At 38.7% G+C, this 115,343-nt stretch carries 119 protein-coding genes and 2 pseudogenes (1 of these 121 running past the window's edge); 22 read left to right on the forward strand and 99 right to left on the reverse strand.

Annotated elements, in window-relative coordinates; genetic code table 11:
• Positions 1-100 precede the first annotated feature (100 nt).
• The 13 genes from sigF to V7108_RS12135 all read right to left on the reverse strand — a co-directional run bounded on the left by sigF (position 101) and on the right by V7108_RS12135 (position 11,274).
• Positions 101-859, reverse strand: coding sequence for an RNA polymerase sporulation sigma factor SigF (gene sigF / locus V7108_RS12075; protein ID WP_335568391.1), 759 nt, complete (start codon positions 857-859; stop codon positions 101-103).
• Positions 860-871: 12 nt separating this feature from the next.
• A complete protein-coding gene (gene spoIIAB, locus V7108_RS12080; protein WP_335511544.1) occupies positions 872-1,312 on the reverse strand; it encodes an anti-sigma F factor in 441 nt (146 codons plus the stop codon).
• A 1-nt stretch (position 1,313) separates the two neighbouring features.
• Positions 1,314-1,664, reverse strand: a complete 351-nt coding sequence (gene spoIIAA, locus V7108_RS12085; RefSeq protein ID WP_335511542.1) for an anti-sigma F factor antagonist — start codon at positions 1,662-1,664, stop codon at positions 1,314-1,316.
• Positions 1,665-1,905: 241 nt separating this feature from the next.
• Positions 1,906-3,075 (reverse strand): D-alanyl-D-alanine carboxypeptidase family protein, encoded by a 1,170-nt coding sequence (locus V7108_RS12090; protein ID WP_335568392.1) that lies wholly within the window; start codon positions 3,073-3,075, stop codon positions 1,906-1,908.
• Positions 3,076-3,202: 127 nt separating this feature from the next.
• Positions 3,203-4,507, reverse strand: a complete 1,305-nt coding sequence (locus V7108_RS12095) for a pyrimidine-nucleoside phosphorylase (protein ID WP_335511538.1) — start codon at positions 4,505-4,507, stop codon at positions 3,203-3,205.
• A 37-nt stretch (positions 4,508-4,544) separates the two neighbouring features.
• On the reverse strand, positions 4,545-5,363 hold the full coding sequence (locus tag V7108_RS12100; protein WP_335568393.1) for a purine-nucleoside phosphorylase: 819 nt from the start codon (positions 5,361-5,363) through the stop codon (positions 4,545-4,547).
• Positions 5,364-5,376: 13 nt separating this feature from the next.
• Positions 5,377-6,561, reverse strand: coding sequence for a phosphopentomutase (gene deoB, locus V7108_RS12105; protein WP_335511535.1), 1,185 nt, complete (start codon positions 6,559-6,561; stop codon positions 5,377-5,379).
• A 212-nt stretch (positions 6,562-6,773) separates the two neighbouring features.
• Positions 6,774-7,670 carry a site-specific tyrosine recombinase XerD gene (xerD, locus tag V7108_RS12110; RefSeq protein WP_335568394.1) on the reverse strand — a complete coding sequence of 299 codons (897 nt, stop codon included), beginning with the start codon at positions 7,668-7,670 and terminating at the stop codon, positions 6,774-6,776.
• A 5-nt stretch (positions 7,671-7,675) separates the two neighbouring features.
• Entirely contained in the window at positions 7,676-7,903 is a 228-nt protein-coding gene (locus V7108_RS12115; protein WP_335511530.1) for a YqzK family protein, read from the reverse strand.
• 155 nt (positions 7,904-8,058) lie between these two features.
• Positions 8,059-8,523, reverse strand: a complete 465-nt coding sequence (fur, locus tag V7108_RS12120; protein WP_335511528.1) for a ferric iron uptake transcriptional regulator — start codon at positions 8,521-8,523, stop codon at positions 8,059-8,061.
• A gap of 109 nt (positions 8,524-8,632) precedes the next feature.
• A complete protein-coding gene (gene spoIIM, locus V7108_RS12125) occupies positions 8,633-9,277 on the reverse strand; it encodes a stage II sporulation protein M (protein ID WP_335511526.1) in 645 nt (214 codons plus the stop codon).
• Positions 9,278-9,559: 282 nt separating this feature from the next.
• Positions 9,560-10,723: an endonuclease Q family protein gene (locus V7108_RS12130; protein WP_335568395.1), complete on the reverse strand. Its 1,164-nt coding sequence runs from the start codon at positions 10,721-10,723 to the stop codon at positions 9,560-9,562.
• Positions 10,720-11,274: an NUDIX hydrolase gene (locus V7108_RS12135; RefSeq protein ID WP_335568396.1), complete on the reverse strand. Its 555-nt coding sequence runs from the start codon at positions 11,272-11,274 to the stop codon at positions 10,720-10,722. Before V7108_RS12135 ends, V7108_RS12130 begins: the two co-directional genes overlap by 4 nt.
• A gap of 73 nt (positions 11,275-11,347) precedes the next feature.
• Here V7108_RS12135 and mciZ point away from each other — a divergent pair, with 73 nt between their 5' ends.
• A complete protein-coding gene (mciZ, locus tag V7108_RS12140) occupies positions 11,348-11,479 on the forward strand; it encodes a Z-ring formation inhibitor MciZ (RefSeq protein ID WP_335568397.1) in 132 nt (43 codons plus the stop codon).
• Positions 11,480-11,535: 56 nt separating this feature from the next.
• Positions 11,536-12,447, forward strand: a complete 912-nt coding sequence (locus V7108_RS12145) for an aldo/keto reductase (RefSeq protein ID WP_335511517.1) — start codon at positions 11,536-11,538, stop codon at positions 12,445-12,447.
• A 31-nt stretch (positions 12,448-12,478) separates the two neighbouring features.
• On the opposite strand, the gene V7108_RS12150 is transcribed toward V7108_RS12145, so the two are convergent.
• From V7108_RS12150 to V7108_RS12165, 4 genes are all read right to left on the reverse strand, one after another.
• Entirely contained in the window at positions 12,479-12,733 is a 255-nt protein-coding gene (locus V7108_RS12150; protein WP_335511515.1) for a YqkE family protein, read from the reverse strand.
• Positions 12,734-12,813: 80 nt separating this feature from the next.
• The gene (locus V7108_RS12155) at positions 12,814-13,470 is read right to left on the reverse strand and encodes a 3-oxoacid CoA-transferase subunit B (RefSeq protein WP_335568398.1); all 657 of its coding nucleotides are present in this window, start codon (positions 13,468-13,470) and stop codon (positions 12,814-12,816) included.
• Between the two features lie 22 nt (positions 13,471-13,492).
• Positions 13,493-14,182, reverse strand: a complete 690-nt coding sequence (locus V7108_RS12160) for a CoA transferase subunit A (protein ID WP_335511510.1) — start codon at positions 14,180-14,182, stop codon at positions 13,493-13,495.
• A 29-nt stretch (positions 14,183-14,211) separates the two neighbouring features.
• Positions 14,212-15,399 (reverse strand): acetyl-CoA C-acetyltransferase, encoded by a 1,188-nt coding sequence (locus V7108_RS12165; RefSeq protein WP_335568399.1) that lies wholly within the window; start codon positions 15,397-15,399, stop codon positions 14,212-14,214.
• Positions 15,400-15,601: 202 nt separating this feature from the next.
• On the opposite strand from V7108_RS12165, the gene V7108_RS12170 reads away from it, so the two are divergent.
• A complete protein-coding gene (locus V7108_RS12170) occupies positions 15,602-15,742 on the forward strand; it encodes a hypothetical protein (RefSeq protein WP_335511506.1) in 141 nt (46 codons plus the stop codon).
• 254 nt (positions 15,743-15,996) lie between these two features.
• The gene (locus V7108_RS12175) at positions 15,997-16,920 is read left to right on the forward strand and encodes an alpha/beta hydrolase (RefSeq protein ID WP_335568400.1); all 924 of its coding nucleotides are present in this window, start codon (positions 15,997-15,999) and stop codon (positions 16,918-16,920) included.
• Positions 16,921-17,007: 87 nt separating this feature from the next.
• Here V7108_RS12175 and V7108_RS12180 read toward each other — a convergent pair whose 3' ends face one another.
• From V7108_RS12180 to V7108_RS12190, 3 genes are all read right to left on the reverse strand, one after another.
• The gene (locus V7108_RS12180) at positions 17,008-17,340 is read right to left on the reverse strand and encodes an iron-sulfur cluster biosynthesis family protein (RefSeq protein WP_335568401.1); all 333 of its coding nucleotides are present in this window, start codon (positions 17,338-17,340) and stop codon (positions 17,008-17,010) included.
• A 102-nt stretch (positions 17,341-17,442) separates the two neighbouring features.
• Entirely contained in the window at positions 17,443-17,937 is a 495-nt protein-coding gene (locus V7108_RS12185) for a DinB family protein (RefSeq protein WP_335568402.1), read from the reverse strand.
• A 93-nt stretch (positions 17,938-18,030) separates the two neighbouring features.
• Entirely contained in the window at positions 18,031-19,224 is a 1,194-nt protein-coding gene (locus tag V7108_RS12190) for an FAD-dependent monooxygenase (protein ID WP_335568403.1), read from the reverse strand.
• Positions 19,225-19,403: 179 nt separating this feature from the next.
• Here V7108_RS12190 and V7108_RS12195 point away from each other — a divergent pair, with 179 nt between their 5' ends.
• The 3 genes from V7108_RS12195 to V7108_RS12205 all read left to right on the forward strand — a co-directional run bounded on the left by V7108_RS12195 (position 19,404) and on the right by V7108_RS12205 (position 22,426).
• Positions 19,404-20,168 carry an IclR family transcriptional regulator gene (locus V7108_RS12195; protein WP_335510633.1) on the forward strand — a complete coding sequence of 255 codons (765 nt, stop codon included), beginning with the start codon at positions 19,404-19,406 and terminating at the stop codon, positions 20,166-20,168.
• 103 nt (positions 20,169-20,271) lie between these two features.
• On the forward strand, positions 20,272-21,222 hold the full coding sequence (locus V7108_RS12200) for a fumarylacetoacetate hydrolase family protein (RefSeq protein ID WP_335510631.1): 951 nt from the start codon (positions 20,272-20,274) through the stop codon (positions 21,220-21,222).
• 79 nt (positions 21,223-21,301) lie between these two features.
• A complete protein-coding gene (locus V7108_RS12205) occupies positions 21,302-22,426 on the forward strand; it encodes a cupin domain-containing protein (protein ID WP_335510629.1) in 1,125 nt (374 codons plus the stop codon).
• A 53-nt stretch (positions 22,427-22,479) separates the two neighbouring features.
• On the opposite strand, the gene V7108_RS12210 is transcribed toward V7108_RS12205, so the two are convergent.
• Both V7108_RS12210 and V7108_RS12215 read right to left on the reverse strand, forming a co-directional pair.
• Positions 22,480-22,815: a YolD-like family protein gene (locus V7108_RS12210; protein WP_335510627.1), complete on the reverse strand. Its 336-nt coding sequence runs from the start codon at positions 22,813-22,815 to the stop codon at positions 22,480-22,482.
• Positions 22,816-22,831: 16 nt separating this feature from the next.
• A complete protein-coding gene (locus V7108_RS12215) occupies positions 22,832-24,091 on the reverse strand; it encodes a DinB/UmuC family translesion DNA polymerase (protein WP_335510625.1) in 1,260 nt (419 codons plus the stop codon).
• A 212-nt stretch (positions 24,092-24,303) separates the two neighbouring features.
• Here V7108_RS12215 and V7108_RS12220 point away from each other — a divergent pair, with 212 nt between their 5' ends.
• Complete coding sequence (locus V7108_RS12220; RefSeq protein WP_335510624.1) at positions 24,304-24,498, forward strand: YqzH family protein; 195 nt, start codon at positions 24,304-24,306, stop codon at positions 24,496-24,498.
• Positions 24,499-24,531: 33 nt separating this feature from the next.
• Here the strand turns inward: V7108_RS12220 and V7108_RS12225 are convergent, their stop codons facing one another.
• Positions 24,532-25,329, reverse strand: coding sequence for an SDR family NAD(P)-dependent oxidoreductase (locus V7108_RS12225; RefSeq protein ID WP_335510622.1), 798 nt, complete (start codon positions 25,327-25,329; stop codon positions 24,532-24,534).
• A gap of 10 nt (positions 25,330-25,339) precedes the next feature.
• Complete coding sequence (locus tag V7108_RS12230; RefSeq protein ID WP_335510620.1) at positions 25,340-26,302, reverse strand: MBL fold metallo-hydrolase; 963 nt, start codon at positions 26,300-26,302, stop codon at positions 25,340-25,342.
• 190 nt (positions 26,303-26,492) lie between these two features.
• Between V7108_RS12230 and proC the strand changes: the two genes are divergently transcribed.
• Positions 26,493-27,338, forward strand: a complete 846-nt coding sequence (proC, locus tag V7108_RS12235) for a pyrroline-5-carboxylate reductase (RefSeq protein WP_335510618.1) — start codon at positions 26,493-26,495, stop codon at positions 27,336-27,338.
• Between the two features lie 60 nt (positions 27,339-27,398).
• Positions 27,399-28,547, forward strand: a complete 1,149-nt coding sequence (locus V7108_RS12240) for a glycosyltransferase (RefSeq protein WP_335510616.1) — start codon at positions 27,399-27,401, stop codon at positions 28,545-28,547.
• 141 nt (positions 28,548-28,688) lie between these two features.
• On the opposite strand, the gene rnz is transcribed toward V7108_RS12240, so the two are convergent.
• Positions 28,689-29,612 carry a ribonuclease Z gene (rnz, locus tag V7108_RS12245; RefSeq protein ID WP_335568404.1) on the reverse strand — a complete coding sequence of 308 codons (924 nt, stop codon included), beginning with the start codon at positions 29,610-29,612 and terminating at the stop codon, positions 28,689-28,691.
• Positions 29,613-29,772: 160 nt separating this feature from the next.
• Between rnz and zwf the strand changes: the two genes are divergently transcribed.
• A complete protein-coding gene (zwf, locus tag V7108_RS12250; protein WP_335568405.1) occupies positions 29,773-31,281 on the forward strand; it encodes a glucose-6-phosphate dehydrogenase in 1,509 nt (502 codons plus the stop codon).
• 382 nt (positions 31,282-31,663) lie between these two features.
• Here the strand turns inward: zwf and V7108_RS12255 are convergent, their stop codons facing one another.
• From V7108_RS12255 to mce, 4 genes are all read right to left on the reverse strand, one after another.
• Entirely contained in the window at positions 31,664-32,944 is a 1,281-nt protein-coding gene (locus V7108_RS12255) for a DNA polymerase IV (protein WP_335568406.1), read from the reverse strand.
• An 81-nt stretch (positions 32,945-33,025) separates the two neighbouring features.
• The gene (locus V7108_RS12260; RefSeq protein WP_335568407.1) at positions 33,026-34,147 is read right to left on the reverse strand and encodes a M20/M25/M40 family metallo-hydrolase; all 1,122 of its coding nucleotides are present in this window, start codon (positions 34,145-34,147) and stop codon (positions 33,026-33,028) included.
• A 72-nt stretch (positions 34,148-34,219) separates the two neighbouring features.
• Positions 34,220-35,770: an acyl-CoA carboxylase subunit beta gene (locus tag V7108_RS12265; protein WP_335568408.1), complete on the reverse strand. Its 1,551-nt coding sequence runs from the start codon at positions 35,768-35,770 to the stop codon at positions 34,220-34,222.
• Positions 35,771-35,776: 6 nt separating this feature from the next.
• Positions 35,777-36,181 carry a methylmalonyl-CoA epimerase gene (mce, locus tag V7108_RS12270; RefSeq protein WP_335519961.1) on the reverse strand — a complete coding sequence of 135 codons (405 nt, stop codon included), beginning with the start codon at positions 36,179-36,181 and terminating at the stop codon, positions 35,777-35,779.
• 160 nt (positions 36,182-36,341) lie between these two features.
• On the opposite strand from mce, the gene prli42 reads away from it, so the two are divergent.
• Positions 36,342-36,437 (forward strand): stressosome-associated protein Prli42, encoded by a 96-nt coding sequence (gene prli42, locus V7108_RS12275; RefSeq protein ID WP_335519958.1) that lies wholly within the window; start codon positions 36,342-36,344, stop codon positions 36,435-36,437.
• A 48-nt stretch (positions 36,438-36,485) separates the two neighbouring features.
• Here the strand turns inward: prli42 and V7108_RS12280 are convergent, their stop codons facing one another.
• The 17 genes from V7108_RS12280 to V7108_RS12360 form a co-directional block, all read right to left on the reverse strand.
• A complete protein-coding gene (locus tag V7108_RS12280; protein ID WP_335568409.1) occupies positions 36,486-36,998 on the reverse strand; it encodes a L,D-transpeptidase in 513 nt (170 codons plus the stop codon).
• 23 nt (positions 36,999-37,021) lie between these two features.
• Positions 37,022-38,005: an aromatic acid exporter family protein gene (locus tag V7108_RS12285; RefSeq protein ID WP_335568410.1), complete on the reverse strand. Its 984-nt coding sequence runs from the start codon at positions 38,003-38,005 to the stop codon at positions 37,022-37,024.
• A 243-nt stretch (positions 38,006-38,248) separates the two neighbouring features.
• Positions 38,249-38,971 (reverse strand): amino acid ABC transporter ATP-binding protein, encoded by a 723-nt coding sequence (locus tag V7108_RS12290; RefSeq protein WP_335568411.1) that lies wholly within the window; start codon positions 38,969-38,971, stop codon positions 38,249-38,251.
• Complete coding sequence (locus V7108_RS12295; protein ID WP_335568412.1) at positions 38,964-39,623, reverse strand: amino acid ABC transporter permease; 660 nt, start codon at positions 39,621-39,623, stop codon at positions 38,964-38,966. The genes V7108_RS12290 and V7108_RS12295 overlap by 8 nt, the downstream gene beginning before the upstream one ends.
• A gap of 74 nt (positions 39,624-39,697) precedes the next feature.
• Positions 39,698-40,474, reverse strand: coding sequence for a transporter substrate-binding domain-containing protein (locus tag V7108_RS12300; protein ID WP_335568413.1), 777 nt, complete (start codon positions 40,472-40,474; stop codon positions 39,698-39,700).
• A 219-nt stretch (positions 40,475-40,693) separates the two neighbouring features.
• Positions 40,694-41,131 carry a BrxA/BrxB family bacilliredoxin gene (locus V7108_RS12305; RefSeq protein WP_335509891.1) on the reverse strand — a complete coding sequence of 146 codons (438 nt, stop codon included), beginning with the start codon at positions 41,129-41,131 and terminating at the stop codon, positions 40,694-40,696.
• A 70-nt stretch (positions 41,132-41,201) separates the two neighbouring features.
• The gene (gene meaB / locus V7108_RS12310; RefSeq protein ID WP_335568414.1) at positions 41,202-42,326 is read right to left on the reverse strand and encodes a methylmalonyl Co-A mutase-associated GTPase MeaB; all 1,125 of its coding nucleotides are present in this window, start codon (positions 42,324-42,326) and stop codon (positions 41,202-41,204) included.
• Positions 42,327-44,525, reverse strand: a complete 2,199-nt coding sequence (gene scpA, locus V7108_RS12315) for a methylmalonyl-CoA mutase (RefSeq protein WP_335568415.1) — start codon at positions 44,523-44,525, stop codon at positions 42,327-42,329.
• Positions 44,506-46,389 (reverse strand): methylmalonyl-CoA mutase subunit beta, encoded by a 1,884-nt coding sequence (locus V7108_RS12320; RefSeq protein ID WP_335568416.1) that lies wholly within the window; start codon positions 46,387-46,389, stop codon positions 44,506-44,508. Before V7108_RS12320 ends, scpA begins: the two co-directional genes overlap by 20 nt.
• 110 nt (positions 46,390-46,499) lie before the next feature.
• Positions 46,500-47,810 carry a dihydrolipoamide acetyltransferase family protein gene (locus V7108_RS12325; protein ID WP_335568417.1) on the reverse strand — a complete coding sequence of 437 codons (1,311 nt, stop codon included), beginning with the start codon at positions 47,808-47,810 and terminating at the stop codon, positions 46,500-46,502.
• Positions 47,811-47,977: 167 nt separating this feature from the next.
• A complete protein-coding gene (locus tag V7108_RS12330; RefSeq protein ID WP_335511231.1) occupies positions 47,978-48,961 on the reverse strand; it encodes an alpha-ketoacid dehydrogenase subunit beta in 984 nt (327 codons plus the stop codon).
• A 12-nt stretch (positions 48,962-48,973) separates the two neighbouring features.
• Positions 48,974-49,969: a thiamine pyrophosphate-dependent dehydrogenase E1 component subunit alpha gene (locus tag V7108_RS12335; protein WP_335568418.1), complete on the reverse strand. Its 996-nt coding sequence runs from the start codon at positions 49,967-49,969 to the stop codon at positions 48,974-48,976.
• A 208-nt stretch (positions 49,970-50,177) separates the two neighbouring features.
• Positions 50,178-51,599 (reverse strand): dihydrolipoyl dehydrogenase, encoded by a 1,422-nt coding sequence (gene lpdA, locus V7108_RS12340; RefSeq protein WP_335568419.1) that lies wholly within the window; start codon positions 51,597-51,599, stop codon positions 50,178-50,180.
• Between the two features lie 20 nt (positions 51,600-51,619).
• Positions 51,620-52,723, reverse strand: a complete 1,104-nt coding sequence (gene buk, locus V7108_RS12345; RefSeq protein WP_335568420.1) for a butyrate kinase — start codon at positions 52,721-52,723, stop codon at positions 51,620-51,622.
• A 100-nt stretch (positions 52,724-52,823) separates the two neighbouring features.
• The gene (gene bcd, locus V7108_RS12350; RefSeq protein WP_335511239.1) at positions 52,824-53,918 is read right to left on the reverse strand and encodes a branched-chain amino acid dehydrogenase; all 1,095 of its coding nucleotides are present in this window, start codon (positions 53,916-53,918) and stop codon (positions 52,824-52,826) included.
• A 42-nt stretch (positions 53,919-53,960) separates the two neighbouring features.
• Entirely contained in the window at positions 53,961-54,869 is a 909-nt protein-coding gene (gene yqiS, locus V7108_RS12355) for a phosphate butyryltransferase (RefSeq protein WP_335568421.1), read from the reverse strand.
• A gap of 135 nt (positions 54,870-55,004) precedes the next feature.
• Positions 55,005-57,080: a sigma-54 interaction domain-containing protein gene (locus V7108_RS12360; protein WP_335568422.1), complete on the reverse strand. Its 2,076-nt coding sequence runs from the start codon at positions 57,078-57,080 to the stop codon at positions 55,005-55,007.
• A gap of 185 nt (positions 57,081-57,265) precedes the next feature.
• On the opposite strand from V7108_RS12360, the gene V7108_RS12365 reads away from it, so the two are divergent.
• Complete coding sequence (locus tag V7108_RS12365; RefSeq protein ID WP_335511307.1) at positions 57,266-57,502, forward strand: DUF2627 domain-containing protein; 237 nt, start codon at positions 57,266-57,268, stop codon at positions 57,500-57,502.
• Positions 57,503-57,511: 9 nt separating this feature from the next.
• Here the strand turns inward: V7108_RS12365 and V7108_RS12370 are convergent, their stop codons facing one another.
• On the reverse strand, positions 57,512-58,240 hold the full coding sequence (locus tag V7108_RS12370; protein ID WP_335511245.1) for a glycerophosphodiester phosphodiesterase: 729 nt from the start codon (positions 58,238-58,240) through the stop codon (positions 57,512-57,514).
• A 44-nt stretch (positions 58,241-58,284) separates the two neighbouring features.
• On the opposite strand from V7108_RS12370, the gene V7108_RS12375 reads away from it, so the two are divergent.
• Positions 58,285-58,419, forward strand: coding sequence for a YycC family protein (locus V7108_RS12375; RefSeq protein ID WP_335511247.1), 135 nt, complete (start codon positions 58,285-58,287; stop codon positions 58,417-58,419).
• Positions 58,420-58,478: 59 nt separating this feature from the next.
• Here V7108_RS12375 and spo0A read toward each other — a convergent pair whose 3' ends face one another.
• From spo0A to nusB, 11 genes are all read right to left on the reverse strand, one after another.
• Positions 58,479-59,270, reverse strand: a complete 792-nt coding sequence (gene spo0A / locus V7108_RS12380) for a sporulation transcription factor Spo0A (RefSeq protein ID WP_335511250.1) — start codon at positions 59,268-59,270, stop codon at positions 58,479-58,481.
• A gap of 273 nt (positions 59,271-59,543) precedes the next feature.
• Complete coding sequence (spoIVB, locus tag V7108_RS12385) at positions 59,544-60,842, reverse strand: SpoIVB peptidase (protein WP_420489190.1); 1,299 nt, start codon at positions 60,840-60,842, stop codon at positions 59,544-59,546.
• A gap of 104 nt (positions 60,843-60,946) precedes the next feature.
• Positions 60,947-62,647 (reverse strand): DNA repair protein RecN, encoded by a 1,701-nt coding sequence (recN, locus tag V7108_RS12390; protein ID WP_335511251.1) that lies wholly within the window; start codon positions 62,645-62,647, stop codon positions 60,947-60,949.
• A 14-nt stretch (positions 62,648-62,661) separates the two neighbouring features.
• The gene (ahrC, locus tag V7108_RS12395) at positions 62,662-63,111 is read right to left on the reverse strand and encodes a transcriptional regulator AhrC/ArgR (protein WP_335511253.1); all 450 of its coding nucleotides are present in this window, start codon (positions 63,109-63,111) and stop codon (positions 62,662-62,664) included.
• Positions 63,112-63,259: 148 nt separating this feature from the next.
• The gene (locus tag V7108_RS12400) at positions 63,260-64,099 is read right to left on the reverse strand and encodes a TlyA family RNA methyltransferase (RefSeq protein ID WP_335568424.1); all 840 of its coding nucleotides are present in this window, start codon (positions 64,097-64,099) and stop codon (positions 63,260-63,262) included.
• Positions 64,100-64,106: 7 nt separating this feature from the next.
• Positions 64,107-66,002, reverse strand: a complete 1,896-nt coding sequence (dxs, locus tag V7108_RS12405; RefSeq protein WP_335568425.1) for a 1-deoxy-D-xylulose-5-phosphate synthase — start codon at positions 66,000-66,002, stop codon at positions 64,107-64,109.
• 324 nt (positions 66,003-66,326) lie between these two features.
• Positions 66,327-67,220, reverse strand: a complete 894-nt coding sequence (locus tag V7108_RS12410) for a polyprenyl synthetase family protein (RefSeq protein ID WP_335511259.1) — start codon at positions 67,218-67,220, stop codon at positions 66,327-66,329.
• A 3-nt stretch (positions 67,221-67,223) separates the two neighbouring features.
• Positions 67,224-67,457, reverse strand: coding sequence for an exodeoxyribonuclease VII small subunit (locus tag V7108_RS12415; RefSeq protein ID WP_335511261.1), 234 nt, complete (start codon positions 67,455-67,457; stop codon positions 67,224-67,226).
• On the reverse strand, positions 67,447-68,805 hold the full coding sequence (xseA, locus tag V7108_RS12420; protein WP_335511262.1) for an exodeoxyribonuclease VII large subunit: 1,359 nt from the start codon (positions 68,803-68,805) through the stop codon (positions 67,447-67,449). Before xseA ends, V7108_RS12415 begins: the two co-directional genes overlap by 11 nt.
• Before the next feature lie 13 nt (positions 68,806-68,818).
• Complete coding sequence (gene folD / locus V7108_RS12425) at positions 68,819-69,673, reverse strand: bifunctional methylenetetrahydrofolate dehydrogenase/methenyltetrahydrofolate cyclohydrolase FolD (RefSeq protein WP_335511264.1); 855 nt, start codon at positions 69,671-69,673, stop codon at positions 68,819-68,821.
• Between the two features lie 29 nt (positions 69,674-69,702).
• A complete protein-coding gene (gene nusB, locus V7108_RS12430) occupies positions 69,703-70,092 on the reverse strand; it encodes a transcription antitermination factor NusB (protein ID WP_335511265.1) in 390 nt (129 codons plus the stop codon).
• Positions 70,093-70,351: 259 nt separating this feature from the next.
• Between nusB and V7108_RS12435 the strand changes: the two genes are divergently transcribed.
• Positions 70,352-71,263 carry a nuclease-related domain-containing protein gene (locus V7108_RS12435; RefSeq protein WP_335568426.1) on the forward strand — a complete coding sequence of 304 codons (912 nt, stop codon included), beginning with the start codon at positions 70,352-70,354 and terminating at the stop codon, positions 71,261-71,263.
• A gap of 588 nt (positions 71,264-71,851) precedes the next feature.
• Here the strand turns inward: V7108_RS12435 and V7108_RS12440 are convergent.
• From V7108_RS12440 to spoIIIAA, 11 genes are all read right to left on the reverse strand, one after another.
• Entirely contained in the window at positions 71,852-72,259 is a 408-nt protein-coding gene (locus V7108_RS12440; protein ID WP_335511269.1) for an Asp23/Gls24 family envelope stress response protein, read from the reverse strand.
• An 18-nt stretch (positions 72,260-72,277) separates the two neighbouring features.
• Positions 72,278-73,633: an acetyl-CoA carboxylase biotin carboxylase subunit gene (accC, locus tag V7108_RS12445; protein ID WP_335511271.1), complete on the reverse strand. Its 1,356-nt coding sequence runs from the start codon at positions 73,631-73,633 to the stop codon at positions 72,278-72,280.
• Positions 73,634-73,647: 14 nt separating this feature from the next.
• Positions 73,648-74,160 (reverse strand): acetyl-CoA carboxylase biotin carboxyl carrier protein, encoded by a 513-nt coding sequence (accB, locus tag V7108_RS12450; protein WP_335511273.1) that lies wholly within the window; start codon positions 74,158-74,160, stop codon positions 73,648-73,650.
• Positions 74,161-74,291: 131 nt separating this feature from the next.
• On the reverse strand, positions 74,292-74,894 hold the full coding sequence (locus tag V7108_RS12455) for a SpoIIIAH-like family protein (RefSeq protein ID WP_335511275.1): 603 nt from the start codon (positions 74,892-74,894) through the stop codon (positions 74,292-74,294).
• A gap of 15 nt (positions 74,895-74,909) precedes the next feature.
• Positions 74,910-75,560, reverse strand: coding sequence for a stage III sporulation protein AG (gene spoIIIAG / locus V7108_RS12460; RefSeq protein WP_335511276.1), 651 nt, complete (start codon positions 75,558-75,560; stop codon positions 74,910-74,912).
• Positions 75,550-76,182: a stage III sporulation protein AF gene (gene spoIIIAF, locus V7108_RS12465; RefSeq protein WP_335511278.1), complete on the reverse strand. Its 633-nt coding sequence runs from the start codon at positions 76,180-76,182 to the stop codon at positions 75,550-75,552. Before spoIIIAF ends, spoIIIAG begins: the two co-directional genes overlap by 11 nt.
• Positions 76,183-76,193: 11 nt before the next feature.
• Positions 76,194-77,393: a stage III sporulation protein AE gene (spoIIIAE, locus tag V7108_RS12470; protein ID WP_335511280.1), complete on the reverse strand. Its 1,200-nt coding sequence runs from the start codon at positions 77,391-77,393 to the stop codon at positions 76,194-76,196.
• Positions 77,394-77,420: 27 nt separating this feature from the next.
• On the reverse strand, positions 77,421-77,810 hold the full coding sequence (gene spoIIIAD / locus V7108_RS12475; protein ID WP_095247152.1) for a stage III sporulation protein AD: 390 nt from the start codon (positions 77,808-77,810) through the stop codon (positions 77,421-77,423).
• Positions 77,811-77,826: 16 nt separating this feature from the next.
• Positions 77,827-78,030 carry a stage III sporulation protein AC gene (spoIIIAC, locus tag V7108_RS12480; protein WP_007084610.1) on the reverse strand — a complete coding sequence of 68 codons (204 nt, stop codon included), beginning with the start codon at positions 78,028-78,030 and terminating at the stop codon, positions 77,827-77,829.
• An 11-nt stretch (positions 78,031-78,041) separates the two neighbouring features.
• Positions 78,042-78,557 (reverse strand): stage III sporulation protein SpoIIIAB, encoded by a 516-nt coding sequence (spoIIIAB, locus tag V7108_RS12485; protein WP_335568427.1) that lies wholly within the window; start codon positions 78,555-78,557, stop codon positions 78,042-78,044.
• The gene (spoIIIAA, locus tag V7108_RS12490) at positions 78,558-79,481 is read right to left on the reverse strand and encodes a stage III sporulation protein AA (protein ID WP_335568428.1); all 924 of its coding nucleotides are present in this window, start codon (positions 79,479-79,481) and stop codon (positions 78,558-78,560) included.
• A 160-nt stretch (positions 79,482-79,641) separates the two neighbouring features.
• On the opposite strand from spoIIIAA, the gene V7108_RS12495 reads away from it, so the two are divergent.
• The gene (locus V7108_RS12495; RefSeq protein WP_335568429.1) at positions 79,642-80,316 is read left to right on the forward strand and encodes an SIMPL domain-containing protein; all 675 of its coding nucleotides are present in this window, start codon (positions 79,642-79,644) and stop codon (positions 80,314-80,316) included.
• Positions 80,317-80,362: 46 nt separating this feature from the next.
• Here V7108_RS12495 and V7108_RS12500 read toward each other — a convergent pair whose 3' ends face one another.
• The 11 genes from V7108_RS12500 to V7108_RS12550 are packed head-to-tail and all read right to left on the reverse strand — an operon-like array spanning position 80,363 to position 88,643.
• A complete protein-coding gene (locus V7108_RS12500) occupies positions 80,363-80,872 on the reverse strand; it encodes a TlpA family protein disulfide reductase (protein ID WP_335511286.1) in 510 nt (169 codons plus the stop codon).
• Positions 80,873-80,894: 22 nt separating this feature from the next.
• Positions 80,895-81,020, reverse strand: a complete 126-nt coding sequence (locus V7108_RS12505; protein ID WP_335511287.1) for a CcmD family protein — start codon at positions 81,018-81,020, stop codon at positions 80,895-80,897.
• Positions 81,021-81,032: 12 nt separating this feature from the next.
• Entirely contained in the window at positions 81,033-81,800 is a 768-nt protein-coding gene (locus V7108_RS12510) for a cytochrome c biogenesis protein (protein WP_335511289.1), read from the reverse strand.
• A gap of 3 nt (positions 81,801-81,803) precedes the next feature.
• Positions 81,804-82,478: a heme exporter protein CcmB gene (locus tag V7108_RS12515; RefSeq protein ID WP_335511311.1), complete on the reverse strand. Its 675-nt coding sequence runs from the start codon at positions 82,476-82,478 to the stop codon at positions 81,804-81,806.
• Positions 82,478-83,182: an ABC transporter ATP-binding protein gene (locus V7108_RS12520; RefSeq protein ID WP_335568430.1), complete on the reverse strand. Its 705-nt coding sequence runs from the start codon at positions 83,180-83,182 to the stop codon at positions 82,478-82,480. The genes V7108_RS12515 and V7108_RS12520 overlap by 1 nt, the downstream gene beginning before the upstream one ends.
• Before the next feature lie 24 nt (positions 83,183-83,206).
• On the reverse strand, positions 83,207-84,202 hold the full coding sequence (locus V7108_RS12525) for a hypothetical protein (protein WP_335568431.1): 996 nt from the start codon (positions 84,200-84,202) through the stop codon (positions 83,207-83,209).
• Positions 84,199-84,576 (reverse strand): hypothetical protein, encoded by a 378-nt coding sequence (locus tag V7108_RS12530; protein ID WP_335568432.1) that lies wholly within the window; start codon positions 84,574-84,576, stop codon positions 84,199-84,201. Before V7108_RS12530 ends, V7108_RS12525 begins: the two co-directional genes overlap by 4 nt.
• Positions 84,577-84,588: 12 nt before the next feature.
• On the reverse strand, positions 84,589-85,092 hold the full coding sequence (locus V7108_RS12535; protein ID WP_335511299.1) for a cytochrome c-type biogenesis protein: 504 nt from the start codon (positions 85,090-85,092) through the stop codon (positions 84,589-84,591).
• Position 85,093: 1 nt separating this feature from the next.
• Positions 85,094-87,076 carry a heme lyase CcmF/NrfE family subunit gene (locus V7108_RS12540; protein WP_335511301.1) on the reverse strand — a complete coding sequence of 661 codons (1,983 nt, stop codon included), beginning with the start codon at positions 87,074-87,076 and terminating at the stop codon, positions 85,094-85,096.
• 15 nt (positions 87,077-87,091) lie between these two features.
• Complete coding sequence (locus V7108_RS12545; RefSeq protein ID WP_335511303.1) at positions 87,092-87,556, reverse strand: cytochrome c maturation protein CcmE; 465 nt, start codon at positions 87,554-87,556, stop codon at positions 87,092-87,094.
• Positions 87,557-87,569: 13 nt separating this feature from the next.
• Positions 87,570-88,643 (reverse strand): hypothetical protein, encoded by a 1,074-nt coding sequence (locus tag V7108_RS12550; RefSeq protein WP_335511305.1) that lies wholly within the window; start codon positions 88,641-88,643, stop codon positions 87,570-87,572.
• Between the two features lie 373 nt (positions 88,644-89,016).
• On the opposite strand from V7108_RS12550, the gene V7108_RS12555 reads away from it, so the two are divergent.
• Complete coding sequence (locus tag V7108_RS12555) at positions 89,017-89,376, forward strand: rhodanese-like domain-containing protein (RefSeq protein ID WP_335568433.1); 360 nt, start codon at positions 89,017-89,019, stop codon at positions 89,374-89,376.
• Positions 89,377-89,479: 103 nt separating this feature from the next.
• Here the strand turns inward: V7108_RS12555 and V7108_RS12560 are convergent, their stop codons facing one another.
• From V7108_RS12560 to V7108_RS12580, 5 genes are all read right to left on the reverse strand, one after another.
• On the reverse strand, positions 89,480-90,163 hold the full coding sequence (locus V7108_RS12560; RefSeq protein ID WP_335568434.1) for a c-type cytochrome: 684 nt from the start codon (positions 90,161-90,163) through the stop codon (positions 89,480-89,482).
• 10 nt (positions 90,164-90,173) lie between these two features.
• The gene (locus V7108_RS12565; RefSeq protein ID WP_335568435.1) at positions 90,174-90,617 is read right to left on the reverse strand and encodes a PCYCGC motif-containing (lipo)protein; all 444 of its coding nucleotides are present in this window, start codon (positions 90,615-90,617) and stop codon (positions 90,174-90,176) included.
• Between the two features lie 161 nt (positions 90,618-90,778).
• On the reverse strand, positions 90,779-91,339 hold the full coding sequence (efp, locus tag V7108_RS12570) for an elongation factor P (RefSeq protein WP_335518619.1): 561 nt from the start codon (positions 91,337-91,339) through the stop codon (positions 90,779-90,781).
• 20 nt (positions 91,340-91,359) lie between these two features.
• Entirely contained in the window at positions 91,360-92,421 is a 1,062-nt protein-coding gene (locus V7108_RS12575; RefSeq protein ID WP_335518622.1) for a M24 family metallopeptidase, read from the reverse strand.
• A gap of 106 nt (positions 92,422-92,527) precedes the next feature.
• Positions 92,528-93,025 carry a YqhR family membrane protein gene (locus V7108_RS12580; protein ID WP_335568436.1) on the reverse strand — a complete coding sequence of 166 codons (498 nt, stop codon included), beginning with the start codon at positions 93,023-93,025 and terminating at the stop codon, positions 92,528-92,530.
• A 332-nt stretch (positions 93,026-93,357) separates the two neighbouring features.
• On the opposite strand from V7108_RS12580, the gene V7108_RS12585 reads away from it, so the two are divergent.
• Complete coding sequence (locus V7108_RS12585) at positions 93,358-93,750, forward strand: SA1362 family protein (protein ID WP_335511730.1); 393 nt, start codon at positions 93,358-93,360, stop codon at positions 93,748-93,750.
• 24 nt (positions 93,751-93,774) lie between these two features.
• Here the strand turns inward: V7108_RS12585 and V7108_RS12590 are convergent, their stop codons facing one another.
• Together V7108_RS12590 and splB are read right to left on the reverse strand one after the other, a co-directional pair.
• Positions 93,775-94,659, reverse strand: coding sequence for a patatin-like phospholipase family protein (locus V7108_RS12590; RefSeq protein ID WP_335511732.1), 885 nt, complete (start codon positions 94,657-94,659; stop codon positions 93,775-93,777).
• Positions 94,660-94,748: 89 nt separating this feature from the next.
• Positions 94,749-95,774, reverse strand: coding sequence for a spore photoproduct lyase (splB, locus tag V7108_RS12595; protein WP_335568437.1), 1,026 nt, complete (start codon positions 95,772-95,774; stop codon positions 94,749-94,751).
• 194 nt (positions 95,775-95,968) lie between these two features.
• On the opposite strand from splB, the gene V7108_RS12600 reads away from it, so the two are divergent.
• Complete coding sequence (locus V7108_RS12600) at positions 95,969-97,759, forward strand: urease accessory protein UreH domain-containing protein (protein WP_335568438.1); 1,791 nt, start codon at positions 95,969-95,971, stop codon at positions 97,757-97,759.
• 43 nt (positions 97,760-97,802) lie between these two features.
• Here V7108_RS12600 and V7108_RS12605 read toward each other — a convergent pair whose 3' ends face one another.
• The 5 genes from V7108_RS12605 to V7108_RS12625 all read right to left on the reverse strand — a co-directional run bounded on the left by V7108_RS12605 (position 97,803) and on the right by V7108_RS12625 (position 103,587).
• Complete coding sequence (locus tag V7108_RS12605; protein ID WP_335568439.1) at positions 97,803-99,173, reverse strand: sensor histidine kinase; 1,371 nt, start codon at positions 99,171-99,173, stop codon at positions 97,803-97,805.
• Positions 99,174-99,860 carry a response regulator transcription factor gene (locus V7108_RS12610; RefSeq protein WP_335568440.1) on the reverse strand — a complete coding sequence of 229 codons (687 nt, stop codon included), beginning with the start codon at positions 99,858-99,860 and terminating at the stop codon, positions 99,174-99,176.
• A 116-nt stretch (positions 99,861-99,976) separates the two neighbouring features.
• Entirely contained in the window at positions 99,977-102,391 is a 2,415-nt protein-coding gene (locus tag V7108_RS12615) for a heavy metal translocating P-type ATPase (protein ID WP_335568441.1), read from the reverse strand.
• Between the two features lie 88 nt (positions 102,392-102,479).
• A complete protein-coding gene (gene copZ, locus V7108_RS12620) occupies positions 102,480-102,686 on the reverse strand; it encodes a copper chaperone CopZ (RefSeq protein ID WP_335511744.1) in 207 nt (68 codons plus the stop codon).
• A gap of 166 nt (positions 102,687-102,852) precedes the next feature.
• Complete coding sequence (locus V7108_RS12625; protein WP_335568442.1) at positions 102,853-103,587, reverse strand: urease accessory protein UreH domain-containing protein; 735 nt, start codon at positions 103,585-103,587, stop codon at positions 102,853-102,855.
• Between the two features lie 216 nt (positions 103,588-103,803).
• Here V7108_RS12625 and chrA point away from each other — a divergent pair, with 216 nt between their 5' ends.
• On the forward strand, positions 103,804-104,985 hold the full coding sequence (gene chrA, locus V7108_RS12630; protein ID WP_335568443.1) for a chromate efflux transporter: 1,182 nt from the start codon (positions 103,804-103,806) through the stop codon (positions 104,983-104,985).
• A 55-nt stretch (positions 104,986-105,040) separates the two neighbouring features.
• On the opposite strand, the pseudogene V7108_RS12635 reads toward chrA, so the two are convergent.
• The 3 genes and pseudogenes from V7108_RS12635 to V7108_RS12645 all read right to left on the reverse strand — a co-directional run.
• Positions 105,041-106,150: pseudogene (locus V7108_RS12635) on the reverse strand (vitamin B12-dependent ribonucleotide reductase); the annotation flags it as partial.
• 60 nt (positions 106,151-106,210) lie between these two features.
• On the reverse strand, positions 106,211-107,146 hold the full coding sequence (locus V7108_RS12640; protein ID WP_335568444.1) for a restriction endonuclease: 936 nt from the start codon (positions 107,144-107,146) through the stop codon (positions 106,211-106,213).
• 196 nt (positions 107,147-107,342) lie between these two features.
• Positions 107,343-108,785: pseudogene (locus tag V7108_RS12645) on the reverse strand (vitamin B12-dependent ribonucleotide reductase); the annotation flags it as partial.
• Positions 108,786-109,175: 390 nt separating this feature from the next.
• On the opposite strand from V7108_RS12645, the gene V7108_RS12650 reads away from it, so the two are divergent.
• Positions 109,176-109,655, forward strand: a complete 480-nt coding sequence (locus V7108_RS12650) for an SRPBCC family protein (protein ID WP_335520728.1) — start codon at positions 109,176-109,178, stop codon at positions 109,653-109,655.
• A 276-nt stretch (positions 109,656-109,931) separates the two neighbouring features.
• Here V7108_RS12650 and V7108_RS12655 read toward each other — a convergent pair whose 3' ends face one another.
• Complete coding sequence (locus V7108_RS12655; protein WP_335568445.1) at positions 109,932-110,768, reverse strand: lipoate--protein ligase family protein; 837 nt, start codon at positions 110,766-110,768, stop codon at positions 109,932-109,934.
• Positions 110,769-110,949: 181 nt separating this feature from the next.
• Between V7108_RS12655 and V7108_RS12660 the strand changes: the two genes are divergently transcribed.
• Positions 110,950-111,333, forward strand: a complete 384-nt coding sequence (locus tag V7108_RS12660) for a rhodanese-like domain-containing protein (protein WP_335518310.1) — start codon at positions 110,950-110,952, stop codon at positions 111,331-111,333.
• 199 nt (positions 111,334-111,532) lie between these two features.
• Here the strand turns inward: V7108_RS12660 and gcvPB are convergent, their stop codons facing one another.
• The 3 genes in view from gcvPB to gcvT are tightly spaced (at most 21 nt apart) and all read right to left on the reverse strand, a layout consistent with a single transcriptional unit that may run on beyond the window.
• The gene (gene gcvPB, locus V7108_RS12665) at positions 111,533-112,993 is read right to left on the reverse strand and encodes an aminomethyl-transferring glycine dehydrogenase subunit GcvPB (RefSeq protein WP_335568446.1); all 1,461 of its coding nucleotides are present in this window, start codon (positions 112,991-112,993) and stop codon (positions 111,533-111,535) included.
• Complete coding sequence (gene gcvPA, locus V7108_RS12670; protein WP_335518314.1) at positions 112,986-114,332, reverse strand: aminomethyl-transferring glycine dehydrogenase subunit GcvPA; 1,347 nt, start codon at positions 114,330-114,332, stop codon at positions 112,986-112,988. Before gcvPA ends, gcvPB begins: the two co-directional genes overlap by 8 nt.
• A gap of 21 nt (positions 114,333-114,353) precedes the next feature.
• A protein-coding gene (gene gcvT, locus V7108_RS12675; RefSeq protein ID WP_335568447.1) for a glycine cleavage system aminomethyltransferase GcvT crosses the window boundary here: on the reverse strand, positions 114,354-115,343 show its 3' portion. The gene runs 114 nt beyond the window's last position; the window shows 990 of its 1,104 coding nt (coding positions 115-1,104); its start codon lies beyond the right edge, outside the window; the stop codon is at positions 114,354-114,356.

Consider the following 115,343-nt stretch of genomic DNA (forward strand, 5'->3'; position numbering starts at 1 on the left):
TATCGGCACTATCCTGGGCTAATTGTTACGATAATTTGAGGAGACCGAGTTTATCGGCACTATCTATTTTAGCTGAACACGGCAAAAAAGACCGTTTGGATCAGAGATCCATACGGTCTTTCATTTGCTGCAGTATCTTTTTTTCGAGTCTTGAAACCTGAACTTGAGAAATTCCTAGCCTCACTGCTACTTCGGATTGAGTTTGATCCTTATAGTATCGTAAATAAACGATGAGCCTCTCACGTTCATCCAATTCTCGAATCGCTTCTTTTAAGGCAATTTTATCAAACCATTTTCCTTCATTTCCGTCATCAATTTGGTCTAATAACGTAATAGGGTCTCCATCATTTTCATAGACCGTTTCATGAATAGAAGAAGGTGTTCTACTTGCTTCCTGAGCAAGAATGACATCTTCAGGCGATAGCTGTAAATGCTCTGAAATTTCATTAACAGTTGGAATTCTTCCAAGTATTTTTGATAATTCATCCTTCGCCTTTCTAATTTTGTTTCCCATTTCCTTTAATGAACGGCTTACCTTTACCGTTCCATCATCACGAATAAACCTTTGGATTTCACCGATAATCATCGGAACTGCATAGGTAGAAAATTTCACATCATAGGAAAGATCAAACTTATCTACTGATTTCAATAATCCGATACAGCCGATTTGGAAAAGATCATCTGGATCATATCCCCTATTTAAAAACCGCTGAACAACGGACCAGACGAGACGCATATTTTTTTCAGCAATTAGATCTCTCGCTGCTTGGTCTCCGTCCTGACTTTTTTTAATAAGTTCTTTAACCTCATTGTCCTTTAAATACGTTTGCGCCTTATCTTTTTTGACCTCCACATCCATTGGCAAGTCTCCTTAATTGCATAGCATTTTGCTTGTGTGTAAATGCTTTTTTAGTCTTACTTCGGTTCCTTTACCTGGCTGTGTGAGAACCTCAACCTCGTCCATGAAATTTTCCATGATAGTGAATCCCATGCCAGATCTCTCTAAATCCGGCTTCGTTGTAAATAATGGCTGTCGAGCTTCTTCCACATCTACAATCCCTAATCCTGCATCTTTGATCGAAATATTGACGATATTATCTTCAATCGTAACCTGGATATAAACAATTCCATTTGGGTCATTTTCATAACCATGAATAATGGAGTTGGTAACTGCTTCAGAAACAACTGTTTTAATTTCAGTCAATTCGTCCATTGTAGGGTCGAGCTGCGCAATAAAAGCTGCAACAGTGACACGTGCAAATGATTCATTTTGACTTAAGGCACTAAATTGAAGATTCATCTGATTCTTCATCTCATGCCACCCCCAATCTTTGCAATGCAAACTCTTCTGTCGGTTCCAGCTTAATGATTTTAAACATCCCCGACATATCGAATAATCGTTGTATTGCAGGGGAAATCGCACAAACCACCATTTCACCATGCACTTGCTTTATTTGCTTGTAACGCCCTAAGATGACACCTAATCCAGAGCTATCCATAAAAGAAAGCTGTTCCAAATTTAGTACTATATGCCGAATATCATTTTTTTCTATTGCATTAGCAGCTTGTTCACGTAATTCGTCCGCTGTATGATGATCTAGTTCACCACTTAAACGCAAACATAAAACATCATGTTTTATTTCCATTTCAATGTTAAGACTCACTATCCCTAGCCTCCTTCATCTGGTATAGTGAGTCAATTCGTTACCGTTAGAGCATTCTCCTTCTATCAAGACAAAACTAGTTGATATTTGCTAAAAAAAGTTGGAATTCGACACGAAAAGTGGAAGCGCCTTCGGAACAATCGTAGCTTGTTCCTTCGAAGATTATTCCAAGGTGCTTTCTTAGTATTCAGGGCTTATGCCCCCGAGCCCTAGGCGCTGGAACTGGACATTTAAAGAATGTTTATTTCCCAGCCTTGGTGAACATACCAAATGATCGCTTATAAAGCGTCCACCAGCCTGCCTCTTTCACATCATTTTTCGCAACTATCTCACTTTCAAGGACTACCTTTCCATCTTTCACGAGTTTTATGGTTCCTACTTTATCTCCTTTTTTAATAGGAGCATCAAGATTTTTATCAAGAGTAACTTGACGTTTTACATCCTCGGTTTTTTCACCTTTTTTAGTGAGTAAGGATAGAGGTTCGCTTGTAACAGCCTCTACTTTCTTGTCTTTTCCTTTATTCACATGAGCATTGCCAATCACTTGATTTCGTTTGAACATAGGATGTGTTTGATATTGGGCAAACGCAAAGTTAAGCATCTTTGTTACTTGGGCATTTCTTTCTTTGGAGGTTGGTGCTCCAAAAACGACTGCAATGACACGCATGCCATCCTTTTGAGCAGTTGCTGTCAAACAATATTTTGCCTCAGCTGTGAAACCTGTTTTAAGACCATCTACCCCCGGATAGAAGCGAACTAATTTATTGGTATTAACAAGCCAGAATTTTTTGTCTGTATTCTCTCGAAGATATGCCTCATACATACCAGTAAACTTTGTGATGTCTTCATATTTTAGTAGTTCCTTGGCCATTATAGCCATATCATGGGCGGAACTATAGTGACCGCTTCCAGGTAAGCCTGTTGTATTTTTAAAAACAGTATTCTTTAATCCAAGGTCTTTTACTTTGTCATTCATCATGTCAACAAATGCTTCTTCTGATCCGGCAATTTTTTCTGCCATCGCTACAGAAGCGTCATTTCCTGAACCAATCGCAATACCTTGGAGCATTTGTTTTACAGTCATTTCTTCCCCAGGTTCAAGGAAAATTTGTGAGCCTCCCATTGACGCAGCATACTCACTTGTTCGAACACTTTCATCCCATTTGAGTTTTCCTTGATCTATTGCTTCCATAATAAGCAGCATGGTCATAATTTTAGTCATACTTGCAGGTGGAAGCTCTTCATTACTATTTTTCTCATAAAGAATTTGACCTGTATCACGCTCAATTAAAATCGCTGATCTTACATTGTCTGTGATGTCACTACTCTGTTTTTCTTCTGCAGTTACGGGTGATATCCATACACTTGTTAATAACAAGGCTATTACTAGTAAAGAGATATATCGTTTCATTGGCATAACCCTCCATTCTTTATATAGATTCCATTTTTTCCAATTCCAACAACTTTATACAGTATTTTCCTGTTAATAAAATAAAAAAGTCCAGGAAAATATTCCTGGACTTTCTGCTTTCCTTATACTATTCTGTTATTTCCCCATGAATGAGGAGTGGTGCTTCCACTTTGTTAGTAGAAAGAAGAATGTTTTCATATAATTTTTCTTTAACTTGTTTAACATCTTCAAAATTACTATATATCGTCACTAACGATTCGCCTTTCTTCACTTGATCGCCGATTTTCTTTCTAAGAACTAGCCCTACAGCTAAATCAATAACAGAATCCTTTGTAGCTCTTCCTGCCCCTAAAATCATTGCAGCTGTTCCTACTTCATCCGCAACAATTTCAGAAACGTACCCATCTTCCTTTGCTTCTAATTCGAATGTAAACTGTGCCTGCGGCATTTTAGAAGGATCATCAACGATTGAATCGTCTCCACCTTGTGAGCGTAAGAAAACCTTTAATTTTTCCAGTGCAGATCCATCTTTAATCACGTTTTCTAACAATGTGCGCGCTTCAGCTAATGAGCTTGCCTTTTCAGCTAAGTAAACCATATGACTGCCAAGCGTTAAACATAGTTCTGTTAAGTCCTCAGGACCTTCCCCTTTTAAGGTATCAATCGCTTCCTTCACCTCAAGAGCATTCCCAATTGCATATCCCAGCGGTTGACTCATATCAGAAATAACCGCCATCGTTCTTCTTCCAACCTTGTTTCCGATACCTACCATTGCTTTTGCTAATTCTTTTGAATCATCCAGTGTTTTCATAAATGCACCAGCACCTGTTTTCACATCTAAGACAATAGCGTCAGCTCCAGCAGCAATTTTTTTGCTCATGATGGAGCTTGCAATTAATGGAATACTATTTACTGTGGCTGTAACGTCTCTTAACGCATATAGTTTTTTATCAGCAGGGGTTAAGTTTCCGCTTTGACCAATTACTGCAATTTTATTTTTGTTTACCAGTTCAATAAATTCCTCGTTCTCTATTTCAACGTGGAAACCATTCACGGCTTCTAATTTATCGATCGTTCCGCCAGTGTGTCCTAAACCACGACCTGACATCTTTGCTACAGGAACCTCCAATGCTGCAACGAGCGGTCCAAGTACAAGTGTTGTTGTATCCCCAACCCCTCCAGTAGAATGTTTATCCACCTTAATTCCTGCAATTTGTGAAAGATCAATTTGATCGCCTGATTCGACCATTGCCATGGTTAAATCTGCTCTTTCTTTTTCAGTCATTCCTTTAAAAAAGATAGCCATCATTAAGGCACTGACTTGGTAATCTGGAATCGATCCGTCTGTATATCCGTTAATAATAAATTTTATTTCTTCTGCAGTTAGTTCATGTCCATCTCGTTTCTTTTCAATCAAGTCCACCATTCTCATCTATATCACCACTTATTTAGATTTATATTTCAGGTTATTATCCGATTGTTTTAACAATTTCTTTGATATACGAAAGGAAATTTGCTTTCACTCTTTCTGTCGTTTCGATTACTTCCTCATGTGATAAAGGTTGATCAAGAATACCTGCAGCCATATTCGTAATACAAGAAATTCCTAAAACCTTCAAACCACTATGCCGAGCTACAATTACTTCAGGGACTGTTGACATTCCCACAGCGTCTCCGCCGAGAGATCTAACCATTCTAATTTCCGCAGGCGTTTCATAAACTGGTCCTGAAAACCCAAAATAGACGCCTTCTTTTACATTGATATTTAAACGGCCTGCTATTTCTTTAGCAGCAATCCTTAATTCTTTGGTATAAGCCTCAGACATATCTGGGAACCGTGGACCAAATTTCGAATCATTCGGGCCAATCAGCGGATTTGTTCCTGTAAAATTAATATGATCATTAATTATCATGAGATCTCCTGCTTCAAAGCTCTCATTCACCCCTCCTGCAGCATTGGTGACGATTAACATTTCGACTCCTAATTCCTTCATAACACGAACAGGGAAGGTTACTTTATCCATTCCATATCCTTCATAAAAATGGAAACGACCTTGCATCGCTACCACTTCTACACCCTCCAAAATTCCAAAAACCAATTGACCGGCATGGCCTTCAACCGTTGAAATTGGGAATTCAGGTATTTCATTGTATGGAATTTTGACTGGATTTTCAATTTCATCTGCTAGAACACCTAGGCCTGAGCCTAAAATAAGGCCGATTTTGGGTGTATTGGTATATTTCATTTTTAAAAATTCAGTTGCATTTTGGGTTTTTTCGATTGTCATTTTCATCCCTCTTTTATATCAATTCATTTAAAAAACTTTTTCCGAAGTTTGGCATTTTTACATTAAAATTCTCTGCAATAGTTGCACCAATGTCAGCAAATGTTTCTCTAATCGGTAATTCTTTTCCTGCAGTCATATTCAATGAGTAAATAAGCAATGGCACATATTCTCGTGTATGGTCTGTTCCAGGTGCAACTGGATCATTTCCATGATCAGCGGTAATGACTAACAAATCGTCTTCTTTCATCTTTGCAAATACTTCTGGAAGGCGGGCATCATATTCTTCAAGTGCTTTTCCATACCCTTTAGGGTCGCGGCGGTGTCCATACAGAGCATCAAAATCAACCAAATTTAAGAAGCTCATTCCTGTGAATTCCATATCAAGGGTTTGGACTAGCTTATCCATACCATCCATATTGGAAATAGTCCTAAGTGACTGAGTGACTCCTTCCCCATCATAAATATCAGAAATTTTTCCTATAGCAATAACATCTAACCCAGCATCTTTCATTTCATTCATTACTGTTCTATCAAAAGGTTTTAATGCATAGTCATGACGATTAGCCGTTCTTTTAAAATTACCTGGTTCTCCCAAGAATGGACGAGCAATGACACGGCCTACCATATATTTTTCATCAAGTGTTAACTCTCGAGCAATTTTACAAATTTTATATTGTTCTTCGAGTGGAATAATGTCTTCATGAGCTGCTATTTGAAGCACTGAATCTGCTGACGTATAGACAATCAATGCCCCCGTTTTCATATGCTCTTCCCCTAGCTCATCAAGTATTTCTGTTCCACTAGCTGGTTTATTTCCAATAATCTTTCTGCCGGTGCGTTTCTCTAATTCAGAAAGGAGTTCATCTGGAAAACCATCCGGGAATACACGAAATGGCGTCTGAATATTCAAACCCATAATTTCCCAATGACCTGTCATCGTGTCCTTACCATTTGATGCCTCCATCATTTTTGTATAGTAAGCCAATGGTTTTTCGGCTTTTTCAATCCCCTTAATTTCACGGATATTGCTCAAACCTAATTTCCCCATATTTGGCATATTTAGACCATTCATTGCTTCTGCAATATGACCCAATGTGTCCGCACCTTTATCACCAAATTTATCTGCATCCGGTGATTCTCCAATTCCTACGGAGTCCATTACGATAACAAAAATTCGTTTATATGTAGGTAAAGTCATACGAGTCTTCCTCCTTTTTCTATGGTGAATGTTTCTCTAATCATTAATAATAGATTGCCCTTATAAAAATGGGATTATGATTATCTTAATAAATTTAATGTCAGAAGTCTGACTTCTATATTTTACTAAACTCTTGTATAAATACAAGAAAAAGCTGCCATTTATTTTGGCAGCTTTTCGACATTTTTTAATTTCTTTAAACTATCATCCTATTAAGCTCTTGGATGAAATTTACAATAGACATCCTTTAATCTTGTCTTCGTGAGATGAGTATAAATTTGCGTCGTTGAGATATCAGCATGTCCGAGCATTTCTTGAACTGCTCTTAAATCAGCTCCATTTTCCAAAAGGTGTGTCGCAAATGAATGACGTAGTGTGTGTGGAGTAAGTTCACTGTCGATTCCAGCTTCTTTAGCCAGTTTTTTTAAAATTTTCCAAAAACCTTGTCGTGTTAGTCGCTTTCCATGATGGTTTAAAAATAAAGCTGAATCTATAGGCAGATTTTTTGAAACGAAATTTTGCCTGCCATGTTCTATGTAACGTTTTAGGGCATCTGCTGCTGTTTTTCCTATTGGAATGATTCGCTCTTTATTGGTATTACTTGTAACATGAATAAATCCCATTGTTACATTTACATGTTCTACGTCAATTTCAATTAACTCAGAAACACGAATACCCGTTGCATAAAGGAGCTCGAGCATTGCCTTGTCCCTTAAACCAAAATGTCCTTGTCCATTTGGTAAGTCTAAAAGTTTTTCTACTTCTTCTAAGCTCAAAACCTTTGGCATTGCCCTCTCTGACTTAGGAGGTTCGATTAGCACAGACGGGTCCTGATAGACCGCCTGCTCACGTAATAAAAATTGATGGAATGCACGAATAGAAGCTACGTGCCTTGCGATTGTTTTCGCTGACTTCCCTTGTTCCTTTAAAAAGGACAAGAAATGGACAATATGTGCCCGCTGCACATGATTTAATGAATCAACTGCTTCGACATGTTTAATATACTGAAGATAGCTTTTCAAATCTCGTTCATAGGAAAGCAACGTATTCTTCGCCATCCTTCTTTCAACAAGCATGAACTGCATAAACTTTTTTAAATAATCATCCATAACGATTACTCCCCGTTTAAGTAAAACAAAATCAGCCGATCCAGCCAAGATGGATTTTGCTCATGATTCAAAGTGGATACCTTTAATGCTGAGCCTTCTGGTGAATCATAGCGATGATAATTTTGATACTCTTCATTTACCCACATAATACCATAATAAAAGAGAACCGTGCACCCAGTAAATATAATAAAAACCTTTAAGGTTTGTAGTACTACTTTAATAAAAGAGAACATTTACCTTCCCCCAAACTGTTTAGCCTAGTAAAAGATATGCCAATTTGTCCAACTTTTATACCTAATCAAGTTATTTTGGGGGAATAAATTTTTAATGATGAAAAGAATCATAGAAATAATAAAAGTCCTTTTTACTCAAAAAGGACTTTCAATTATTATTCGTTTTTTTCTTCTGCTTTTCCTTTATCTTGGCAACGATAACAGATGCCATGGAAGGTAAGCCGGTGATCTTTTATGATGAAATTCCACCTGCGTTCAACTGTAGCCTCAACATCTTCAAGAAGATCCTCTTGAATTTCATCAACTGCTCCACATTCAATACAAACGAGATGATGATGAAAATGAGCGGCCCCTTCTTGGCGAAGGTCATATCGAGAAACTCCATCACCAAAGTTAATTTTATCAACAATTTTCAATTCAGTTAGTAATTCAAGTGTACGATAGACAGTTGCCAATCCGATTTCAGGCGATTTTTCTTTAACAAGGAGGTATACATCTTCTGCACTTAAATGATCCTCTTCATGCTCTAACAATACCCGAACGGTTGATTCACGTTGAGGTGTTAGCTTATAGCTAGATGAATGCAACTGCTTTTTTATTCTCTCAATTCTAGTCTCCATCCGAAGTCCCTCCCTCGCCGCTGCTATTCTCATTATAACAGATGAGAAAGAGGAGTCAAAATAAAATTATTATAAACAAGATATTATAACTAATATTATATAATATTAATTATAAATTAAGTGAACCCATCATCGTTTTCATTAACCAAGGAGATACATATGCCTCGACCCCCGAAGCAGCAGAAATAAGAACTACAGCGACAACAAAGCTTACTATATAGTTCTTAAAAAATGGCAGGATTGGCTGACCATATTTCTTGAAGAATTGTTTTTTTATCATTCTCAATGAGAATATGACTGAAAATGCAGCCATCATAATGAAAACGGGAATGATAATCAAATTTTGTGGCAAAATGGACACAAATGCAAGTAAAAATCCTTTTATGCCCAATTGACTTACTAAGAAACCAACCGTAAAACCAACCACCAAGCCTTTAATAAATAAGACAATGAGGATTACTGGAAGCCCAATAATCGATATTCCCAAAATCCAGATCAACCCAATAAACTTGCTGTTATGAAGAAAGCTTTGTGCAAATAAATCATTATTTTCTGCTACCTTACCATTTTGAATTTGACCAAAGAATTGTGATAGATAATAAAACAAGTCTTCTTTTTGAGTGATACTCATGCTATTTACGACAATCGCTCCAAAAATGACTCCCATTAAAAATAAAATGACAATAAATAAAAAAATTGAGGAATGCTCACGGAAATAACTGGCGGCATCGGTCTGGTACAATCGTTTCTTCATCTGCGGTTCCTCCTATTTCTCTCGGGTTAAGTTATTACATTTTATGCGCTTCTAGTAATTCTATGACGATAAATTAGTAGATTTAATTTTTAGAAGAGGGAGAGTGGGGCATCGCAGATATATTTTGATTTATCGCAGATATAATTGCATTTACGCAGACATATTTGGTTTATCGCAGATAAACTCCATTTAACGCAGATATATTAATTTTTCCAATCTATTACGACTAAAAACCCGGCAGATTTTAGTTACTCTGCCAGGTTTTTAAATATAAATATGAAATTAATCTGCTATTTTTCCGTATTTTCCGCCGCCGCCTGCAGCTAAATTTACTTTTCCTTCTCTAGCTTTCATGATGAGGCCGGCTATTTTAGCTGGAACCACTTCGGTTAATGCTTCAAAAGGAACTTCGTGTAAAATTGCCATTTCGGATCCAAAATGATTAACTAGCTTTTCAAGTAATTTTGAACCTAATCCAGGGATAAATTCAAGTGGAACTTGATGGACATAGATGGGACGGCCTTCTGGGCTCTGTTCAACTGTCTTCAATTCAAGGATTCGGTCCGCTACACCTTTAATAATCTTATTACTACCGCATTGATTACAGATTTGATCTTCCTCGCCAGCGGGATGCAAGCATTTTGCACAGACGGTTTTGTGATATTTTCCAAGGAGCGGATCTAAACCATAGTTCGCTATGATTTGCCTGCCGTCTTCCTTTTTTAATGCCTTCCCTAATTCTTTAAAAGAAGGTTCGTTCATCGATATAACCTGATATTCACGGGCAATTTTCGCTAATGAGTGAGCATCTGAATTGGTTACAAAGGTATAGTTGTGTAATTCTTTAATTTGGTCTGCCATGCTTGTATCAGAACTTAATCCCAGCTCAATCCCATCTATAAGGTTGGGATCGAAAACTTCTGTTAATGATTTATTGACACCTTTACCGTATAGACTTTTAAAAGGTGTAAACACATGGGCAGGAATAAATAAACCGCCTAGTTCTTTTACCTTTCTTTGTAATTCCAGACCTGACGCATATATTCGCTGCGAACTTAATTGAACATTTTTCAAATGACCCGATAGCCAATTGGAAAACTCTCTCATGATCACGATAGTAGGAAAATAACAAAGTACATGAATCGGTCCATTACATTGTTCATCATAGATTTCTAACTCGGAACCAGGAATAATCGTTAAATCACCAAATGCCAAACCGCCATCTGGATGTTCCACAATGTCACCGCCAGAAACCAGGCTTTCCATTTCTAGAATTACTTCTGGTGAATGACTATCAATAATTCCAACCATATTCAGTCCTTTTTCGTGCCGCGCATGCTCAATGATGTTTGTAAATGTTAATGATTTGGCACCTGTTATTTTTACAGGCTTTCCGGTCCATGTTCTTCCGATATGAATATGTAAATCTACATAATATCTTTTCATTTTCTTGCCAGCACCTCTTGTAGCTGCAGATATTGAACAGCATAGGCAGTTTTAGCGTCATAGATTTTTTGGTCCTTCACGTATTGAACTGCTTCATCCAAAGTTATCTCTTCGAGGTTTACAAATTCATCTTCATCCAGTGGTGCTGCATTTTCTTTCTTCGTTAATCCTTTAGCAATAAACAGATGAACGATTTCATCAGCGAAACCAGGTGATGTATAAAACGAAACGAGAAGCTCCAGACTTTCGCATTCATATCCTGTCTCTTCCTCTAATTCTCTGCGCGCACAAAGTGCAGGCTCTTCACCTTTTTCTAGCTTGCCTGCTGGGATTTCAACAATCGTTCGTTCCAGTGCTTTACGAAATTGCTCTACCATCACAATTTTATTATGATCCGTAAGCGCTAAAATAGCGACTGCACCTGGATGTTTGACGATTTCCCTTTTGGACTGATTTCCATTTGGAAGTTCAACATCCTGAAGATGAAGACTAATTACTTTACCTGAAAAAATCTCCTCACTATGTATCGTTTTTTCAGTAAGGTTACTCATCTAGATCAACTCCTGTTCTAATTCGGGATATGCACTTCATACATTTTACCATACTTGATTTGGAGGGGTATGGATGAAGGTATACGTGCATGACAAAGGGATTATTCTTGTAGGGAAAGGATGGGAGATTATCCAAAAGCTAAAAGAATACAATAAGAATTATTCGACAGTTGCCGAATGGGTTGAAAATTTCTCAGCTAAATAACCTTTACATTTGTAGTCTACCCCGTTCTTTACTAAAATTAGGACGGGGTGATCATTTTGAAAAAAAGAAAACTTGGAAACTCTGACTTATGGGTAACAGAGCTGGGCTTAGGCTGTATGTCGATTGGAACAGAGGAAAAAGCTGCTAGAAAGATTATAGAGACCGCGTTAGATGAGGGAATAAATTATTTTGATACGGCAGATTTATATGATTTTGGTGAAAATGAAAAAATTGTCGGTGCTGCTTTAAAAGAAGTACGTGAAAAGGTAATTCTTGCGACAAAGGCTGGTAATCGCTGGAGACCTGATAAGTCAGGGTGGTCGTGGGATCCATCAAAATCGTACATAAAGGAAGCAGTCAAACAAAGTTTGACACGACTTGGTACAGATTATATTGATATGTATCAGCTACATGGCGGAACCATTGAGGATCGAATGGATGAAACTATTGAGGCATTTGATGAATTAAAGTCTGAAGGCTATATCCGCTATTATGGAATTTCATCGATTCGGCCTAATGTCATTCGTGAGTATGTGAGGAAATCTCATATGATTTCTGTTATGATGCAATACAGTATTTTAGACCGGCGCCCAGAAGAAGAAGTATTGCCTCTTTTGCAGGAACATGGGATTAGCGTGGTGACCCGCGGTCCGCTCGCAAAAGGGCTCTTAAGTGATAAAATGCTAGAGAAGGTGTCACCAAAAGGATATCAAGACTATAGTGAAAAAGAGCTGCTTGAAGTGCTGCCGATACTGAAAGACAAGCTGGCATCGGACCGCTCATTTACAGAAATTGCACTTCAATATAATTTGGCACATCCTGCGGTTGCCTCTGTTGTGACTGGAGCCAGCAGTGCGGAACAAGTTAGAAGCAATGCCCGCAGTACAAAAAGCCAGCCGCTGACACAAGATGAACTTGCTTTAATCAAAAAACTATCCAAGGCAAATGTTTATAAAGATCATCGTTAAGAAAGGAGAGCAGACGCTCTCCTTTTTACTATTATTTAAACTCCTTCCAGTTCATCCCGCTTTCGTTGAGCAGCTCCTCAAATGATTTATTCTTTTCTTTTAAGCGGCGTTCTTCACGTTTACGCTGTTCTTCTTCTTTTCTTTTACGCTCCTCTGTCTCTTTAAGCTGATCCTGCTGTTCTTTAAGCTGTTTAATTAATTCCGGGTTAATCATATCTTTCAGCGTTACCGCTGCTTCTTCTTTTTTTGGTTTAGATTGATTTTTTTGTTTCGATTTCTTTTTCATCCTAAACTCCCCCATAAACATCTTTTTATATGTATTATAGCAAAAAGCAGGCTGTTCAATGAACAGCCTGCTTTATATTTTTAATAAGCTTCTAGCACCACGTTTTCGTCCACTGCTAGCGATGCCTCTGTTGAATTGATTACATCCTCGACAGAATATCCTTTAGCAACTTCAACAAGTTTTAACCCTGCTTCGGTTACATCCATTACCGCTCGTTCAGTAATAATTCGATCAACGACACCTTTTCCTGTTAACGGAAGTGTACATCGTTTCAAAATTTTGGATTCACCGTGCTTGTTCACATGCTCCATAATGACAATGATTTTTTGGGCTCCATGGACGAGGTCCATTGCTCCGCCCATCCCTTTTATCATTTTCCCTGGAATCATCCAGTTTGCGAGATCTCCTGTTTCAGAAACCTCCATACCTCCAAGGATGGCTATATTTATATGTCCACCGCGAATCATCGCAAAAGATTCAGCACTATCAAAATAGGCCGCACCGCTAATCGCAGTTACCGTTTCTTTCCCTGCATTGATTAAATCGGGGTCAACTTCTTCCTCGGTAGGATAGGGACCAATCCCAAGCAGACCATTTTCCGATTGAAGGACAACCTGTTTATTTCCAGAAATAAAATTAGCAACCAGCGTCGGCATGCCGATTCCTAGGTTTACATAGAAACCGTCTTTAATTTCTTTCTCTGCCCTTATCGCAATTCTCTCTCTAACAGAGACCATTGGCAAGCTCTCCTTCCCCAAGTTATTTTCTAACTGTCATTCTCTCAATCCGTTTTTCCTGCTTACCTTCTATAATCATCTGAACGTAAACGCTCGGAGTATGGATAAAATTCGGATCGAGTTCCCCGATTTCACAGAGTGTCTCCACTTCAGCAATCGTTACTTTACCAGCCGCAGCGATCATCGGGTTAAAGTTCCGTGCAGTTTTGTGGTAGACGAGATTCCCCATCTTGTCACCTTTCCAGGCCCTGACAATACTAAAATCAGCAGTCAATGCTTCTTCTAGCAGATACTCTCTGCCATTAAACACCTTGGTTTCCTTGCCATCCGCAATCGGTGTTCCCACCCCTGCTGGAGTATAAAAGGCTGGAATCCCTGCACCACCTGCTCTTATTTTTTCCGCTAAAGTACCTTGTGGTGTCAATTCTACTTCAAGTTCCCCTGCTAAAACTTGTCTCTCAAACTCTTTATTTTCACCCACATAGGAACCTATCATTTTTTTAATCTGTTTATTTTTCAAAAGCGGTCCAAGACCCCAATCATCGATTCCACAGTTATTCGAAATAACGGTTAAATCCTTTACCCCTTTATCAACCAGGGCTGAAATTAGATTTTCAGGAATGCCGCACAAACCGAAACCGCCGACCATCAATGTCGCTCCATCTTGAATATCAGCGACAGCCTCTTGAAAGGATGTACTAATTTTCTTCATCGTGATCGTTCTCCCCTCTTTGTAAGAGTTTATGCTAGCTCAACGATCGTTGCTACCCCTTGACCGCCGCCAATACAAAGAGTTGCTAATCCTTTTTGGGCGTTTCTGCGTTTCATCTCATGAATCAGTGTAACAAGAATTCTTGCACCACTAGCGCCGATTGGGTGACCGAGTGCAATCGCTCCGCCATTAACATTTAGGATATCTTTATTAAATTGAAGTTCACGGTCAACTGCTAATGCTTGCGCTGCAAATGCCTCATTTGCTTCAATTAAATCAAGTTCTTCGATAGAAATAGTTGCTTTTTCGAGCACTTTCTTTACAGCAGGTACCGGACCTATTCCCATAATGCTTGGATCAACACCTGCACTTGCATTCCCTTTAATCGTTACTAATGGCTTTAATCCTAATTCATCCGCTTTTTTCCTGCTCATTACAACTAATGCAGCTGCTCCATCATTGATTCCGGAGGCATTACCAGCTGTTACGCTGCCATCTTTTTTGAATGCTGGACGTAATCCTGCAAGTTTTTCAGCTGTTGTTCCTTTTTTCGGATATTCATCGGTATCAAAAACAATTGGGTCACCTTTACGCTGTGGAATGACAACAGGGACAATCTCATCTTTAAACTTACCTTCCTCAATTGCCTTAACAGCCTTCTCCTGACTCCATGCTGAAAATTGGTCCTGCTCTTCTCTCGTAATGGAATATTTATCTGCCAAGTTTTCAGCTGTAATTCCCATATGATACTGATTAAAAACACATGTCAATCCGTCACTAGTCATAGTATCTATTAATTTTTGATCACCCATTTTAAAACCATCACGGGCATTTTTTAATATGTAAGGAGCTTGGTTCATGTTCTCCATTCCACCAGCAACAACAATCTCTGCGTCACCTGCTAGAATTGCCTGAGTTGCCAAGTGAACAGCCTTTAATCCTGAACCGCAGACTTTATTGATTGTCATTGAGGAAACACTTTCAGGAATTCCTGCAGCGATAGCAGCTTGTCTTGCAGGGTTTTGACCAAGACCCGCCTGCAGTACGTTTCCTAAAATAACTTCATCCACTTGTTCTGGTTTTACGCCTGCTTGTTCAAGTGCTCCTTTGATAGCTGTTGCCCCTAATTCTGGTGCTGATACATTTTTCAAGCTTCCGTTAAAACTACCTAATGCTGTACGTACGGCACTCACAATTACTACTTCTGTTTGGCTCATTTTCTATCGCTCCTCTTCAATATGTATTACCTTTACTTAATTCTACAAAATTCCTGAAAACCCTCTTATTTTGTCAAAATTTCTATAATTCTTGTTTTTTTGAATTGAGCCGTTCTTCATTAAACATTTTCAGATGAATAATCAGTCTCCTATATATGCACCTTATTAAATGAAACTACTTCTCGAAGGGAGTCTGAAGAATATGAGCCAAAAACGCGATAAAGGATACAGCCAAAAAGGTAAGGATTACGCAGAAACAGCAGGTGGAGGCAAGCGGATGATTGCTGCCGAGGAACTAGAAAAAGCACTACATCCAACCAAGAGACAGAATGCAGAGCAATAAGAAATGCGGAAGCGCCTTGCACAGGGGCGACAGGCATAAGACGAGCCGGTGTGAAGGTTGCTCTTTAACCTTCTCGACGGATTGGCTTATGACCCGAGCCCCTAGGCGCTGGAGCTAGACAGTTCTCAAAGTTCAAATAGCTATTATTTTTATTTTAATTAAGCCGCTAAATGGAGTTAGCGGCTTTTCCTATGTTAAAATAATGCTAACATTACCAAATAATTACTATTGGCGAACCTTCTGGAGGTGTACTTGTGAGAAAAGCGTTACGAGCTCTTCTAATTTCATTCCTGTTTACATTTTCTTTAGGTTTTTATTTTACAAATCGACTCATGTATTTTAAAAAGAAGGATGAGCAATTTATTGTACAGCGTGAAAAGGAAGCGGGAAGATTTAATCCCGAACAGTTCGATTCTCTTCCTAAGCGGGAAGTTACAATTGAATCTCCCTTTGGCTATCCCATTAAAGCTCTGCTTGTAGAGCCACACGTTTCCAATCGCTATGTCATTATTTCTCATGGTGTGACCGAAACAAAAATTAATTCCATTAAATATATGAATCTATTCCTAGAAAACGGATTTAATGCCGTTATCTATGACCATCGCCGCCATGGGGAGTCTGGGGGAAAGACTACCAGCTTTGGCCACTATGAAAAGTTCGATTTAAAAGCTGTAATTGATTGGTTAAAAAAAGAGAAGGGATCTACACTTACGCTTGGGATCCATGGTGAATCGATGGGCGCGGCTACAATGCTCCTGTATGCCGGTATGCTTGAGGATGGTGCTGATTTTTATATTGCGGACTGTCCGTTTTCTGACTTAAAAGAGCAGCTTTCTTATCAGCTTAAAAAAGAATACAAAATGATACCGTCACTCTTAATTCCCATCGCTGATTTTATTTTGCGCTTGCGTGAAAAATATTCAATTAGACACGTTTCGCCAATTTCTGTTATTGAAAATATCAGGAATCCTATTTTATTTATTCACAGTGAGAACGATGATTTTATTCTTCCAGCTATGACAAAAGAATTATACGAGAAAAAACAAGGCCCAAAAATGCTTTATCTCGCTGTAAACGGTCGCCATGCCCAGTCTTTTAATGAAAATCCAGAGGATTATCGCCGAGTCTTAGATGAATTTTTAAAAACATACGTTGTCAATGGCGAGTTCTATGGGTAAGATTCACTATATCTGCGATAAATGCATTATATCTGCGTTAATGGAAATATATCTACTTTCCTAAAAAAACAGACTGCCCGGAGTGGGTCAGTCTGTTTTTCCTTTCAAAACTAAACTCATATATCCATTTAAGATTTGCTGTGGACTTTTTAATTGAAAGCTATTACTTGCACTGGAAAAATCAATTTTCATCTTTTCATCAAAGAAGACAGTTTTCGACTTTTCCATATATATAGTGCGTTCGTTCGTCTCAATTGTCATATCGTCAGAATCAAGTTCAGGTACATACCACAGGGCGAACACCCCGCTTACTGCACATCCGCAGCCATCTATATCATACTTCAACTTTAGATAGCCTTCGGTACCATTAATTCGCTCATTAAGTTTCTCAGCAGCTGCCGATGTTATCATAATCTCCATGTTTTAAATCTCCCCCCTGCTAGCATGCACTAATTGTAACACAATCTTTTGTCATTCTTAGTGTTTTTGCTATAAGAGGCCTCAGCTACTTAGTACTGGTATTTATTGAATCTTTTTCAAATGACGTACAATTTGCCCGTAATGTCCAGTCACGTGCTTTACGATTAAGTGGTCGACTAAAAAAGATAGCGGTTTTCCGTCAAATTTTGGATTATAGCTTGGGGCTGTTTTTACCAGATCCTCTTCTGTCACTTTTACAAGCACTGCTTCTACCTTCGGAACTAAGTTTTGAAGTTCCGTTATGGCCTTCTCTTTCTTAATACGTGATACAACCTTTTCATCTACTGCAGCTAAACGGCGTACATGTTCGTGATTACGTCCCCATTTAGCACCTGGAACAGTTAGCAGCGCTTCCAAATCTGCAACCCAAAATTCTACAGCTTCTATTATATGGGAAACAATTTGCATGGCGGACCATTCTGATTCAGAAGGTTTAACATAAAGGGCTGCCTCTTCCGTATTATTCAATACCGCTACAATCTCCTCGATACTCTTTTTAAAAATTTCTACTTTTTCATTCAGAACTGTTGTTGTCATTGAATGTCCTCCTTCATATTCACTTACTATATTAATTTTAAAAAAGCGCTAGAGTTAACTCTAACGCATTTTTATTTTGCAATAAGTTATAAACTAGCAATTAACACGTTGGTAGTTTTTCTTGAAATAGCCATATAGGAAGTCAACTACATGGTAATCAGTTGGTTTGTGATGTTCGAAAATAAAGTCGCGAAGCGCAAGTGCAGTTGGATCCTCTGCGTGAATAATTTCGCCCCATCTGCGTGCTGATCCTTGTACCATTGAAGAACGTGGGATACGAACTTCTTGATATGCCTTAAATGCTTCTTCGTAAGAGTTATGTTTCTTTAATTCCTCACCTAATACAAACGCATCTTCAAGGGCTTGAACTCCGCCTTGAGCTAAATATTGAAGCATTGCATGACCAGAATCTCCTAATAGCGTAATGTTGCCATTTGTCCAATTGTCGATTGGTTCACGGTCATACATTTGCCAGCGGAATTGACGGTTAATGTAAGTTAAAGCGTTCTCAACTTTTGGATGACAATGTTCAAAACGACGTGCCATTTCTTCAGGGGTTCCCCAGTCTTCTACAGTCGCATCATATGATTTAAATACCACTACTTGGTTGTAAAGCTCTCCGCGGCGAACTGGGTATTGTACCATGTGCAGGTTGGGTCCAATCCACATAATTACATCGTCTAAGTCTAAGTTTGCGGTAGAAGCCACTTCTTCGATTGGAATCGTTCCACGGTAAGCAACATACGCAGAGTTTACTGGTTTATCATCAACTAGCTGCTTACGCATGTTTGATTTTACCCCATCGGCACCAATAACTGCTTCTGCAGTAAACGTTTCACCATTTTGGTTAACAATAGTTACAGTATCACCATTTTGTTCTGCCGTTTGAATACATTGGTTGGTAAAGAATTTAATATTACTGTTTTTTTGACATGCTTCATAAAGAACTCTGTGTAAGTCGGAGCGATGTAATACGATGTATGGCTGGCCGAATTCTTTTTGGAAACCTTCTCCTAAATCCAGAACGGCTAATTCTTTTGCAGTATAAACATCTTTTAGGACAAGACGTTTTGGTACTACTGCATGTTTTAAAATTTCTTCTTTTACACCTAAACGGTCTAAAACTTCTAACGCATTTGGTGCTAACTGAATTCCTGCACCTACTTCTCCAAACTCAGGTGCCTGCTCAAAAACCGCTACAGACTTACCACTTTCTTGAACTGATAGTGCTGCTGCTAAACCACCGATTCCTCCGCCTACTACAATAATATCGCTTACATTTGTCATTGACTATTCCCCTCCAACTGAGTTATTATCTTCCACAAATAGAGAACTTAGTTACCTGATAAGAAAACTTTAAATCATTTTTCACTGTTTCGTCAACAAAAAACTTTTAAAATTTAGAAATTTCTATTAATCGTTTTTCTGGTATTATCCAAAATTAATCGAAAAAGGAGGTGAATATGATGACAACTGAAACGAAAACGGTCGGTATTCAGTCCTTGCAAATTGGGTTAAACATATTAGAGATCTTAGCAAGGGAAAAAGAACCTCTAAAGTTTACTGATATCCAAAACCTAACTGCAATGACAAAAAGCAATTTATATAAATATTTGTCTACACTGTCCCAATTTGGATTAGTCTATCGTAATCCTTATACAAACGCGTATACGCTTGGACATAAATTAGTTCAGTTAGGAAATGCGGCTTTAGGTCAATCTTCTTTAATAGAAGTGGTTATTCCCTATATTAAAAAGATCACTGATAAAACGAACCTAACCGTACTGCTGGCCGTTCCTTCAAAAAATGGTCCACTGATTTCATATATTCAAAGTGCAGATGATTATGGAATAAATATTGGTGCTCAAATAGGGACACACTTACCACTCTCCTCTTCTACTGGCGTTGTTTTTTCAGCCTTTGAAAAAGACGTTCGTTTGAAAGAATGGGAAGAAGCTGAACTTTCAAGGTTCAATGAAAGTGAATTGCAGCAATTTCAAGCTGAAAAAGAAAAAACAAGAGGAATGTTCTTTGCTTCAAAAACCGAACCTCTAATAAAGCATGTCTCATCTTTTTGTGTCCCTCTATTAAATTTTAACAATGAACTAATTGGTGCAATTACCATCGTTGGTATTACTGAGACTGTACCAAAATCAGCAAATCATCCGACTGGACAATATGTTCTCAGTATCGCAAAAGAAATTTCAGAGTATTTCGGTTTTAAAAAATAAATTTCTGAAAACAAATAATATTGACAATTATCTCGTATTCTTTTACTATTTTTATAAATAGTGAACTAATTTCATAATTAGTGAAAAACAAGGAGGAGCAACAATGAAACTTATTAATTATACTGTCGCTGGACATACACGTGCAGGTGCAATCGTTGACAACCAAGTAATCGACTTAAACTATGCCTACCAAGCACAATTAAAAGCAGAAGGAAAATACCGATTCGAAGCAATCGCAAAAGCATATGTGCCAGAAAATACAGACGAGTTATACCAGGGTGGTAAAGAATCCCTTCAACTTGCGCAAAATGCAATCGATTTCATTTTGGCTAATCCTGAAAGCTTTGATAAAAAAGTCATTTATAACATCGAGGAAGTAAAGGTAGAGGCACCCGTTCAAAAACCAGGAAAAATTATCTGTGTTGGTCATAACTACCGCGAACATATTTTAGAAATGGGTCGTGAAATTCCATCAAACCCAGTTATTTTTGCGAAATTCGCAAATACAATCTTAGGTCCAGAGGACGATATTCCGTTCTATCCAATTTCTGACCAGCTTGACTATGAAGCAGAGTTTACTTTTGTTGTTGGCAAACAAGCCCGCAATGTTTCCGAAGAAGATGCATTAGACTATGTAGCTGGTTATACCATTACAAATGATGTAACCTATCGTGATATTCAACGACGCACGCTTCAATGGCTCCAAGGAAAAACAGTAGATGGCAGTGCACCAATGGGACCATATTTAGTAACATCCGATGAATTGCAAAATCCATCCGGCTTAGATGTTGTCCTAAAAGTAAATGGTGAAGTACGTCAAAAAACCAATACTGCTAATCTAGTATTCTCTGTTCAAAAATTAGTAGCTTTCTTATCGAATTTAATGACGTTAGAGCCAGGTGATGTTGTATTAACTGGAACTCCTGGTGGAGTTGGAGTTGCAATGAATCCTCCGCAATTCTTAAAAGATGGAGACGTTGTTCGTATCGAAATCGACAAAATTGGTGCACTTGAAAATAAAGTAAAGACAACAGAAGTCTTAGCTACTGTTTAAGGGGATTTTCAAGGGGTCAAGCAGCATTCGCTGCTCCCCTTTTCTCTATAAAATTTTAAATAATAAAGGAGAATGAGAAATGGCTGAAGTAAATCCAGAAGTTCAAGAGTTTATGAAAAGCTCAGTTGTAACCGATTACACAAGAGATATACAACAATACAACTTAGGACCTCTTTGGGAAGCAATTCCTACAATTATGCACAAAACGCCAAAGCCTCAAGCACAAGCTTATCTTTGGAGCGATGAATTAATCAAAAAGAAAATGGCAGAAGCGGCTCAAATCTTCACACCAGAACGGGGCGGGGAACGCCGGGCGATTTATTTTCAAAACCCTGGATTAACGTATCGTGAACCTTGGGGATGGGGATCTACTACCCAAACGATTTATGCAGCTGTTCAAATGTTATTACCTGGTGAAAAAGCACCATCCCACCGTCACTCACAAAGTGCATTGCGCTTTATTTCTGAAGGTTCTGGTGCATATACGATCGTGCAGGGTGAGCGTATTTTCATGGAGGAAGGTGACTTTTTAATTACTCCAAAGAATTTATGGCATGGGCACGCCCACTTAGGAACAGAGCCTATGTATTGGATGGATGCTTTAGATATTCCTACCATTTATGCAATCGGCGGTACATTCTTTGAACCTTATGAAGATGGTTTACAACAGCCAGATATTCCAGATAATTTCTCAGAGAGACGTTATCGCGGCGGCATGGTTCGTCCTGTTGGTGATGATAAATATACAGTTGCTCCACTTGCAAATTATAAATGGGATCGCACGGTAGAAGGAATTAAAGGGTTAATGGAATTCGATCCAGATCCACACCATGGATACGCAGTAGAGTACATCAACCCATCTACAGGTAAATCAGCAAACCCTACGCTTGGCACTAGAATGCAGCATTTACCACATGGCTTCCAAACAAAGGCATTACGCCATACGCACTCAACTGTTTACCAAGTACACAAAGGTTCGGGTCACACAGTTATCAATGGCATCCGTTTCGATTGGAAAAAAGGTGATTACTTCGTTGTTCCGAACTGGGCATGGTATGAACATACTGCCTCCGAAGACTCTTACCTATTCTCAGTAAACGACTTGCCAATTATGAACCTTTTCGACTTGGAACAAGAGCAATTGTTTGAAGAGTATAATGGCCACCAAAAAATTACTGGTGAATTTAAAGCGGATTTCCGTTAATACAATAATCCAAACAAGAGCGGATCCCGAAATGGGCCGCTCTTGTTGCATGTTTACACACCCGTTATTCTGATATCCGCTATTGCAGTAATCGGAATGCGGTGTATTTCTTCGAAGTGATCAACGATATGAAGCCTCCCAGTCATTTCGTCCCAATAATGAATTTTTCCAATAACAAGTTCATAATTACTCTTTCGATAATGGGTAATGGTAACAAATTGGTCAAATTCGATGGCTTCAGATAAGGTCTCATTCATGAGTTCGAGCTGCTGTTCATCTATTATTTTTTGCTCTTCATACTGATCTTCCTTTACCCAATCCCTGAGCAATTTGATGTGCTCAGGAAGCATCATCGAAACCCATTTGATCCTTCCGCGGTCACGAATCATCACATTCCCCCCTCTCTTATCTTTTGTGCCCGCCAACCAATGTAGCCCGGTGTCTTGCCGTTCCGGCAGCAGTATAGGAAACAGCTCGTAATAAGGCACCCGATCCAAATCGTCTTCGAACAGAATCAACCACGTAACCAAGTTCTCGCCGCTTTACCGCACCCATATCAAAAAGATCGAGCTGAAACTCGTGGTCATCGACGATATTTCCGATGCTAATCGCAATTTGCCTTACTGTCTTTCCTGTATAATGTTCGTAAAATAATTCGAGACAGACACGGTACAGGTCCATCGTTACATTTGTTGGCTGCATGATTGTTCTTGAACGATGAAAACCGCCGCCAAGTTCATCTTGGCTATAACCGATACTGAGGCTGACCGTCCTCCCAGCTTTGCGGCGGGAGCGCGCTCTTCGGGCTACCTCTTCACAGATTTCTAAAATCACATGCTTTATTTCTTCTTCGTCTTTATAATCTCTTAAAAGAATTTGGCTTTTGCCAAAGCTGATTTGCCCCTCAATAAGAGGTGCTCCCAGGTCGGAAAGGTCAACTCCCCAGGCGTGATGATAAAGCTGGTTACCCATGATTCCAAATTTCTTTTCCAGCGCTTGTAAATCATAGCGAGCCAGCTGACCAACTGTGAAAATGCCCATCCCATTTAATGTTTTTTCAACACGCCTGCCAATCCCCCACATTTCTCTGAGTGGTGAAACCTTCCATAGCTTTGTTTGGACGTCCTCATACTTCCATTCAGCAATTCCATGCTTCTTTGCTTCAAGATCTAGGCAAAGCTTCGATAATAACATATTAGGGCCAATTCCGACCGCACAGGGGAGCTGGAATTCACGTTCAATATCATCCTTAATTTTTGCTGCAATGGTAAAGGCATCCCCCCACATATGAAGTACTCCATCCACCTTAATAAAACTTTCATCAACGCTGTACGTGTGAATGGCTTCCTTTGGAACATACCGATTAAACAGACGGGTAATTTCAGTAGAAATACGCAAATAGGTTGCCATTTTTGGCTCAACAACTTGAATCCGGGGATCATCAGGAATCTCAAATAGCCTCGAACCTGTTTTAATTCCAAATTCTTTCTTTAAACGCGGTGATGCAGCAAGCACAACACTTCCATTTCGTTCTTTGTTACCGGCCACAGCTAGATAGCAAGTCAAGGGATCAAGACCAAGCATGACAGCAGCACAGCTTGCATAAAAACTCTTCATGTCTACGCATAAAATCTGATTGTGTGGTAACGTGCTGTAATCAACCATGACTTTTCCTCCCAATTTGAAAAGCGCAGGGCTCTCGCCCAAAGCTAGACTCTAAAATTATCGAACATTTGTTCTTTATATTATATACATATCTTACGCGAATATGCGTTCGTATTCAATGGAAATTTTTTGAGGGATTTCATGGTTATGGTTATTTTTCGCAAATAGCTATTGTAGGAAAAAGCGGTATAATTGTGATGAGGTGCAGGTAAATGGAGAAAAAACTGATCATAAAAATGATAAAGAATTGCTTTAAACAATATTATGCTGAAGTGGATTCCCTCCCACTGAGCAGTGGAGATTTAGAGGAGCTTGCTGTTAAGATTATTAAAATAAAAGAAGAACAACCAGCTATAGAATTATACGAGGCGATAAATGATACGGTATATGAATTTTTAACAGGGTAATCTTTTCAAATCAAAAAAACCGCGATTGCGGTTTTACTTTTTGTTAAATGCCTTTTTTCCAATTCGTTCAAAAAGTCGCGGGAAGAGAACATATACGACACTGCCCATATTCATCCACCGGGGCAGGTTAATTTCCCTCGTTTTTGTCAGCATACTCTCAACAACTTTCCTTGCTACATATTCTGGCTGCAGCATGAATCTTTGAACATTTTTAACATACGTGCCTTTTTCGTCGGCAATGTTAAAGAAATTCGTTGCAATCGGTCCGGGATTCACAGATGTGACCAACACATTGTAATCACTAAGCTCCATCCTAAGGGAATTGGTGTAACCTAGAACAGCATGCTTAGTGGCAGAGTAAACACTTGATTTTGGCGTAGCGATTTTCCCTGCCTGAGAGGCAATGTTAATAATATGCCCAAAGCGGCGTTCGCGCATTTTTGGCAGAACCATGCTGGTACACGCCATAAGCCCAACCACATTGACATCGAACATCCCTTTGATTTCAGTTATCGTTGCTTCATGGGCTGCACGGAAAACACCGAATCCTGCATTGTTTACAAGAATATCAATATGATCAATTTTCTCGAGAATCTCGTAAAAAACTTCCTTTACTTTATCCGTATCCGAGACATCCAATTGGTAGACGTCTACCTTTACGTGATGCTTCTGCTCCAATTCTTTTTGCAGCTGATTGAGCTTTTCAATGCTGCGTGCTATAAGGACAAGATTAGCACCACTCGCTCCACAAAGCTTGGCAATTTCAGCACCGATTCCCCCGGATGCACCGGTAATAACAATATTTTTTCCCTTAAGTTGTTCTCTCGCCATATATTACACCTCATCTAGCCTGATAAAGGACAGGTTGTTGATCCTTATTACTAATAATCTCGCCGATTGAGGCTAAATAGTCAAGCTGACCCACTGTTTCCGATAGTGTCAGCATTAATTCACGCTTATAAGCGGAAGGAAAAAGACGTTTGCAAAGTTCAAATACCGTTTGCTGTTCTTCTTTAAGCCAATCATTGACCTTCATCGCCCTTTCATGTTGATGAATCAGCCTTTTTTCGATTAACTCTTTTAGTTGAAACACTTCAGCACCGTGACCCGTATAGACAAACTGAATGGGATAAGACAATAGTTTCTTCATCGAGTGATTATGTTGCAGCTGTGGCTTCGGTCTTTCTTTTTCACCAGGCGCCGGCGTTTCAAGGAATGGGTTGGGTGAAATATGTGCAAGAATTAAATCCCCTCCGATCAGTACGCCATCTTTTTCACGAAAAAGAGCAATATGGCTCTGGGCATGTCCAGGGGTCTCCAATACCGTCCACTCCGTAAGTCCAGGCGGGCTCATTCCTTCAACCAGCTCTCCAGTTAAGGAGCGATTACAGGAGTACTTCAGGGTATCCATTAACATGGAACGAGATGGAAGAAGTTCTTGTGGTAAACCATAGTCAAGAAATTCTGCACCAAAAAATTTCTCTTGTTCTTCAAAAAAAGCATCGGTTGGATGAATCCATCTTTCATTAAGCGGGTGACCATATACCTCAATCTTATCGGATAAAAAATCCAGCATTCCAACATGATCCGGATGATGATGGGTAATAATGACTTGTTCAATATCATCAGGGGTTAAATGTAATTCAGTCAGCTGCTGCTTAAATGCCGCCCATGACGCTTTTGTTTTGACCCCACAATCGACAAGTGTCAAACGCTCTCCTTTAATTAAAAATACATTAACATCGCCGACCGCAAAAGGAGTCGGCAAAATAATTTTCGCAATTCCGTCTTTCCATTGAGTCATTCAAAAAGCTCCTATCGATGTAAACATTTTTTGACAATTTATATTTAAGATAAAGTGTAACGATTTTCTTCTGCATTGTCATTTTTTCTGCATGGTTTATTTAAATAGTTGAAAAATTATGTAACTTTATTTCTTGACAGATAAGGGTTTATCAAGCATAATCACTGAAAAATCTTTAGGGGGCTTAACGTTGAAAAAACTAGCGTTTATCGGTGCAGGCTCAATGGCAGAAGCACTAATTTCAGGGATTCTTGAAAAAAGTTTAATGGATAGCAAGAATATTTGGGTAACGAACAATTCCAATTCAGAAAGGTTGAAAAAGCTAAGTGATACTTATGGTATCAGTGGAAGCTATGATTTAAACGAATTGCTCACAGGTGCAGACATGGTCATATTATCGATGAAACCAAAGGATGTTGCACCAGCGATACAATCTATTCGGGAATATTTAACCGAAGAAATGCTCGTCGTCTCAGTCTTAGCAGGAGTGTCCATTAACACCATTGAAGCATTAGCAGGATTGCCAATCGCCATTGTTAGGGCAATGCCCAATACATCGGCGGCGGTTGGAAAATCTGCCACCGCCGTTGCGGTAAATGACCGTGTTACTTCCCAACAAATTGAGGCAATGAAAAATTTGTTTGGAACCGTTGGCTTGACAACTTTTGTTGAGGAGGAACAGCTGGACGCCGTAACAGGACTTTCTGGAAGCGGTCCTGCTTATATTTATTACCTTATTGAGGCAATGGAAAAAAGTGCTGTAGAGGTTGGACTCGACAAGGAAATGGCGAGTGAATTAATCGTGCAAACCTTAATTGGGGCTGCTGAAATGGTGAAAAATTCAACAAAGTCATCTGAGCAGCTGCGCAGAGATGTTACAAGTCCTGGAGGAACCACAGAGGCTGGTGTCAAAGTACTTGAAGATCATCAAGTCCAACAAGCATTTATTTCTTGTATTAAGGCTGCAACTGCCCAATCAAAAAAAATGGGGGCGGCCTTACGTGAACAGCTGGAAGTGACCGAACCAACTACTTAATTTGGATGTTTGGTTCTATTCATTTAAACTAGCATTAAAAGGTTTTGGGAAGTGTACGCGATGTTAACCATTCTATTTGCTTTAGGAATTTTTGTCTGGATTGTTTTTCTCCTAGACGGTTTAATAGGTTTACGAAAAATAGACGCTTTAGAAATTGAACAAAGCTTGGAAAACGGACCACTGTTATCGGTCATTGTTGCGGCCCGTAATGAGGAAAAGCAAATACAACCCAGTGTTCTCAGTCAGTTAAATCAAACTTATCAAAACGTTGAATGGATTCTCGTCAACGATCGGTCAACGGATGATACTGGGCTTATGATGGAGGAGTTGCGGCTAAAAGACCGGCGGATTTCAGTTCTTCATATAGATGAATTACCAGAAGGCTGGCTTGGAAAAAATAACGCCTTATATAGAGGATTCCTTGGAGCTTCTGGGAACTGGATTTTATTTACGGATGCGGATGTAAGATTTGAAAGAGAGGCATTTGCAAAGGCACTTCATTATTTTGAAAGAAATGAGCTGGACCATTTAACAGCTTCCCCAAACTTGAGCGCAAAAAACTTTTGGCTTAAATCATTTGTTGCCTTTTTTCTATTTGGTTTTTCCTATTTTAAAAGACCTTGGGCAGCTAATAATCCAAAGTCAAAAATCGGGACTGGGATTGGGGCTTTTAATCTTGTTTCAAGAAAAGCATATGAAAGCTTTGGAACGCATGAAATGGTGAAAATGCGACCGGACGACGATCTACAGCTAGGAATGAGAATGAAACGATCTGGATATCGTCAAAGAATTGTCACCGCGTTGAAGCTCATTGAGGTTGAATGGTATGGAAGTTTGCAGGAAGCATTTGTCGGACTCGAAAAAAATACATTTGCCGGATTACATTACCGGGTAAGTATGGTATTTTTTGCGATATTCGGGGTTTTTATTACGAATGTTCTGCCCTTCATAACAATATTTTCTTCTAATAAAATAGTCGCACTATTAAGCTTAGGAATTATTGTGTTAAGCGGGATTCACTACATAATGGTCATCAAAAAAATGACCATCTTCTCTCCTGCAATGTTTCTCGTATTGCCTGTGACTGCTCTCTTGTTTATCTATTCAATCATCCGTGCCAGCTGGCTAACCTATAGACGCGGCGGCATTATGTGGAGAGGAACACTGTACAAGTTAAGCGAGTTACAGGAAAAGGATAGGGAGCATTAAGCAGGAATGGTTTTATGAACAGTTACGGTCACTATAGAGATGGCAAATAGTGACCATAACTGACGGGCATCGCGGATATAATTCAATTAACGCTGATATATCCGTTTTATCGCAGATATATTTCATTTAACCCTAATATCACTATTTACTCGGTATGTTGATTTCTTTAAAGTCTTCGGCAATGTCTGTATTCGTAAAGATTTCCTGTGCTTCCATTACGAGTTCACGCCATGCCTGACGGTCGTAACGTGAGCTGATATGGGTTAAACAGAGCTGCTTGCTGCCAGAGCGTCTAGCCGCTTCTGCGGCCTGGTGAGTGGTCGAGTGAAAATAATCAAAGGCCAACTGCTCTTCCCCTTTTGAAAAAGTAGCTTCATGTATTAACAAATCAGCATCCCTTGCCAATGAAATAGCATTATCGCAATATCTTGTATCGCCAAGAATAGTCACAATCCGTCCCTTTTGATTTGGCCCTAGGTAATCTTCAGGGATGATGACTCTGCCATTTTCAAGCGTCACACTTTCACCTTCTTTTATTTTTCGGAAAATAGGACCGGGCTGTACTCCGTCTTCAACAAGCTTATCGGCCAAAAGAGTCCCAGGTTTGTCTTTTTCGACAATGCGATACCCATATGAGGGAATGCCGTGCTCAAGCAGCCGTGCTTCTACACGAAACTGTTCATCTTCAAAAATAATTCCCTCATCAATTTCTATAATCTTTAACGGGTATTTTAAGTAGGTTTGACTGACAGAAAGACTTATCGTTATAAATTCCTTTATACCTTTGGGACCGTAGACGATTACTTCTGATTCACCGCCTTGAAAAGAACGACTCGCTAATAAACCGGGAATACCATAGATATGATCGCCATGAAGATGGGTAACGAAAACTTTCTCGATTCTGCGAGGTTTTATGGATGTATGTAAGATTTGATGCTGGGTTGCTTCACCGGCATCAAATAACCAAATCGCGCCTCGCTCTTCGAGTAATTTTAAGGCAATTGAAGTAACATTGCGAAGCTTTGCCGGAACACCAGCACCCGTTCCTAAAAAAAGGATATCCAACCCAACTCCTCCTTTTCGATATAATGTTACAAATAATATAGCATATCACTTGCACAAATGCCCTATATCCGTGGTATTCTCTTTTAAAGGGATTTAGATTTCATACATGCTTCAATCAATTTTGGCTAAATCTAAATTGAATACATATTAAGGAGAGGTAATGACAGTGGAACAATCAAGAAATATGACATCATTAATCATGATTTTCGGTGCAACAGGAGATTTAGCTATTCGAAAGCTCTTTCCCTCCCTTTACCGCTTGTTTCAAAAAGGAAAGTTAGATAAATTTGCGGTCGTTGGCGTGGCCAGGAGACCATTATCAACCGAAGATTTTCAAAATTCTGTGAAGGACTCCGTTTTAAACGCTCTAGGTAAGAAAGATAAAATCGATGAGTTTGTGTCTCATTTCTACTATCAGTCACATGATGTAGCGGATTCCAGCTCTTATTTAGCTCTAAAAGATTTGGCAGAGCAGATTGATGAGCAATATGAGTTAGAAGGAAATCGAATTTTTTATCTTGCTATGGCACCTGAATTCTTCGGTCCAATTGCCCTCCATTTAAAATCCGATGGATTGACCGATGTAAAAGGCTACAAACGCCTGGTCATTGAAAAACCATTCGGGCATAATTTAGAATCGGCAAAAGAGTTGAATAAGCAAATTCGAACTGCTTTTTCAGAGGAAGAAGTTTACCGAATTGATCACTATTTAGGGAAAGAAATGGTTCGGAATATTGAAGTTATTCGTTTTGCCAATGCGATATTTGAACCATTATGGAATAACCGTTATATCTCCAATATTCAAATTACGTCCAGTGAGGTACTCGGAGTAGAAGAACGCGGCCGTTATTATGAAACAAGCGGTGCACTCCGGGATATGGTGCAAAACCATATGATGCAGATGGTAGCATTGCTTGCAATGGAACCGCCAATTAAGTTAACAACCGATGAGGTCCGCTCTGAAAAGGTTAGGGTGTTTCGTTCACTACGTATGATAAAGGGAGATAAGGTAGATAAGTATTTTGTCCGCGGACAATATGGTGCAGGATTAGTCGAGGATGAACAGGTGCCTGAGTACCGCGCCGAGCCAATGGTGGACAAAGAATCAAATACAGAAACCTTCGTGGCTGGAAAGATTATGATTGATAATTTCCGCTGGGCAGGTGTCCCATTCTATATCCGTACAGGAAAAAGAATGGCAACAAAATCAACGAAAATCGTTGTTCAATTTAAAGACATTCCGATGAACCTTTATTATCAGCCGGAAAAACTGTTAAATCCAAACCTTCTTGTCATTCATATCCAGCCAGAGGAAGGCATTACACTTCATCTTAATGCTAAAAAAGCTGGCGGCCATCTTGATGCCCAAGAAGTTAAACTAAGTTTTGCCAATACTGGAATTCATGCGATGAATACCCCTGAAGGATATGAAAAGCTCCTTTATGACTGTATGCGAGGGGACGCGACGAACTTTACACACTGGGATGAAGTTGCCTACTCTTGGGCGTTTGTAGATAATATTTCTGAAGTATGGGAAAATAACAAAGCGGATTACTATCCAAACTATCCTTCAGGATCAATGGGACCGGAAGCAGCAGACAAACTATTAGAAAAAGACGGTTTCTTCTGGTGGCCAGTTAATATATTAGACGTTGATATTTGTAAATAAAATCAGAAAAGCGGAAGCGCCCTAGTTCAGCGGCGTATGGCCTCCTCGTAAAAGCTAACGCTTTTCCTTCGTGCGAAGCCTACGCTGTCGAAGTGTTCCTTGTGGAGCGCTCCAACTGAGATAAAGGAAACACGAAGAGCCGGAGGCGATTTGATGTTGACTTATCGTAGGTAGGTAAAAATCCTGAAGGGATTTTTACTCGCGGAGCGCGAAGGACACTAGCCGCTAGGGCGCTCCTCAGAAAAGCTAACGCTTTTCTTTCGTGCGAGGCAACGCTCCCGAAGCTTACTCTTGTGGGGCTGGACAATAATCTAAGTTCAAAAAACTTATACTTTCTTTCAAAAAAAGGCTCCGCTTTTGTCATTAAACAAGAGCGGGGCCTTTAATCATCTTCTTCTTTATTTTTTTGAGGGAAGGTTCGTAGAAAATCTTTATTAAAACTGGTTCCAGTTCCCACATTATCAGCATGTTTGATTTTTTTTGTGCCGGCATTTTCAATAATATGTTTCCCGTATTTATCACGTAGAGTAGAAAGTGTTTTGAGTAACGGCTCTTTTTTTGCATCTTTTTCAAAAGAAAACAAATCAAGCTGCTTAAAAGCCAAATCTTGCTCTACTAAATCATATCCAGTTATGCCTAACAAACGGACAGGATCTCCATTCCAAGCTTTCAGAAAAATATACTTTGCAAGGGTTGCGATGTCCTCTTTATGTTGAATGGGATTTGAAAGCTTTTTACTTCGTGTAATCGTTTTGCGGTCTTTAAAACGGATTGTGATCCCCACTGTGGCTGTTAGGACATTTTTACGTTTAAGCCTTATTGAAACAGTTTCAGCCAAAGATTCCAGTACCCTATTCAGCTCTTGTTGATTGCTAGTATCCTTCGGCAAGGTGGTTGAATTCCCAATACTCTTAAACTCCGAAACCGCATCAGGGTCAACAGGCCGAGGATCAATTCCATTTGCCCTTTCCTTTATTCGAATACCATTAATACCGAGCAGTGATTTTAGTTGTATCTCATTTCCAGCAGCTAACTCTCCAATCGTGTGAATACCAATGGTCGTTAACTTCTCTGCTGTTTTTTTACCAACTCCATGCATTTCATTCGTATTTAATGGCCACAACACAGAGGGGATATCCCGCTTGCGAAGGATTGTTATTCCCATTGGTTTTTTCATATCTGAAGCTGTTTTAGCTAAAAATTTATTGGGTGCGATTCCAATACTGCATGGCAAATCCAGTTGTTCAAGGACCCTTGTTTGAATACTTTGGGCGATTTCGATTGGACTGCCGAGCTCATAGGAATCGGTTATATCTAAATACCCTTCATCAATTGATACCGGTTCCACCAGTTCGGAATAATTTCTTAGAATTTCAAACATAGCAATCGACGCAGTTCGGTATCGTTCAAAATTGGGCTTCCTTACAATTAACTGCGGACAGAGCTTCTTTGCTTCCCATAGTGGCATCGTCGTCTTGACCCCAAATTTTCTCGCTTCGTAGCTGCAAGTAATAATGATTCCACGTCGCTCCTCAACGTTTCCCGCTACGGCAAGCGGCTTACCCTTAAGCTCCGGGTCATACGCCATCTCCACGGAGGCATAAAAGCTATTCATATCCACATGCAGTATCACTCTTCCCTTTTTCGGATACATTTCCTTCACGCAGAATCGACTCCTAATCAAATGGGTATGTATTATAGTATAACAAAAAGGAGAACCAGATGGCTCTCCTCTATTCTATCCTTATTGGTTTGCAACTTCTTCAATAATCGCGATTGTCATTTCTGCTAACTTGTTTAATTCTTCAATTGACATGCGCTCGTTCGTTGTATGAATGTCTTCATAACCAACAGCCAGGTTTACGGTTGGAATGTTAAATCCAGCAATAACGTTTGCATCGCTTCCACCGCCGCTATGCTGTAATTCACAGCTGCGGCCGATTTTCGCTGCTGCTTTACGAGCGATTTCTACGACTTGGTCACCTTCACCAAATTTAAAGCCTGGGTACATAACCACAATTTCAACTTCTGCTCTTCCACCCATGTCAGCCGCTGTTGTTTCAAAAGCTTCTTTCATTTTGGCCGCTTGTGCTTCCATCTTTCCAGCAATTAGTGAACGCGCTTCTGCTAAAATATCAACACGATCACATACAATATTTGTAGCTGAACCGCCTTCAAACCTGCCAATGTTCGCAGTAGTCTCGGAATCAATTCTGCCTAATGACATTTTTGCAATCGATTTTGCAGCAATCGTAATAGCAGAGACTCCTTTTTCTGGTGCTACACCTGCATGAGCTGTTTTTCCATAGATAACAGCTTTTATCTTAGCCTGTGTTGGAGCTGCAACGACGATATTTCCTACTAAACCATCACTGTCTAACGCATAACCATATTTTGCTTTTAATAAGGAAGAGTCAAGTGCTTTCGCCCCAACAAGTCCAGATTCTTCTCCAACCGTGATAACAAATTGAATCATCCCGTGTGGAATATTCTGTTCTTTTAGAACACGGATGGTTTCAAGCATAACCGATAAACCGGTTTTATCATCTGCGCCTAAAATCGTTGTACCATCGGAAACTACATAGCCATCTTTTATCGACGGCTTTACACCTTTTGCTGGAACGACTGTATCCATATGTGATGTAAAGTAGATAGGATCAACGCCCTCTTTTGTTGCGGCCAAGGTACAAATTAAATTTCCGGCACCATGCCCTGTAATAGCTGTTGTGTCATCTTCAATTACATCCAGACCTAAGTCGGTAAACTTTTGTTTTAATACTTTTGCAATTTTAGTTTCGTATTTTGTTTCCGAATCAATTTGGACAAGCTCCAAGAATTCATTCAAAAGACGTTCATGATTAATCATTAGAATAACCCTCCGTTTTATATACTCACTGTATAAGTATACCCCTTCGGATACTTGTCATCAAATGATTGCTTAGAGTGGGATATTCCCGTGTTTTTTGAATGGTCTTGATTCTTTTTTGTTTCGCAGCATTTCTAAAGCTTGAATAATTTTTATTCTCGTTTCACGCGGATCAATCACATCATCCACCATCCCACGGCTTGCCGCTACATATGGATTTGCAAATTTTTCACGATATTCTTCAATTTTTTGCTGCCTTACCTGTTCCGGATTATTGCTATTTTGAATTTCCCTCGCAAAAATGATATTGGCTGCACCCTGTGGACCCATTACGGCTATCTCAGCATTGGGCCACGCAAAGACTAAATCAGCACCAATAGACTTGCTATTGAGTGCAACATAGGCACCCCCATAAGCTTTTCTTAAAATAACCGTCAGCTTGGGTACAGTTGCCTCTGAATAAGCATATAGTATCTTCGCTCCATGGCGAATAATCCCCCCATGCTCCTGTTTAACACCCGGAAAGAAACCTGTTACATCTTCTAGTGTAATAATTGGGATATTAAAGGAATCACAGGTACGAATGAATCTTGCGGCTTTGTCAGATGAATTAATGTCAAGTCCACCCGCCATTACCTTTGGCTGATTGCAAACAAATCCGACACTTTCACCTTTAATTCGTGCAAAGCCAACAACAATGTTTTTTGCAAAGCTTTTTTGAATTTCCATAAAAGAATCCGCATCGGCTAATTGTTCAATAACCAACCGGACATCATAAGGACGAACGGCGTCAAATGGAATAACATCCGTTAAATCCGGACGATAATCATTTTCTTCTTCAACTGGAAGTCTTGGAGGCTTTTCTTCATTATTTTGAGGAAGATAACTTAGAAGTTTTCGAACCTCTTCTAAAACTTCCTGCTCGGAAGGAGCTTCAAAATGTGCATTTCCGCTAATGCTATTATGAACATGAGCTCCACCAAGATCCTCAGCTGAAATCTTTTCACCTGTTACGGTTTCAATTACTTTTGGACCTGTAATAAACATTTGACTTGTTTTCTCAACCATAAAAACGAAATCTGTAATGGCTGGTGAATAAACGGCACCACCGGCGCAAGGTCCCATGATAACGGATATCTGTGGAATCACTCCCGAATATATTGCATTTCGATAAAAAATATGACCGTAACCATCTAGCGAAACAACACCTTCTTGGATTCGAGCCCCGCCCGAATCATTTAAGCCAACAAATGGCGTTCCATTTTTAGCCGCTAAATCCATGACATTGGCAATTTTTTGGGCATGCATTTCCCCAAGCGCTCCGCCAAATACCGTAAAATCTTGTGAAAATAAGTAAATCGGTCTGCCGTTTACTTTGCCATAACCAGTAACAACACCGTCACCAGGTCCCTTCTGCTCATCAAGACCAAAGTCGTTTGTTCTGTGCTCGATAAATGGACTTAATTCTATGAATGTCCCTTTATCGACTAAAAGTTCTATTCTTTCTCTAGCCGTTAATTTTCCTTTTTCATGCTGTTTTTCAATTCTTTCGTCTCCGCCCCCAAGTTCAACTTCCCGGCGCTTATCATATAATTCATTAATTTTTTCATAAATGTCAATCATTACCCCTCATCCCTTCTTTTCGCATAGTTCCAAAAGAACACCTGATGCTGACTTTGGATGCATAAAGGCAATGTGAGCCCCTCCGGCACCAATTCTTGGTTCTTTATCTATCATTGTGATTCCTTTTGTATTCATTTCATGAATTCTTTCTTCAATAGAATCAACCGCCAGTGCAACATGGTGTATCCCCTCACCACGTTTCTCGATATATTTTGCAATTGTACTTTCCTCCGACGTTGGCTCTAGAAGTTCAAGCTTCGTTTCCCCAGCTTTCAGAAACGCAACCCTTACCTTTTGACTTTCCACCACTTCAATCCCCACTAAAGGAAGATTCAACACTTCAGTATAAAAGGGAAGTGTCGTTTCAAGTGATCGAACGGCGATACCGATGTGGTCTACTTTTTTAATCATCTTTACCCCTCTGTTTCCAAAATTTTAATAGTTTCGACAATTACCATATTCGCTAAAAAATTCATAATTCCTTCCCAAATTGAAAGGTTGTTCCATTGTTCAATTAGGTTTTTCCCTGTAGAATAGAGATAAAGCATATTATTAAAAGGGGGAACCCACTATGTCTAAGAAAAAAACGAGAAAATTAATCGTATATTTGATGCTATTTGCAATGTTAGCTTCAACTCTCTTAATCGGGATTGCACAATTTATTTAATAAAAAATAGACAAAAGGGACTGTTCCGAGAACAGTCCCTTTTGATGTTTAATTCATTGCTCCATATTCTTTTGCAAGGATGTCAAATGGTTTTTTAACAGAGGTAACTAGTATTTTTGTACCCAATGGAATCAAAGGATATAAAGAAGAAATTACTTCGTTCTGTGCCCGAATACAGCCTTGTGATACGTATTTTCCAATTGAAGCTGGTTGATTGGTTCCATGAATTCCAAAAATCCTTCCATCCGTTTCCTCCGCGTCAAAGCCAATCCATCTCGAACCAAGAGGGTTGTTTGGGTCGCCGCCAGGAATATCCTTCTTGCGATAATATGGGTCTTTTGCCTTTACGGTAATCGTAAAAAGCCCCTCAGGAGTTAAGTCTTTGGTTTTCCCTGTCCCAACACTCACTACGGTTTGGACCTTATTATCGTCAATCAAAGCCAATTCATTCGTTGTTTTATTTACAATTACAAAAGTGTCACCTGGAAGAGGATTTGCCCCTAATGGCCAAAGAGGGGAAATAAAAAAAGCAAACAAGATTGGCGTTAGCATTTTAATCATAAAATCCACCTGCCATTTTTACATTAGTTTGCTTCGATCTTCCTCCGCTTATTCCATTTTGATAATTTAAAGGAACTTTTAATAATTAGATATTCATTCATCTCTTTCACTAATTGCAGCAGTGCAGCACGGACTTCAAATTCCTCCCTCGTTTTTGGGAGTTCCATATCTACAAAATCCTTTTTCATTTCTTTTAATTTTCCAAGATAAATATTCGCTGTGTTTCCTGGGCGAATATTTTCAGATAATTCCTCAAGAAAATCGGCAATCATTTTTCCTTGAGGAAGTGTCACTGTAAGTGAAGTCACAATCGGTAATACCCTCTCGATAATTTCAAATTGCTTTTCTCTCATTTTAAAATAATGAAAAAAGTCATTTTCTTCTCTTAAAAAATTATTTTCTACATCTCGATAAGCGAAAGACCTTGCTTCTTCAAGTAAATTTGCCGTTTCGGTAATTTCTCTTCCAGTCCAGTTACTTTCGCCCGTTCGAAGAAAAGTAACCATTTCAGAGAAAATAACTTTAAAATTTCCCTCGATTCTCAATTGATAGTGTTTTAATTTATCATCTGCACTAGGCATATATAAATTAATCAGAAGCGCAACGCCAATTCCGATAATAATAACCCCTAGTTCATTAAGAAAAAGAGCTGGCGATAATTTGTTTGCCATATAAATATGTAAGATAATGACACTGCTCGTAACGATTCCATCGTTCGCTTTAAACAATACAACAGTTGGGATAAAAAATAATAGCATAACCCCGATGACAATTGGATGATAGCCGAAGACTTCAAAAAATAAACTTGAAAATGGCATAGCCAAAGAGCAGGCTAAAAATCGATCCCAAGACGCTCTTAAAGACTTTCTTTTCGTTACTTTGATACACAAAATTGTAAGTATCCCTGCCGATGCAAAGTTTTCTAATCCAAATTGTTGAGCAATTAAGATGGAAATGGCGGTTCCAAGCGCAGTTTTTATCGTTCGATACCCAATTTTAAATTTCATACTATTCTCCTCAAAAAAAAGGCTGTATTTGTAAGATTGTTGTTAAAATCTTAAAGCCGATTTTAACGTGGAAATAGCTATTTTCCCGCTTTAGAATTAGTTGGGATGCTCTTTTCTTATTGGATTATTCTGTTTTCAGCGGAAACTTAACATAATCATTAAATTTTGTTCCATGTAACAAAGTTTAAGAAAAGAGCCATAAAAAAAAGATGATCATGACTGATCATCTTTAGCTTATCCTGATTAGAGGACTTTTTGCAAGAAATCTTGTGCCCGCTGACTTTTTGGATTCGTGAAAAATTCTTGTGGATTAGCGTCCTCTACAAGAACACCGCCATCAAGAAAAAGAACGCGGTCTGCTACTTCTCGTGCAAAGCCCATTTCATGTGTCACAATCGCCATCGTCATTCCAGTGTCGGCTAATGACTTCATTACTTCTAATACTTCCTTTACCATCTCTGGGTCAAGTGCTGAGGTTGGTTCATCAAACAGCATAACCTTTGGTTCCATTGCCAGTGCCCTTGCAATGGCAACCCGCTGCTTTTGCCCGCCAGATAATCTTGTTGGATACTCATTTGCTTTTTCTGCTAATCCAACTCTTTCTAACAAGTCCAAAGCAATCTTTTCCGCTTCAGCCTTTGACAATCCTTTTACCTTTATAGGTGCATAGGTAAGATTTTGTAAAACGGTTTTATGCGGAAATAGATTAAAGTGCTGAAAAACCATCCCGACGTTCTGCCTTACCTTCATAATATTCGTTTTTTTATCGGTAACATCCTGGCCCGCCACTAGAATTCGACCGCTGCTCGGGTTTTCAAGAAGGTTCATACAGCGTAAAAAGGTAGACTTCCCGGAACCAGACGGACCAATAATTGCAACCACTTCTCCTGCTTCGATTGTTGTGGAAATCCCTTTTAATACTTCAAGCTTACCAAAATTTTTGTGTAAATTTTCTACCTTAATCACTGCGTTTCATTCTCCTTTCAACCGCTTTTCCTAGGAAGGTTAAGGTTATGACCATTACGTAATAAATCATCCCGGCAATTAAGAGCGGTTCAAAAAACGAGTAATTTTCAGCTCCAACTTGGTAGGAACGACGCATAATATCCATTACCCCAATGGTTGTGACAATTGCAGATTCTTTCGTTAATGTAATAAATTCATTCATTAATGCGGGCAGGATATTTTTAAGCGCTTGTGGAAGGATAATGTCCCACATCATTTTTGTGTAAGGCACACCAAGAGCCATTGCGGCTTCCTGCTGACCTTTATCAATTGCCTGAATTCCTGCCCTGATAATTTCTGATATGTAAGCAGCAGAATTAAGTGCAAAGGATAAAATAGCAGCTGCGTAAGGTTCAATTTGATATCCAAGCAACTGGGGTGAACCATAATAAATTAACATCAGCTGTAACACTAATGGAGTACCGCGAAAAATCGAGGTATATGCATCCGCAAACCAACCGAGAAATTTGAATTTGCTAATTTTAAACAAGGAAAGGATTATTCCTAAAATAAAACCTATTATACCTGCTAGAATAACAATTCTAAGTGTAACGAGTATTCCCTCTAATATGTAGGGCATTGAAGGAATAAATTGTGTGAAATCTAAGTTCATTCAACTGCCGTCCTCTCTAATTTAATAAAATGAGTAAGACGTCCAGAAGACTTCTGAACGTCTTAGTAGTAGAATTAGTTTTCCCCACCAAACCACTTAACAATCAATTCTTGTAGTTCGCCGTTTTCTTTCATTTTTTGAAGCTCTGTGTTAAATTTCTCAGTTAACTCGCTATCCTTTGGAAATGCAATCGCAGATCCTGCTTCTTCAGGGTCATCGCTCATTGTGAAGTTCGTTAAATCCGCTTCTTTCTCAAGATATCCCTTCGCTACTGTGTCTTCAATAATGATAGCGTCAAAACGGCCGGCTTTCAATTCTTGAATAAGCTCTGGGATACGGTTACGATTTTCTACTTTTATTGCTACAGTTTTATTAATTTCTTCTGCTTTACCTTCTTGAATAGAACCTAACTGAACACCAACTGTTTTACCTTCTAAATCTTCTATAGTTGCAATATTGCTGTCTTTTTTAGAGATAATCATGTGCTGCGCTGTATAGTAGATATCACTGAAATCTACGTTTTTCTTTCTTTTTTCCGTTGGAGTCATTCCTGCTAATACGAAGTCAGCTTGTCCAGATTTAAGTGACTGAATTAGACCGCCAAAATCCATATCTTTTATTTCAATCTCATAGCCAAGTTTTCCAGCAAGTGCCTTAGCTAAATCAACATCAAAACCAATAATTTCATCACTCTTATCCGATTCAATATATTCAAACGGCGCATAATCAGCTGAGGTTGCCATAACGAGTGTCTTTTTATCTCCTGCGTTATCACTTTCACTTTTACCACAGCCTGCAAGTACTGATGCAAGTACTAAAGTAGTTATGAATAATATAATTGCTTTTTTCATTTTTGTTTTCCTCCTATAATTTTCTGAATATTAATTAAGTTTTTATAAAGTTGTTTACTAACTTTATAGAATTAAATTTTAATATTTATGCAACGTAATGAATTTTAACACAGGTTAAAATCATTATGCAAGTATATTTATAAAAATTATTACTTTTTCAATATAAAAAAAAGCCAATCTCCAAAAAGGAGATTAGCTCTTTAGACAACGCACAATTTTTTAAAGTTCTTCGCAGTTTTCTTCGAATTCTTTTTGTAGTCTTGCTACGACTGCAGCTGGATCGTGGCCTTCAATTTGGTGTCTTTCAACCATTGATACAATCTTTCCATCTTTTAGCAAAGCAAAAGACGGAGAGGATGGCGGATAACCGGTAAAATAGCTGCGAGCCTTTTCTGTTGCTTCTTTATCCTGTCCAGCAAAAACGGTAACCAGTTGGTCAGGACGCTTATCATAATGAAGGGCATGAGAGGCTGCTGGACGTGCAATACCACCCGCACAACCACATACAGAGTTTATCATTACTAAAGTTGTACCTTTTTGTCCTAACGCTTCTTCTACATCCTCAGGTGTTCTTAGTTCTTTATAACCAGCAGCTGTGATTTCTTTACGCGCTTGTGTCACAACGTCATTCATGAAAAAATTGAAATCCATGCTCATTCTATCACTCCTAATTTATGTCGATATAACTACATGATAACAATAAAATTGTATTTATTTCAATAAATCATTACTCTTTATTAGAGACGAACGTGTTAAAAAGGATTTCTACTGCAGTGGCAGCTGTTTTTTTTCCTGCCATTACTTCATTTTCCAATTGTGGCAGTTTAAGCTTTACCTCTGGATGGTGGAAAAAGCTGTAATGGAGCTGATCCGTAATTAACGAATAAATCCAATCGCGCTGTTGTCCTTTTCGTCTATCAGCAAACACTCCAGAGGATTTTCCTTTACACTCAAAATCCTTAATAACTTCCCAAACTTCTCTAATCCCTTCCCCTGTTAAAGACGAGCAGGTATAGGCCTTGGAGGACCACCCTTTCGTTGCCGGCTGTAAAAAGTGAAGGATACGGCTATACTCTTTTCTCGTCTGTTCTGCTTTTATTTTATTATCCCCATCAGCTTTATGGACAAGGACTGCATCTGCTAACTCCATAATCCCCTTTTTCATCCCCTGTAATTCATCACCCGCACCAGTTAGAACGAGCAGCATGAAAAAGTCGACCATATCCCTGATAATAACTTCACTTTGTCCCACTCCGACCGTTTCGATTAAAATTACATCAAAACCCGCTGCTTCACAAATTAACATTGCTTCCCTTGTTTTCCGGTGTACACCGCCAAGCTTTCCTGCTGTTGGCGAAGGACGGATAAAGGCCCTAGGATTCCGCGATAATTGCTCCATCCGGGTTTTATCACCTAGGATACTTCCACCCGAGAGACTAGAGCTCGGATCAATTGCCAGTACCGCGACCTGCAGACCGAAGTTACAAAGGTACGTGCCAAACGCTTCAATAAAAGTACTTTTCCCGGCACCAGGAACACCCGTTATCCCGATCCGGATTGCATTACCGCTATGTGACAGTAGCTTTTGCAGAAGCTCCTGTGCCTTAACGAAATGTTGTTCTGCGTTACTTTCCACTAGAGTAATAGCTCGGGCAAGCTGCCCTCTGTTTCCTGATAATACTCCAGCAACTAATTCTTCAACGGCCGGCTCCTTAGAGGACCGCTTTTTAAAAATGATATTTTTTTCAGTAGAAGCGGGCTGCCCTTTAAGCTCTTGTCCCTTTCTAATAACGCTCGAGAATTTTTCCGGCTCGTTCGGGTCGCTCCATTCCGGTTTCATATTCTCCGTCATCTACCTCTCCACTTCCTCATAGCCAAGCTGTTTATAAATTTCCTTAACAACCTTTTGAGCAGCAACTGGGATAATCGTCCCTGGGCCAAAGATGGCACAAGCACCATTGTCATATAAAAATTGATAATCCTGTGCTGGGATAACGCCGCCGATAACAATTAATATATCTTCTCGGCCAAGCTTTTTTAACTCAGATGCAAGCTGTGGCAATAACGTTTTGTGACCTGCAGCCAGCGAACTCATTCCAATGACATGCACATCATTTTCTACCGCCTGTATCGCGGTTTCTTCAGGTGTTTGGAATAATGGACCAATATCGACGTCAAACCCGAGGTCTGCAAACGCTGTGGCAATAACCTTTGCACCACGATCATGCCCGTCCTGCCCCATTTTGGCAATTAGAATTCGCGGTCTTCTTCCCTCGTTCTCAAGAAAATCATCGGTCATCTTTTTCACTTCAGAAATTTCCTCTTCATTTGAAAAAGCCGTACTGTACACTCCGCTAATAGAACGAATAACTGCTTTATGTCTATTGGCAACCTTCTCAATTGCATCCGAAATTTCACCTAGAGTGGCCCTAACCCTTGCCGCTTGAACGGCCAGTTCCAACAGGTTGCTATCCCCTGTTTCTGCTCCCTTTGTTAAGGCTGCTAAAGCTTCGCTTACCCTTTCCTCATCACGGCTAGCTTTTAAGCTGGATAATTTTTCAATTTGCTTTAAACGAACGGCTGTATTATCGATATCCAAAATATCAATGGCTTCCTCTTTCTCTAGACGATATTTGTTTACACCAATGATTGTTTCTTTTCCGGAGTCGATTTGCGCTTGCCTTCTTGCGGATGCCTCTTCGATTCTCATTTTAGGAAGACCCGTTTCAATCGCTTTTGCCATTCCTCCAAGCTTTTCGATTTCTTCTATGTGAGTCCATGCTCTTTCTACCAATTCATGTGTTAGCTTTTCTACATAAAAAGATCCAGCCCAAGGATCGATTACGTTGGTGATTCCTGTTTCTTCTTGTAAAAATAATTGCGTATTTCGGGCAATACGAGCGGAGAAGTCAGTTGGAAGGGCAATCGCTTCATCCAAAGCATTGGTGTGCAGTGACTGTGTATGCCCCATAGCCGCAGCATGTGCCTCAAGCATAGTCCGAATGACATTATTAAATGGATCTTGTTCCGTTAAACTCCATCCCGAAGTTTGAGAATGGGTTCTAAGTGCCATTGATTTCTCGTTTTTCGGCTTAAATGATTTCATCATTTTTGCCCAGATTAAGCGGGCAGCACGCATTTTAGCAACTTCCATAAAATAATTCATCCCGACTGCCCAAAAAAAGGACAATCGCGGTGCGAATTTATCAATATCAATTCCAGCTTTAAGTCCTGTCTTTACATACTCTAATCCGTCTGCAAGTGTATATGCCAATTCCAAATCAGCCGGAGCCCCTGCTTCCTGCATATGATAGCCAGAAATACTGATACTATTAAACTTTGGCATATATTTGGAAGTATACTCAAAGATATCGGCAATGATTTTCATTGACATCTCAGGTGGATAGATATAAGTGTTACGTACCATGTACTCTTTTAAAATATCATTTTGAATCGTTCCGGCCAGTTTTTCCTGGGTAACTCCTTGTTCTTCTGCCGTAACGATAAAAAAGGCTAGGATCGGTAAAACTGCGCCGTTCATCGTCATAGAAACGGACATCTGGTCTAGTGGAATTCCATCAAAAAGTGTTTTCATGTCCAAAACAGAATCAATTGCAACCCCGGCTTTACCGACGTCACCCACAACGCGGGGATGGTCAGAATCATACCCTCTATGTGTGGCCAAATCAAAGGCTACTGATAACCCTTTTTGCCCCATCGCTAGATTACGACGATAGAATGCATTACTCTCCTCAGCTGTCGAAAATCCTGCATATTGTCTTACAGTCCATGGACGATTTACATACATAGTTGGATAGGGACCTCGGGTATAAGGAGCAATGCCGGGCAGGTCTTCTAAATGCTCTATTCCTACACGGTCCTCCGATGTATAAAGTGGTTTGAGTTTAATTTGTTCATTGGTTTCATATAATAAATCATCAATGGAGGTGTTTAGTTGTTTTTCGACTTGTTCCTGCCATTTCTCTTTTGTAATGAAGTCCTGGTCATTGAACAATGGTATAGATTGAAAATCAGGCTTTTGTGTACTCATCAAGTGCCGCCTCCATTTCTATTAAAATTGCAGAGAGCGTTTCGTAACAGTTGCTTTTTAGATGAATAAATTGTTTAATTCCCTCATTCAGCCATTTAGGCTGCTGCTCTTTTTCTGGTGAACCAGCTAGAAAAAAGATTGTGTCTGAAAATTCCTGATTTAAGCCAGTAAGAACTTCATGTCCTAACACTTCGTATTGGTCATTGCTGCTGCATAGGCAGTAGTACTTTGTATTCTGATTTAAAATAAATTGTTTTGCCTTTTCCAAAGAAGTAATTGACTCACTTTCGACTGCTTTCAAACCTCCAGCAGCTAGGAATCCTTTCATGAAATCCATTCGAGGTTTGTATTGTTTAAGCTCACCAAGACAAATCAATCCAACCTCAGGTTTAGAACCAATAATCCCTTCAATTCGTTCGCTAATGTTTCGAAGTTCCTCGAAAGGCTCGGATAATCTCCTATTTGGAATCGACTTTATCTCAATTTTTGAAAAAGCATTTTCGAAATAGCCCCCCGTGATTTTTTCTTTCACAGGAGCAGCTGCCTCTATGAGATTGGCATATACATTTGTCGCGACAATACTTCGTTTTCTCGAAAAAACATCCTGTTTCCGTTTTGTATGAACATTTTCTATTTCGCCCTGTAACCAGCCAGATTTTAATACTTCCAGCATGCCGCCGTTTGCTTCAATTTGCTGAAAATATTGCCATGCTTTTTCTGCAAGCTCTGTTGTCAATGCTTCTATATACCAGGAGCCGCCCGCAGGATCTACCACATTTTTTAAATGGGCTTCTTCTCTTAAAATATTTTGTGTGTTTAGTGCAATTCGTTCAGATAGGCTGGAACTGCCCGAAATATCATCAAAAGTTGTTACGTGTAAATATTGCACTCCCCCGACAACGGCCGCAAATGCCTCATTACCGGCTCGAAGAATATTAACATGAGGGTCATATAACGTTTTGGTAAAAGAGGAAGTTTCTGCTGCAATCTGCATTCCTCTGTCTTCGACTTCTGCTCCGTATACTTTGGTAATTTTATCCCAAAGAATCCGGGCAGCTCTCAATTTTGCCAGTTCCATAAAGAAATTGCTGCCGATTGAGAATTGAAAAATCATTTTCGATAAGGCTTCCTTAAGCTTCATACCACTATCAAGTAACTGTTGAAGATAGAAAGCACCGGTTGCAGCTGCAATTCCAAGCTCCTGAACCGCATTTGCTCCCCCATTTTGATAAGTAGTGGTATCGATCAACACTGTCCGTACATTTGGGAGTTTCTCGTTAGCAAGTATTATTTCTTCAATCCAACCATGAAGATACTCTTCTACAAGTAATCCTTCCTCTGCAAACATAGAAATAGGATCACTGCCAATATATCCAGTAATTTTATCCTTACCTTCTTGCAGTTCTGCTAACTCCGCTAGTATAGCTGAAGATAAGCCTCTGCTATTAATTGCAAAGGGAATTGTTGCGGAAAAATCCCCCAGTACATCATTTAAGGTACCGTTTGTTTCAAAAAGGTTCTTTGATACTTCAAAGGATAAAGCAGTCTGTCCTTTTTCAACAGCTTGATGGAGCTTGGCTTTTAACTCTCCTGCTGTTTTGTACGATATTCGCTGTGCGGACCTCCAGCCATTGGTAACATAACCTAATGGATATACCCCTCTGCGAAAATCAGAGCTTCCAGGGTAATTAGGTACATTTATTTCATCCAGTTGGGAATAAAGCGGTTTCAAATCAATGTTCTCATATGTACTACTAGTAAGTGATTCAATACTTTTGCCTTTTAAGGTTTCTTCTGCTTTCCTTTTCCAATCATCTAGTTTCTTTAAAGGAAAAGATTGATCTCGCAAATTATCTAAACTCATATGCTTCCCCCTAACGTTTAAGTACATAATATTCTTTAAATTCTATTTTAGAGTACGAAGCCCATACAAGCAACGAAAAAAACCGCCGCCAATCAGGCAGCGGTTTTTATTTAATAAATGGATGTGGTGGATTTAGATGTATTTTCAAGGATTTCTTTTACTCGTTGCAGGAATCGTCCGCAGATGAGTCCGTCTAATACTCTGTGGTCGAGTGACATACAAAGGTTTACCATATCACGAATGGCGATCATGTTGTTGTTCATGACAACTGGGCGCTTGATGATGGATTCAACCTGGAGAATAGCAGCTTGCGGATAGTTAATGATTCCTTGTGATTGTACCGAGCCAAACGATCCAGTATTGTTCACTGTAAAGGTTCCACCCTGCATATCTTCAGCACGAAGTTTACCACTTCTTACTTTTACAGCAAGCTCCGAGATTTCACGGGCAATCCCTTTAATGGTTTTCTCATCCGCCTGCTTAATAACGGGAACAAACAATGCATCATCTGTTGCAACAGCAATTGAAATATTGATATCTTTCTTCTGGATTATTTTATCTCCAGCCCACATGGAATTAATCTGCGGGAATTCCTTTAGGGCAAGCGCAACAGCTTTTACAAAAAATGCAAAGAATGTTAAATTAAAACCTTCTTTTTTCTTAAATTCATCCTTTAAAGAATTCCGGTATTCCACAAGGTTTGTTGCATCGACTTCGATCATCGTCCAGGCATGCGGTGCCTCATGCTTACTGCGAAGCATATTGGCCGCAATAGCTTTACGAATTCCTGTAACAGGAATTTCAATATCTCCAACTTCAACAGGGATATTTACATCAGCTGCGGCTTGTTTATTAACAGGGGCTGCAGATTGAGTGGAAGCTGCTGGTACTGTTTCTTGGACAGCTGTTAGTCGTACCTCAGGCTGTTTTGGTACTTCTTTACGTGAATGCTCAATCGGGATATTCCCGGATTCAATCAATTTCAATAAATCTTTTCTTGTGATGCGGCCGCCAGCCCCAGTGCCTGCCACCTGTGTTAAATCAATCCCATGTTCTTGAGAAATCTTTAATACAGCAGGGGAATACCGGGCTTTGTTTCCTTGCTCTGCTGGCGTAATTGCCACTGTTTCAGCTGCTTCAGTCTTTGTTTCACTAACTGCCGCTGCTTCTGCATTCCCGCCTTCAACTTCAATCGTACATATGATTTCTCCGACTGCAAGTGTATCACCATCTTCAGCAATTAATTCTTTAATCGTACCTGCAAAGGAAGATGGAATTTCTGCATTTACCTTATCTGTCATTACTTCAGCTAATGGATCGTACTTGTTTACTTTATCTCCGACAGAAACTAGCCACTTTGAGATGGTTCCTTCGGTTACGCTTTCCCCCAACTGAGGCATCTTAATTTGTTCAATTACCAAAATCCCAACCTCCTACTGTCTAGCTGCGGCGCCTAGACCCTTGAAGGAAAAAGACAACCACTTTTTCCTCGGTCATCTGCCAATCCATCAAGAAGGTTAAAGAGCAACCTTCATGCCGGCTCGTCTTATGCTTGTCGGGTCTGCCCAAGGCACCTTCGCTTTTCGTTTTAATACTCTGCTAGCTCACGCATTGCTTTTTCGACTTTCTCAGGGTTTACCATGAAGAATTTTTCCATTGTCGGAGCATATGGCATGGCTGGTACATCTGGTCCAGCTAAGCGCATAATTGGAGCGTCTAATTCGAATAAACAATTTTCAGCTATAATCGCTGATACTTCACTGATAATGCTTCCTTCTTTATTAGCCTCTGTAACGAGTAAGACTTTCCCCGTCTTTTTAACCGCTTCGATAATGGCGTCTTTATCTAATGGATAAACTGTTCGCAAATCAAGAATATGTGCTGAGATACCATCCTTAGCTAATTTTTCTGCTGCCTGAAGGGCAAAATGAACACATAGTCCATAGGTGATAACTGTAATGTCATCTCCTTCACGCTTCACATCTGCTTTTCCAATTGGCAATGTATAATCATCAGTGGGTACTTCTCCTTTGATTAAACGGTACGCCCGCTTATGTTCAAAGAATAATACTGGGTCGTTATCTCGAATAGCTGCTTTTAAAAGCCCTTTTACATCATAAGGGGTAGATGGCATTACAATTTTCAAACCGGGTGTATTTGCAAATATTGCCTCAACAGATTGAGAATGATAAAGTGCGCCGTGCACACCACCGCCATATGGTGCACGAATAACCATCGGACAGCTCCAATCGTTATTGGAGCGATAACGAATTTTGGCGGCTTCTGAAATAATTTGGTTCACAGCAGGCATAATAAAATCAGCAAACTGCATTTCAGCAATTGGTCTCATTCCATACATCGCTGCACCAATTCCTACACCGGCAATCGCAGATTCAGCCAGCGGTGTATCAATCACACGCTCCTCACCAAATTGTTCATATAAACCTTGCGTTGCCTTAAAAACTCCGCCCTTTACCCCAACATCTTCACCAAGAACAAAAACCTTTGAGTCTCTTTCCATCTCTTCACGGATGGCCATTGTGACCGCGTCAATATAAGATATTACTGGCATATTTTATCCCCCCTACTTATCACCATAAACATATTTCAGCGCGTGTTCAGGTGCTGCATACGGTGCATTTTCAGCATATTCAGTGGCTTCATTCACTTGCTTCATCACACGGTCGTTGATTTCTTTTTCTAACTCATCGCTCATTACACCAGTTTCTTTTAAATAGGCACCGAATGTAATAATTGGATCCTTTGTTTTTGCTTTAGCCACTTCATCCGGAGCACGATACGAACGGTCATCATCATCAGATGAATGTGGTGTCAGTCTGTAAGAGATTGTTTCTATTAATGAAGGTCCTTCTCCTCGACGTCCACGGTCAGCAGCTTCTTTTACTACTTGATATACTTCTAATGGATCATTCCCATCAACCGTAAATCCCGGCATACCATATCCAATTGCACGATCTGAGACTTTTTCGCATCCCAATTGTTTTTCAATTGGAACCGAGATCGCATACTTATTATTCTCACACATGAAAATAACCGGTAATTTATGAACTCCCGCAAAGTTAGCTCCTTCATGGAAATCCCCTTGGTTAGAGGAACCTTCACCAAAGGTTACAAAGGTGACAAGGTCTTTTCTTTCCATTTTTCCTGCTAACGCAACACCAACAGCATGTGGAACCTGAGTTGTCACTGGGGATGACCCAGTAACAATGCGATTTCTTTTTTGCCCAAAGTGTCCTGGCATTTGGCGTCCACCTGAGTTTGGATCCTCAGCCTTTGCAAATCCTGATAACATTAATTCCTTTGGCGTCATGCCGAAAGTCAACACCACTCCCATATCACGGTAATAAGGAAGGACATAATCCTTATCCTTATCGAGTGCAAATGCAGCCCCTACTTGTGCGGCCTCCTGCCCTTGACACGAAATAACAAATGGTATTTTACCCGCACGATTCAATAACCACATCCGTTCATCAATCCGGCGGGCTAAAAGCATAGTTTCATACATTTCCAAAACCTTTTCATCACTTAACCCTAATGCATGATGACGATTTTCAGCCATTTTTATACCTCCCGTTTGTTCATAGAAAAGCGGAAGCGCCTTCGGAACAAGCACTGCTTGTTCCTGCGAGGATTACTCTTAGGAGCTTTCCTTAGCGGTCAGGGGCGACCGGCATAAGACAAGCACTGACAGAAGGCTTTTGCCTTCCGAAGTGATTGGTCTATGACCCGAGCCCCTAGGCGCTGAAGCTAGACATATACAAATATTCTTATGAATGGATTGCCCTGCCATCTACTGCAAGTGCAGCTTCTCCAATCGCTTCAGAAAGTGTTGGATGAGGATGAATCGTATGAGCAATTTCCCACGGAGTAGCATCCAATACCATTGCCAAACCTGCTTCTGTGATCATGTCAGTGACATGCGGACCAATCATATGCACACCTAGAATATCATTGGTTTCTTCGTCAGCAACAATTTTGACAAAACCATCGGATTCTCCAAATACAAGTGCTTTGCCGATTGCCCGGAATGAAAACTTCCCCACTTTTACTTTATGACCCTTTTCACTTGCCTGTTCTTCAGTAATCCCAACACTTGAAACCTCTGGATTGCTATAAATACATCTAGAAACCAGATTGTAATCTAGAACAGATGGATCTTTTCCTGCAATATGCTCCACTGCAATAATGCCTTCATGAGAAGCAACGTGTGCAAGCTGTAAGCCGCCGTTCACATCACCAATAGCATAAATATGAGATTCTTTTGTTTGGTAAAATTCATTAGCTGCGATAAATCCCTTTTCAACCTGGATTTCTGTGTTCTCCAAGCCAATACCCTCGACATTTGCTTGACGTCCTACAGATACAAGAATCTTCTCTGCCTTAAATTCTTTCAATCCTGTTTTTACTTCTGCAGAAATCGTAACACCTTCACCTTTTACTAAGGTTTCAGGCAGCACCTTTGCACCGGTTACAAGCTTTATCCCCTTTTTCTTCATGAGACGCTGCATTTCCTTAGATATTTCCTTGTCCTCAGTTGGAATAATCCGATCTGCATACTCAATGACGGTAACTTCAACACCGAAATCAGAAAGCATAGATGCCCACTCTATCCCGATGACACCACCGCCAACGATAATGATTGAAGCAGGTAATGATTCAAGCTCCAATGCCTCATCAGAGGTAACGACAAACTCGCCATCAATTTCAAGTCCGGGAAGGGTTCTTGGTCTTGAACCTGTCGCAATGACAACATTTTTAGGAATAAGCATTTCATTTTCTTCACCATTATTCATTTCAACTGAAATCGTCCCTGGCATTGGTGAGAAAATCGACGGACCTAAAATCCTGCCCAGCCCCTCATATACATCAATTTTCCCTTGCTTCATGAGATGCTGTACACCTTTATGCAGAGAATCAATTATCTTATTTTTTCTTTCTTGTACTTTGCCAAAGTTATAGGATACTTCGCTTGTCGTAACACCAAAATCTTCACTGCGCTTAGTTGTTGCATAAACTTCTGCACTTCTGAGAAGTGCCTTACTAGGAATACACCCTTTATGAAGGCATGTTCCACCAAGTTTTCCTTTTTCTACGATTGCTGTTTTTAAACCAAGCTGAGAGGCACGAATGGCAGCCACATAACCACCGGTACCACCGCCAAGAATGACTAAATCATATTCTTGTGACACAGTATTCCCTCCCCAAAATGTTAGATTTTTGCTGTTTTGAACGTACCCGGATATTCTTTAACCATTTCGTCTCCACGCAAGACCCTTAGTGCCCCTTCAGCTAATGCTTGAAGTTCATTCTCACCCGGATGGACAATGGTGTCTGCTATCCAATTAATTCTATCAGTGATGGATTTCACAAAACTCTTTCCGTAGGCAAGACCGCCTGTCAACACGATCGCATCTACCTTTCCTGATAAAACTGTACTGGCGGCTCCAATTTCCTTTGCAACCTGATAGGCCATTGCTTCAAAAACAAGGGCTGCCTGTTCATCACCAGCTTTAATTCTCCTTTCAACTTCCACAGCATCGTTGGTTCCTAAATAGCCGACAAGTCCACCTTGACCAACAAGCTTTTTCATGACTTCATCCCGGTAATATTGACCTGAATAGCAAAGTGCCACTAAATCCCCAACAGGAACCGTTCCTGCACGTTCCGGGCTAAAAGGACCATCACCATGGAGGCCATTGTTTACATCAATGACTCTGCCTTCTTTATGTACCCCAACAGTAATTCCGCCGCCCATATGTGTAACAATAAGGTTTAACTCGGTATATTTTTTACCAAGTTCTTTTGCAACTCTTCGAGCTACTGCTTTTTGATTTAAAGCATGGAAAATACTCACTCTTTCAATTAAGGAAAAACCGGAGATTCTTGCAATCGGTTCAAGTTCATCAACAACAACAGGATCAACAATAAAGGATGGGATATTTAATCCTGAAGCAATTTCATAAGCAATAATTCCACCCAGATTTGAAGCGTGCTGCCCGGCAAAACCAGTCCGAAGATCATCGAGCATGGTTTCATTGACTGCATAGGTTCCACCTTCAATAGGCCGAAGCAGTCCTCCCCGGCCACAAACAGCACTCAGCTTGGAAAGATTGATTCCTTCAAGATCCAGTATTTCCAAAATGGTACTCTTTCTAAATTCATATTGATCAATAATATTGGTAAATGAATTAATAACTTCTGAATCATGCCGGATTGTTTTTTCTAAAATGGAAATTTCATTATCGAAGACTCCAATCTTAGTGGAAGTAGAACCTGGGTTGATGGCGAGAATTCGATATTTATTTTCAGGCAAGGTTTTTTACCTCCATTTTTACATTTCGTATATATTAAAGGGAAAGACGCTGAATTTCCCATTCAGCGCTCACCCCTTACTACTTTTATCATCTATTTTCCTAGCGGCGGCTTAAAATATGGTGGCCATTCTGCAGGAATTGGCTGCGGGAATTGCGCATTTTCTCAATTCTCTCTTCAGCCATTCGGTCTGCTGCAACATACGTTGGGATACCATCACGTTTTGAGATAGCAATTACCTTTTCGATACTTGCATAAATTTGATCTACCTTTTTCATTGCACGGTCGTGGTTGTAACCATAAAGTTCATCTGCAACATTGATTACCCCGCCAGCGTTAATTACGTAATCAGGAGCATAAACAATCCCCATTTCATGGATAATATCACCATGACGGGTATCTTTTAACTGATTGTTTGCGGAGCCTGCAATCACTTTTGCCTTAAGTTGTGGAATTGTATCATCATTAATCGTCGCGCCAAGAGCACATGGAGCATAGATGTCACATTCAACGCCATAAATTTCATTTGGATCCACTGCACGAGCCCCGAAATCATCTACTGCACGCTGAACTGCTTCTTTATTAATATCTGTAACAATTAATTGCGCTCCTTCTTCGTGCAAGTACTTACAAAGCGTATACGCAACATTCCCTACCCCTTGAATCGCAACCACTTTACCTTCTAAAGAATCCGTACCAAAAGCTTCTTTTGCAGCTGCCTTCATTCCCACATACACACCATAAGCTGTAACAGGTGAAGGATTACCAGAGGAGCCGAATGCTGGTGAAATGCCTGTAACATAATCCGTTTCTTCATGAATGATGTCCATATCTGCAACTGTAGTTCCAACATCCTCAGCAGTAATGTATCTGCCATTTAATCCTTGGATATAACGGCCGAATGCACGGAACATTTCTTCACTCTTATCTTTACGAGGGTCACCAATGATAACTGTTTTCCCACCGCCAAGGTTCAAACCTGCTGCAGCGTTTTTATAAGTCATTCCTTTTGCTAAACGTAAGGCATCGATGATGGCTGCTTCCTCAGATTCATATGTCCACATACGGGTACCGCCTAATGCAGGACCCAATGTTGTGTCATGAATGGCAATAATCGCTTTTAGTCCAGATTGTTTATCTTGGCAAAATACAACTTGCTCGTAATCATATTGTTCTAAGTACTTAAAAATTTCCATTGAAAAAATCCTCCTTTAATTATGAAAGCAAAAATATGTGATCTATTCGGCTGCAGAGCAGATGGCAAGTGCAAGTGAGTATAGCTTGCTTTCAGCAGAATCCGCTCTAGAAGTTAAGACGATAGGAGCTCTCGCACCAGTAATAATAGCTCCTACTTTTGCTTTTGCAAAATAAATTAATGACTTATATAAGACGTTTCCCACCTCGATAGTAGGAACTACTAAAATATCAGCTCTTCCAGCAACTTCACTTTGAATTCCTTTATGTTCAGCAGCTAAAACAGAAACAGCATTATCTAATGCTAATGGTCCATCTATAATACATCCAGAGATTTGCCCCCGCTTATTCATTACCGTTAATGCAGCAGCGTCAACAGTCGCCTGCATTGACAGATTCACAACTTCAACAGCAGCTAATGGTGCTACCTTGGGATATTCTATTCCAATTGCCTTTGCCAGTGCCGTGGCATTTCGAATGATTTGAGCCTTTTCCTCTAAATCCGGAGATATGTTCATACCAGCATCAGTTACGATCGTAAACCGCTCAAAACCTGGGATAGCAAAGACCGCTGCGTGTGAAAGAATATTTCCTGTCCGTAGACCATATTCCTTATTTAAAACTGCTTTTAACAGGACATTCGTGGGGATATTCCCTTTCATTAACACGGTGGCTTCTTTATTGGATACAGCCCTTACTGCTTGTTCTGCAGCCAGCGCATTTGAATCAGCATGAACCACGGTAAGGTTTTTGTCGCTTGTAATTGGATATTGAATGTTTTGATTCAATATCGTATTAATTTTTTCTTTATTACCAAATAAAATAAAATTGGCGATATTACGATTTATTGCTTCAATAACAGCTTCAATGACTTCTTCATCTTCTGCCACTGCCACTGCTACAGTGTTACCTTCAAGTTGGGTTGCTTTGTCTATCAGCGATTCAAGCAACAAGTTTTCATCAACCCTTTCTCTCTTCTGCTGCAAATTCCATCGTTTTAATATGCAATATCCGTGCCAAGTTCACATTCGCTGTAAGCGCTTCAAAAGTAATAATTTTAATCTGCAATAATTTTCATACCGTGAAGATTATTGCATGCCGTTATTTTCAAGCTTATATTTTTCTAATTTATAATAAAGATTTCTTACCGATAACCCAAGAGTTTTAGCAGTTGCGGTTTTATTCCCATTCAAGCGGTGAAGTGTTTGTGAGATTATTTCTGCTTCATACTCTTCCACCATGGACGTTAAGGTACGATCCTGCTGAATGGATTCATATTTATTATCTAAAGAAGGTTCGTTGCCTGGATTTTTAGGCCTCAATTCCGGCAAGTGATGTACATTAATCAATGTTTCATAATAATTCATAAAAATCATAGCCCTGCCAAGTATATTCTCTAGTTCCCTTACATTTCCCGGCCAATCATAATTCATTAACTTAAGCAGTGCAGTTTGAGTGACACCCTCGACATTCCTGCCGTAATCACGATTTATTTTTTGAATAAGCATCTCACATAATACAGGAATCTCTTCTTTACGATTTCTTAATGGTGGTATATGTATTGGCATGCGGTTTAAACGATAGTATAAGTCTTCCCTAAAAGAGCCTTTTGCAATTCCTTTTTCAAGATTCACATGGGTTGCTGCAATGATTCTCACATTTATCGGAATAGGCTTAGTCCCGCCAACTCGGATAATTTCATTCTCTTGTAATACCCTGAGTAATTTCGCCTGAGTATTGGCTGAAAGTTCTCCTATTTCATCTAGAAAGATACTTCCGTTATGCGCCTCCTCAAAAAAGCCTCTTTTTCCTCCTCGTTTTGCCCCAGAAAATGCACCTTCTTCATAACCAAATAATTCACTTTCTAGAAGTGACTCAGAGATAGCGGCGCAATTAACCCGAATAAACTTGTTGTATTTTCGGTCACTTGCATTATGTATAGCGTGTGCGAACAGTTCCTTTCCAGTCCCAGATTCTCCGCGTAAAAGGACGGTTGCAGGCGTTTTTGCACCAAGCTTTGCCTGCTCAATCGCTAGCTTCATTTCTTCTGAACTTCCAATGATATCCTCAAAAGTATATTTCGCTTCTAGTGTACGAATGATTTGTCTAGCACGGCTCAATTCCCGATTAAGCGTCATTATTTCTGACATATCATGAATAACACCGACACTGCCTTTTAATTTCCCATCTACAATAATCGGGGCTACGTTGACAATTACTTCTCGTTTATTGGCCCCTACCCGCATTGGTACTCCTCGGACTGCTCTTCGCGTTTGAAGCACCTTCATATGCATGCTGTCACCTTCAGATATATCGGCTGTGGCTGGGTGCCCAATTACTTGTTCCTGGGTAAGCCCGGTAAGACGGGTATATGCTGGATTTATAAGAATTCCCCTGCCGTTTTCATCCACTACTGAAATCGCATCATCACTAGAATGGATGATTGCCTGAAGCATCGTTTGAATTTCTTTTAAATTTGTAATTTCTTCTGCAAGGTTCACTACTTCTGTAATATCTTTAAAAACTGCAAATGCCCCAATTAACGTTCCATTCTCTTCAATTATAGGAATACGGGTGGTAATAATTTTTCTGCCGTTTCCTAAAATCATTTCTTGGTTGGTTTCAACTTTTCTCGTTGCAAGGATTAGCGGGAGTCTGCTTTGAGGTATCACTTCAACAACATATTTCCCAATGGCTTGATCACGTGGTACACCTGTCATTTCTTCAGCAGTGCTATTAAATAAGATTACATAACCCTTTGCGTCAATCACAAGCATTCCATCGTTTGTAGCATTAAAGATCAGTTCCTGTTGATAGGAAGCATTCTGATGCTTAACAATTAACTCTTCTTTTTCTTCAAGGAGCTTTGCAAGTAGAAATGCTACACTGCCAGGTATTAATACCGTTTTCTTGTTTTTGGTGTTCCTTAATTCTTGAAATACATGTTCATCCCCAGTTACCTCAATAATTATATCAATATTTTCATTTAAAAAGGGCTTCCAATGGGTCCCTGTCTGGATACCCTCCCGGTGTGCCACTATAATGCCCGGCGCGTCCAAATTTCTGTCAATTACAACTTGAACGTTTAGAACTTCTGTTTCGTTGAGTAAATTAAGGATAGCTGTTCCGCCCTTTCCGGCCCCAACAATCATAACGTTTTGCATTTTTTCGCCCCTTAATTATATTTGAAGAGAAATTATTTTCATTCTAACATAATCGAAAACATGCAATATTTTTCATTACTAATTCTATATTTTTTTCGTTATCTTGACAAATTTTATCTTTGTACTAATATTTCTTGTAGGAAGTAACTTGGGTGGATGGACTAAATATTTGGAAGGATTTAATTATGAAGCGGATTATTGCTCTACTTATCTTAGTAATTCCTGGTTTTTTAGCAGGTTATGGGATAAAACTCATGCGGGATATGACATTTGGCATTCTACAAAGCCCTATCCCATTTTTATGGCTGCAATTTCTTATTGGACTAATACTTTTCCTTGGCGGCCTCGGTTTTGTTGCTGGTTTCATATTTCATCGAGACCGAAAGAGAAACAAAGTACAAACGAGGTTTACAAAAAAATAAACGAGACCATTAAGGTCTCGTTTCATATTCCTTCTTAATCTTTATGGCTTTTACTGGATCATCTGTAATAATCGAAGTACAATTTATTTTAAAAAGCCTATGCATGTCAGTATCTTTATTAACTGTATAAGGTCTAACTGCAACTCCATTTTCGATTGCATCTTTGATAATTTTATCTGTTATCGAAGCTAGCTTCGGATGGATTCCTTTCGCCCGGATTGATTGGGCGTAAACCCAAGGCATATAAATCTGCTCATTAAATAAGGGTGCTGTTTCGATTTCTGGGGCCATCCGATAGCTTAATACGATACTATAATGATTAAAAGATGAAATAATTATTCTATCGCTCAAATTATATTTACGGATAAGGTGAATCACTTTTTCTTCCATACCCTCGTATGGAAATATTCCGTTTTTCAGCTCTATATTACAAATTAATTGGTTGGTTTGCATCCATTCTAGAACCTCAATTAAAGACGGTATTGGCTCCTTTTTTGAACCTTTTTTATTGGCATTCAACTTTCGAACTTCATTAAATGTCAAATTTTTCACATAGCCCTTACCGCTTGTTGTCCGGTCTACCTTCTCGTCATGAATGACAACCACTTCACCATCTTTTGTTAACTGGACATCAAGTTCTAAACCATCTGCACCTGACTTCTCCGCTGCAACAAAAGCACTCATGGTATTTTCAGCAAATGCCGCAGAATAACCCCGGTGTGCAAAAATTTGTGTCATTTCTTCACATCCTAACTAAAAAAATATGGAGGTATAAATTTATAGTGAAGCCCTTACAATTATCGCCTGAAACTGCCATTAAGCTTGCCGAAAAATTAAATGTTCCATTAGAACAGCTTATGCATATGCCTCAGCATATACTTATTCAAAAATTAATGGAACTAGAAAAAGATAAATAAATTAATACATAAAAAAACCTTCATTTGAAATGAAGGGTTTTTTGCTATTATTGATCCTTTCAAGATGCCTTATGCTCTAATCGCAGCTTATCTGCTACCATAGCGATAAACTCTGAGTTCGTTGGCTTCGCCTTGGACATGCTTACGGTATATCCAAATAGAGAGGATATGGAATCAATGTTTCCACGACTCCAAGCAACTTCAATCGCATGGCGAATTGCACGTTCAACACGACTCGCTGTAGTGTTATATTTCTTCGCGATATCAGGGTATAACACCTTGGTAATTGAGCCAAGCAATTCAATATCGTTGTAAACCATTGAAATGGCTTCGCGCAAATATAAATACCCCTTTATATGTGCCGGAACACCAATTTCATGGATAATGCTTGTAATGCTTGCATCCAAGTTTCTTGGTTTATTTTCAGTATGCTGACGATAATTCCCTGTTGGAGCCTTGCGGCTGACCTGACTGCTCTTCCCGCTTACTTGACGGATATGGCTTCCTAAATTCTCCATATCAAAAGGCTTCAAAATAAAATATGAAGCACCAAGCTCAACAGCCTTTTTCGTTACGTCTTCTTGACCAAATGCAGTCAGCATAATAACATTAGGAATCGCGCCTTTTTTCAGTTCTCTTAAACGTTCTAGGACAGCCAAACCATCAAGATGAGGCATAATAATATCTAAGACGAGTACGTCGGTATCTGTTGATTCAAGAAGCTCTAAACAATCCTGACCATTATGTGCAATACCTGCAATTTCCATGTCATCTTGGGAAGAAATATAGTCCTCTAATAACCCCACTAACTCCCGATTGTCATCTACTACACATACTTTAATCTTTTTCACCTTTATTTCCTCCTCAAGTCCAAATGGTCATATCTATTTTACATTCAGTTATATTCTCTTAATTCTATTCTAAATTAGAAATTCGACAATGCAACTAAAATTCCTCTAGTTTTTTTTATATTTCTTAAAATAGTGATATAATCTTATCTTTTCTTTGTTTTCCTTTAAAATTCGACTAAATTCGCATATATTCCTTATTATCCCATTCTTTTGTCGAATAATCTTATGTAAAACAAAATAGGCGAAATCGCCTATTTTGTTTAAAATCAATTTTTAGCTTGCCTTTTCCTGCGGTTTTTCATATATGTTAATTCCTGCTTCATTTAACATCCACTCAATGTGTACTCCGTAACCGGAGGTTGGGTCATTGACAAAGACATGTGTTACAGCACCAATTAACTTTCCATCTTGGATGATTGGGCTTCCGCTCATCCCCTGAACGATTCCTCCCGTTTTTTCCAAGAGTCTTGGATCTGTAACTTTTATTACCATGCCTTTTGTTGCTGGAAATTTCTGCGGGATTGTGCTGACAATTTCAATTTCAAATTCTTCCACCTTGTCATCATTAACGACTGTTAAGATTTTTGCCTTCCCTTCCTTTACTTGGTGAGATAAGGCAATTGGCAGCGGTTTATCCATAATTCCATTCTTTAAATCTTTATTCAACACCCCAAAGATTCCAAAAGGGCTATTTTTCTGTATGTTACCAACAATTTCACGGTCCGATGAGAAACGTGCAAGCTTTTCACCAGGATCACCGTTACTTCCTTTTTCAATTGATGTTACTGTTGAGCGGACGATTTGACCATCCTCAACGACTATTGGCTTTTTGGTATCCATATCAGATATTACATGACCTAAGGCACCATACTTTTTTGATTGAGGATCAAAAAATGTCATGGTTCCAATTCCTGCTGCTGAATCACGAATATATAATCCAAGCTTATAGGAGTTTTCTCCCTTGTCTTTCAGTGGAGTTAATTTTGTGTTAAATTTACCACTTTCTCTGCTAATAACCAAATCAAGTGCTTTCCCGCTTTGTCCTGCACTTTGTACAAAAGGTGCTACATCTGTCATTTTTTCTATCTTACTTCCATTGATTTCCGTAATGATATCACCGATTTTTATTCCTGCAATTTCTCCAGGTGATTTTTTGCCATCCTCGGTATTAACTAAGTGGTGGCCTACGACCAATACGCCAACCGTATTTAATTTAACACCAATGGATTGTCCACCTGGCTGGACTTTGAAATCCTTTAAAACATTTACATCGACCTTTTTTACGGGTATTCCTGCAAATTCTAATAACATTTCTTCTCTTCCGTTTTTCTTTGCATTAAAGGAAACGTCATTTTTATCTTGTTCAAGTGTGATAGTTGAATTGTGAGATACTAAAGAGGCTGAAACCGGTACAGCCTTTTGGAACGTATAATCCTGTCCTTCAAAGACTGTAATGGTCTTTGGTATATCAAGGTACTGTTGAAATGGCTGAAAAAAAAGCACGCTGATTAATGAAACAAGGAGAATTCCACCAATGATCTTTCTGATTATTTCTAACTTCAAAATCTTCACTCTCCTCGCTTCTGTTTCACTTCACTCTATATCGAAATGGCTACATCTTTAATTTTGCCTGCATCTGCGGCATTTATAACCGGTTACAACATAAAAAAGCTCCCCTATTTGGGAAGCTTTTCAATTTTTTTATTTTCAGAAGCTAAAAACAACAATTCTTCAGCATGTTTTTTAGTTAAGTCAGTAATTTCAGCACCAGAAATCATTCGGCCAATTTCTTTTATTTTTTCTTTCTTACTAAGAGGGTTTACAGAGGTTCTTGTACGGCCGCCTTCCGTCAGTTTCGAGATAAACAAATGAGTATCTGCCATCGCGGCCACTTGTGGTAAGTGAGATATACATAATACTTGGGAATCTACAGCCACTTTATAAATTTTTTCAGCAATCGCTTGTGCAACTCTTCCGCTAACGCCAGTGTCCACCTCATCAAATATAATTGATGTAATACCTTGGTGTTTGGAAAAAATACTCTTTAGTGCTAACATAATCCTTGATAACTCCCCGCCGGAGGCGATCTTCGATAGCGGCTTTAAAGGTTCGCCCGGATTGGTTGAAATAAAGAACTCGACATGATCAACGCCATTTTTTGAAAAGTGCGGCAATATGGATTCAAAGCGAATTTCAAAAACTGTTTTGGCCATATATAGCCCTTTTAACTCATTATGTATTAATTTTGTTAGTTTCTTTGCCCATTGTTTTCGTAGCTCTGTTAGCTGTTTGGCCTCCAGACTTAAATCCTTTCTAATGGAAGCTAGCTGCTTCTCAAGTTGATCTATATGGGTTTCCTTATTTTGCAAGGTTTCAATTTCTTCCTCAATTTTTGCAGCATATTCTAAAATCTCTTCGATTGATTTTCCATATTTACGTTTTAATTGATTAATTTCATTTAATCTTTCTTCGATTTGATTTAAACGTTGCGGATCGTATTCCAAACCATCAAGTTCATTTCTTAGAGCGCGCGAAGCATCTTCTAATTGATAAAAGCAATTCATAACGGTTTCATATACATCTTTAAAAGAAGAATCTAAAGCTGCGGCTTCTTCAAGCTGACCCATCACCATACTAATCCAATCAAGACCCTTTTGTTCTCCTGATAAGGCATTATAACTAGATTGAACGGCCTCAAACACTCGTTCAAAATTTGCAAGCTTTCTTTTTTCTTCAAAAAGCTCCTCATCTTCATTCAGCTTTAATTGGGCATTTTGAATCTCATCGAATTGAAATTGAATCAAATCTAAGCGATGTGCGGTTTTTTGTTCATTCTCCGTTAAAGATTTAAGTTTTTGAAGTGTTTGTTCATAACGATGAAATACTTCGTGATATTCCGCATGGGAAAGAGAAATTTCTTCTGACCCAAATTGATCAAGCAGATGTAAATGCCGGGTTTCATCCATTAAATCTTGGTGTTCATGCTGACTATGTATATCAACTAGAGCCGAACCAACCTCCCTCAGTGTTGAAATCGTCACTAGCTTTCCATTGATCCGGCACACACTTTTGCCAGTCCGTGAAATATCTCTTCGTAATATAATCATGCCTTCTTCGATGTCAATTCCAAACTCAAAAGCTTTTGAAAACACAGGATGATGCTCATCTATTTGGAAAAGACCTTCAATTTCAGCCTTTTCCTCCCCATGTCTGACAAATTCGGCTGAGCCCCTTCCTCCCACAAGCAGATGGATCGCATCGATAATAATCGATTTCCCTGCTCCGGTTTCTCCAGTTAACACCGTCAAACCTTTGTCAAACGATACGGAAAGAGCCTCAATAATGGCAAAATTTTTAATTGATAGTTCTGATAACAACGTACACTCCCCCCTTAAAGCATATCAAGGAACCGGTTTGTGATGGTCTCTGTATCTTCAGGTGTACGACAGATGATTAAGATGGTATCGTCACCACAGATGGTTCCTAAGATTTCTTCCCAATCAAGATTATCTAAGAGTGCCCCTATCGCCATAGCATTCCCAGGCAGACATTTCATCACAAGCAAATGACCAGCAGAGTCTATTCGAACAAATGCATCGATTAATGACCTTTTTAATTTTTGCAAAGGATTAAAGCGTTGATCTGCTGGAAGGCTATATTTGTATCTCCCATCCAATAAAGGTACTTTAACTAAGTGTAATTCTTTAATATCTCTTGAAACAGTTGCTTGGGTCACATTAAAACCTGCACTTTTTAACTCATCAACTAGTTCATCCTGTGTTTCGATATCATTACTAGCGATAATTTCTCTTATTTTTATATGGCGCTGCCCTTTATTCAAACTATTCACCCCGTAATCATAAAAAACATCTTCGTATTTTGTACAAAAATGTCGCTTCTAACCATATGTTAGCCCATTTTACCGAGGATGTACAATTATTATTTTGGAAAAAAATACTCATAACAAAATGAAGGATAAGCACATAGGCTTATCCTTCCACATCTTGTTTAGATTTAAATTCTTGGTGTGAGTCCTTTACAATTTGAGAAGGCTCGATTGGTAGTAAATTTTGACCTTGTTCCTGCTCTCCTGTCCATTTAAGATGGAGGAGAAACTCAATATTCCCATCTCCGCCAGTTATAGGGGAAAAAGATAAATTAACCGCGTTATATCCTTGTTCAACGGAAAAATTGACAATTTTATTAACAACCTGTAAATGTACCTTCTCATCCCTAACGATTCCCTTTTTCCCAACTTGCTCACGACCAGCTTCAAACTGCGGCTTAATAAGTGCAACAATATCACTGTCAGGTACAAGAAGTGTCTTTAAGACAGGTAAAATTAACTTTAAAGAAATAAAAGATACATCGATAGTTGCAAAATTAGGCATTTCTCCTGTTAAATCTGTGGGTGTTACATATCGAAAGTTCGTTCTTTCCATTACCACTACGCGTTCATCTTGACGGAGCTTCCACGCTAACTGATTATAGCCAACATCCAGAGCGTAAGACATTTTAGCACCATTTTGCAGGGCACAGTCCGTAAATCCACCTGTAGAAGCACCGATATCAAGCATAGTCTTATCCTTAACCGACACATCAAAAACTTTTAAAGCCTTTTCCAGCTTAAGACCACCGCGGCTGACATAAGGAAGTGCATTTCCTTTAATCATAAGTGGTATATCTATTTTTACTTTCTCTCCAGGTTTATCTAAACGCTCTTCGTTTGAATAAACGAGTCCAGCCATAATCGACCGTTTTGCTTTTTCCCTGGTTTCGGCTAATCCTCTTTCTACTAATAACACATCTAATCGTTCTTTGTTCTTCATAGGTTGGTTATGCCCTTTTTTGTTTTTTTCGTGCAAGTATGGTTATCCTATTAACAACCTCAGAAGTAGTCATCCCAATCTCTTCAAGAAGTGAATTCACATCTCCATGTTCAATAAATTGGTCAGGGATTCCCATTCTGTCAATTGCTTGATGATAATACCCCTGGTCATGTGCGTATTCAAGGACAGAACTTCCAAAGCCCCCCTGTAGTACAGCTTCCTCAATGGTCAGGACAGGGATATTTTTTAAGAATATTTGGTTAAGCATATTTTCATCCAAAGGCTTAATAAAGCGAGCATTCACAACTTTTACAGAAATCCCTTGTTTCTCAAGAATTTCTGACGCTTCAAGAGCCATTGGTATTGTTGTACCAAAAGTTAAAATAGCGGCATCCTCGCCTTCTTTTAAGACCTCCCATGTACCAATTGGAATACTCATAAGCTTCTCATCCATTGGAACCCCTAAACCATTTCCACGCGGATATCTCATCGCAATAGGACCGTTATCATATTGAATGGCAGTGTTCACCATATGTTGTCCTTCATTTTCATCTTTAGGCATCATTAAAACAAGATTAGGTACATGTCTTAAAAAGGCAATATCAAACACGCCTTGATGTGTTTCACCGTCTGCTCCCACTAATCCGGCACGATCGATACCAATAAAAACATTTAGATTTTGACGGCAAATATCATGAACAACCTGATCATAAGCCCTTTGTAAGAATGTTGAGTAAATCGCTAAAAACGGCTTCATATCTTGAGTCGCCAATCCAGCAGCAACCGTAGCAGCGTGCTGTTCAGCGATCCCAACATCATACATTCTCTCCGGAAACTCGCTTGCAAATCCCTCTAACTTTGACCCAACTGGCATAGCAGGTGTAATTGCCACAATCCGCTCATCCTGTCGAGCAAGTTTGCGAACCGTTTCACTTACTAAGCTGCTCCAAGCTGGCGGCATTTTCTTTGCCGGTTTAACAAAATCGCCAGTATCCATTTTATAAGGACCAGTTCCATGCCAAGTGCCTGTTGTATCAGTCTCAGCAGGGCGGAAACCTTTCCCCTTTTTCGTGATAACATGAAGAAGGACTGGACCTTCCGTTTTTTTGGCATAACGGAAGTTTTCAAATAACGCTTCATAATCGTGTCCATCAACGGGACCTAAGTAAGTAAAGCCCATTTCCTCAAAGAACATGCCGGAAACAAATAAATATTTCAAACTGTCTTTTATACGTTCGGCCGTTGCTGCAAGTTTACCTCCAACAGCAGGTACCTTTTTCAAGAGCAGTTCTAATTCATCTTTCACCCATTGATATTTTCCAGCTGTTCTTAATTGACCGAGTATATTATTGATTGCACCAACATTTGGGGCAATCGACATTTCATTATCATTAAGAATCACAATCATGTTCTTCTTTTCATGACCAATATGGTTTAATGCTTCTAAGGCCATTCCACCTGTTAACGCACCATCACCAATGATTGGTATAACAAAGGAATTTTCCTTTTTCAGATCTCTTGCGATTGCCATCCCCATTGCTGCTGAAAGTGAAGTAGAGCTATGACCAGTCTCCCAAACATCATGTTCACTTTCGTTTCTCTTCGGGAAGCCGCACAATCCTTTGAATTGACGCAATGTATCAAATTCACAAGCCCTGCCTGTTAGTATTTTATGAACATATGACTGATGCCCTACATCCCAAATCAGTTTATCTTTGGGGCTGTCAAAACATTTGTGTAAGGCAATTGTTAATTCGACGACACCTAAGTTCGGTCCAATATGGCCTCCAGTTACAGACAGCTTTTCAATCAAGAATTGGCGTACTTCTTGACTTAAAACCTCCAATTCTTGATTTGACATCCCTTTTAAAAAGGAAGGGTCTTTTATTGATAACAGATCCATGTTTGGACCACTCACTTTCTTTCGGTTTTCACAAAGTAACGCTCTTTTCTCAAATGTATTTGTTTTTTGAGGTAAAATCAGTTGAATGAGAATTAATTTCAGAATAGCGATAATTTATGAGAAAAGAGCATGAAACTTAGTTCATAAGCTCAAAATAACTTTTTATAAGTTAAAATCGGCTTTAAGATTTTAACAACAATCTTAACAAAACAATCTATAGTAAAAAATAGCCGCTAACACAAGAAGTGGTAACGGCATTGACAACGTTCTTTACATTGACAACAATTATAACACAATTACGTTGTTGTTCAAATACCAGTTATTCTAGTGGTCTCTCGAAGCGACTAAATCTGCAATTTCATGGAGCAGATTAGTTGTAAGGCCTGTTTTTTCTAAGTATTGCTTAGCCAGTTCTAATTGTTTTTGTAAAGCCTGCTTGGCACCCTCTAGTGATAAAAGCTGAGGGTAGGTGCTTTTATAATTAGTGGTATCACTTCCAACTGGTTTACCCAGTAATTCTGGATTTCCTTCTATATCAAGGATATCATCCTGGATTTGAAAAGCCAGACCAAGATGATGGGCAAAAGCAGATAGATTTTCAAGTTGGGATTGATTTGCCTCTGCTAACAATGCACCTGCAATGACGCTGTATTTTAAAAGCGCTCCTGTTTTATGGATATGGATGTACTCAAGCTCATCTAAAGTAAGATTTTTTCCCTCGCCTTCCATATCTGCCACCTGCCCGCCAACCATTCCTTCACTGCCAGCTGCTTTGGCCATCTCCATTACTAATTTTAGTTTGGTTTCATTCGAAGCAATTTCATTGGGAATTGTTCCAATTACCTCGAAGCTAAAAGTTAATAATGCATCACCTGCTAAAATAGCGACTGCTTCACCAAACACTTTGTGATTCGTGGGCTTACCTCTTCTAAGGTCATCATTATCCATGCTTGGTAAATCATCATGAATTAATGAATAGGTGTGAATCATTTCTATTGCTGAGGCAGCCTTAAGTCCGATCTTAGGATCTTTCCCAAAGGCGGCAAGGGTAGCAAACACCAATAAGGGCCTGATTCTCTTCCCGCCTGCGTCAAGAGAATAATGCATGGCTTTTTTAATATTAGGAGGTGCTTTCAGCTTTTCCACCAAGGTTTGAAGCTCTGATTCAAGCAGTTGTTTATGTTCTTGTGTAAAAGCATTGAGAACGTTCGTATTCAAAGCCTATGCCTCCTCCTCGATCGTAAAGTTTTGTTTACGGCCATCCTCCGTAATAATCTGTGTTAATTGTTCCTCAACATTTTTTAACTTATCATGACAAAGCTTGGACAGCTCCATCCCTTCTTTATAAAAGGCTATGGCCTTTTCTAATGGGACATCTCCTTCTTCAAGCTTATCCACAATTTGCTCTAGCTTATTCATTGCTTCCTCAAAGGAAACCTTTTGTTCATTCGTCACGGTTTTCGCTCTCCTTTATGTTCTGTACATTACAGAGAAGGCTGCCATCTGTTAATTGAATTTGAATTGGTTCGTTCTCATTAACTTGTTTAATACTTTTAATTAGCACATTCTCTTGTGAATAAACGAGACTGTATCCACGTTCCATTATTTTCAATGGACTTAGAGCGGAAAGAGTTGATATGACTCTTTTAAATTCGGTACTTTTCTTTAAAAGAATTTGTTCCATTGCACGCTGCAAATCTCTTTGCGAGCGGCTCAAACTGCTCTCTGCTTCTCTTAGTGCTACTCTAGGATGGTTTCGAATTAGACGATTATGAACAGTTTCATGTTGTGATTTCTTTACATCTGTCAATCTTGAAGCACCTCGAACAAGCATTTCCGTTAATTTATCTACCTGTTCAAGCTTTTGTTCATAAAGACGGTGCGGATACCGAAAAGCATAGGATCGGCGTACACGGTCTAATCGCTGCTTTTCAAAGCGAACTCTTCCATTCATAGACTGAAGTAATCGAGTTTTCCGTTGCATGAGTCTTTCCATCAATTCATCAATATGTGGAACGGCCAGCTCCGCCGCAGCAGTAGGTGTCGGTGCCCGCATATCGGCCACAAAATCTGCAATTGTAAAATCTGTTTCATGCCCAACAGCTGAAATGATTGGAAGTGCAGATTGATGAATCGCTCTGGCAACTAGTTCTTCATTGAATGCCCATAGCTCTTCAATCGAGCCGCCTCCACGCCCAACTATAAGAGTATCTAGCTCACTCGTCTTATTTGCTTTTTCTATCGCACGTGCAATCGAAGCTGCTGCATTTTCGCCTTGCACAAGTGCTGGAAAAACAAGAATATTAGCAATGGGATAGCGTCTTTTAATTGTCGTGATAATATCACGTATGGCTGCTCCTGTTGGTGAAGTAATCACCCCAACAGTTTTAGGGTAACTAGGAATGGGCTTTTTTTGTTCTATCGCAAATAAACCTTCTGCTTCAAGTCTTTTTCTTAACTGCTCATAGGCTAAGAATAATTCTCCGATTCCATCTGGCTGCATTTCTTTTATATAGATTTGGTATTGACCACTTGGTTCATAGACAGAAATATCCCCTTTAACAACCACTTTCATGCCATTTTCCGGCAAAAATTTCATCATCCGTGATTGGCTCGAGAACATAACAGCAAGAATGCGCGCTTTTTCATCCTTTAATGTAAAATACATATGGCCGCTCGAATGCTGTTTAAAGTTTGAAATTTCGCCTCGAACATGGACATCCTGTAAATGAGGGTCAGCATCAAATTTTCTTTTTATGTATTTCGTTAATGCCAGCACAGTTAAATACTTTTTTTCCTGCATTACAAACTCCTTATTAGAACCGCAGCGTATTTTTTGCTGATTTAAGCGTGTTATACATAAGCATCGTAATGGTCATTGGACCTACTCCCTTTGGAACAGGGGTAATAAATCCCGCTTTCTCCTTTACTTCATCGAAAGCCACATCGCCGCAAAGCTTACCTGCTTCATTTCGGTTAATTCCTACATCAATTACGACTGCACCTTCTTTTACATGGTCCGCTTTAATAAAGTTGGCTATACCTACCGCTGCAACAACGATATCGGCTTGTGATGTATGGTATTGCAAATCCTTTGTCCTTGAATGACAATACGTTACGGTTGCATGCTGGTTAAGGAATAATTGACCTACTGGCTTGCCAACAATATTACTTCTTCCCACTACTACTACATGTTTACCTGCCACAGATATTCCAGTTTCTTCTAGCAGGACCATAATTCCATAGGGTGTACATGGTAAGAAAGCATCTTGACCTGTTATCATTCTCCCGATATTTATAGGATGGAACCCGTCTACATCCTTGTGTGGTGAAATTGATTCAATTACTTTTATCTCATCGATATGCTTTGGAAGAGGGAGCTGAACAAGAATACCGTGAATGGCTGAATCTCCGTTTAGTTCCTCTATTTTAGAAAGTAATTCTTCCTGTGAAGCCTCTTCTGGCAATTCAATTAGCACTGAGTGCATGCCGAGGTCTCGACAGGTTTTTTCTTTATTTGTTACATAGGTTCTAGAGGCATGATTATTTCCAACAAGCACAACAGCTAGCCCTGGAGTAACCCCTGCTTCCTTTAACTTTTGGACTTCCTGTGCAATTTCTTTCTTTTTCTTTGAAGCAATTTCCTTACCATCAATAATCGTAGCGGTCATTTTGTTTCCCCCTATTCAAATTAAAGCAATTAAAGTTTTTCTTTCACTTTCGAAAGTACACCATTAATAAATCGGCTTGATTGTTCATCACCGTATATTTTAGCAATTTCAATTGCTTCATCTAAAATGACATTTGTAGGAATTTCATTTTGGGAATATTTTAATTCATACACAGCGATTCTTAATAAATTCCTGTCTACCGTTGCTAAACGATCAAGTGTCCATTTTTCAAGATGTTCTATAATTAACGGATCTATTTCATTTTTTTGTTCGACAACTCCCAGAACAAGATTCGCTAAATAGTCGTCCCCTTGTTCCCCTTCCAAAACATGTTCAATTGCAGATTTTGGATCTGTGTTACTTACATCGATTTGAAAAAGGGCTTGCAACGCTTTTTCCCTTGCTGTTCTTCTTTTCATTATACCGTTAACTCCTTTAGAGGTAGTAATTAATTTTTGTCAAATTTTATACAACCATGTCATATTACTGTTTTGTACATAAAAAGATAATAGCATAACTCAAAACGATTCGCACTGTAAGAACTTATTTTTACCTAGATGAAGTATACTAAAACCCTAAAATTAAAAGAAGAGCCTAAAATTTTCGGAATTTGATAACATTTTCATACTCTTTTTATTCTAATTTTTCGATATGATGGGGGGTGAAAGGAGGTGTGATGTGGAAAATGCATATAAAGCGAGAGTTGAACCAGTGGTATTAAAGAAATTACGAATTTTGAACAAACGGATAAAATTAACTGAAGATGAGCATAGGTATTATTTAAACCAAGAGAAAGGGTTTCAAGGGGAAGTGCAGTTTGATGTATTAACAGAGAAACTCCAACGTGACTGTCATATTTTGAATGATCTGCAGCTTGAGAGCAACAAATCCCGTTTCCAACTTGATTCATCTCTAATTTTTCAAGAGACCTATTCCCTTTTCGATATTAAAAATTTTGAAGGAGAATACGTTTATGACTCTGAATATTTTAAAACACTCTCAGGAAAGGAATTCCAGAATCCGCTAGACCAACTAAAACGCAGTAAGTTATTGCTGAGCCAGCTTCTTCAATCTCTCGGAAGTAAAATTACTGTTGAGGCGTATGTTATTTTCATTAATCCCCAGTTTACATTGTTCCAAACTCCACCTAATCTGCCTTTTATACTTCCTACCCAGCTTGACCAGTTTATGAAAAAATTAGATCAGAAGTCATCTCGGCTTAATCAGTCACATAAAAACCTGGCGGACAAGCTCATTTCATTGCACCAATTAGATCCGCCAAAATTCCAGCTGCCCGCCTATAAGTTTGAGACGATGAAAAAAGGGATGACCTGCTGCAAATGTGACTCATTTTCAGTGACGATAGTTGGACATAAATTAATCTGTGATAGATGTGGATGCCAAGAGCTAGTAACGGTTGCCGTTATGCGCCATGTAGAGGAATTCAAGCTTCTGTTTCCGGAGCAGAAAATCACGACAAATGTTATTCGTGATTGGTGTGGCATAGTGGATTCTAGGAAAAGAATAAGCAGGATATTGGGGAAGAATTTAAAAATTACAGGTGTACACCAGTGGACATATTACGAATGAGCAAAATTTGTGCGATTTTTACTTCATACCGGGGATGAAGGACATTTCTTTCGGTTTCTTGATCGGTTTTGTCCTTCATTAGCTGGATGTAGGACATTTCGATTGGTTTCTTAATCAGTTTTGTTCTGCATTGCTGGTATGAAGGACATTTCGACCGGTTCCTTAATCAGTTTTGTCCTTCATGGCTAGGATGAAGGACATTTCGATCGCACCATTAACCAGTATTGTCCTTCATGCCTAGGATGAAGGACATTCCGACCGGTTCCTTTATCAGTTTTGTCCTTCATTACCCCGATGAAGGACATTTCGATCGCACCCTTAACCAGTTTCGTCCTTCATTACCCGGATGAAGGACATTTCGATCGCACCCTTTATCAGTTTTGTCCTTCATTACCCGGATGAAGGACATTTCGATCGCACCCTTTATCAGTTTTGTCCTTCATGCCCAGGATGAAGGACATTTCAATCGCACCCTTAACCAGTTTTGTCCTTCATGCCGAGGATGAAGGACATTTCGATCTCACCCTTAACCAGTTTTGTCCTTCACAAATAAAAAAAACCAAAGGATCAGCTCCTTTGGTCTAATTTTTAAATTTCTTCTTCCACTTCTGGCTCTGGTTTTTGGTGTTCAAACGTGATACCGACAACGTGTATGTTCACTGCCTCAGCCTCTAATGCTGTCATATTTAGTAAGGCTTGGCGAATGTTATCCTGTATTTTTCCCGCTACTGTAGGGATTGAAACGCCGAATTTCATTAAGCAGTATACGTCTACTTTAATTCCTTCTTCCGACAATTCAACCTTAACACCTTTACCGTGGTTTTTCTTTCCTAACCGTTCAACCACACCAGTCGCGAAATTCCCGCGCATTTGTGCTACCCCTTCAACTTCGGAAGCAGCGATACCAGCAATTACTTCTATTACTTCAGGTGCAATTTCCACTTTTCCATGACCATTGTTTTCTTGATTCATTTCCAATACATTATACTCGCTCATAAAGTACACCTCCTGATTTTAGCTAGACTTCATCACATCATGTAATTCAAGAAACTTTGTATTGAATTGTCCCTCAACGAAATTCTCGTGCTCAAGTAATTTTAAATGGAACGGGATGGTCGTATGAACACCCTCGATCACAAATTCACCAAGTGCCCGTTTCATCCGTGAGATTGCCTCTTCCCTGCTATTCCCATATGTGATGACCTTCGCAATCATGGAATCATAATAAGGAGGAATCGTATAACCAGGATATGCAGCTGAATCAATTCGAACACCAAAGCCGCCTGGAGGTAAATACATTTGAATCTTCCCAGCTGAAGGCATGAAATTCTTTTCCGGATTTTCTGCATTGATTCGGCACTCCATTGCCCAGCCCGTAAACGTAACGTCCTGTTGATTTACCGATAGTTTCTCACCTGAGGCAACTTTGATTTGCTCTTTTATAAGATCAATTCCTGTGACCATTTCAGTTACAGGGTGCTCCACCTGTATCCTTGTGTTCATTTCCATAAAATAATATTTACGATTGCGGTAGTCATATATAAATTCTACAGTTCCTGCACCTGAATAATCAACTGCTTTTGCAGCTTTTACAGCAGCATTTCCCATTTCCGCACGAATTTCTCCATCTAATGCAGGTGACGGTGTCTCCTCCAGTAGCTTTTGAAGTCTTCGTTGAATAGAACAGTCTCTTTCTCCTAAATGGATCGTATTTCCATAGGTATCAGCTACAACTTGTATTTCAACATGACGGAAATCCTCAATATACTTTTCTATGTACACCCCAGGATTACCAAATGCAGTTAAAGCCTCCTGCTGTGTAATCGAAATACCCTTGATGAGTTCCTGTTCATTTTTCGCTACACGGATACCCTTACCGCCTCCGCCAGCTGTAGCTTTAATGATTACAGGGTATTGGATCTCTTTCACAAGTTCAAGAGCCTCGTCGATATCATGAATGATACCTGTTGAACCGGGTACAATCGGAACACCTGCTTGGCGCATGGTTTCCCTTGCAATATCCTTTGTTCCCATTTTTGTAATTGCTTCTGGACTTGGTCCTACGAAGATAATATTACATTCACGGCAAAGTTCAGCAAAGTCTGCATTTTCAGCTAGAAACCCATAACCAGGGTGCACAGCATCACAGCCTGTTAGTTTTGCTACACTAATGATATTGGTTACATTTAGGTAACTTTCTTTTGATAATGTTGGCCCAATGCAATATGCCTCGTCTGCAAGTTGTACATGGAGCGCTTCACGGTCTGCTTCGGAGAATACAGCAACAGATTCTATTCCCATTTCCCGACAGGCACGAATAATTCTTACCGCGATTTCTCCTCTATTGGCAATTAACAGTTTCTTTATCATCAAGTTATCGCTCCTTATTCCGGCTTCACTAAAAATAAAGGCTGTCCGTATTCTACTAATTGACCATTCTTAACAAGAACTTCAACAATTTCACCATTTACTTCAGCTTCAATTTCATTGAAAAGTTTCATTGCTTCAACAATACATACAATGGAATCTTTTGTTACCACGGAACCAGTCTTTACATACACATCATCCTCTGGTGTTGGTGAAGCATAAAAAGTACCAACCATTGGGGAAGTTATTTTGTGTAAATTCGATGTATCGACTTGAACAGCTGCAGCATTATCTGCCGGTGCCTGCACTGCTTCTTGGACAGGTGCAGCAGCAGGTGCTGCTGGTGCAGCCGGCTGGATTACTGGTACCGCTTGAGCCGCCGATTGCGAAACGGGTTGTATGGCAGCAACCGTCGTCCCAGCATTTTTTTTCATTTTAATTTTTGAACCTTCATTTTCATATACGAATTCATCAATGCTGGATTGGTCAACTAATTTTATTAATTCGCGAATTTCTTGTACTTTTAACAATCTAAACACTCCTTGTGTCGCAAGATTAAGACTAACTACTAATACTATACGCTAATACCTTATTAAAGTTCAATATTCTTCTCGTAGTTCAGTAAAAAAAGGAAAGCCAGCCGGCTCTCCTTTTTTAAAACTTATTTAGTAGGCTGGAATTCAACCGCTACATAATTCGTTTCACCAATTTCCTTCTTTACCATTTGAATAATCGCATTTGCCTCTGATTTAGAAGATTCCTTTTTAGACTTTACAATAATTTTAACAGTCGATCCATCAGCTCTAACGAGGACATCTTCATAATCCCTTGCTTTAATTAGTGTTTCAAGCATTTGTTCCTTTTGGGCAATTTCATTTAATTTTTTCATTTGGTCAACTGCTTCGCTTCTTTCATCAGCTGGCAGGTCCGTAGAAGCAACAACAGTATTTAATTGTTCCTTTAATTCACTGCGCTCATCTTGAAGCTTCAAACGAAGTGCCTCAAATTCTTCATCACCAGCAACCTGAGAAATAACAGTATCCCCATCCTTGGCTTCAGTACCTGTTTTTGTATCTGTTTTTGTATCTGTTTTCGCACCTGCTTTCGTGTCTGTTTTCGTTTCCTTTTGATCAGCTTTTTCTTCTTGTTTCACTGCTGCAAGTTCATTGCTTTTTTGTTCAGGAGAGGTAATGTAATAAACGGATAATACGACCACCAAACTTAACATTGTTAATAACCAAACTGTTTGTTTTTTCAATAGCATTTGTAAATCCTCCTTTTATTTTTTAGGCATAACAGCAACACGATGACTCGGGACATCAAGCGATCTTGTTACAGCTTCAATAATTGATTTTTTGACATGAATGTTTTCTGCACCTTTGGCTACTACTAGTACTCCGCGAATTTCTGGTTTAATCTCTCCAACTATAATCGGAACTTCTTTTTCCCCATCACGAATGATTACGACTTGTTGATCTGTTGAGGTATCTTGAACCTTTCTCTCCCCACCCTCGTTGTCTTTTTCTTCTGTTGTCTGTGATTTTGTAACTGTATTTTTCTCAAGCACCTTCTTGTCCGTAGAATCAATGTTCACCACTACGGTTACATCGTCTACACCCAGCATTTCTTCCAGTGCTGTCGTCAGCTCCTTCTCGAATGATTCTTCATAACCAGCGATAGTCTTATTTTTTGAATCCTTTTTTAGACCGAATGTTTCCACATCTTCCGTTTGAGCTTGGCTGCTGACCTCCTGACTTTCAATAGGAGTTGTTTTGTCAGAAAACAATACATTTCCGACAATCATGAAAGCAGCACCGATACAAAGAACGAGAATCATATATTGATATTTTCCTGCTTTTTTATCTGTATTCTCTCCTTTTGAAACTATGTTTTTAAGCCAAGAAAATGGTCCTTTGTTGTTATTTTCCATTCTGTTTATTTATCCCCCCTTCAACCGAGACTTCAATTGCATTTTCGGTTACATTCCATTGCTGCGAAAGAAATGCGGCGATTTTTTCTGATTCCTCTGTTGGATCGTTAGATGGAAGAGGTGTTCCTGTATTAATACTTACTGGTTGTATTGCTTCGACTGTCGAAACGACTGTTTCCGGCTGCTGAAGGCGGACGGTAACCATTTCAAGATTTTCAGGGAATGATTCTTGACTTTCATCCTTGGTTGTTAGTTTTATTTGTGCAATTTCCAAACCAAATTGTTCCATCAACTCCTCTTCTACTCCCTTTTCAAGCTGGACAGCCATCGTTTCTAAAATATATGCATGATTGGAGGCTTGTATTTCTTTTTTCTGCAATTCTATTAAATTTTCCATATTTTTTTTTCCTATACCTTCAAAGCTGGGGATCTGAGCCATCGCTGTTTCAAAATCTTTTGAGATTAACTTAAAAATTGGTGTTAATATAATGGCAATTAGCAGAAGCCCTGTAACCATTTTTGTATATTTCTGCATACTTGTATTTGGAAGCAACATATCTATAACGGTTGCCAGAAGAATAAAAAGAATAATATTGGTAACCCATTCTATTAAAAACTCCATCACTTTCTCTCCTATCTCATCATCATCGTGAGGTTCCCGGCTGCGACAATTACTGTGATACTTAAAAAGAACATGAGAGAGACAATACCCAATGCAGCAAAAACATAAATGACACTTTTGCTAATAATATCTAAACATTTAATTACCGGACCACCGCCTAATGGCTGTAAAATAGCCGCAGCAAATTTATAAATAAACGCAATCATTAAGATTTTAATAGCAGGGAAAGCGACAATTATCAGCAAAATCGCTACACCCGCAATTCCAACAGAATTTTTCAACAATCCAGAGGCACTGACAACAGTGTCTGCGGCATCCGTAAATATCCGTCCAATGACAGGGATAAAGTTACCCGTAACAAATTTCGCTGTTCGTATTGCTACCCCGTCTGTTATCGCAGTAGAAGCACCCTGCACAGAAATAACCCCAAGGAAAACGGTTAAAAAGAGGCCCATTAACCCTATGCTCCAAGTTCTAATCAGCTGTGCCAGCTGAGTCACTTTATACTGCTCTGACATTGTACTCACAATGCTCAATAGAGTTGCTAGAAAGAGCAGAGGGAGAATAACATATTGCATGAATGTTCCACTAATATTCATTAAAAACAAAATAACTGGATGGAAGAAAGCAGCTGAAATGATTCCACCAGAAGAAGCAATTAAAGCTAATAAGAGAGGAATTAGGGCGAGAACGAAGGAAATCATACTTCCAATTGCCTCATTGGTATACTTGATAACGATATGAAAACTATTAAGTGCAAGTATTACGAGAACCATATAGACTATTGAATAAGCAACTTTACTAATCGTGCTGCTTTCGAATGCATTTTGCATCGATTGTAAAAACATACTGAATATAGTTAGGAGGATTAATGATCCAAGCAATTTTCCATTGGCAACAAATTCATGAAACAAGAACTTTAGGACTCCTTGTGTCCATTCCTTAAAGGAAAACTTCTTATCTCCACTTACAAAATCATACAAACTCCCTTTTTGGCTTTCTGGGAGGAAGCCGCCATATTTCGTTTGGACATCCTCCCAATACTGTTTTAGCTCTGTTAAATCCATATTTTTAAGCTGTGCGTCTACTAATTCCTGAGGTGAAAGAGGTGTCGAGCCAACATCCTCTCCTTCGTTAGCTTGTACACTTGTCGAAGTAAATAATAAAAATAATAGAATCATAATGGGAATAATCTGCAGCCTTTGCTTCATCATTTTTCACCTCATGTTTTGACCTTTCTAGCTTGGAATTAGCTTAATAATCGTTTCGATCATAACGGTTAAAATCGGAATAGCCATCGCAAGAATTAATACTTTACCTGCAAGTTCAATTTTGGAAGCCACCGCACCCTGACCTGCGTCCTTCGTTATTTGTGAAGCAAACTCCGCAATATAAGCAATTCCAATAATCTTTAGTATGGTTTCAACGTAAACCAAGTTCACATTTGCATTGACAGCAAGCTTTTCAAGCATATGAATAATTTCATAAATTTTATCGACCAAAAAAAGAAAAATGCTGCAGCCTACAAAAACGATTAACAAAAAGGCGAAATTAGGTTTTTGCTCTTTTATAATTAAAGCAAGGAAGGTTGCGACAAGAGCTACTCCAACTATTTTAATAATTTCAATGGCCGATCCCTCCCTTCTATTGAAACAAGAAGACAGATTTTATTTTCTGGAAGAGGTCATCTACAATCGATGCGACTTGAAACAAAATATAGATAAAACCGAATAAAGTAACCCACTGGGCATATTCCTTTTTCCCAACTTGATCCAGCACTGTATGCAAAAACGCAACGACAATTCCCACTCCGGCAATTTTAAAAATAATATCTACCTCTAAGCCCATTGCTTTTCCCCCTAAATTAATAAGATAATCAATAATAATCCCGAAAAGAAACCTAAACTCTTTACCATTTTTTCGTATTTTGCTTGGCTTTCTATCGCATCCGCTTCTTCTCTTTCGAGATGGGAAAGAGTTAGCATAATATGTTTTTGCTGGGAAAAGCGATCGTGCCGACCCAGGGTTTCACCAAATTGCTTCATAATTTCAAATTCACCTTGTTTAAGGGCTGTCTGCTTCCAAACCTCCTTTAAACTGTCTTCCCAGGCTTCCTTTACAGTTGTTTCAGTGTCTGTCAGCTTTTTTGCAAAGCCCTCAAAAAATGAGGATAATGGTTTTGATAATTGTGCCGCCAATCTTCTTGCTGCTTCATGCAGGGGGGTATGCCCGTACATAATTTCGGCTTCAAGCGATTGAAGTGCCGATTTTAATTGCCTGAGCTGTTTTGGACGCTCACTTAAATGTTTTGCTGCCTCAAATCCTGTCCATGTAGTAGCCAGAATAATAAAAATGGCCCCAAGTAATTTAACCATTTACGTCACACTCACTTTTTGGCTCAATGCTTTTCCAGTACCATCCAAAATTTGTGTAATGGTTCCGGGACCGTGTGACCTGCTCAGGATAATAAATCGTTGGAAAATCTTTTGATCTATAATGTTCATCAATGAAGGTCTGTTCCTAACCTCTCCCAAACTAGACCCATGAGTTGTCATAATTAGCTTAATACCAGCATGGACTGCTTCTTGAATCGCTTCCGCGTCCTCAATTCGACCAATTTCATCAACCACTAACACATCTGGACTCATTGAACGGATCATCATCATCATCCCCTCGGCTTTTGGGCATGCATCCAGCACGTCTATTCGGTGGCCGAACGACATTTGAGGAATCCCATTTACACATCCTGCTATTTCGGAACGTTCATCAACAATGCCTACCTTATATGCCTGTATGCCTTTTTCATGACTTCCAGTTGAAATAATTCTGGCAATATCCCGTAATAATGTTGTTTTACCTGTTTGTGGCGGACCAACAATCATTGTATGCATCCATGAACCATTGTAAATATAGGGTATAATCTTTTCTCCTATTCCGATCTTTTCTTTTGCAATTCGGATGTTAAAAGAAGAAATATCCCTTATTGCTTTTACCCTTCCTTGTTCAAGAATTACCTTCCCTGCAAGTCCAATTCGATGACCTCCTGAAACAGTGATATATCCCCGTTTCAATTCTTCCTCAAGTGTATAGATGGAGAATTGGCTAATCCTATTCATTAAATGGAAAGCATCGTCCTGTCGTATAATATACGATAGAAACTTAGGGGCCCCTTTCAGCATAATTTCGATGGGACGGTCGATACGAATTCGGATTTCTTCCAATTCATCTTTTTGATTAGGAGGGATTTTACTGATCATGTCTGCAATGTTTTTTGGTAAGAATTTTAGGATCGTTTCCACATTCGTTCCTCCTTGTTGCTTGTCTCATTATTTAAAATGTATGCCTTTCGAAACGCATTATGACTTTGAAAATTTCAATTCTTTTAAAATTCTCTTCTATTCTATTTTTATAAGAGAGTTAGTAGAATAAAATAATCATTATAATGAAGGAGGAAAGATCATGTACATGCCGAACGCTGGGGACCGTAATAACCTGCGGAAAAGGAATAATATAATAAAAGTGAATGGCGAAGGGGAAATTGCTGTTCAGCCTGACACAGCAACCGTTAATCTTGGAGTTGTGACGCATAGTAAAGAACTTATGGAGGCACAGCAGCAGAATTCGATCATTGCGACTCAGGTAATTCATTCCCTTATTGCCTTAGGGATTGATAAAAATCAGATAAAGACAGTTGATTTTCGAATTGAACCTGAATATGATTTTTCTTCTGGCAAACAAATTTTTCAAGGCTATAAAATAACACATATTCTGCAGGTGAAAATAGATGATTTATCCCTTATTGGAAAGGTAGTCGATACGGCAATAGATAACGGAGCCAACCATGCTGCAAATGTTCATTTCACCTCTAGATATAAGGATGCTTTTTACCAACAAGCACTTGCCATGGCATTAAACAATGCAAGTAACAAGGCGAAAACCATTGCCGATACTTTAGGAGTGACATTAAATCCTGTGCCTATTCTCGTCGTGGAAGGCGGAGATAGTATCCAGCCTTTTGAGAGCCAGCACGTTGCGTTTGCTAAAGGAGCTGGCTCAACACCGATTCAACCGGGTCAGCTGCTAATCCGAGCAAGTATTTCAACTGAGTATCGATATCATTCAATAAATGGATAAAAAAAAGGATTGAACCATGATACGTGGATTCAATCCTTTTTAAATATTATTGATTATATTTTTTAACCATTGCATAAAGTTGTGCGGATGTTAGTGGTCCATTGTAGTGTTCTCTTATTACACCTTGTCTATCGATGACAAATGTTTCAGGCTGTCCGGTTACATTATATTTTTTTGCAACTTTAGAATTATAATCAAATACATATACCGCTGGCGTATTATATTTTTTAAGGAATTTCTTGACCCGCTCCTTTGTTTCGCCCTTGTTAATCATAATTAATCTGTACTGATCACCGTAATCTTTTGCAAATGCCTCTAGCTCTGGAGCTTCATCCACACATGGTTTACACCAAGAGGCAAAGTAATTCAAAATGATAATCTCGCCTTTGTAATCGGAGAGCTTCGTATTGGTCCCATCTAAGTTAGGCAGCTCAAAATTATAGGCTTGGTCTCCAACATCCGTATTGTCACCTTTACTCGCTAAACTATATCCAAAAAAACCAAACATACCAATCAATAGAAACAATACGAGTAAGTTAATGACTCGTCTGCTCATTCCGTTTCCTCCTGACAACCCCTTATTTATCCAGTTGTTTTAAAAACTCGATATCCTTTTTTAGGCTGTTATGACGTTTACCGATTATAAGCATATAACCAAAAATAATTACCCACACGACTGAATATGCACCAAACATGAATCCCATAATAAATTCCTCCTAGTTATAGTTATCTATTCTTTCACGTAATTTTTCTTTGTAGTGGCCAACTTTAATTTTCATATTTTCTAAGGATACGCCCTTATGAAGAAGATAGGCATAGAGGAAGGTAAATGCTGCAATCGTTACTAACAATGCAACAAGCATACTTGGTGCAATTCCTCCTCCTTGCTGCGATGGACCATCTCCAAAAACAATCGGATGGAACTTTGATTGCCACCAGCGAATGGCAAAGAATACGATCGGTACATCGGCAAATCCAATAATCCCGAAGACAGCTGCGAGTCTTGCTTTTTTGTCCCAAACTCCATCCATCTGGCGAACCATTAGGTAAGCCATATAGAGGAAGAATAGAATTAAAGTCGTGGTTAAGCGTGGTTCCCATGCCCACCAAGTATTCCAAGAAGATTTTGCCCAAATCGGTCCTGTTGTTAAGACAATAGCTGTAAATACTACCCCGATTTCTGCAGATACATAGGCATAGGTGTCATAAATCCGTTTACGCTTTACTAAATATAAAATACTAAAGACAAATGTTACAAAGAATGCTAGAAAAGCAACCCAAGCTGATGGAACATGCATATAAAATATCTTTTGAACAACACCCATTGTCTTTTCAATCTCTGCATACATAAAAATAAAGTAGAATGCTGCTAGCATGGATACTACCATTCCAGCGTATAAAACTTTGGTAAGCATTGAAGTTTTGATCTCGGCCACTTCTTCAATTGGAAGGGCCGCTCTTTCTCTTTCGAGATTCATACTCATCTTTTAAACCTCCAGGACATACTCAATTAGTAAAAAGCATAGAACAAAGAAGATTACGTCATAGGCTGCAACCAATTGCAGCCATGCAATGGCACTCGGTAATTTTTCCATATTCGTTAAGATAATTTTCGTCGCTTGCGTTACACCAATTAAGACTGGACTTGTCATTGGGAAAAGCAATAGTGGTAATAACATTTCACTGCTTTTAGAATTGGAAGCAAGTGCTGCCAAAAAGGTCCCAATTGCAATGAATCCGAAACTGCCAACAAACAGCACTAAGAAGAAATATAAAATGCTGCCATTCATTTTAAAATCAAATAACAGAAATAGAAAAGGTATCGAAACAATTTCAACGATTAGAATCATCGAGAAGTTAGCCATGAACTTGCCTAAATAAATGCTAGTGGCTTCCATCGGTGCAACGAGTAAACCATGCATCGTATCATTTCGTTGTTCTGAAACCAAAGAACGATTTAGTCCTAATATTCCTGAGAAAACAATGATAATCCAAACAGCACCGGGAATAACTGCTTTTGTCGTATTGTTTGCAGGGTCAAACGCAAAGCTCAGAACGAGAATGACTAAACCAGCAAAAATAATCATTGTCCCTAAAACTTGCTTTGTTCTTAATTCTGAATAAATATCTTTTTTGGCAATTGTGAGGGCTGCTTTAAACATCACGAAACTCCCTCCACTAAGACCTGATATTTTTCAATAACTGTTTCCAATGATTTATTGATGATTTTAAAATCATCGGCTACCTTTCCGTTTTTCACAATAATAATTCGATCACATATTTCTGCTGCTTGTTTAAAATCATGCGTGACCATTAATGTTGTACATCCTTTCGCTTTCATTGAAAGGACAACATTATTTAGGATATTGATTGCACCTTGGTCTAAACCAGTATGCGGCTCGTCTAGCATCATAATTTTCGGTTCGTGAATAATTGCTCTTGCAATCGCAATTCTCTGAATCATCCCGCGTGAGAAATTCTTTACAGGTTCATTGATAAAAAATGATAAGCCAACCTCTTTAACTAGTTTTCTTGCTTTATTTTCAACATCATTGACTCCGTATAAATTCCCAAAGAAAACCAGGTTCTCAAATGGGGTGTAGTGGTCGTAAAGCAAGCTGGAATGGGGCAGGTAACCGAACATTTTTTTAATTTCAATATGATTCTTTTTCAAGTCCAATCCGTTAATCTTTACAAGACCTGATGTCGGCTTAATTAATGTCGCTAGCACTTTTAGCAATGTACTCTTTCCTGCACCATTTGGTCCAAGGATGGCGACGGTTTCACCTTGTTTGATTGAAAGGTCTACACCTCTAAGAATTAACTTATTGTCGGCTTGCTTTGTAAGCTTTTTTATTTCAATCATCGACTATCCCTCGCATTCCGACTGTTACTCTATGAATTGGCGTAAATTCATTTTTACCTGCACTAAATGCTGTTTATACGCAGCCAATTTAGCTTGATAATCATCTTCTGATAAATTTCCATCACCGAAGTTTTCTTCTAGCTCGAGTATTTTATCCATAATTGCCTTTTGCTTCGCCATTAGATTTTTAAAGGCACTTTCTTCCTTATCCGCGCCTAGTCTTCTTTCTTCCGCCCTAGCCTTCATCCTAAAATAAGTAAAATAAGATAGTGCAGCAATTATAATGGCCGCCATGACGATTAAGAAAACATGAGGATCAAAGGTTCGAAGCGGAGATTGTGCCCACATCCGAAGGTGACCAGGGTTATGAAAAGCTGGCGCCGTTTTTGTTACATTCGTACCCGTTTTCCCTGCTCCTTGTTCTATAGAACTTTGGGCTTCATTAGCTGAGGGTTGTTTATCTTTGTCATAAATCATGGTAAACGATTGTTTGGCCTCTACACCTTCAACGCTGTATCCCTGATAATTTTGATCATCCATTTTAAAAAGACCTTGATTGGTAGCAGTAACATTCTTAAACTCAATGCTTCCCATTCCCTCTGGAACAAGAATTTGCATCATTTGAACAGCATAGTCAAAGTTTAAAGTAATTTCCTCACCCTTACCGATTCTATAGCTATATGGTAAAACCACTGTCTGATTAGCAGGAATAGAATCCGTTGTGATAAATCCTGTATCTACCTGTTGCTGAGCAATTTTGTTATCTAAAAAAGTAAACCCTGTTGCTCCTGTCGGTATAGTGACATTCAGAACTGCCTCACCCGTGCCATCGCCTATAAATTCCTCTGCGCTAGTATTGGTATAGTTCACCATATTCATCATATTGGTGGAACCGTCTTCTGCTGGGCTAACGACTAGGTAATGCATATCAACTGATATCGGTGATTCAGCCGCCGCCATTCCATTTAATGGGATGAGCAGCAGCAGCACTAGGAGGAAAACGGTGATTTTCTTGATCACTTTCCTTCCCCCTTTTTATTTTTATAATTCTTCATCGTTGCTTCAATTTCACTTTCTATTTCAGCCATTAAATCCGAATCAACTTTCTGTCCTGTCAATTGTTCTTCTTCATCCTTCATGATACTAACCACTTGTGCTTCATATTGTTTTTTTAGATTTTTGTAATCAGCATGGGAGATTTTGTCCATCTTATATTCAAATTCTAATTCGTTAAGAGTGGATAAAAGCACTTCCTTGTTTGTCGAAGAATCTTGCCCCTTACTTACAAAGCTTAAATATGAATCAAAAGAAAAGAATGGTGCCAGAACGAGAAACAAAGAAATTAGCACAAGAGCGGCTGTAAAAATCATTGAAATGATCGAGATTTCTTGCATTATGTTCACATCCTAAAGGTACTTTTTGCGTTCTTCTTCAATCATGGACGAGAGGATTTCCTCTTCTACTTCATCCTGAATGATGTCGTTTTCTGGGGTAACTTCATCCGGTCCTTTTTTCTTCACCCATTTACGAATGATGAAGAACAACGCCACCCCTGCAATTCCTAAAGCTGCAAAAGGCAATACCCAAGCAACCAAACTGAACCCGCTTTTTTCAGGAGCAGTTAAAATTTCTTCACCATAAATATTGACATAGTATTCACGAATTTTGTCCTTATCCCAGCCCTTGTTCATCATTTCAACAATGTCTTCCTTAAAGCCAATAGTTAGATTACAAGTCTTAGGGTCACACTCAAAATGGTCCTGTCCACAGCCGCATGTACACATGAATTGAGAGGCTGCCGCTTCGAATTCCTTTGATTTATAGTCAAACTCTTTCGCTTGCACCTGGAAGATAGAAGCTTGAAAAATAAAAGCAATCACAAGGAGTCCAATAGATATTTTACTTTTCACATTAAGACACCTCTTTGCGTACTCCTGTGTATCGTGGAGTAATATTTTGATATTTTCCGTTCCAAACTGCAAATAGTGATCCGATTATAATCATGAAAGAGCCAATCCATAGCCATGCAATCATCGGGTTAACTTTGACAATAAAAGTTGCTTTTCCATCATTTTCCCAATCACTTAATACAATGTATAAATCTTCTTTTAAGGAAGAGATTAAACCTACTTCAGATGATGGTTGATCCCAGTTGCCGTAGAAGACCTTTTCAGGCTGAATCGTTCCAATTCGCTTACCATTCTTGAAAACTGTCAATTCTGCATAAACTATGTCATTTATTCCTTCTCGTTTTTGATCCAGACGTTCGTAGTTTATACGATAATCCTTCACTTCAATTGAATCTCCTAATTTCATCGTTTTCATCGTTTGTACGTCATAGTTCTGTGAACCGATAATACCCATTGCGATAAAAGCAATCCCAATATGGACGATATAACCACCATAGCGGCGGCGATTTTTAACCATCAATCGATAAAGGGAAAGATAGACCTTTTCTTTCGTCATTTTTCTACGAGCTTTTACACCACGGTAAAACTCTAAGAAGTGTGTAATAAACAGGAGAACTATAACTCCAAATCCAATTACCGCCCAGGCTTTTTGTATACCGAGAACAACCATTAAAGCCATTGCAACAACCGCAAGGATTGCTGGTATTAAAAAGTTTTTCTTTAAATTTTTAATCGAAGATCTTTGCCAAGCGAGCAGTGGACAAACCGCCATTACAAACATCATAGACAACAAAATTGGTGCCTGAACGGTATTAAAGAATGGCATACCTACTGTTACTTTTGTACCGCGTACTGCTTCAGATACTAGCGGGAAAACTGTTCCCCAGAATACACCAAAAGCTGATCCTACCAACAATAGGTTATTAATTAAGAAGCTGCTTTCTTTTGAAATGTATGAATTGAATTCTCCTGCACTGCGTTTAAGCAGATTATAACGGCTCATTAGTACGTATAGGGCACCAATTACCATTACACCCATAAAGATTAGGAAATATAATCCTAGATTTGAATTTGCAAATGCGTGAACGGAAGTAAGAACTCCGCTTCGAACAAGGAATGTTCCAAATAAAGTTAACGCATAAGACGTTATGATTAAGCTAATGTTCCAAACCTTCAACATGTTTTTCCGTTCTTGAATCATCACTGAGTGCAAGAACGCTGTTGCTGTTAACCAAGGCATGAAGGAAGCATTTTCAACAGGATCCCATGCCCAGTAGCCGCCCCAACCTAACTCTACATATGCCCATTGGCCGCCGAAAATGTTACCAAGGCTTAAAAACAACCAAGCAATAATCGTCCAGCGTCTAGTCATTTTAATCCAGAAATCATCCATGTTTTTCAATAAAAGTGCAGCCATTGCATACGCAAATGGTATTGCAAGACCTACATAACCAAGGTATAGAGTAACTGGATGAATAATCATCCCTGGATTTTGCAGCATTGGGTTTAAACCACGACCTTCAATTGGAACTTGATCCATGAGGATAAATGGTTTAGCAACGAACCCAAGGATTAGGAAGAAGAATACGATATTTCCTAATAGAATAGCAGAAATGTAAGGAACCATTGGATTCCCTCTCATTTTTCTGGAGAAGGCCACCATTAACGTGTAAAGAACTAAGAAGAAAGTCCATAATAACAATGACCCCGAATTCCCAGCCCATAATGCTGTAAGCTTATAAATAACTGGCAGTTCACTGCTCGTATAATCATTTACGTATTCATATTGAAATTGAGATGTTGCTAGTAAGTAGAATAAGGAAAGCATGGCCATCGAAGCACATACTAGGATAGCAATTAAGCCGCCTTTCCCACTATTGACTAATTTTTGATTCTTCGTGCTAATCCCCAATGTAATGATGAGGAGTGAGTAAATCGCAAGCGCTAAGCCTACATAGATTGTTGCGTTAGCAAATAAGTACATATCGTCACCTTCTTATTATTTTGCCTCATCAGTTTCTGTTGGTGGCTGATCTAATAACTTTTTATGTGCTTCAGGATCATAGTTTTCTACGTCTTCACCCTCGTATTTGGAAGGACATCTTGTTTTAACGGTTTCAGCAACAAATGTATCTTTCTTTGTAGGTGCGCCTTGAAGGATAACAATAACACCTTCAGAGAAGTTGTCTGGTCTTGTTCCATTATGAATAACATGCATCAGGTTACCATCGTTATCTTTTAAATCAAATTTCAACTCAATTTTATCTGGGTTCCATTTAATCGATTCCTCGATTAGCAAGCCTTCAACTGTTACAAAATCATCCTTATGTTTCTCTTGATTCGACAAAAGTTCTTTCATGGTTAATTCAATACCGCTTGACCCTGGTGTAGCAGCCATAAGCAAGAAAACAATTGCCCCCGCAATAATGAAACCACCTAACATTACAATCGTGTTCTTTTTCATCCCATTCACCCCATTAAATTAATTTTTTCATTTCCTCATCGTATGTTTCTTGGTCAATCTTTCCTGTTAAAAGTTTCTTACGTAATTCCTTTTTCTCATCGACACTAATTGATTTATTTTCTTTTTTAATTTGTTGCTTTTTAGGGTGATGGTTTACTGTTTTAGAAGTTGCAGTTTTAGGTGCAGACTGTGATTTCCCCTTTAATCCTAAATAAACAAAAACACCAGCAAGGATGATTGCGATACCAATGACGATTGCACCGCCAATTCCAATTAGAGGTCGATCGCCTCCTGAACCGCTAGTTCCACCTGAGCCACTTGCCCCCCCAGTAATTTGATCGGTTGCAGTTCCATTAACACCTTCATGGTTTTCATCATTCGGTGGCTGTTTGTCATTAATAGCGTCTAAAGTTGATTTAAAACCATCCTTTTGATAGGAAAAAGAATATGTATAGTTTTCTCCTACTTTTACATCTTTGTATTGATAGTAGAACAGCTCTTCTCCATACTCACTCTTTGTATTGTTTGGTGCCTTTGGCTCTAGTGTTATTTCTTTTGCATCCATTGGCGCATAGAAGATTACATCTAATGTTCCAATTTCAGTTGGGTTAGTAAATTCGTAAGTAAAACTTCTATTATCTTTAACTTCAACCGAACTGGTATAATACTCAACTACGAATCTATAAGATTCATTATTCTTGATCGGTTTAGAAGGTTTCCAGGTAATAACTTCCTTATCCTTGTCTATATCAAAAGGACGTTGTACTTCAGGTTTATTGTCTTCAGGAAATTCTGCAACTAAGTAGGCTTGGAATCCTTTTTCATTTGCAGGTACTGCAATTTCTATTTTTCCATTAAAATCCTGCCCGCTTTTATTTGTAAAAGTACCATACTGTCCTATAAGTAATGATGGTGTATCTTTCGGCCAGTTCTCAGGGTAGTCAAACTCAGGCATCACCTGGATTTGCATATCCGTATACGGAAACTTTTCTGGTTGAAAAGTTGTTTCTGCATATGCATTTGGAACAATAAAACCCATTAGAAACAATGTGATAACAAATAAAGCCAACAACTTTTTTTTAAGCATAATGATCCTCCTTGAGCCCCTATAAAAATACTATTTTTTACTATAGCCCTCTTTGAAATAAATATAATATTAATCATCTATGTATAGTTGATTCACTTTTGAACATTTTGTAAAAGGAGGAGAAACGTTACGTTTTCGTCAATAATTCACCACAAATTGTTCACATTTGCCTATCTACCATTCATAAACACCCTGTTTTTTTATTTCCCATCTAGTACTATAAACCCTATTCTATTTTCCTAGATGACGTGAAAATGAACGTTTTGTTAATTTCATCCCATTTGACAAATTTTGTGGTAAAGTACCGGTATTACCACTTAAAATTTTTTAAGACTATTACGTTAAAATTAATTTTGAAATTGAGGTATAACACATGAGGAAATTATTTACTTTGTTAGTAGTTTTTCTGCTTACTGGATGTAGTGGTTCAACTTTTGAAAATGTTACAACTGAGAAGGCAAAAGAATTAATTGATGAGGAAAAAGTGATCGTTCTGGATGTTCGAACTCCCGAAGAATATAACAGTGGACATATAGCAGACTCTGAACTTGTACCATTACAGGTGTTTGAAGGGATGAGCGAAGATCTTGAAAAAGACAAAAATTACTTATTAGTTTGCCGCAGCGGGAATCGTTCACAACAGGCAGCTGAAATCCTAACCTCAAAAGGGTTTAAAAACGTTTATAATATGACTGGCGGTATGAACAGTTGGACATATGAGATTGAACAGTAACGACCACTAAAACCCTGAATCAGAGATTTAGGGTTTTACTTTTGTTGGAAAACTCTTTGATTAGAGGCTCTAAATAAAGAACCTTGAAACCAATTTAATGGTCTCAAGGTTCAAGATAGTCATTTTGAGTTTTTTCATTTGGTTTAATGGAACGTATATAACTAACAATATCCGAAATTTCTTCTTCTTTAAGCTGCCTTACACCTTCTAAGCCCTTTAAAGACGAACCCATAGAAGTATTTTCACGTCCGTAAGCCGCACTAATCCATATTTGCTTATCACTAGTATATTTAAGATACTCTGGATTAGAAAGCGCAGGTCCCATTTTTAATCTACCTGCTCCTGCTTCACCGTGACAATTTAGACATTTTAAATTGTAAAGTTTTTCCCCTGCAGTAGGATCTCCAGCAATTACTTCTGGAACATCAAACTTGATTTCTTCAGTCTGCCAATCTCTAATAAATACCACTAGATTATTTAAATCTTTTTCTGATATTCGTTCTTCATAAGCTGGCATACCTGTACCACTTCTACCATATTTAATACTATTATAAATATCCTTATTTGATACAGTATTTAGAAAGTTTTGATTGTTAATGGCTGTTCCTGCATTAGGTCCTTCACCTTTTCCAGTTTCACCATGACAAATCAAACATTGTTTTTTATAGATTTTTTCTCCTGCAAAAATAGCTTCGGATTCCTTTTTATTAAAAATATCACTATTAATCAGGCAAACGATAATTCCAATAATAATAAGAATATAGAGGCCATATAATATTTTTTTCATAGGCTGTCCGTTATTTAGGTTCAGGAGTTGGTGTTGCCTCTCCATAATCTTCATATTTCTTATAAATTAAGTCATTGATTTTCTTAAGGCTTTTACCGTCTTGGTGCATTTCTACTGAATCCTGTGCGATATCTATACAAACATCACATGTTACACCGTGATCGGACCACTCTGTAACCGCATTTTCATCTCCAAATTGACCTACGAAGCAATCAAGATTACTTTTATGTCCAATCATTCCACAACTGCAAAAACAAGGAACACTAGCTAAAACCTCGGGATAGGTTGCTGCCATTGTATAGGTCTCTTCAATTATTTCAGATGTGTTCAAAACATAATCAGGTAATGGACTATGTTTCTTATCAAGAGTTAATTTTTCTTTGTTCGAGCTGCAACCAACTGAAATTATGACTAATAGGATACTAAAGAACATTAATGTATAGACTTTTTTCACTTATATGTCACCCCTTCGTTTGTAATGTAATTTCATATTTATTTTAGCAAACTAAGTTCTGACCTGAATCGACTAATTATTACTATTTAGTGAAGTTTTCACAATATGGAAAATAAAAAAAACTAAGGTCGAAAAAATTCGACCTTAGTTTTTTGAATGTTTTATGCACGAGAAACGTAAGAAGCTTCTGTTGTGTTAATAATTAATTTATCGCCTTGATTGACGAAGAATGGAACTTGAACATGAAGTCCTGTTTCCAGTGTAGCAGACTTAGTGCCCCCTGAAGAAGTATCGCCTTTTATTCCGGGCTCGGTTTCTGTCACTTCTAATACAACAGTATTTGGCAGCTCTACACCTAGCGTTTCATGACCGAACATCATGATATGAACTTCCATGTTTTCTTTTAAAAACTTCAATTCATATTCAATATTGCTTGCAGGAAGCTCTACTTGTTCGTAAGATTCCATATCCATGAACACATGCTGGTCACCGCTGGCATAAAGATATTGCATTTTACGATTATCAATCTGTGCTTTTTCTACTTTTTCACCAGCGCGGAAAGTTTTCTCCTGGATCGCTCCATTACGAAGATTACGAAGCTTGGAACGAACAAATGCCGCACCTTTTCCTGGTTTTACATGTTGGAAATCAAGAACGCGCCATAGGCCGCCGTCCACTTCGATGGTTAGCCCAGTTTTAAAATCATTAACAGAAATACTCATGTTTTATCCTCCTAAGTCCATTACAAAATAATAAGTTCTTTTGTTGAATGAGTCAAAGCTTCGTTCAGATCCTTCGTTACGAGCGTATCATCCTCAATTCGTACCCCGCCAAGACCCGGTATGTAAATACCTGGTTCAACCGTAACGATCATACCTGGTTCAAGTACGATATCAGAACGGAAAGAAAGTGTCGGCCCTTCATGGACTTCAAGACCAATTCCATGACCGGTTGAATGTCCAAAGTAATTACCATAACCTTTTTCCGTTATGTAATCACGCGTCAGAGCGTCTGCTTCTTTCCCAGTCATCCCAGGTTTAATTCCTGCCATGCCTCTAGCTTGTGCTTCAAGGACGATTTCGTAAATTTCTTTCAACTTTGCTTCAGGTTCACCCACTGCAACGGTTCTTGTAATATCTGATACATAGCCGTTGTAATAAGCACCGAAGTCGAGTGTAACAAAATCTCCGGTTTCAATCACTTTATCACTTGCCACTCCATGTGGGAGAGCTGATCGATGACCTGAAGCAACAATAATATCAAAAGAAGAAGAAGTTGCTCCTGCCTTACGCATAAAGAACTCAAGTTCATTGGATATATCTAGTTCCGTTACTCCCGGACGAATAAAATCCAATATATGTTTAAACGCAGCGTCAGCAATATCCGCTGCTACCTTTAATATCTTAATCTCTGATTCCGTCTTAATCAAGCGTAACTTTTCAATAACTCCTGAAATCGGAATAAGTTCTGCTTCAACTTCTTTTTCATATGCTTTATAGGTGGAAAAAGTTAAATGATCTTCTTCAAAACCCAGCTTTTTTATGCCTAGTTTTTTTGCTTGTCTTGCCACTTCTTCAACAAGCGTTCCTGTCATTTTTACAATTTCATATCCTTCGCATTGATTAGAAGCTTGTTCTACATATCTGAAATCTGTAATGAATTGTGCCTTGTCAGCACTTATCAAAACCACTCCAGCAGAGCCAGTAAAGTTTGTCATATATCGACGGTTAAATTGGCTTGTAATTAAAAAACCGTCCAAACCATATGTAGAAAAACTTGATCGTAACTTTTCTATCCTTCCCATTTCTCCCACTCCTCACTATGTCATCCCACGACAGAATATTTCTGCCATTTTCAGTAATATATCAACAATATTTTACCATATAATATTCATTAAAGACTAATATCGATTAAGTAGCTGACTCATTTTCTGCCATATGATTAATTTCATATTCATAGTTAATGGAATATCCAATAAATAATCCATAAACCATATATAAACAGATCGTTGTTATCAATGTGTCGCGGCCTAAGGATAAGAAAGGCTTTATTCCAGGAAATATTGGATTTAGGATTAGGTATACGATTAAGAACAGTCCAATCCCATAAGCTAATCCCAGCCATACTCCGTTAAATTTTTTTAATGCCAGGGAATAAACAAATGCTGCTCCAACTGAAAAAAGACCTAACAAGATAATTGAAATTACCGTTCCCAACCATTCATTTTTCCATTTTCCTAACGCCCACGGTTCTAGGATAACATTTGGACGAATCTCAGTAAAATTAAAGTAATAGGCAATAAAACCGAGAGTCCCCCAAAAAAGACCTCCAAATAATCCCGTCCAGAAAACAATAGCAGTAAAAGACATTGGTTTAGGGTAATTTGATTTATTTGGCTCGTTAGCCATAATTATTGACCTCCTATAAGGGTGTTTTTGTGCTCTAAAATATTACAATCCATTAGATTCCACTATATTATGCCCTTACCTTGGGCTTCACTTGCATTTAATAAAACTTTTAATTGGAAATATGAGGTCATCCTAGAGGTTTTTTCTTACTTGAAGTAGAATAAAGTTAAGTACATACATTTTTACTATGTATTTCGATTTACGTCTTATGAACCGGTCTTCCCACCTTGGGAGGGACCTTTAAATAGCAGCTATCGCTGAAGAAATTGTTTAAAACATTATTGTTTATGTGTTTAAAAAATTAAGATAATGATTATGATGCTCTTAGGGAGGTGGCGTTCTTGAAAAATCGAGTTTCCGTTCCTTTGGTTGGTAGTGTTATTGTTCTAGGTATCATTGGCCTTATTGGAGCATTTACTAGCGATCCTATTGGTTTTCTTCAGAGTGTAGCAGTCTTTGCATTAGTCGGCTTAGCCATATTCTTTGTTTTCCGTCTAATTGTGAGAGCAAATCCTCAGAAAAAAGAGCAGCAAAGGTTTATTAAAGCAGCTAAGAAATCAAAAAAGAGATTACAATCGAAAACAGGGGAACTACAGACAAAAAGTTCTTCTTTTGGCTCGCTAGCTTCTTTAAAGAAAAGCAAGAAGATAAAAAAGAAATCTCCAGTTCATTTAACTGTCATCGATGGTAAAAAAGGCAAAAAGAAAAATCGAGCGTCCTTATAAACGCTCGACTTTTTTTTTGCCTCCTTAATAACACCAAGACTTAAAGAACTTTTTGGCAGCTTCTCTTCCTAATTCAAACAATTCCTGTTTCTTTTCATCTGTCAGATGGAACTCTATTGACAATGCCCCCTCAGAGGGAATAAAAATGATGTTTTGGGCATGTTTTCTAGATACATAACGTGAATCATGTGCGTCCTTCATCGTTTCAAACAGGGCTCCGAACAATTGAATTGCATTTTTTATTTTATGTTTTTCGTGCTCATATTCATCTGCACTTAACTTAATTCCGATTACTGGCCTCACCTTTTGTATATTTTCCCGGTCAAAAAGCCACATTGGAAAATTACTTAATACTCCACCATCAACAATCACATTTATTCCATCCATCGATTTTAATTTTACAGGTTCAAAAAAATACGGAATACTGCAGCTCATTCTTACCGCTTTTGCAACAGAAAATGATCCAGGTGATAAACCATAATTCACCAAATCATCCGGCAGTACCATCAACCTTCCATTTGAGAGGTCGGAAGCGATAATTCTTAGGCTTTGCGGCGGCAAATCCGAAAATGTTCTAACTCCTTTAGCAGCTAGTTTTTGTTCAATCCACTTTTCTAACTCATTTCCTTTATACAATCCTAGTCTCCAATAAACAAACAGCCATTTAGCCAATGGAAATGGAATGATCATTTTCCGGGCGTCAAGAAACTTAGTTAAATCAAGCTCATCCAGTTGCTGTTCAATCTCACCACTGCCATAGCCAGCCGCGATTAAAGCCGCAACAATTGATCCAGCACTCGTTCCTGCAACACGTTCAAATTGAAAACCTCTTTTTTCAATCTCTTGAATAGCCCCGATAAGGGCAAAACCTTTAATTCCTCCTCCAGAAAAAACACCGTCTATTCTCATGGCAGCCACTCCTAAAGGTGAACTCATTGTTACACTTTAAGCTGCGGCTGAAAGAAATAGTACGGTGTACAAGTAAAAAAATAATTTTTTTAAGTAAAATATTCAACAGTGGCATTTGGAAAATATTCTGCTATATAATTGCGAATCGTGGATTCTAATTCATTTGCCTCTTCTGTCGGATAAACATATTTACCAATTCCATAACGACCCCATTTGTATTTTCGCTTTTCCTCATCCATTTCTAGTTTTGTTTTTGGATACCGCTTGGCAATCACATTTTTTGCAGGTTTTGTAAACCGGTGTTGAATGAGCTCAAACGTTAAATCAGGTATATCAATTCCCGCAAGCTCACCGCTTAAGCGTTCGAATAGTTCACGGTACCCTGCTTTCCAATCTTCATGCAAATAAATGGGAGCGACAATAAAACCCAAAGGATAGTTTGCCTTGGCGACCTTCCTAGCAGCAGATAATCGATCTTCAAAGGAAGAAGTTCCTGGCTCAAAGTTTTTAATTACATAGCGTGAATTTACACTAAACCTGAACCTTGTTTTCCCATTATGATTGGCATCTAAGAGATGGTCGACATGATGGAATTTCGTAACAAATCGGAGCCTTCCAAACTCTGACTGTCCAATAAATTCAATTGTCTTCTTTAGCGAGTGTGTTAAATGATCCAAACCAACAATATCTGAGGTACATGCAGCTTCAAACCTTGTTATTTCTGGCTGACGCTCATCCATGTACTTTTGGGCTTGGTCAAAAATATCGTCTAAGTTTACGTAGGTGCGAATGTATGGTTTACTGCCAAGTGTCGTTTGCAGGTAGCAATAATGGCAATGTCCCATACAGCCAGTAGCCAAAGGTATGGCATATTCTGCTGATGGCTTTGAAGTATCGAATTTAAGTGTCTTTCTAATTCCAACTACCAAGGTTGATTTTGCATTTCGGTATTTCTGATTTTCATTTTCTCCTGGTAAATCTCGAATCTGGTTATGGGAGGTAGTCTCTCTTATCTCTAGATTTAACTTTTCAAATTTCTCTTTCAGTTCTCTTCCAAGCGGGTATTCTAATGCTTTGGGTTCAAAGTATACTAATTGAGGCATGAACGGTTCCAAATTGTTTTCCTCTTTTCAATCAATTTTATAGGGTAATCAATTTTTTTATTAACATGGTTCATCATTTGTTTATATTTTGTCTACAAATTGTTCACCTTACTACTCTTTTTCTTCATATCATCAACACAAAAATTTCCTATACTTTACCTATCATTTAGTCAGTTAATCAAACAAGTAAAGGCAGGGAACTTTTTATGAGCATGACTAGGGAAAGTATAAAGGTATATGAAATGACCTGTACCTCCTGTGAGAAGCGGGTTGAACGAACAGTTAAAAAATTAGAAGGAGTAGTGAATGTAAATGCAAGTTTTAGCGGTCAATTTGCGGATATTGAATATGATGACAAACTATGCGATGTAAAAAAAATTAAAGCAGCCATTCAAAGTGTTGGATATAGTACTGAAAAGTCTAATGACATTAAATTTATCGGCATTTTAATCGCTGTAGCAGCCGTAGTGCTGCTTGGAATTAATACTGGGAACTACGATATGGAATCACAACTTAATAATGCCTCTTATGCTGTATTATTTGTTGTAGGGGTCATTACCTCTATTCATTGTGTAGGGATGTGCGGCGGGATTATGCTTTCACAAAGCATTGGAAAAGAGAGCAAGAATAAATTTGAAGCGATAAAACCAGCTCTCTTATATAACGCTGGGAGAGTTGTTGCTTATTCCATTCTTGGCGGCGTCATTGGTGCAATTGGTTCTGTTTTTGCTCTATCTCTTAATGCTAAAGCCGGATTACAGTTATTTGCTGGTATTTTCATGATTATGATGGGCTTTAATATGTCAGGGTTCAAGGCTTTTAGGAAATTCCAAATTAAGTTACCTAATGTTGCCTGCAAAGCAATGAGTAAACCAAAGGCCCCATTTTTTGTCGGTCTTCTAAACGGGTTAATGCCATGTGGTCCGTTACAAACGATGCAAATATTTGCTCTGGGAACAGGCAGTGCAGCAGCTGGTGCACTATCGATGTTTATGTTTTCAATCGGTACTGTCCCTCTAATGCTGACATTTGGAGCTTTGTCTGGATTATTAAGTAAAGGGTATACAAAGAAAATACTGAAATTTAGTGGTGTATTAATTATTATGCTTGGCCTTATTATGAGTAATAGAGGGCTTGCTCTTGCAGGTATGAATGTTAGCCCAATGGCAATTATGGCTAATATTGGTGCCTTCGGTGACGCAAGTGCCTCTTCAGACCCATCGAATGCCACTAAAGCAACCATTCAAGATGGTGTTCAGGTTTTGAATATGACTGCTAATGTTTATGGCTACACTCCAAAAACCCTTTATGTCCAAAAAGGAATGCCGGTTAAATGGGTGGTAGAAGGTGAAGAAATTACTGGCTGTAATAATACGATTGTAGTGCCTGATATGAATATTCAACAGAAACTGCAAAGCGGAAATAATCTAATTGAATTTACACCTGGGGATGAAGATCTTAATTTTAGCTGTTGGATGGGAATGAAACGTGGGGTCATTAAGGTGGTAGATGATCTTGAAGCGATCACGGCTTCAAGCAGTGACGGTGAGGGTGTTGATTCAGCAGTTACTGCACCTCCTGCGGAACCTGTAAAGCCTAGTATCTACGGAAATGACTTTAGTAAGGTAGCGACGGATCGTTTAGTTAAGATAGCTGATGTGGCTGTTACCGTGCAGAGTATTACCATTAAAGGAACTGGATATGAGTTTGAGCCATTAATCATGGTAGTGAATAAGGGGATACAGACAAAAATGGCATTAGATTTAACTGCCTTTGATAGTGCAGATGGCTATTTTATGATATTGAATTCGACAACAAAGCAAATCGTAACTGATTTTACAGGCAGCAATGGGATAAATAATATTGAATTCTCTATTAGTGACGTAGGATCATATGGTATCTTCTTAAATGAACAAGAATTGCTTGGAATCATTGAGGTTGTTGAAGATATAAATACAGTGGACGTTGAAAAGGTTAGAGCGAAGTATATTCAGTAACAACAAAGAGCTTTATAATCAATTGATTACAAAGCTCTTTCTATTAATTTGCTGAAGTAAAATAGACTTTCACTTTGGTTCCTATTCCTTCTCTACTGTTGACCTCAATCTTTGCATTATGAAGCTCTAGGATATTCTTAACAATCGTTAACCCGATACCATTTCCTTCAATTTGACTTCTGCTCTTATCCCCTCTGTAAAGCCTTTCAAAGATAAAAGGTAAATCTTCTTGCTTAATACCAATGCCGTTATCAATCACTTCTATTACGATCTGATTCATTTCTTTATATAGTTTAATCGTAATTTCCCCATTATTTTCAGTAAATTTAATAGCATTTGATAGTAAGTTAATAATTACTTGTTTTATCTTATCTATATCTCCAATAATTAGATATTTTTCATTAGGCAGTATTTCATACACAATAGGGATACCCTTTTTTTCCACACCAACAAAGAAATCTTTACTCATTTCTATTATTAAATCATCCAAGTGGATGGGTTCATAATTTGGCTTGATACTTTCCGATTCAAACTCCTTTAATACGTTTAGGCCATTTATTAATTTGCCAAATCGAATGATTTCCTCATTTAAATATATTAATCCCTCATTTGTTACCGGGAACACTCCGTCAATCATGGCTTCAAGATTATTTTGCAGCACATTCAGAGGGGTTCTAATCTCATGTGTTATATCCGATACTAATCTCTTTCTTAGCGTGTCCTGATGTTTTAATTTATCGGCGAGGATATTCACACTATTTCTTAAATTCTCAAGCTCTTCAATATTACTTTTACTATTTGATTTTGCTTCAAAATTCCCTTGGGATAAGCTAACTGACAGATTTGCTACCTCCCGAATTGGGGTAGAGAATTGTTTTGAAAAATAAAGACTTACTATACTGATAATCACTAGTGTAATAACTCCACTGGCAACAATACTTTTATTGATAGAATTCTTAAAGTTTACATCCTCTTCTGATAACAGTACAGACGAGTATTGGCCTATATCTACATAGCCCACAATTTTTCCACCAACTGTTATTCCAAACGTCTTAGTTGTGTAAATACCATTGTTTTGGACTGACATATCACCAATATGGATTTGAGTTAATAAATCATTCGGGTCCATTCCCCAGACAGGCTGTTTATTACTATCCATTAGTGTCAAACAATAATTTCCCATATACGCCTCGTGCATTAGTTCAATGCCCGTATCTTTGCTCCATTTCCCTTCTCTCTTATAAGCCTCTACAAAATAGGAAACGATTCTCTCATACCTTTTGTTTTGTATATCAATCATGTACTGGTTAAATTTATTGGAGACGGTAAGATTAACGAATAGTGTAACAAGCAGAATAGCTGAAATCGCACATAACACAAATAAGATGCTTAACTTTTTGCTGATTGATTGCACTTATCTCTCACCGCCAAATTTATATCCTGCCTTCATTACCGTTACAATATATTTAGGATTCTTGGTATCTGTTTCTATTTTTTTTCGAATATTTTTTATGTGCACATCAATTGTTCGATCATAGCCGCTAAAATCTGCACCAAAGATTTTATCTATTAACTGTTCTCTTGATAAAACATTCCCTTTTACGCTTACAAGTCCACATAATATATCAAACTCATTTGGCGTAAATGGAATTTCTTGTTTGTTCACTTTTACAGCTCTTTTATCACAATCAATCAGTAAATAACCATCATCAAAAATTACCTTTGATGACGGAAATTTCGCGCTTAATCTTCTAAACAAAGCATTCACTCTTGCAGTTAGCTCCCTTGGACTGAACGGTTTAATCAAATACTCATCGGCACCAATATTGAAACCTTCAATTTTATCATTTAAAGATCCTTTAGCCGTTAGCATAAAAATATGAACATCAGAGGATTGGCGGATAATTTTGCAGACCTCTTCACCACTTATATCTGGAAGCATTAAATCTAAGATAATTAGTTTAAAATCTACTGTTTTAAAAAGGTCTAGCCCATTTAATCCGGTGGCAGTTCGATGAACTTTATAACCTTCTTTTTCTAAATAACCTTTAATAACAGTTGATACACTTTCCTCATCTTCAATTAGTAAAATATGATTCATAACGATTCACCCTGCTCACTATTATTTCAACCCTATATAAACTAAGTATACTAGCTGAGGATAGTGATAAATGTGAAAAAGGCTGACAATTATGTGTCAGCCTTTGGATAAGAACTTTATAGTTTAACTTTTTGTAATCGTAATGCATTCAGGACAACTGAAACGGAACTAAATGCCATGGCAGCGCCGGCAAGCCAAGGGGCTAAGAAACCAAGTGCAGCTACTGGGATACCAAGCGAATTATAGGCGAGTGCCCAGAAAAGATTTTGCTTTATGTTCGTAATCGTCTTCTTACTCATGAAGATTGCGTCAGCAATACTATTTAAATCCCCGCGAATAAGCGTAATATCGGCTGCTTCCATCGCTACATCTGTTCCTGTTCCTATAGCCATACCAATGTCTGCAACCGCAAGAGCAGGCGCATCGTTGATTCCATCTCCAACCATGGCTACTTTCTTGCCTTGAGCCTGCAGTTTCTTAATTTCATCTGCCTTACCTTCTGGAAGAACCTCAGCAATTACCTGGTCAATACCTGCTTGCTTTGCAATCGCTAATGCAGTTTGGTGATTATCGCCCGTGATCATAATGACATCAAGCCCCATGTTTTTGAGGCGGCTAATCGCCATTTTTGAGGTTTCCTTAATCGTATCTGCAACAGCAACAGTACCTGCATATTGACCATTAATAGCTGCTAGCATTGCTGTTTTCCCTACTTTTTCTAATTCATCCATTTGTGCAAGTACACCATCAACCTGCACATTGTACTTATTCATTAATTTTCTAGTACCAACTAATAATTCTTTACCATCGACCATTGCTTTGATTCCGAATCCAGGAATAGCTTCGAATTCAGTCACATTCTTCAAAGGAATTCCTTTCTCATTTATTCCTTCAACGATTGCCTGTGCAAGAGGATGCTCAGATTGTTTTTCAGCTGAAGCAACTAAGGATAAAAATTCATTTTCATCAAAGAATTGATTGGTGAAAACATCAGTTAAAACAGGGGTTCCATTTGTAACTGTCCCGGTTTTATCCAATACAACTGTAGAAATTCGGTGGGTCATTTCCAAATGTTCTCCACCTTTAAACAGAATGCCATATTCAGCTGCTCTTCCTGAACCAGCCATGATGGAGGTTGGTGTTGCTAAACCTAATGCACATGGGCAGGCAATCACGAGGATCGCAATCATTTTTTCTAAAGCTTCTGCAAAATCACCAGGTGCAACCCACACATACCAAATAATAAAAGCAATAACAGCAATACCTACAACGATTGGAACAAATATGCCAGATATTTTATCAGCTAGGCGCTGAATAGGAGCCTTCGAACCTTGTGCCTCTTCGACCACCTTAATGATTTGTGCCAGCGCAGTGTCCCTTCCAACCTTCTTTGCCTCAACCTTTATAAAGCCATTTTTGTTAAGAGTTGCACCGATCACTTCATCACCGATACTCTTATCAACAGGGACACTTTCTCCTGTAAGCATGGATTCATCAATGGCTGAATTTCCTTCGATAATTTTTCCGTCCACCGGTATTTTTTCTCCAGGCTTGATATAAAGGATATCACCCACGATAACTTCTTCAAGCGGAATTTCTTGTTCTAGCCCATTTCTTTCAACCGATGCCGTCTTAGCTTGAAGCCCCATTAATTTCTTAATCGCTTCTGACGAACGACCTTTTGCTTTTGCTTCAAAAAGCTTACCAAGGATAATTAATGTAATAAGGACTGCACTGGTTTCATAATAAAGTTCAATGGTGTGAGTACCCATGGAAATCGACATAATCGATAAATATAAACTGTAAAAGTAAGCTGCGGATGTACCTAAAGCAACAAGAACATCCATATTGGCACTTTTATTTTTCAACGCCTTATAGGCTCCGATATAGAACTGGGCACCGATTATAAATTGAACGGGTGTTGCCAATGCAAGCTGAACCCACGGATTCATAAAGGCTTCAGGAACCCAGATAAAGGATGTAAATGAAAAATGGCCAACCATAGCCCATAATAGTGGGAGAGATAGAATCGCCGAAAATATAAACTTTTTTGTTTGTTTATTAATTTCTTTTTGACGATAATCGCTTGTTTCTTTTGCGTCCTCTTTTATATGGGCTCCATATCCAAGGTTTTCAACTTTCTTAATAATGTCAGTCGGTGATATAGCCGTACCGTTATACTCAACCGTCGCTTTTTCAAGGGCTAGGTTCACATTTGCCTTCATAACACCCTCTAGTTTATTTAAACCTTTTTCAATTCTGGTTGAGCAAGCTGCACAGGTCATCCCGGTTATATCAAACTCAGCTTTTTCGGTAACTACGTCATACCCAAGATCTCTGATTTTTTTCTCAATGTCTTCAACCTTTAATTTTTCTGGATCGTATTTAACAGCGGATTTTTCTAGAGCTAAATTGACGTTTGCTGTTACTACACCTTCTAATTTATTTATTCCCTTTTCAATTCTTGTTGCACAAGCAGCACAGGTCATTCCAGAGATTTGCAAATTGGTTTCTTTTAAACTTTGAGCCATAAAATCCACCCCTTTATACCCCTTTAGGGTATAATAAATTGTAAAAAGAACGTGCTATTCTTATATAGCACGTGTCTTTCAATTTTTTTTACTTTACATCATAACCTTGATCATCAATCGTTTCTTTGATTTTATCGAGGGTTACCTCTTGATTGTTAAATTCAACATCTACTGTATTAGCTTTTAAATTAACTGTTACAGAGCTGACACCGTTAAGTTCACCGACACTGCCTTCAACAGCTTTTACGCAATGATTGCATGACATACCTTGAACGTTTAATGTTACTTTTTCCATATTTTATACTCCCTTTCCTAATTAGCCATTTTATTAACCTTGTATTAAGGTAAAGTTCTTATCTTTATTTAACCATACCCCCCTACCCTATGTAAAGTGCTTTTTATCTATTTATTTTATTATTTACCAACTTTCACATTTTGTTCATACTTCTGTTTTTTAACCTTTAAAGTGACCAATAAGTAATGGAGTCCATTATACCGAGCAGTAACATAATGAATCCTGATATCCTTTGGATGATGACACCGAATTTTCTTCCTTTTTTCATTAATACACCACCACCGCCTAGGTACCAAATAATAAAAATAAATAGGAGCAGCGGCAGAGCAGTTCCAAATGCAAATATAGACGGCAGAATAAACCCATATGAGTTGGACAAAACAACTGGCATAAGGGTAACAAAGAATAAGATAAACATGGTCGGACAGAATGCAAGGGAAAAACTAAATCCTAACATAAATGAACCAAATGGGGTTTCCTGTTTGTACACTTTGGTGCTTTTAAATAAATTAATTGTCCCCTTGATTTTTATTATTCCTAACATGTATATCCCAACAATGATTAGTAGCGGCCCCATTATTTTGCGAATCCAAGGAAAATAGGTTATGAGATTATCTTGAATTTCCCTTCCTAAAATCCAAACAAGGGCACCCAACAACGAGAAAGCTGCGATTTTCCCTAAAGTGAAAAAGATAACATCTTTCCAGACGATTTTTTCCTGGAAGGAACGGTTACCGTATAGTGTTAATGCACTGATGTTTCCAGTTAGTTGACATGGTGCCAGTGCACCCACTAGTCCCAAAATTAAAGCAAAAACAATCGGCCATGATTCCAAGTTATTCGCAATGATAAAAAACGGTTTGCTGACAAACGCACTAAACTGGCTTAATACGTTATACATAGGATCACCTGTATTCTAGTAAAAACTGTTTTTGTTAATTACTACTATATCAATAGTACTCAGATTATATGAAGATGGTATGTAGAGATTTTGACAATTTTGCAACACCTTAGGAAATATAACGTTAATAAAGCTTTACAAACAATTAACATAAAACTTTCATCGAACCATTTAAAATAGGAGTAAATACAATCTAGCACAAAAATAGGGGGATCTATGAAACAAAAAAAGTTATCATTACTATTCGAAATCCTTATCGTTTCAACCAAGCTAGGTCTTACATCATTTGGAGGTCCAATCGCTCATTTAGGGTATTTTCATGAAGAGTATGTTCGCAGGAGAAAATGGCTTAACGAACAGGGTTATGCTAGTTTAGTAGCTCTTTGTCAATTTTTGCCCGGTCCAGCTAGCAGTCAGGTTGGGATTGGAGTTGGGGTATTACGGGGAGGATTATTAGGCGGGATTTTTGCATTTCTTGGTTTTACGTTTCCTTCCGTCATTGCTCTTATCCTTTTTGCCCTGATACTCCAAGGAATGGATGTTGGAAATGCCGGTTGGATTCATGGGTTAAAAATTGTCGCAGTTGCAGTCGTTGCTCATGCCATTTTAGGTATGTCACAAAAGTTAACTCCTGATCTTACTCGAAAGTCGATTGCTTTGTTTGCTTTAATAGGTACACTTCTATGGCAAACTGCTTTTTCACAGGTTGGTGTGATTGTGGTTGCTGCTGTGATGGGACTGTTCATTTATAAAGGGCAGAAGGAAGATTCTTCCACGTCTATACAGTTTCCACTTTCTCGTATGGTAGCCGTCGTTTGTTTAGGTTTGTTTTTTGGGTTATTGATCATTCTGCCAGTTTTAAGAGAGTTGACAGCTTCTAGCTGGGTGGCGATGTTTGATAGCTTTTATCGATCTGGTTCTTTGGTTTTCGGGGGCGGGCATGTGGTTTTACCATTATTGGAACGCGAATTTGTTCCTAGCGGCTTGCTCAGTAAAGAAGCATTCCTAGCTGGATATGGAGCAGCCCAGGCAGTACCTGGACCATTGTTTACCTTCGCTGCCTATATTGGTGCCGTCGTGGATGGCTGGGCTGGAGGTTTACTTGCCACCTTTGCAATCTTTCTCCCTGCGTTTTTGCTGGTATTAGGTACATTACCATTTTGGACCAGCTTAAGCGGTAATCCAAAAATAAAAGGAGCAGTAATGGGGGTAAATGCAGCTGTTGTTGGAATATTAATTTCGGCATTTTATGATCCAATTTGGACTAGCTCGATTTTAGTACCAATGGATTTTGCGTTCGCTGCGCTATTGTTCTGTATGCTTGCCTGTTGGAAGCTGCCTCCTTGGGTAGTTGTGATTACCGGGAGCGTTGGTGGGTATTTGATAAGTCTAGTTTGATATATGAAAAAAACGAGGATGTCCTATTATTTAAAGGACTCCTCGTTTTTCATTTTTATAAACCACACTTAAGCTGTGTACCACAGTTGGAACATGTATTACATCCGCCGATTTCTTTTACTTTTCCTTTTCGACAGACTGGGCATGTGTTTCCAACTTCTGAACCGATTGTAACATCAGTTGAACGAAGGTCACTAATGGTATCAACAAGTACCACATGTTGTTTAGTCTTTTCTTTGAATGTTGGAATCTCGTTTTCTTCTGCTTTAAGGGTAAGGACTTGTGAATCACGTGATCCATCCACATAGACTGTACCACCCTTAGCTCCACCTTTGTAAAGACGCTCATACACTTTTTCCACTTGTTCAACACTATATCCTTGTGGAGCATTTACAGTTTTACTGATTGAGCTGTCAATCCAGCGCTGAATCACACATTGAACATCCGCATGCGCTTCAGGTGCAAGTTCCATTGCTGCCACGAACCAGCTTGGAAGATTATCTGAATCAGCTTCGGGGTGTTTATCAAGGTATTCTTGAACGATATCAGCTTTTACTTCGATAAATTTACCTAAACGTCCACTTCGGAAATAAGAGAAGGAGAAATAAGGTTCAAGGCCTGTGGAAACCCCAACCATGGTACCAGTGGATCCAGTAGGAGCAACAGTTAGCAAATGGGAATTCCTTATTCCATTTTCTAATATAGATTGACGAACGTCCTCAGGCATTTTTTTCATATATCCTGTATCAATAAATGCTTGACGTAAACGATTTGTTTCTTCGCGTGTTTCACCGTTTAAGAATGGGAAGCTTCCCTTTTCTTTGGCTAATTCCACTGATGTTTTATACGCTGTGGTTGCAATTACTTCAAAAACTTGATCAACAAGTTTATTTCCTTCTTCTGAGCCATATACCGTTTCACAATAGATTAGCATATCATGCAAACCCATAACGCCAAGACCTACACGGCGCTCTCCAAGAGCTTGCTTTTTATTTTCCTCAAGGAAGTATGGCGTAGCATTAATAACGTTATCCTGCATCCTAACGCCAATTGCTACTGTTTTCTTTAACTTTTCAAAATCTACTGTTTTCGTTTCCTTATCAGCCATTTCTGCAAGATTAACAGCTGCAAGGTTACATACAGAAAATGGTGCGAGAGGTTGTTCCAGTTTGTTATCCTAAAGGCTTTTTATCCTCTAGTTCTAACGGTTGATTTTCCCGTTAGTTCAGCATATCTTTTCATTACACACCTTTTTCATAAAATTAATAAGCTCTTTTCTTCCACAATCCTCACCAAAGACTGCTTTTGAAATTACTCTTAAATCTTTAACTCCAAATTGTTTCTCAATTTCTATTGTTAATGAATTAATTGAAGTTTTAATTTTATTCATTGGAGTTAATTGAACTAAATCAACATTTGCCAATGACCATTGGATAATAAAATCTCTTATTTCACTATGAACATTGTTTCTTTGTTTAACATATTCTTCAGTCGCATGTTTAATCGCAATAGCCCCTGAACACTGTAAGCTACAATATTTTTTTGGAGAAGTTATTAATGATTGGAATTCTTTCCCGCACTTTAAACAATACCTAATCACTCTTTGAGTTTTTATTTTGCCTTTTTGAGCTAAACCAGAGTTTCTTAAACCTTCTAGCATTTTTTGTTTAGCTAGGCTATTTGAACTCCATAATTTTTTTGTATGTTCTCCAATATTCTTTTTGGTAGCATTCGAATGTTTTATGTTAAAGTGGCCATTTAAGGATCCATGCAACGATTTATTTATAGTGTTTTTTTCATCATTTATCCACTCTGATATTGTAGAGTTTAATGTATATGGTAAATCACTATAAATACGTAGAAGTTCTTCATAAGAAATCAGTTCACAAGGAATATTAAATCTCGATTGTATTATTTCCAATGATTTAAGAGCTGTTTCTTTAGCAATTTTATTTCTAGATTTAATTTCAACTATTTTTTCCAATTTGTTGGTGGAATTGTAGATAAAAAAATCAGGCTTATAAATTTTATATCCTATATCAAAAGTTTGCTCTTCATATCCCCAAGAAAAAGAATTATAGTCAAGGAATTTCGCGTATGCATACTCATAGGAACTTCTTAGAAAGAACCCTTTATAAAAGCCTGCATACCCTCTATTCATCTTATTAACTCCTTCTATTCGGTATGAAATGAGTGTAATGTTGCGGCCTCGTGCGAAGATTATAGTCTGCAGTCGCAGGATCACTTCGTATGCGTTGCCCCTGACTGAAGTTTTACCTTCAGCCTTCGGTTCGGATTCCCATCTCAGGGTTCCCGCTTAATTCCGCAATTTTTAACGTGAGGCAAACTTAAGCCACCTTACCACACGGATTTGTTGCAACGACTTGCTGCCCATAGGCTTTTGCATTGGTCATGTCGTTAGCATTATCGATGAAGAAAATTCCTGGTTCAGCAGAGTAAGTAGCACAAATGTTTATAAGATTCCAAAGCTCTTTTGCTTGAATTTTCTTATATACCCGTACTTTATGACCGAGTCTCTCCCATTCGCGTACGTCTCCAACATTATGCCATTCTTCATTGTAAATCTTCATTTCCTCTTTACTATAATGTTCAACATATGGGAATCGAAGCTCGTACTCACTATCATTTTCAACAGCTTCCATGAATTCTTTCGTCAAACAAATAGAAATATTAGCACCGGTTAGGAAATCTGGATTGTGAACTGTATAGTTACCGCCAGTTTGAAGCTTCTCTTCAGCCTCAGCGATGACTTCCTCACCGAAACCACCTAATCCAGGAATGTGTTTGTAATTGACGATTCCCTGGTACATTGCCTTCTCTTGACCTGTTAAGGGAGTAAATTTAAGTTTATCTTTGGCATGTTTCTTTATAGTTTCATCGTTTGTATTATCAATTAAGAATCGTAGAATTCTTGGATTTTGCATTTTTGAGATAATAAATTCAATTACGTCTGGGTGCCAGTCCGAAAGCATGATCATCTGAGCACCCCTGCGCGACCCACCTTGTTCAACTAAATGCGTCAATTTCGCAATATCATCTAACCACGAAACCGAACCAGATGATTTTCCATTAACGCCTCTTGCTAAAGTGTTTCTTGGGCGTAATGTTGAACCATTTGTTCCTACACCGCCGCCGCGGCTCATGATTTCCATTACCTGCTTACGATGATCGGAAATTCCTTCACGTGAGTCTGGAACAAAAGGCATTACGTAGCAGTTAAAGAATGTTACATCCGTTTCTGCTCCTGCTCCATAAAGGACACGACCCGCTGGAATGAAGTTCATCGATACAAGCTCATTGTAAAACTTCTCAAACCACTTAATTCGTTTCTCTTCCGTCTCTTCAACTGAGGCAAGTCCAGTTGCATTTCGCTTGGCAATTTGCTCATAAAACAATTCAAGAGGTTTCTCAATCACATCCAGTGAACGCCATATTAATCCTGTTGTGCTTTCTTCAGGGTCATCAAGGACACCTCTAAATTCCTCTTCTACTAAAACCTTTGCTTTTTTACGCTCCCAATCTATTTCCATAATGTATCCAAGACCACGTGCAGGGAATTTTGGATCTTCTTTAATAGTAAGAACAACAAAGTCGCCATTTGTTAGGGTTATTTTTGCAGTATCTTTGAAGGTGTAGCGGTCCAACATGACCAAACGTGAAACACCCTTATGAGTTATTTTCATATCTGGGGTTACTGGGTGCACCTGAGGGAATAAGTGGATATCCTCATTCAACCTTTCAAAATCAATATTCATTTTTTGTCTAAAAACTATAGACATGAGAACAACTCCTTCAAAATAATTCTATATATTGTGTAAGATTCTAGTATGAAAACTATATCTTGTATTCACTTGTTGACTTAATATAAATAAATTAACACAGATAGGAGGAACAAATCAATATATAGTACCGAAAATATTTTCGACAATACTACATATTGTGTTCAGGCAGAAAAACACAAGTTTGTCAAACTCAAAATAAACTAGAAACAGGAGAATAAATAAGATATCTATTAAATTTCGGCAAAAAACAGGGTAATTTAACAAATTTCGCAGGTTGCGATTTCTACTTATAGGAAAATTCCCGATATAAGAGGAGATAAATTGATTACCAAGAATATTAAAAAAGGTATACTTTAGGAAAGTGAAATATTAAGGAGGAAAAAATAGATGATAGCACGAATTGAAAAAGTGGAAAACGGCTATTCTGCAATATATAAACGCCATCTTAAACATTCAGTTGCAGAGGTATGGTCTTATTTAACCGATAACGAAAAACTTCCAAAATGGTTTTCAGAATTACGTGTAGACGAACTTCGCGAAGGCGGAGTAATTAAATTTGATATGGGGGATGGAACGTTTGAGGAACTAACAATCCTAGAATTAAAATTACATTCTGTTTTAGAATTTACTTGGTGGCCAGACACTGTTCGGTTCGAATTGTCTGAGGAACCAGATGGCTGTTCATTAGTCTTGATTGAAAAAATAAATAATTTAACCGATCATACCCCAAGAGACCTTGCAGGCTGGCATGTATGTTTAGACGTAATTTCTGCATTGCTAGATGGCAGGACAATCGAACGGAAAGATGAATGGGAAATCTGGTATGAAAAATATGTGAAAGAAATCGAGAAAGTGACTCTACAATAACAGCTTAGGCGGACCCAATACTATTGTGTCCGCCTCCTTTTTGTTTGCTATAAATTTAATCAAAAGTAGTTCATGATGCCTTGTATCTCTCTTACTCTTATTTTCGGGCTTCATGAACCCTTTATGAGGCCCGTTTTCTCTCATTACTCTTCTTTCGGGCTTCATGAACCCTTCATGTGGCCCGTTTCTCTCATTACTCTTCTTTCGGGCTTCATGAACCCTTCATGTGGCCCGTTCTCTCTCCATTACTCTTCTTTTTGGACCTCATGAATGGAATTACCTTTTATAATTCCACTCATCATTTTCGTAACGCTCTTTTGCGATTTTATTAACATATGCAAGTTCTTCTTCAGTTAATTGATAGGTTTCCAATTCGATATTAAGTCCCTCTGCAAAGCCTTTATAAAAAGCTTCTTTTGCCTCGTCTAATGTGATTCTTCTAGAACTAATTTCATTAATCGCCACAGCTTTATTTTTAAATGCTGATTTCATCCGTTCCTTTACTCTCTCATTTGGATATTTAAATAAGCGAAACAACTTGTCTTCATCAATATCTAATAAGATTGAGCCGTGTTGTAGAATGACTCCTTTTTGTCTTGTTTGTGCACTCCCAGCAACCTTTCGCCCTTCAACCACAAGCTCATACCAGCTCGGTGCATCGAAACAAACAGCAGACCGAGGATTTTTTAAAGCACTTCGTTCTTCATCCGTTCTAGGTACTGCAAAATAAGCTTCTAGTCCTAGTTGATGAAACCCTTTAAGTATTCCTTCAGAAATCACACGGTAAGCCTCTGTGACAGTCTTGGGCATTTCTGGGTGCTCTTCTGAAACAATGACACTATAAGTAAGTTCATGCTCATGAAGTACTCCTCGTCCGCCAGTCGGACGTCTAACAAAACCTAATCCTAGGTCTTTTACAGCTTCTAAGTCAATTTCCTTTTCGACCTTTTGAAAATAACCAATCGATAGTGTTGCAGGGTCCCAACCATAGAAACGAATCACAGGAGGTATTTTTCCCTCGCTGTGCCAATCAAGTAATGCCTCATCTAATGCCATATTAAAAGAGGGAGAACAATTCCCAGAGTCTATAAAACGCCAAACTTCTTTCTTCATATAAAAACCTCATCTTTATGTAGTTTACCCGAGTTTAAGTCTACCAAATTCTGTTTTGAATTCAAACCGAGATGTTCTGATATAATTTATTATGAAGTTTTTTGTCGTTTATTCTTTATCTTTATTGGTTTGACTTATATAATAAAACATAGTGTACCATGCTTGAAAGGAGCAATAGAAATTGAATTCACTTTATGTCCTACTTGTTATCATTATTGCAGTTGCGGCTTATTCCGTTTTCACCTATTTTTATCAAAAAAGGATTGTTAAAACGGTAACGGAAGAGGAGTTTCGTGCCGGTTATAGAAAGGCACAGTTAATCGATGTTCGTGAAGCAAACGAATTCGATGCAGGTCACATTTTGGGAGCTCGTAATATTCCAATGTCTCAGTTAAGAATGAGAATGAAGGAACTTCGTCCTGACCTGCCTGTATATCTATATGACCAAAATGGTTTGCGCAGTGCTCGAGCAGCCCAAATGTTATATCGAAAAGGTTATAAAGACCTTACCCAGCTGCAAGGCGGCTTTAAAAAATGGGGCGGTAAAATAAAAGCAAAGAAATAGATCGAAGAGGACTTCCTATATACGGAAGTCCTTTTATTACCTTAGATTGTTACCTAACTCTCTTGACTTAGTGATTTACGGGCAATATCCCCCTCTGATTCTTCCCCTATTTTTCGTCGACGTGTTTAATGGGCACAATTCCCATACCCCGAAAAGCAAAAAGGTCAGATTCAGCACCCTGAACCTGACCAAAATAATATTATGCTTTTTGATACCTTAAAATAGGCTTACGAGCCGCTGTTGCTTCGTCCATACGACCGACTACGGTTGTATGCGGTGCTTCTTGGACAATTTCTGGATTCTCTTCAACCTCTTTGGCAATTTGAATCATGATGTCAACGAACGAATCTAACGTCTCTTTTGATTCTGTTTCCGTTGGTTCAATCATGATACATTCTTCCACATTTAATGGGAAGTAGATGGTTGGTGGATGATAGCCGAAATCAAGCAGGCGTTTTGCGATATCCAAGGTACGAACCCCTAATTTCTTCTGACGTCGTCCGCTCAATACGAATTCATGTTTGCAATGCTTATCAAATGGAAGATCATAATACTCAGCAAGTCTTCTCATCATATAATTTGCATTTAACACAGCATATTCAGTTACCGCTTTTAAGCCATCAGGACCCATTGAACGGATGTAAGTATATGCACGAACATTGATACCAAAGTTACCATAGAAAGGCTTCACACGGCCGATGGACTGTGGACGGTCGTAATCAAATACATACTCCTCGCCGCGTTTTGTAATAATTGGCTTCGGCAAATACGGAATCAAGTCAGCTTTGACACCCACAGGACCGGAACCAGGACCTCCGCCGCCATGTGGACCTGTAAAGGTTTTATGAAGATTTAAGTGAACCACGTCAAATCCCATATCTCCAGGTCTAGCTTTTGATAGTACGGCATTTAAGTTTGCACCATCATAATAAAGCTTTCCGCCTGCAGCATGAACGATTTCAGCCATTTCGACGATATTTTCTTCAAAAAGGCCAAGAGTATTTGGATTTGTTAACATTAAAGCAGCTGTATCTTCACCGACCACTCTTCTCAAATCATCAAGGTCCACTAGACCAAATTCATTTGATTTTACTGTAATCGTTTCAAGACCTGCAACAGTGGCAGAAGCTGGGTTTGTTCCATGAGCAGAGTCTGGAACAATAACCTTTGTTCGTTTCAAATCTCCATTGGCTTCATGGAAGGCACGAATCATCATCAATCCAGTCCATTCCCCATGAGCGCCAGCAGCCGGTTGTAAAGTAACTTCATCCATCCCTGTAATTTCAATCAAATGCTGCTGCAGATCATACAACAACTCTAGAGCACCTTGAACGGAGCTTTCATCCTGCAATGGATGAACATGAGCAAACCCATTAAATCGTGCTACATTTTCATTAATTTTCGGATTGTATTTCATCGTACATGAGCCTAATGGATAGAAACCAGAATCTACGCCATGATTTCTTCTTGATAGAGCAGTATAATGACGCATAATATCAAGCTCTGAAACCTCAGGAAGCTCCGGCTCCTCGCTGCGCAGGTATCCTGCAGGCAGAAGGCTACTAAGGTCTAATTCAGGAACATCCATTTCCGGGAGGCTGTATCCAATTCTTCCTGGTGTACTAGATTCAAAAATGAGTGCCTGGTCTTGGTTATGCATTCAAATCCCCCACTTCTTTTACAAGAGTTTCGATTTCATCCTTTGATCTTTGCTCTGTTACAGCAACCAGCATATGGTTTGCAAGCTCAGGATAATCACGTCCTAAATCGTAACCGCCAATGATACCCTTTTGTAACAACTCTTGATTGATTTCTTTTACTGGTTTATTTAATTTTACGACAAATTCATTAAAGGAGTGTCCTTCGTAGACAACTTCAAAACCTGCTTCTTTAAAAGCATTTTTTGCATAGTGTGCCTTCTGCAAGTTTGCTGCTGCCATTTCACGTACACCTTTTTTCCCAAGAGCTGTCATGGCAACTGACGCAGCCAAAGCATTTAATGCTTGGTTTGAACAAATATTAGAAGTCGCTTTATCACGACGGATATGCTGTTCACGAGCCTGCAGAGTTAATACAAATCCACGGCGTCCCTGGTCATCCGTAGTCTGACCGACAAGACGTCCAGGTACCTTACGCATTAATTTATTCGTTACGGCAAAATAACCGCAATGTGGTCCGCCAAATGCAGTTGGGATTCCAAACGGCTGGGCATCACCGATTACAATGTCTGCTCCAAATTTACCTGGAGGTGTTAGTACTCCAAGAGAAAGCGGGTTTGAGGAAACTACAAACAATGACTTGTTGGCGTGAATGATTTCTTCTAACTCTTTTAATGGCTCAATTCGTCCAAAGAAGTTCGGATACTGAACAATAACTGCTGCAATCTCTTCATTCGCCAAACCTTTTAACGCTTCAATATCTGTAATCCCATTGTTAACTGGTACTTCAATTACTTCGATATATTGACCTTTTGCATAGGTTTTAAGAACTTCCTTTGATTCAGGGTGAACTGCACTCGAAACAAGAATTTTCTTCCGTTTTGTATGCCCTGCACTTAACATGGCAGCTTCAGCAAGTGCTGTACCGCCATCGTACATTGAGGAGTTCGCAACATCCATTCCTGTTAACTCACAAATCATGGTCTGGAATTCAAAGATGGCTTGAAGCTCACCTTGTGAGATTTCAGGCTGATATGGTGTATAGGCAGTATAAAATTCAGAGCGAGAAATTACATGGTCAACAATGATCGGCATGTAATGGTCATATACTCCTGCACCTAAAAAAGATACATTTTGTTTTAAATCGGCGTTCCGAGAAGCCATTTTAAATAATTCCTTCATCAAAGCAGTCTCAGATTTTGCTGGTTTAATGTTATATTCACCTTTAAATCTTACTTTTTCTGGAATATCGCTGAATAAATCATCAACGGAGCTAACGCCAATGGTTTCAAGCATTGCCTTTTTATCTTCTTCAGTCATAGGTAAATAACGATGTTTCATAAACCTAATCTCCCTTCGTGTCTACTTTTCTCGTTTATAAAAAGGTGTTGGTACGACTTTCGCCTTGAGGCGTTTTCCGCGAATTTCAATTTCAACTTCAGACTCGAGTCCTGCATATTCACTCTTAATGAGAACTAAACCAATATTCTTTTTTAAGGAAGGTGATTGAGTTCCTGATGTTACTTCACCAATTAATTCCTCGCCTTTATAGACTGGATACCCATGACGTGGTATACCGCGGTCAATCATTTCAATACCTACTGACTTTCTAGCAGCACCTGCTTCTTTTTGCTTCTTAAGTGCTTCTTTTCCAATAAAATCTGCTTCTTTATTTAACTTAACAGCAAAGCCAATACCTGCTTCAAGTGGAGAGATTTCAGGTGATAACTCTTGACCATAAAGAGCCAATGTCGCTTCAAACCGCAGTGTATCCCTTGCGCCTAAGCCACATGGTACAACACCTTCCTCTTCTCCCGCTGAAAGAATGGCCTTCCAAAGTTCAACTGCGTCTGATGAATCACAATAAATTTCAAAACCATCTTCTCCGGTATAACCAGTTCGAGACACAAGTGCATTTTTACCGTTTACTGTCACTTCTTGTTGAAACTTAAAGAAGCCTATTTCGTTTATATTGATATCATCAACAAGCTTTTGAAGCACTTTATCTGCTAAGGGGCCTTGAAGAGCCAATAGCGCCATCTTTTCGGATAGGTTATCTATCAATACATCCCCTTCCAAATGCTCTTCTAGCCATTTATAATCCTTATCAATATTTGAGGCGTTAACAACCAATAGGTAGTGATCATCCTCTATTTTATAGACAAGAAGATCATCTACAGTACCGCCATTTTCATAGCACATAGCATTGTACTGTGCTCCGCCATTTTTTATTTTAGAAATATCGTTTGTTAACATTTTTTGTAAGTAATTCAGGCTATCTGATCCCTTTACCTCTACTTCTCCCATATGAGAAACATCGAATAAACCAGCCTTAGTACGGACAGCTTCATG

Source organism: Neobacillus vireti (genome assembly GCF_036962345.1).
In the GTDB taxonomy this organism is placed as follows: domain Bacteria; phylum Bacillota; class Bacilli; order Bacillales; family Cytobacillaceae; genus Neobacillus; species Neobacillus vireti_A.

Coding starts and splice junctions, on each gene's coding strand:
- sigF (WP_335568391.1), bottom strand. CDS start 859: ATGGATGTGGAGGTCAAAAAAGATAAGGCGCAAACGTATTTAAAGGAC.
- spoIIAB (WP_335511544.1), bottom strand. CDS start 1,312: ATGAAGAATCAGATGAATCTTCAATTTAGTGCCTTAAGTCAAAATGAA.
- V7108_RS12090 (WP_335568392.1), bottom strand. CDS start 3,075: ATGAAACGATATATCTCTTTACTAGTAATAGCCTTGTTATTAACAAGT.
- V7108_RS12095 (WP_335511538.1), bottom strand. CDS start 4,507: ATGAGAATGGTGGACTTGATTGAAAAGAAACGAGATGGACATGAACTA.
- V7108_RS12100 (WP_335568393.1), bottom strand. CDS start 5,363: ATGACAATCGAAAAAACCCAAAATGCAACTGAATTTTTAAAAATGAAA.
- deoB (WP_335511535.1), bottom strand. CDS start 6,561: ATGACTTTACCTACATATAAACGAATTTTTGTTATCGTAATGGACTCC.
- xerD (WP_335568394.1), bottom strand. CDS start 7,670: ATGGATGATTATTTAAAAAAGTTTATGCAGTTCATGCTTGTTGAAAGA.
- V7108_RS12115 (WP_335511530.1), bottom strand. CDS start 7,903: ATGTTCTCTTTTATTAAAGTAGTACTACAAACCTTAAAGGTTTTTATT.
- fur (WP_335511528.1), bottom strand. CDS start 8,523: ATGGAGACTAGAATTGAGAGAATAAAAAAGCAGTTGCATTCATCTAGC.
- spoIIM (WP_335511526.1), bottom strand. CDS start 9,277: ATGAAGAAACGATTGTACCAGACCGATGCCGCCAGTTATTTCCGTGAG.
- V7108_RS12130 (WP_335568395.1), bottom strand. CDS start 10,723: ATGAAAAGATATTATGTAGATTTACATATTCATATCGGAAGAACATGG.
- V7108_RS12135 (WP_335568396.1), bottom strand. CDS start 11,274: ATGAGTAACCTTACTGAAAAAACGATACATAGTGAGGAGATTTTTTCA.
- mciZ (WP_335568397.1), top strand. CDS start 11,348: ATGAAGGTATACGTGCATGACAAAGGGATTATTCTTGTAGGGAAAGGA.
- V7108_RS12150 (WP_335511515.1), bottom strand. CDS start 12,733: ATGAAAAAGAAATCGAAACAAAAAAATCAATCTAAACCAAAAAAAGAA.
- V7108_RS12155 (WP_335568398.1), bottom strand. CDS start 13,470: ATGGTCTCTGTTAGAGAGAGAATTGCGATAAGGGCAGAGAAAGAAATT.
- V7108_RS12160 (WP_335511510.1), bottom strand. CDS start 14,182: ATGAAGAAAATTAGTACATCCTTTCAAGAGGCTGTCGCTGATATTCAA.
- V7108_RS12165 (WP_335568399.1), bottom strand. CDS start 15,399: ATGAGCCAAACAGAAGTAGTAATTGTGAGTGCCGTACGTACAGCATTA.
- V7108_RS12170 (WP_335511506.1), top strand. CDS start 15,602: ATGAGCCAAAAACGCGATAAAGGATACAGCCAAAAAGGTAAGGATTAC.
- V7108_RS12180 (WP_335568401.1), bottom strand. CDS start 17,340: ATGGAGATTATGATAACATCGGCAGCTGCTGAGAAACTTAATGAGCGA.
- V7108_RS12185 (WP_335568402.1), bottom strand. CDS start 17,937: ATGACAACAACAGTTCTGAATGAAAAAGTAGAAATTTTTAAAAAGAGT.
- V7108_RS12190 (WP_335568403.1), bottom strand. CDS start 19,224: ATGACAAATGTAAGCGATATTATTGTAGTAGGCGGAGGAATCGGTGGT.
- V7108_RS12195 (WP_335510633.1), top strand. CDS start 19,404: ATGACAACTGAAACGAAAACGGTCGGTATTCAGTCCTTGCAAATTGGG.
- V7108_RS12200 (WP_335510631.1), top strand. CDS start 20,272: ATGAAACTTATTAATTATACTGTCGCTGGACATACACGTGCAGGTGCA.
- V7108_RS12205 (WP_335510629.1), top strand. CDS start 21,302: ATGGCTGAAGTAAATCCAGAAGTTCAAGAGTTTATGAAAAGCTCAGTT.
- V7108_RS12210 (WP_335510627.1), bottom strand. CDS start 22,815: ATGATTCGTGACCGCGGAAGGATCAAATGGGTTTCGATGATGCTTCCT.
- V7108_RS12215 (WP_335510625.1), bottom strand. CDS start 24,091: ATGGTTGATTACAGCACGTTACCACACAATCAGATTTTATGCGTAGAC.
- V7108_RS12220 (WP_335510624.1), top strand. CDS start 24,304: ATGGAGAAAAAACTGATCATAAAAATGATAAAGAATTGCTTTAAACAA.
- V7108_RS12225 (WP_335510622.1), bottom strand. CDS start 25,329: ATGGCGAGAGAACAACTTAAGGGAAAAAATATTGTTATTACCGGTGCA.
- V7108_RS12230 (WP_335510620.1), bottom strand. CDS start 26,302: ATGACTCAATGGAAAGACGGAATTGCGAAAATTATTTTGCCGACTCCT.
- V7108_RS12240 (WP_335510616.1), top strand. CDS start 27,399: ATGTTAACCATTCTATTTGCTTTAGGAATTTTTGTCTGGATTGTTTTT.
- zwf (WP_335568405.1), top strand. CDS start 29,773: ATGACAGTGGAACAATCAAGAAATATGACATCATTAATCATGATTTTC.
- V7108_RS12260 (WP_335568407.1), bottom strand. CDS start 34,147: ATGATTAATCATGAACGTCTTTTGAATGAATTCTTGGAGCTTGTCCAA.
- V7108_RS12265 (WP_335568408.1), bottom strand. CDS start 35,770: ATGATTGACATTTATGAAAAAATTAATGAATTATATGATAAGCGCCGG.
- mce (WP_335519961.1), bottom strand. CDS start 36,181: ATGATTAAAAAAGTAGACCACATCGGTATCGCCGTTCGATCACTTGAA.
- prli42 (WP_335519958.1), top strand. CDS start 36,342: ATGTCTAAGAAAAAAACGAGAAAATTAATCGTATATTTGATGCTATTT.
- V7108_RS12280 (WP_335568409.1), bottom strand. CDS start 36,998: ATGATTAAAATGCTAACGCCAATCTTGTTTGCTTTTTTTATTTCCCCT.
- V7108_RS12285 (WP_335568410.1), bottom strand. CDS start 38,005: ATGAAATTTAAAATTGGGTATCGAACGATAAAAACTGCGCTTGGAACC.
- V7108_RS12295 (WP_335568412.1), bottom strand. CDS start 39,623: ATGAACTTAGATTTCACACAATTTATTCCTTCAATGCCCTACATATTA.
- V7108_RS12300 (WP_335568413.1), bottom strand. CDS start 40,474: ATGAAAAAAGCAATTATATTATTCATAACTACTTTAGTACTTGCATCA.
- V7108_RS12305 (WP_335509891.1), bottom strand. CDS start 41,131: ATGAGCATGGATTTCAATTTTTTCATGAATGACGTTGTGACACAAGCG.
- meaB (WP_335568414.1), bottom strand. CDS start 42,326: ATGACGGAGAATATGAAACCGGAATGGAGCGACCCGAACGAGCCGGAA.
- scpA (WP_335568415.1), bottom strand. CDS start 44,525: ATGAGTACACAAAAGCCTGATTTTCAATCTATACCATTGTTCAATGAC.
- V7108_RS12320 (WP_335568416.1), bottom strand. CDS start 46,389: ATGAGTTTAGATAATTTGCGAGATCAATCTTTTCCTTTAAAGAAACTA.
- V7108_RS12330 (WP_335511231.1), bottom strand. CDS start 48,961: ATGCCAGTAATATCTTATATTGACGCGGTCACAATGGCCATCCGTGAA.
- V7108_RS12335 (WP_335568418.1), bottom strand. CDS start 49,969: ATGGCTGAAAATCGTCATCATGCATTAGGGTTAAGTGATGAAAAGGTT.
- bcd (WP_335511239.1), bottom strand. CDS start 53,918: ATGGAAATTTTTAAGTACTTAGAACAATATGATTACGAGCAAGTTGTA.
- V7108_RS12360 (WP_335568422.1), bottom strand. CDS start 57,080: ATGCAAAACGTTATGATTGTTGGGGCCGGAAAGGGCGGAACAGCTATC.
- V7108_RS12365 (WP_335511307.1), top strand. CDS start 57,266: ATGAAGCGGATTATTGCTCTACTTATCTTAGTAATTCCTGGTTTTTTA.
- V7108_RS12370 (WP_335511245.1), bottom strand. CDS start 58,240: ATGACACAAATTTTTGCACACCGGGGTTATTCTGCGGCATTTGCTGAA.
- V7108_RS12400 (WP_335568424.1), bottom strand. CDS start 64,099: ATGAAGAACAAAGAACGATTAGATGTGTTATTAGTAGAAAGAGGATTA.
- dxs (WP_335568425.1), bottom strand. CDS start 66,002: ATGGATCTGTTATCAATAAAAGACCCTTCCTTTTTAAAAGGGATGTCA.
- xseA (WP_335511262.1), bottom strand. CDS start 68,805: ATGCAGGAAAAAAAGTATTTAACTGTGCTGGCATTAACGAAATACATA.
- folD (WP_335511264.1), bottom strand. CDS start 69,673: ATGACCGCTACGATTATTGATGGTAAGGAAATTGCTTCAAAGAAAAAG.
- nusB (WP_335511265.1), bottom strand. CDS start 70,092: ATGAAAAGAAGAACAGCAAGGGAAAAAGCGTTGCAAGCCCTTTTTCAA.
- V7108_RS12440 (WP_335511269.1), bottom strand. CDS start 72,259: ATGAGCGAGTATAATGTATTGGAAATGAATCAAGAAAACAATGGTCAT.
- accC (WP_335511271.1), bottom strand. CDS start 73,633: ATGATAAAGAAACTGTTAATTGCCAATAGAGGAGAAATCGCGGTAAGA.
- V7108_RS12455 (WP_335511275.1), bottom strand. CDS start 74,894: ATGCTATTGAAAAAACAAACAGTTTGGTTATTAACAATGTTAAGTTTG.
- spoIIIAG (WP_335511276.1), bottom strand. CDS start 75,560: ATGGAAAATAACAACAAAGGACCATTTTCTTGGCTTAAAAACATAGTT.
- spoIIIAF (WP_335511278.1), bottom strand. CDS start 76,182: ATGGAGTTTTTAATAGAATGGGTTACCAATATTATTCTTTTTATTCTT.
- spoIIIAE (WP_335511280.1), bottom strand. CDS start 77,393: ATGAAGCAAAGGCTGCAGATTATTCCCATTATGATTCTATTATTTTTA.
- spoIIIAC (WP_007084610.1), bottom strand. CDS start 78,030: ATGGGCTTAGAGGTAGATATTATTTTTAAAATTGCCGGAGTGGGAATT.
- spoIIIAB (WP_335568427.1), bottom strand. CDS start 78,557: ATGGTTAAATTACTTGGGGCCATTTTTATTATTCTGGCTACTACATGG.
- V7108_RS12495 (WP_335568429.1), top strand. CDS start 79,642: ATGTACATGCCGAACGCTGGGGACCGTAATAACCTGCGGAAAAGGAAT.
- V7108_RS12500 (WP_335511286.1), bottom strand. CDS start 80,872: ATGAGCAGACGAGTCATTAACTTACTCGTATTGTTTCTATTGATTGGT.
- V7108_RS12505 (WP_335511287.1), bottom strand. CDS start 81,020: ATGGGATTCATGTTTGGTGCATATTCAGTCGTGTGGGTAATTATTTTT.
- V7108_RS12510 (WP_335511289.1), bottom strand. CDS start 81,800: ATGAGTATGAATCTCGAAAGAGAAAGAGCGGCCCTTCCAATTGAAGAA.
- V7108_RS12515 (WP_335511311.1), bottom strand. CDS start 82,478: ATGTTTAAAGCAGCCCTCACAATTGCCAAAAAAGATATTTATTCAGAA.
- V7108_RS12520 (WP_335568430.1), bottom strand. CDS start 83,182: ATGATTGAAATAAAAAAGCTTACAAAGCAAGCCGACAATAAGTTAATT.
- V7108_RS12530 (WP_335568432.1), bottom strand. CDS start 84,576: ATGCAAGAAATCTCGATCATTTCAATGATTTTTACAGCCGCTCTTGTG.
- V7108_RS12540 (WP_335511301.1), bottom strand. CDS start 87,076: ATGTACTTATTTGCTAACGCAACAATCTATGTAGGCTTAGCGCTTGCG.
- V7108_RS12545 (WP_335511303.1), bottom strand. CDS start 87,556: ATGAAAAAGAACACGATTGTAATGTTAGGTGGTTTCATTATTGCGGGG.
- V7108_RS12550 (WP_335511305.1), bottom strand. CDS start 88,643: ATGCTTAAAAAAAAGTTGTTGGCTTTATTTGTTATCACATTGTTTCTA.
- V7108_RS12555 (WP_335568433.1), top strand. CDS start 89,017: ATGAGGAAATTATTTACTTTGTTAGTAGTTTTTCTGCTTACTGGATGT.
- V7108_RS12560 (WP_335568434.1), bottom strand. CDS start 90,163: ATGAAAAAAATATTATATGGCCTCTATATTCTTATTATTATTGGAATT.
- efp (WP_335518619.1), bottom strand. CDS start 91,339: ATGAGTATTTCTGTTAATGATTTTAAAACTGGGCTAACCATCGAAGTG.
- V7108_RS12575 (WP_335518622.1), bottom strand. CDS start 92,421: ATGGGAAGGATAGAAAAGTTACGATCAAGTTTTTCTACATATGGTTTG.
- V7108_RS12580 (WP_335568436.1), bottom strand. CDS start 93,025: ATGGCTAACGAGCCAAATAAATCAAATTACCCTAAACCAATGTCTTTT.
- V7108_RS12590 (WP_335511732.1), bottom strand. CDS start 94,659: ATGAGAATAGACGGTGTTTTTTCTGGAGGAGGAATTAAAGGTTTTGCC.
- V7108_RS12600 (WP_335568438.1), top strand. CDS start 95,969: ATGAGCATGACTAGGGAAAGTATAAAGGTATATGAAATGACCTGTACC.
- V7108_RS12610 (WP_335568440.1), bottom strand. CDS start 99,860: ATGAATCATATTTTACTAATTGAAGATGAGGAAAGTGTATCAACTGTT.
- V7108_RS12615 (WP_335568441.1), bottom strand. CDS start 102,391: ATGGCTCAAAGTTTAAAAGAAACCAATTTGCAAATCTCTGGAATGACC.
- copZ (WP_335511744.1), bottom strand. CDS start 102,686: ATGGAAAAAGTAACATTAAACGTTCAAGGTATGTCATGCAATCATTGC.
- V7108_RS12625 (WP_335568442.1), bottom strand. CDS start 103,587: ATGTATAACGTATTAAGCCAGTTTAGTGCGTTTGTCAGCAAACCGTTT.
- chrA (WP_335568443.1), top strand. CDS start 103,804: ATGAAACAAAAAAAGTTATCATTACTATTCGAAATCCTTATCGTTTCA.
- V7108_RS12640 (WP_335568444.1), bottom strand. CDS start 107,146: ATGAATAGAGGGTATGCAGGCTTTTATAAAGGGTTCTTTCTAAGAAGT.
- V7108_RS12650 (WP_335520728.1), top strand. CDS start 109,176: ATGATAGCACGAATTGAAAAAGTGGAAAACGGCTATTCTGCAATATAT.
- V7108_RS12655 (WP_335568445.1), bottom strand. CDS start 110,768: ATGAAGAAAGAAGTTTGGCGTTTTATAGACTCTGGGAATTGTTCTCCC.
- gcvPB (WP_335568446.1), bottom strand. CDS start 112,993: ATGCATAACCAAGACCAGGCACTCATTTTTGAATCTAGTACACCAGGA.
- gcvPA (WP_335518314.1), bottom strand. CDS start 114,332: ATGAAACATCGTTATTTACCTATGACTGAAGAAGATAAAAAGGCAATG.